Annotated in this window: 72 protein-coding genes; 32 read left to right on the top strand and 40 right to left on the bottom strand. The window is 42.4% G+C overall.

The window, feature by feature from the left end:
• Window positions 1-1,292 (top strand): hypothetical protein (locus tag NHN17_RS10165; protein ID WP_255042304.1); only part of this gene is annotated, 1,292 nt, incomplete at its 5' end.
• Window positions 1,293-1,403: 111 nt separating this feature from the next.
• Here NHN17_RS10165 and NHN17_RS10160 read toward each other — a convergent pair.
• The 9 genes from NHN17_RS10160 to traF are packed head-to-tail and all read right to left on the bottom strand — an operon-like array spanning window position 1,404 to window position 13,433.
• The gene (locus tag NHN17_RS10160) at window positions 1,404-1,868 is read right to left on the bottom strand and encodes a hypothetical protein (protein ID WP_255042301.1); all 465 of its coding nucleotides are present in this window, start codon (window positions 1,866-1,868) and stop codon (window positions 1,404-1,406) included.
• A 4-nt stretch (window positions 1,869-1,872) separates the two neighbouring features.
• Window positions 1,873-2,610 carry a hypothetical protein gene (locus tag NHN17_RS10155; RefSeq protein ID WP_255042299.1) on the bottom strand — a complete coding sequence of 246 codons (738 nt, stop codon included), beginning with the start codon at window positions 2,608-2,610 and terminating at the stop codon, window positions 1,873-1,875.
• Window positions 2,611-2,615: 5 nt separating this feature from the next.
• The gene (locus NHN17_RS10150; RefSeq protein ID WP_255042298.1) at window positions 2,616-2,963 is read right to left on the bottom strand and encodes an H-NS family histone-like protein; all 348 of its coding nucleotides are present in this window, start codon (window positions 2,961-2,963) and stop codon (window positions 2,616-2,618) included.
• A gap of 10 nt (window positions 2,964-2,973) precedes the next feature.
• Window positions 2,974-4,275 carry an EAL domain-containing protein gene (locus NHN17_RS10145; RefSeq protein WP_255042297.1) on the bottom strand — a complete coding sequence of 434 codons (1,302 nt, stop codon included), beginning with the start codon at window positions 4,273-4,275 and terminating at the stop codon, window positions 2,974-2,976.
• Window positions 4,272-4,697, bottom strand: coding sequence for a hypothetical protein (locus NHN17_RS10140; RefSeq protein WP_255042296.1), 426 nt, complete (start codon window positions 4,695-4,697; stop codon window positions 4,272-4,274). Before NHN17_RS10140 ends, NHN17_RS10145 begins: the two co-directional genes overlap by 4 nt.
• A gap of 17 nt (window positions 4,698-4,714) precedes the next feature.
• Window positions 4,715-5,389, bottom strand: coding sequence for an OmpA family protein (locus NHN17_RS10135; protein WP_255042294.1), 675 nt, complete (start codon window positions 5,387-5,389; stop codon window positions 4,715-4,717).
• Window positions 5,389-10,767: a conjugal transfer protein TraG N-terminal domain-containing protein gene (locus tag NHN17_RS10130; protein ID WP_255042293.1), complete on the bottom strand. Its 5,379-nt coding sequence runs from the start codon at window positions 10,765-10,767 to the stop codon at window positions 5,389-5,391. The genes NHN17_RS10135 and NHN17_RS10130 overlap by 1 nt, the downstream gene beginning before the upstream one ends.
• Window positions 10,760-12,382, bottom strand: coding sequence for a conjugal transfer protein TraH (locus NHN17_RS10125; RefSeq protein ID WP_255042292.1), 1,623 nt, complete (start codon window positions 12,380-12,382; stop codon window positions 10,760-10,762). The genes NHN17_RS10130 and NHN17_RS10125 overlap by 8 nt, the downstream gene beginning before the upstream one ends.
• Window positions 12,375-13,433, bottom strand: coding sequence for a conjugal transfer protein TraF (traF, locus tag NHN17_RS10120; RefSeq protein ID WP_255042290.1), 1,059 nt, complete (start codon window positions 13,431-13,433; stop codon window positions 12,375-12,377). Before traF ends, NHN17_RS10125 begins: the two co-directional genes overlap by 8 nt.
• A 447-nt stretch (window positions 13,434-13,880) precedes the next feature.
• Here traF and mobI point away from each other — a divergent pair, with 447 nt between their 5' ends.
• The 15 genes from mobI (at window position 13,881) to NHN17_RS10045 (ending at window position 31,555) form a co-directional block, all read left to right on the top strand.
• Window positions 13,881-14,624 (top strand): conjugative transfer protein MobI(A/C), encoded by a 744-nt coding sequence (gene mobI, locus NHN17_RS10115; RefSeq protein WP_255042289.1) that lies wholly within the window; start codon window positions 13,881-13,883, stop codon window positions 14,622-14,624.
• Window positions 14,625-14,629: 5 nt separating this feature from the next.
• Entirely contained in the window at window positions 14,630-15,538 is a 909-nt protein-coding gene (locus NHN17_RS10110; RefSeq protein ID WP_255042288.1) for a hypothetical protein, read from the top strand.
• Window positions 15,539-15,551: 13 nt separating this feature from the next.
• Entirely contained in the window at window positions 15,552-19,130 is a 3,579-nt protein-coding gene (locus NHN17_RS10105) for a TraI domain-containing protein (RefSeq protein WP_255042287.1), read from the top strand.
• Complete coding sequence (traD, locus tag NHN17_RS10100; protein ID WP_255042286.1) at window positions 19,120-20,994, top strand: conjugative transfer system coupling protein TraD; 1,875 nt, start codon at window positions 19,120-19,122, stop codon at window positions 20,992-20,994. The genes NHN17_RS10105 and traD overlap by 11 nt, the downstream gene beginning before the upstream one ends.
• Window positions 20,995-20,999: 5 nt before the next feature.
• Window positions 21,000-21,635, top strand: a complete 636-nt coding sequence (locus NHN17_RS10095; protein WP_255042285.1) for an IncC plasmid conjugative DNA transfer DtrJ family protein — start codon at window positions 21,000-21,002, stop codon at window positions 21,633-21,635.
• Between the two features lie 203 nt (window positions 21,636-21,838).
• Window positions 21,839-22,207, top strand: coding sequence for a hypothetical protein (locus NHN17_RS10090; RefSeq protein WP_255042284.1), 369 nt, complete (start codon window positions 21,839-21,841; stop codon window positions 22,205-22,207).
• A 155-nt stretch (window positions 22,208-22,362) separates the two neighbouring features.
• Window positions 22,363-22,659 (top strand): type IV conjugative transfer system protein TraL, encoded by a 297-nt coding sequence (locus tag NHN17_RS10085; protein WP_255042283.1) that lies wholly within the window; start codon window positions 22,363-22,365, stop codon window positions 22,657-22,659.
• A 15-nt stretch (window positions 22,660-22,674) separates the two neighbouring features.
• Window positions 22,675-23,295: a TraE/TraK family type IV conjugative transfer system protein gene (locus tag NHN17_RS10080; protein ID WP_255042282.1), complete on the top strand. Its 621-nt coding sequence runs from the start codon at window positions 22,675-22,677 to the stop codon at window positions 23,293-23,295.
• 21 nt (window positions 23,296-23,316) lie between these two features.
• Window positions 23,317-24,534 (top strand): hypothetical protein, encoded by a 1,218-nt coding sequence (locus NHN17_RS10075; RefSeq protein WP_255042281.1) that lies wholly within the window; start codon window positions 23,317-23,319, stop codon window positions 24,532-24,534.
• A gap of 10 nt (window positions 24,535-24,544) precedes the next feature.
• A complete protein-coding gene (locus NHN17_RS10070; protein WP_255042280.1) occupies window positions 24,545-26,080 on the top strand; it encodes a TraB/VirB10 family protein in 1,536 nt (511 codons plus the stop codon).
• On the top strand, window positions 26,077-26,463 hold the full coding sequence (locus tag NHN17_RS10065; protein WP_255042279.1) for a hypothetical protein: 387 nt from the start codon (window positions 26,077-26,079) through the stop codon (window positions 26,461-26,463). The genes NHN17_RS10070 and NHN17_RS10065 overlap by 4 nt, the downstream gene beginning before the upstream one ends.
• Entirely contained in the window at window positions 26,453-27,277 is an 825-nt protein-coding gene (locus NHN17_RS10060; protein WP_255042278.1) for a thioredoxin domain-containing protein, read from the top strand. Before NHN17_RS10065 ends, NHN17_RS10060 begins: the two co-directional genes overlap by 11 nt.
• On the top strand, window positions 27,274-27,990 hold the full coding sequence (locus NHN17_RS10055; RefSeq protein WP_255042277.1) for a TraV family lipoprotein: 717 nt from the start codon (window positions 27,274-27,276) through the stop codon (window positions 27,988-27,990). The genes NHN17_RS10060 and NHN17_RS10055 overlap by 4 nt, the downstream gene beginning before the upstream one ends.
• Before the next feature lie 63 nt (window positions 27,991-28,053).
• Entirely contained in the window at window positions 28,054-30,690 is a 2,637-nt protein-coding gene (locus NHN17_RS10050) for a TraC family protein (protein WP_255042275.1), read from the top strand.
• A 133-nt stretch (window positions 30,691-30,823) separates the two neighbouring features.
• The gene (locus NHN17_RS10045; protein WP_255042274.1) at window positions 30,824-31,555 is read left to right on the top strand and encodes an HD-GYP domain-containing protein; all 732 of its coding nucleotides are present in this window, start codon (window positions 30,824-30,826) and stop codon (window positions 31,553-31,555) included.
• Between the two features lie 255 nt (window positions 31,556-31,810).
• On the opposite strand, the gene NHN17_RS10040 is transcribed toward NHN17_RS10045, so the two are convergent.
• The 3 genes from NHN17_RS10040 to NHN17_RS10030 form a co-directional block, all read right to left on the bottom strand.
• Window positions 31,811-32,113 (bottom strand): zinc ribbon domain-containing protein, encoded by a 303-nt coding sequence (locus NHN17_RS10040; protein ID WP_255042272.1) that lies wholly within the window; start codon window positions 32,111-32,113, stop codon window positions 31,811-31,813.
• 529 nt (window positions 32,114-32,642) lie between these two features.
• Window positions 32,643-32,924: a hypothetical protein gene (locus tag NHN17_RS10035; protein WP_255042271.1), complete on the bottom strand. Its 282-nt coding sequence runs from the start codon at window positions 32,922-32,924 to the stop codon at window positions 32,643-32,645.
• A 151-nt stretch (window positions 32,925-33,075) separates the two neighbouring features.
• Window positions 33,076-33,507 carry a hypothetical protein gene (locus NHN17_RS10030; RefSeq protein ID WP_255042270.1) on the bottom strand — a complete coding sequence of 144 codons (432 nt, stop codon included), beginning with the start codon at window positions 33,505-33,507 and terminating at the stop codon, window positions 33,076-33,078.
• Window positions 33,508-33,894: 387 nt separating this feature from the next.
• On the opposite strand from NHN17_RS10030, the gene NHN17_RS10025 reads away from it, so the two are divergent.
• Complete coding sequence (locus NHN17_RS10025; protein ID WP_255042268.1) at window positions 33,895-35,589, top strand: hypothetical protein; 1,695 nt, start codon at window positions 33,895-33,897, stop codon at window positions 35,587-35,589.
• Window positions 35,590-35,748: 159 nt separating this feature from the next.
• On the opposite strand, the gene NHN17_RS10020 is transcribed toward NHN17_RS10025, so the two are convergent.
• The 17 genes from NHN17_RS10020 to NHN17_RS09940 form a co-directional block, all read right to left on the bottom strand.
• Entirely contained in the window at window positions 35,749-36,006 is a 258-nt protein-coding gene (locus tag NHN17_RS10020; RefSeq protein ID WP_255042267.1) for a hypothetical protein, read from the bottom strand.
• A gap of 348 nt (window positions 36,007-36,354) precedes the next feature.
• Complete coding sequence (locus NHN17_RS10015; protein WP_255042266.1) at window positions 36,355-36,699, bottom strand: TraR/DksA family transcriptional regulator; 345 nt, start codon at window positions 36,697-36,699, stop codon at window positions 36,355-36,357.
• Between the two features lie 129 nt (window positions 36,700-36,828).
• The gene (locus NHN17_RS10010; protein WP_255042265.1) at window positions 36,829-38,019 is read right to left on the bottom strand and encodes a DNA polymerase III subunit beta; all 1,191 of its coding nucleotides are present in this window, start codon (window positions 38,017-38,019) and stop codon (window positions 36,829-36,831) included.
• 456 nt (window positions 38,020-38,475) lie between these two features.
• Window positions 38,476-38,763, bottom strand: coding sequence for a DUF5983 family protein (locus NHN17_RS10005; protein WP_255042264.1), 288 nt, complete (start codon window positions 38,761-38,763; stop codon window positions 38,476-38,478).
• Between the two features lie 406 nt (window positions 38,764-39,169).
• Window positions 39,170-39,499, bottom strand: a complete 330-nt coding sequence (locus NHN17_RS10000) for a hypothetical protein (protein ID WP_255042262.1) — start codon at window positions 39,497-39,499, stop codon at window positions 39,170-39,172.
• On the bottom strand, window positions 39,496-39,759 hold the full coding sequence (locus NHN17_RS09995) for a hypothetical protein (RefSeq protein ID WP_255042261.1): 264 nt from the start codon (window positions 39,757-39,759) through the stop codon (window positions 39,496-39,498). The genes NHN17_RS10000 and NHN17_RS09995 overlap by 4 nt, the downstream gene beginning before the upstream one ends.
• 128 nt (window positions 39,760-39,887) lie before the next feature.
• Window positions 39,888-40,190 (bottom strand): hypothetical protein, encoded by a 303-nt coding sequence (locus tag NHN17_RS09990; RefSeq protein ID WP_255042259.1) that lies wholly within the window; start codon window positions 40,188-40,190, stop codon window positions 39,888-39,890.
• A gap of 270 nt (window positions 40,191-40,460) precedes the next feature.
• Window positions 40,461-41,240, bottom strand: a complete 780-nt coding sequence (locus NHN17_RS09985) for a PRTRC system ThiF family protein (RefSeq protein ID WP_255042258.1) — start codon at window positions 41,238-41,240, stop codon at window positions 40,461-40,463.
• Between the two features lie 3 nt (window positions 41,241-41,243).
• The gene (locus tag NHN17_RS09980) at window positions 41,244-42,029 is read right to left on the bottom strand and encodes a prokaryotic E2 ligase family D protein (protein WP_255042257.1); all 786 of its coding nucleotides are present in this window, start codon (window positions 42,027-42,029) and stop codon (window positions 41,244-41,246) included.
• A gap of 145 nt (window positions 42,030-42,174) precedes the next feature.
• The gene (locus NHN17_RS09975; RefSeq protein ID WP_255042256.1) at window positions 42,175-43,353 is read right to left on the bottom strand and encodes a hypothetical protein; all 1,179 of its coding nucleotides are present in this window, start codon (window positions 43,351-43,353) and stop codon (window positions 42,175-42,177) included.
• A 51-nt stretch (window positions 43,354-43,404) separates the two neighbouring features.
• Entirely contained in the window at window positions 43,405-43,668 is a 264-nt protein-coding gene (locus NHN17_RS09970; RefSeq protein WP_255042255.1) for a hypothetical protein, read from the bottom strand.
• Window positions 43,669-43,853: 185 nt separating this feature from the next.
• Window positions 43,854-44,975 (bottom strand): hypothetical protein, encoded by a 1,122-nt coding sequence (locus NHN17_RS09965; RefSeq protein ID WP_255042254.1) that lies wholly within the window; start codon window positions 44,973-44,975, stop codon window positions 43,854-43,856.
• Window positions 44,976-44,987: 12 nt separating this feature from the next.
• Window positions 44,988-46,292 (bottom strand): hypothetical protein, encoded by a 1,305-nt coding sequence (locus NHN17_RS09960; RefSeq protein WP_255042253.1) that lies wholly within the window; start codon window positions 46,290-46,292, stop codon window positions 44,988-44,990.
• Window positions 46,289-46,753 carry a hypothetical protein gene (locus NHN17_RS09955; RefSeq protein WP_255042252.1) on the bottom strand — a complete coding sequence of 155 codons (465 nt, stop codon included), beginning with the start codon at window positions 46,751-46,753 and terminating at the stop codon, window positions 46,289-46,291. The genes NHN17_RS09960 and NHN17_RS09955 overlap by 4 nt, the downstream gene beginning before the upstream one ends.
• Before the next feature lie 11 nt (window positions 46,754-46,764).
• A complete protein-coding gene (locus tag NHN17_RS09950) occupies window positions 46,765-46,971 on the bottom strand; it encodes a hypothetical protein (RefSeq protein WP_255042250.1) in 207 nt (68 codons plus the stop codon).
• A gap of 5 nt (window positions 46,972-46,976) precedes the next feature.
• Window positions 46,977-47,195: a PRTRC system protein C gene (locus NHN17_RS09945; protein WP_255042249.1), complete on the bottom strand. Its 219-nt coding sequence runs from the start codon at window positions 47,193-47,195 to the stop codon at window positions 46,977-46,979.
• A gap of 28 nt (window positions 47,196-47,223) precedes the next feature.
• The gene (locus NHN17_RS09940; RefSeq protein WP_255042248.1) at window positions 47,224-47,724 is read right to left on the bottom strand and encodes a hypothetical protein; all 501 of its coding nucleotides are present in this window, start codon (window positions 47,722-47,724) and stop codon (window positions 47,224-47,226) included.
• A 1,092-nt stretch (window positions 47,725-48,816) separates the two neighbouring features.
• On the opposite strand from NHN17_RS09940, the gene NHN17_RS09935 reads away from it, so the two are divergent.
• The 3 genes from NHN17_RS09935 (at window position 48,817) to NHN17_RS09925 (ending at window position 50,294) form a co-directional block, all read left to right on the top strand.
• Window positions 48,817-48,984 carry a hypothetical protein gene (locus NHN17_RS09935; protein WP_255042247.1) on the top strand — a complete coding sequence of 56 codons (168 nt, stop codon included), beginning with the start codon at window positions 48,817-48,819 and terminating at the stop codon, window positions 48,982-48,984.
• Window positions 48,985-49,358: 374 nt separating this feature from the next.
• The gene (locus tag NHN17_RS09930) at window positions 49,359-49,562 is read left to right on the top strand and encodes an antitoxin Xre/MbcA/ParS toxin-binding domain-containing protein (RefSeq protein ID WP_255042245.1); all 204 of its coding nucleotides are present in this window, start codon (window positions 49,359-49,361) and stop codon (window positions 49,560-49,562) included.
• Window positions 49,563-49,772: 210 nt separating this feature from the next.
• The gene (locus tag NHN17_RS09925) at window positions 49,773-50,294 is read left to right on the top strand and encodes a hypothetical protein (protein WP_255042244.1); all 522 of its coding nucleotides are present in this window, start codon (window positions 49,773-49,775) and stop codon (window positions 50,292-50,294) included.
• A gap of 55 nt (window positions 50,295-50,349) precedes the next feature.
• Here NHN17_RS09925 and NHN17_RS09920 read toward each other — a convergent pair whose 3' ends face one another.
• A complete protein-coding gene (locus NHN17_RS09920; RefSeq protein ID WP_255042243.1) occupies window positions 50,350-51,270 on the bottom strand; it encodes a LysR family transcriptional regulator in 921 nt (306 codons plus the stop codon).
• 146 nt (window positions 51,271-51,416) lie between these two features.
• Here NHN17_RS09920 and NHN17_RS09915 point away from each other — a divergent pair, with 146 nt between their 5' ends.
• The 5 genes from NHN17_RS09915 (at window position 51,417) to NHN17_RS09895 (ending at window position 56,627) form a co-directional block, all read left to right on the top strand.
• Window positions 51,417-51,659 (top strand): DUF2798 domain-containing protein, encoded by a 243-nt coding sequence (locus NHN17_RS09915; RefSeq protein ID WP_075713829.1) that lies wholly within the window; start codon window positions 51,417-51,419, stop codon window positions 51,657-51,659.
• Window positions 51,660-51,697: 38 nt separating this feature from the next.
• Window positions 51,698-52,249: a carboxymuconolactone decarboxylase family protein gene (locus NHN17_RS09910; protein WP_205158337.1), complete on the top strand. Its 552-nt coding sequence runs from the start codon at window positions 51,698-51,700 to the stop codon at window positions 52,247-52,249.
• A gap of 100 nt (window positions 52,250-52,349) precedes the next feature.
• Window positions 52,350-52,934 carry a tyrosine-type recombinase/integrase gene (locus NHN17_RS09905; protein WP_255042241.1) on the top strand — a complete coding sequence of 195 codons (585 nt, stop codon included), beginning with the start codon at window positions 52,350-52,352 and terminating at the stop codon, window positions 52,932-52,934.
• Window positions 52,935-53,273: 339 nt separating this feature from the next.
• Window positions 53,274-55,622 carry a hypothetical protein gene (locus NHN17_RS09900; protein WP_255042240.1) on the top strand — a complete coding sequence of 783 codons (2,349 nt, stop codon included), beginning with the start codon at window positions 53,274-53,276 and terminating at the stop codon, window positions 55,620-55,622.
• Between the two features lie 306 nt (window positions 55,623-55,928).
• Window positions 55,929-56,627, top strand: a complete 699-nt coding sequence (locus tag NHN17_RS09895) for a hypothetical protein (protein ID WP_255042239.1) — start codon at window positions 55,929-55,931, stop codon at window positions 56,625-56,627.
• Window positions 56,628-57,030: 403 nt separating this feature from the next.
• On the opposite strand, the gene NHN17_RS09890 is transcribed toward NHN17_RS09895, so the two are convergent.
• Together NHN17_RS09890 and NHN17_RS09885 are read right to left on the bottom strand one after the other, a co-directional pair.
• Window positions 57,031-58,779, bottom strand: coding sequence for a hypothetical protein (locus tag NHN17_RS09890; RefSeq protein ID WP_255042237.1), 1,749 nt, complete (start codon window positions 58,777-58,779; stop codon window positions 57,031-57,033).
• A gap of 269 nt (window positions 58,780-59,048) precedes the next feature.
• Complete coding sequence (locus tag NHN17_RS09885; protein ID WP_255042236.1) at window positions 59,049-59,540, bottom strand: hypothetical protein; 492 nt, start codon at window positions 59,538-59,540, stop codon at window positions 59,049-59,051.
• A 204-nt stretch (window positions 59,541-59,744) separates the two neighbouring features.
• On the opposite strand from NHN17_RS09885, the gene NHN17_RS09880 reads away from it, so the two are divergent.
• The 6 genes from NHN17_RS09880 (at window position 59,745) to NHN17_RS09855 (ending at window position 67,660) form a co-directional block, all read left to right on the top strand.
• Window positions 59,745-61,310: a tetratricopeptide repeat protein gene (locus tag NHN17_RS09880; RefSeq protein ID WP_255042235.1), complete on the top strand. Its 1,566-nt coding sequence runs from the start codon at window positions 59,745-59,747 to the stop codon at window positions 61,308-61,310.
• Window positions 61,311-62,879: 1,569 nt separating this feature from the next.
• Entirely contained in the window at window positions 62,880-63,923 is a 1,044-nt protein-coding gene (locus NHN17_RS09875) for a replication initiation protein (protein WP_255042233.1), read from the top strand.
• A gap of 284 nt (window positions 63,924-64,207) precedes the next feature.
• Entirely contained in the window at window positions 64,208-65,437 is a 1,230-nt protein-coding gene (locus tag NHN17_RS09870) for a ParA family protein (RefSeq protein ID WP_255042232.1), read from the top strand.
• A gap of 5 nt (window positions 65,438-65,442) precedes the next feature.
• Window positions 65,443-66,366 carry a ParB/RepB/Spo0J family partition protein gene (locus tag NHN17_RS09865; protein WP_255042231.1) on the top strand — a complete coding sequence of 308 codons (924 nt, stop codon included), beginning with the start codon at window positions 65,443-65,445 and terminating at the stop codon, window positions 66,364-66,366.
• A 465-nt stretch (window positions 66,367-66,831) separates the two neighbouring features.
• Entirely contained in the window at window positions 66,832-67,182 is a 351-nt protein-coding gene (locus NHN17_RS09860) for a hypothetical protein (protein ID WP_255042229.1), read from the top strand.
• Window positions 67,183-67,396: 214 nt separating this feature from the next.
• On the top strand, window positions 67,397-67,660 hold the full coding sequence (locus NHN17_RS09855; protein WP_255042228.1) for a hypothetical protein: 264 nt from the start codon (window positions 67,397-67,399) through the stop codon (window positions 67,658-67,660).
• A 334-nt stretch (window positions 67,661-67,994) separates the two neighbouring features.
• On the opposite strand, the gene NHN17_RS09850 is transcribed toward NHN17_RS09855, so the two are convergent.
• From NHN17_RS09850 to NHN17_RS09820, 7 genes are all read right to left on the bottom strand, one after another.
• Entirely contained in the window at window positions 67,995-69,170 is a 1,176-nt protein-coding gene (locus NHN17_RS09850) for a hypothetical protein (RefSeq protein ID WP_255042227.1), read from the bottom strand.
• Window positions 69,171-69,172: 2 nt separating this feature from the next.
• A complete protein-coding gene (locus NHN17_RS09845) occupies window positions 69,173-70,411 on the bottom strand; it encodes a ParA family protein (RefSeq protein WP_255042226.1) in 1,239 nt (412 codons plus the stop codon).
• Window positions 70,412-70,871: 460 nt separating this feature from the next.
• Window positions 70,872-72,899, bottom strand: coding sequence for a hypothetical protein (locus tag NHN17_RS09840; protein ID WP_255042225.1), 2,028 nt, complete (start codon window positions 72,897-72,899; stop codon window positions 70,872-70,874).
• Window positions 72,900-75,202: 2,303 nt separating this feature from the next.
• On the bottom strand, window positions 75,203-76,921 hold the full coding sequence (locus NHN17_RS09835) for a ParB N-terminal domain-containing protein (RefSeq protein WP_255042223.1): 1,719 nt from the start codon (window positions 76,919-76,921) through the stop codon (window positions 75,203-75,205).
• A gap of 196 nt (window positions 76,922-77,117) precedes the next feature.
• A complete protein-coding gene (locus NHN17_RS09830) occupies window positions 77,118-82,079 on the bottom strand; it encodes a helicase-like domain-containing protein (protein WP_255042222.1) in 4,962 nt (1,653 codons plus the stop codon).
• Window positions 82,080-82,485: 406 nt separating this feature from the next.
• A complete protein-coding gene (locus tag NHN17_RS09825; RefSeq protein ID WP_255042220.1) occupies window positions 82,486-82,974 on the bottom strand; it encodes a hypothetical protein in 489 nt (162 codons plus the stop codon).
• A 127-nt stretch (window positions 82,975-83,101) separates the two neighbouring features.
• Complete coding sequence (locus tag NHN17_RS09820) at window positions 83,102-84,043, bottom strand: sensor domain-containing diguanylate cyclase (RefSeq protein WP_255042219.1); 942 nt, start codon at window positions 84,041-84,043, stop codon at window positions 83,102-83,104.
• Window positions 84,044-84,166: 123 nt separating this feature from the next.
• On the opposite strand from NHN17_RS09820, the gene NHN17_RS09815 reads away from it, so the two are divergent.
• On the top strand, window positions 84,167-84,274 hold the full coding sequence (locus tag NHN17_RS09815; RefSeq protein ID WP_255042217.1) for a helix-turn-helix domain-containing protein: 108 nt from the start codon (window positions 84,167-84,169) through the stop codon (window positions 84,272-84,274).
• A 174-nt stretch (window positions 84,275-84,448) separates the two neighbouring features.
• Here the strand turns inward: NHN17_RS09815 and NHN17_RS09810 are convergent, their stop codons facing one another.
• Window positions 84,449-85,591, bottom strand: a complete 1,143-nt coding sequence (locus NHN17_RS09810) for an RNA-guided endonuclease TnpB family protein (RefSeq protein WP_255042215.1) — start codon at window positions 85,589-85,591, stop codon at window positions 84,449-84,451.
• Between the last annotated feature and the right edge of the window lie 161 nt (window positions 85,592-85,752).

The raw sequence follows: 85,752 nt of genomic DNA, 5'->3' as shown, positions 1-85,752 counted from the left end.
TAGCTCGAATCGATGCAGATCAAAAAGCAAGCCAAACCATTGATGATTTATCGAAGCAAAATATCGTACTTCGCCGGAAGTTAAACACGCTTCAGGCAAGAAAGCGTGACGATATGACACACATGGAAGTTGCCCGGCTTGAGAATGAGCAACGTGAAATATTACTTCAACTAGAACACCTGCGTGAAAATTCAAAAGTCATCTTTGAACCAGGTTATTTACTTAAATCTGCCCGCATAAAACAGGAACATGAACAGGCTATCAAGCAGGCGCAGCGTCAAGCCGAACAGTTGTTAGAGCAAGCCAAGTGGAAGGCTCACGGCGAGGCTTTAACTCATGCATTCCAAGAAGGCATTGATGAAACGCTTGCTTTAAACGACAACATCAACGTCATTGCCGTTACACCGTTTGCCAGTGACCGTCCCGGCCATATAAGCGTTGATATCCGCACCGACCGCTATGAAGGTCGAGAGTATTATCTTCGATGGCCGAAGGATAATCATCCTGATGTCATTTACGAGCCTCAGGTTTACAAAATCGGAAGACCGAGTCCAGCTCGTGTTCAAGAATATGCAAATCAATTTTTAGATAGTAAAGGTGTATTTACCTATGCCGTGGTTGATCTTGGAGCTGAGAAAGTAAAGATACCTTTTCTTCAAAAATTGAAGCATGAAATAAACGGTGAAATGGTCGAATTTATTGGACCGAATACCTATTTTAACTCATACCTCAACGAACAACGCCCAGCTACTTTCAGTTTGGACCTGTGTATCGATATCACAGAACGGCAAGCAGAATTAGCGGATACCATCAATGTATATTTGGATAGCGCGGTGAATGGTTTGACTGATTTATCAAATGTGAAAACAGTTGAAACATGTCAAACCCATCATTTTGATGAAAGCCAAAATGACCTAACTTCAGATGAGAAGCGAGATCGGTACGGTTCCATGTCATATGCAGAATATAACAAGTACAAAAAAAACGCTGGTTCGTATAAGAAATGGTATTTCCGAACTCGTGATGCTTTTGATGAAAGAAAGCATAATCTTGAAAGTTATAGTGGTGCTCAGACTTATGCACGAGAGTGGGCAACAGATAAAAGAAACTGGTACGAAGATACTCAGCAGAGTATTGCGTTTCATCTTTCTTTTACCGAAGAAGAGAGAGAGCGATTGATCTCGGCGAGCCGTGGTGAGTACGATGATTGGCGAATAGGTATAGTGCCAGTCGTTCATCCGATGAAACCTCAATTATGGAACTGGGATGAAAAAGAAAAAAGATATAGGTAATTTTACTTTCTGATCGCAACAGGAGGTGAAAAGGATTTGGCTTCAATTTAAAGGTATCTAAAAGATTCCAAATAGGCCGACCTAACAATATGTTAGGTCAGCCTTTATTTTTTACTTTACTATATCGACAGTTAACTCTGAAACCGTTTCAAAAGGACGAACCATAATGTAGCAAACCATCGCAATCACAGACGCCAAAAACGTTGCTCCATTATTGGTGTCACCGTAGATAAACAAGCCACTAGAGACAACAAACACAAGCAACGGCAGAGCTTGCATTAGACGGAGCTGAGATTTAGTACGAAAACGCTCCATGTATGCTTGCACTTCCTCGACTGATTCAACGTCAACTTTTCGACCTGTCTTCAACAGCGCTGTTTGGATAGGGCTATAGTTCTTTTCCTTGGCAAGGATGCCAGCCTTATGAAATAAGATCAGCTGAAATGTCAGAACGGCAATGCCAGACATAGACGCCAACTCTAACTGAACATGATAACCAAACACGTAGCTATAGCCCACCAGCATCAATGATAAGAACAAGGCCAAGTTCCGGAAAAATACAACTTGCTTCAACATTTTCTCAATCCCTTTTTATAAGTGTAAAGATAAACAATAAAACATTAACTACAATGACAATATGCATGAAAAATAAATGCTGACTTACCATGTCATTAAATATGTCATGCACCGGTAAACCAATTCTTACCACGATTAAAGCCAATATAAATACGATGGGCAGCGCCCTATACGTTCCTTTAAAATCTGCTCTTGATGGTATAGCGTGATACAGAATAGTTGCACAAAACCACATCCAAACCAGATATTTTACCCACGACTGCTCAATAAGATATAAGTGAATTTCTGCCACGCTACTACTTAACTGATAAAGCACCTGACCTATATGGTCAAAGGCAATACCGTTCTCAAGCAATACCGTTATGCGTGAAAACATCAAACTTAAATCAACTTGTGGGTATAGCCAAATTGTAAAACAATATGCTACTAGATTACCAACAATTAATGGTGCTAATGCAATTAGCGGTAAAAAAGCAACTTGATAAATACTCCTGGTGTTATAGCTGTGCTCTACATATCCCAAACACCCTTTACGAGCTTTTGGGTCATACAAACACACACTTGTCACCTGATGCTTTCCTAATTTACAAAATAGATAGTGGGAAATCTCATGACACACTACCCCCACCATGCTCATCACATAGAAGTATGGCCGGCTTGAATGCATTAACCGAACTAAAACTATGCGGTTCATAACCCCCACGGCCAAAATAGTTGTTAAATAGGCAAGGAGTAGTGTCATTAGGTTTACAGCATTTCTTTAAGCATTTTCAGATCTACGCCACTGGCTTTAGCGGCATCCAGCAACGCTTTACACTCTTCGTTCCGTCTTTGCTTTTCTTCTTCCATGAGTCGAATTGACTCTTCCCGTTCAATAATAGCGTCACCCAATAACTCATAAACTTCGCGCATCTCGCTTAATGTCGCCTTCGCGATTGCACGCTTACGAGCTGGTTTAGAATTAAAAATATTTTTCTCTACTCGCTTACTCGCCGGCGTTCTTGACTTGGGTGGTACCCATGTTGGGGTTTGCGCTGAAGCTGGTGGCTGTCCTACTACATCTTGCTCTTCTTTTAGTACGTCCATATCACTCATGCTATTACTCCTAAGCAGCGTTTTCCATTTGTAACATAATTTGTAATTCCATCTCGTCAGAAGGCATCGGACGACCAAACAGCCATCCTTGGGCAATCCCACAGCCTAGTTCTCGTAAAATCGAGGCTTGGTACTCGTTCTCGACACCTTCTGCCACTATCTCAATGCCTTTTTTCGCCTTGACCATGTTTATCGCACTGCTCAACATTAACAGGCTATGGTCATCTGCATGCGCACCATCATTTAGGTGGGCGGTAAAAACCCGGTCCAGCTTTACTTGGTCAGGGGCAAGGAAATACAAATAGCTGCAGTTGGTTGAACCTGACCCAAAGTCATCTAGCGAAACCTTGAAACCTTTTTCCTGCAGTTTTTCAATCACGCGCTTCTCGTAGGAATCTTCTTTGATGACCCGTGTTTCCGTGATTTCAAATTTGATCTGTTTAGGTAACACCTTGTATTGATTAAGCCGCTCCCTCAGTGTCTTTTGGAACGAGTAGTGGCCCAAGGTTTTGCTATCTAAGTTGATAGAAATAGGGATGTCGATGCCTTTCCTTTGCCAGTCGCTAGCAATAGCGAAGGCTTTAGCAATCACATACTCATCAAGCTCATAATTACGCTTGTAGTAGTCAAACCAACCGAGAAAGTGGGGCGGTACCAAAATACCGTGCTCTGGGTGCCGCCAGCGGCATAGTGCTTCGACACCACATATTTCGTTTTTGTCCAGATCCACCAGTGGTTGAAGGAAGAGATCAAGCTCACCGTGATCCATCGCCTTTTTCAAGTCTTCATCACTGAAGTTATACTGCCCTTCAGGTGGAACCGTCACACTCTGCGATAGCTCTAATCTAAGCAAAATATCATCAAGACAATCTAGCAGCATGACATCTGGCGATAAGCGCTCATTTTTAGCTGCATCATGGACTTTCCAGCCAAAGTGGAAATTCAAGATATCAGGAAGATCATTGGTCATAGCCATAAAAAAGCGGTTGCGTTCATCTACGCTGACTTCGCGGTCTATCACAATGGCGATATTGTCAAAGTCAAAGCGATGTAGGCTAAACAGAGCAACCTTGTCATCAACCAATACTGGGAATAAGCGCTTAACGGCATCGATGGTACGCCCGATATTACGGTCTGCTTTTTCAAAACCTTGGGTTCGGGCTAGGTTAAGGTAATTGGATACCTTTACCAACAAGACTGTAAAGCATATTCCTGATTTGATACGGCGTTCCAGCTCTAAATAGAGTGAGCGCCTGTCTACAACGATCTCAGAGCACGAGTAAGTTGAAGTACAGTTATTAGATAAAATCATGAGCTAGCCTTTATCAGATTAAATTCCATTTCATACTGCTCCGCCTTTTTGGGGCTGATTGTTCCGAACGAAAACGCTTGACCAGTTGTTGATAACGCAACAACTTGAAGGCACTCAGTTCGGCCCAACCATTTCACAGGTACAAATTTTATATTTTCAAAAGATAGTGAGTCACTTAATCGCTTTTTCAGTATGACCACACCTGCAATCGCAATAACAAAGCAAAAATCCATTCCTGTATCGGTTTGATGGCTAGCATAACCAACTTGAATCATGGATAAACAGCCGAAGGCAATAACAAAAGTAATCAAGCCAAGTGATACAGGGTATCCATTACCAAAATACTGCTTGTAGCTACTAAACAGCACAACTACCATCAGCGGAAAAGCCATCAAGTACAGGTTGCCAAATAGGTGCTTCAATATCCGATACTCCATAGCTACGCACCGAAGTAATTAATTCGTACTACTCGATATAGTGAATCACTCACTGATTGTGATTCTCCTATACCTCGTGTACTGATACGAGCAGGATCAGCACCTTCAAACACCATAAAGTCACGGACGACTTTAGCCCTGCGTAGAGACAGTCGTTGGTTGTACTCCTTTGTGCCCGGTAGTGATGCCTGGCCAACAAGCTCAACGCGTACTTTGGGGTTAGCTAATAAGTACCGTACATGTTGAACCAGATCATGCCTCGCCTTAGATGAGAGCATCGAACTGTCATGTTCAAAATAGATTGTGTCTACTAGGTTACTTTGAGTAATACGCTCATTCTTATAACCATCACTATCAGTCCAGGCATTTTGGTTCACATACAAGGTTGTTAAGTTGCCATAGCGCTCGTATAGCGTTTCAAACCTAGGATCGATCGCTGGGTGACCATACCCAACATACACCTCACTGCACTTTCCTGATGAGGTTTTACAGCCATAAACGCTGTTGTCCACATATCCTTCATACATTGTGGGATCACCTGACTGGCTCCCACTTACTCGGTGAGTCGGAGAGGTTGAGTACTCATCGCAATCATTAACCGGATTGCTGGCGCAGCCTGCTAGGGATAGAGCCGCTACCATTAAAAGAAACTTCGTCTTCACAGTAATTTCATCCATTAATCATTCTTCTTTATCGTTGGCAATCGCGAGTCATTCGGGAACTCCCTTGAATGATCATTAAGCCCATCGCCCGGGTTACCAATTTTTATTCCGTTTTCGGAGTAATCTTTAATTAACGTCGCTGCCATCTGCTGCTGGTCGGGTGACATTGACATAATTGCTTTTCGTGAAGACGAAATTTCAGCCGATGTAAAATGAAGGTCATTAACCAAATTAACGTCACCACCATTATCTACAAGCGCATGCTTTATCTCGTCGATTTGCTTAGTGTTTAAGTCCATCACCTCACCATTGCGTAATTGGCTAAATAGCGTTTGTTGTTCCTCAGTCAACTTGGATGCTGCACCTTCGAGAGCATTGAACTTAGATTCTGCCGTTACATACCGGTGAGCCTGATCCATTGCCTTGACTGCATTTACCCTATCTTCTTGTGAGACATCATCACCCAACCCTCCTTCAGAGGCCTCTGGTTTCATTGCCATCTCGAATAGCTTGTTGGTATCACCCATGCTTGTGTAGCTGTGGTGCAACGCATCAACGTTCTTGTCTGCATCGGTTAACTTGCCACCATTGGCTTCAGCATTATTCAAAGCAGTCAACGCAAATTCACGTGTTTCTTCATCAGAACGTCGAAGCAGATGATTGGTATCCTTATCCAGTTGATTTGCGGAACTAACATTACTGGCTTGGTTTCTATCAATGATCCCCGCTTCTAACGCTTTAGCAGATGCATTCTCCAAGTGTTTCTTAGCAGAAGTACCGTATAGTAATGAACCGCTGAGACGTTCAGCTTTACCGTTTATGGATGTTTCTACCGCATGAAGTTCTTCTCTCGATAATGTAAAACCATTGTCTTTATCGAAGTGAGCCGCTCGAACCGATTGTAAGTCAGCCTTCTTATCTGAAATGACTTCTATACCATCTTTAATACGATCCAAACTCACTTTTTCTGCAAAGAACTCCCTGTTCATCAGCTCATTGAGCGATGATTTCAGGTATTGGTCGGATTCAAGGTCGACCATATCGATACTAAACTGTCCTTCATTCTTACGAATTTCCTGAGCCAATTCTCGGTGCCATTCCATATTTTCTGGACGTACACCAACGTCACGCCTAAACGACTGTAAACTCGAACGCTCTTTAGCATCAAACCCAGCTTCAATCAGTTCTTGGTTAAGCTGACCGGAGTTTCCACCATTGCGTCTTAAGTAACTTTGAAACGTTTCTGTCCCACGTACAGAGTCATCTTTAAGGTACTCATCCCAGATTTTTTGATGCTCTTCACCTACATGAGCCATCATTTGGTCACCAGCATACATTCGTGCACCTGCGTCAGTTGCACGCTCAATACCGTATTTTGTCGTATACGCATCTTCAAGAGATTGGGTTCGCGCACCTTTTTGTTCTTCATGGTCAGCTAAAAACTCTGCATTTGAGTCCCTAAATGCTTCTTCACTGGAAACATCATAGTTTTGCATGGCGAGTTCAGCCATCAACTTGGCCTTTTCAATATCGCTCTTTGAATAACCGCTTCCTTCTTCTTCGAGAGATTCAAGCTTAGTATCAATCAACCCTTGAGCATTATTGACGGCACTAATTGCTGCAATGTCAGTTGCAAGTTGCTCTCGCTGTTCTTTGGTTAAAGTTTCCCCGTTAGATAGCTCGCCATTGAACTCCTTTTTCTCAAGGGCAGCGGTTTTCATATTCTCAATATCAGTATCAGATAATTCTATATTATTAAGTGAAGCAGCAAGTTTAACCTGATCCTCAGAAGAAACGACCTTACCTTCAATTAATGAAGCTACTCCACCAAGTTGTTGATCTGAAAGCTCCCGATCTTCCACTAAAGATCGGATACCATCTAACCTTAATGAACCAAATGCTGTGAGTTCATTTGCTGCATCGCTGATGCGTGCAAAGGCACCTTCGCCATACTCTCCCTCAGCCAAAGCGCGATGTCCACTTTCAACCACATCTTCCATTCGAGATCCCAGACCAAATAGCCGGGCGGTACTAACCCCCTTCCAAGACTCCATTTCTTCTTGGTAAGCCTCTAATGCTCCGCGAGAAGCGTTAGCCAGTAGCGTTTTTATGTCTTCTGATTTGTTCTCCCATTGTTGTAGTATGGTCTCACCATCGTGTATGCGGAACTTCGACAATAGCTGACCATTCTCAATGGCCGTTTCACTATCCGTACGAACAGCATCCACTTTATCTGTAACGTCTTTCCCTCTATCTAAGATAGCTTGGGCTATATCTCCTTGGAACTGATGTTGTGTGCCGGTATAGCGTCCAAGATCAAGGTGAGGGTTCGGTTTGGTAAGGCCTTCTGCACCATCCTCTGCTGCTTGCATTAATAATTCATTATTAAAATCATCACTCAAGCCACGGAAATTATTTTCATTGAAAATATCCAAGACCTTCTCGCTTCCTTCTTGGATCGCGTTACCGTAAAGAATAGCGTTATCAAGAGTGCCATCTTCACCAAAGGCACCATAATCACCATAATCCTGCCGACCAATTGCAGTCCATGCGCTGCCTGTCATGGCTGATCGCAACTGGTTTTCAGTCGGTGAACCACTTCCCTGAGCAAAGTACTGTTCCATACCTTGCAAATAGTTATTCACAAATTCAGTCCGTTGCGAAGGTGTCCAGTTTTCCCAATCCTTATGGGCGGTTTCTAAGTCGGCTTCCGAAATGCCGGAAAGTTCTGATGTCAACTGAGCCGAGCTCTTTCCGACATAATTACCCTCGCCACCTTCGGATTCATTGAACAAAGTTGACTTAACGGCATCGATTGTGTGCTGGCTTGCACCTGCGTCACGAATGGCATCAAAGTCTGCTTGAGTAACAGCGCCACCACTTTTAACTCGGGCCATCGCTTCTTGGTAATCACCTTCAAGTTGCTCAACAACCTCTGTCTCAGACATGCCCTCAAACATTGGATTCTTTGAAGCTATAAGAGCCTTCGCTTTATCTTCGAACATCGCTCCACGATCTGCTGATTCCCTTTCAAGGATGTCAAACCCTTTACTACGCATTGCATCGGCATTATCCACGCCGGTGAGATACTTACCTGCGGAGCCATTGCTTGCAAAGCTGTTTGCGACACTGCCTACCTGAATCGTCTGATTCTGGGCATTGCTAGTTGCTTCAGTTATTTGTGCTTGGACTGTCGAAGCTTGTTGGTATGCTAGCGCTGCATCAACAGCTTTACCCCACTGCGTATTATGTTTATCTTCTTTGGTAAATAGCTCATCAATACTGCCCGTCTTTTGGATAGTTTGTTTCGCTTCTTCCATTTGACTTTCTGCAGCTTTTACGCTGTCTTGGAACCCTTTGTCATTAACAAAAGTTTCCACACTTTCAACGACTGACTGAGCTTTACCATCTAGGGCGCCACCAACCTCAGCTTTCACAAATTTCAAAAGATCACCGGTCGAAACTTTAACTCCCCCCCCAAAGCTTGCGATGGCACCAGAGCTGATAGCATCTTTGATATTTATCTGATCACCAAACTTCTCCTGCAGCATTTGATTCACTGCCATCATTCGGCCTTCCGCGACAGTGGCACCATTTGCAGCTGCAACTTTATAGGCTGTAGCATCACCAACATTGAAACCTTTAGAGACAGTATCGTTAAAGGTTGACTTGGCATTGATATTCGCCTGAGCCACCTCTTTATTAACATTTTGCAACGTCTCTTGAACTGCTCGTGAAGAAGAGTACTGCTGATTTAACTGAGCTGCGTTTGTTGACATTGCAACCTGACCAGTACGGTGGAAACTATGTTCACCGTCCCCATTTCGCATATAGGTGCTTGATTGGTTACCATACCTGACGTTATCACTGTCAATTTTCGCAGTTTGGTTGGCGGAATTTGTTCCCGGTGGCGCGACACCACCTGAAGACGCTGCTGACGCAAGTCCCTGCATAGCATGGACACCGGCATACAGGATAAACATGGCGAGTGCAGGCACCATGGCTTGGGCTGTACCAGCAAACGCAACAAATGATTCTAACTGCAACCATGTGGAGTTAAATGCTGATGATGACAATATGCCAACACCCGCAGCGTCGGTCTGTATATTTTCGGTAAAGATATTGAAGTAGACGTGCAAGAACACATCCACCGCAACCTGACAAACTGGCCAGAGCGCTACCCATAAGAGCGCCATCATGTACTTAAACACCAGGGCAAAACCAGCTTGACCACCAATCAATGCAACGAAAAACATAACAGGCATAAGCATATAGACAAAACCTTCGATGAACGTCATCATCGGCAGTGCCATCTCACGCCAGCTATCCGCTTTGCCGGCTTCAGAAAACCGTCTTTCCTGTATGGCGTCAAACTGCCCTCGACATGCTTGGACATGACTTGGGTCTAAGACGGCCGCATTTGCACAAGCCCCGTATAAAACCTCTTGAACAAATAAGTTTTTCGTCATCTGGACAACAGCTTCCGCACCAACCATCGGATCCATTGCTCTAAGATAATTGGCAGCCTGTAACTCTAGTTCCGCTGATGTATGGCTGCTATCACCAAGGCCAAATAATTGACTCATTCTCGACAATAGAGTGTCTTTTGCTTTTTTCTCTAAAGCGGTGTTAATAATGTTGAACCCTGAATCACAATCAGTATTAATTTCTGTATTATCGAGGGTGGTAAAGAATGGCCAGCCCGCCTCTGCAATATGCAAGGTTTTGAGAGGATCATTCGAGCTAGTAGCCTCTTCAAAAATTGTGTTTGGTTTGGTTGGTCCATCAACAGGTACATCAGTATCTTTCAACAACGCATACTTAGTGATGCACTGATCTTGGTAATGCGTAAGTGCAGTTGTCAAACCTGAGGTTACAGAACCAACAGAACCCGCTATCGAGCCACTTTTAGAAAAATCCCCATCGAGCCTGACCTTTCGCATTTCAAGTAATGCATGGAGCGGTGTTAACCCACTTTGTAAAATCGGTGAATCCGTTACACCAACACCACTATTTATTGAATCTTTGAGATCCCATGACAAGCTATGCATGGCTCGAGTAACTACGGAGGCGGGGTAAACAAGCCCTATCGGTAGCTTACCTGAAATGGAACGATAGCCTTCGGTGTCCTTGTATAAACCAACCGGCACAAGTGCTTGGAAGAAGATGATGTAAATGAAAATTGAATGCAAAATATTAACGATATTAGGCATCCCATTTTTGAAGACCCCTTGCCATATCGAATAGAAAATATTGAGCATCAAAGCAATTCTACCCATATAGGCAATTGAGTTATGGCCTCCACCACCATCGAACATCATTGCCATCCCATTTAGGATAGCAGCAAGGAAATTCATATCACCATTCGTAAAAAGAACGATAGGATCACTCACCTGCCATCCCTCCCGTTGTAATATTGCGTGAAATATCAATCACGGTTTCTAGCGTATGAAGCGACGCTTCAACGTCTTCCCTGATACTCTCTATCCGGTCTATCAATATCTGTTTCTGAGCTGTATCCAATACCAATTCGTAGTTATCTTTCAGGTCAGTTTGCGCTTTAGACAATGCTTCATCTGCTGCTCTTGTCATTCGGTAAAAATACCTATAAAGCTCTGCATGAAAGATTTCGAAACGATCTCGACAGGAGATTTGAATACGCTGATTAGTTAAAAGCTTTCCGTCGTTATTTGAACGATAAAGCTCAAGAGTAAAACCTGTCCCCAAAGCAGAAGCTAAATTAAGTTCATCAGTGCTTAATTGCTGACCACCATATGAAAGCACTTTAACAAAAAGACCACCTGCATCTTTATGTATTTTGTCTGTAAGGGTACAGACCTCATCTGATAAGGCACTGTGGAAAAGTGATGTGACATTAGGACCATAAGCTGTACTCATAAATCCTTCAAAAAGAGGTGTAATTGTTGTGTTCATTGGGGTAACAGCCCCTTCGGCAGCATCACACGATTTCACTGTCACATTGTTTTGACCAAGAGTTTTTACTTTTTCGTTATTACATGCAGGAACAACAATATCTTTTGTTTTGCTTGATGACTCTGAATTGGACATTGGACCAAGCAGAAAATCAGCATATGAGTGAGTGTACTCCCCCCCCAAGGCACAACGAAGGTTTCTTGTTGGATCGTCTCCGTCGGTAAATGCAGCCGAACTACTTTGGTCAGCACACATTGAACTTTGGCTTAACATCGCCCATGTCGCTGCTCGACCTTGTTCCACGTCTAACCATGGGAAAAGTCGAGTATATAAATCTGTGTTGTAGGCGTAGTAATATCCTGGGTAGCCACTAAAATCAGCGACCATAGACGGGGAGCCCACATCTTCAATTTTTGTGTCACCAGCAGCCGCTAACGCATCAAGCCAGTTATTGTTATTGTTCTCTAATGTCTTCACCCAGTCACCTGTCATTTGGGCGATTGAACCTTCCACTGCATTGTGGTTTTGGTTTAAGCCGTCATCAGGATTACCGAATGGACTATACGTATTGATAGCATTCAGAGCACTTTGACAATCCGTTTGAGCTATCCGATTGAACTCCTGCATCATCGCTTGGATATTTGACATAATTGACATACAGCTGGAGCAAATCGAGTTCAGTGCTAACCTGAAAGCGTATACAGTTGCTGCTGAAGCAATGGCACGACCAGCTTGAATTAGCTGATCCGATGACATGAGATCAATTGAACCGCCATAGAAGTCAATACCCCCACAGCCTATATTGGCTCTAGGCGCCTGAAAATTAATAACATTAAAAGGCTGGGTTCGAAAGCGGATCGAGGTTGCACCACCAGAGTAAACTCTTCTTCCATTAGCTCCTAACTGAAAACGCTCTGGCTTTGAAGAAGTAGTCGTAAAGCCAAAAATTTTATCTACACTACTTCTAAGTGATTCTGTACTAGCTGAAACTTCAATTGGAGTCGATATTAAAACCGCTACAGCCATTCCAAACACCAAAGGTTTCAATTTAAACCTTTGTGAAAAATTACTCATCAGCTTCAACCTCTCCATGTGTTACTACCGCGCTTGGTAGTACAAAATCACTCTCTGGGTTTAGATATTTCTCTTCAAAAGAAGCACGCAGCTTATCGGCCAGATAATCAGGCTCGTCATAGAGCTCCTCTTCGTTAATCATTATCATCGGGTCGGAGGCATAATCAGCTAACAGAATATCGTGAACTTCTTTGGTGCTTTGATATTCTGACTCAGAAATAATCCCAATTTCATGCATAACAAACAGCATCGCTTCTTCTAACTGCGGCTGTGTTTGAAACCCAATGGACATCTTTGCCGCATCGCCATTTTCTTTGTTTACTAGATAAAAAGTAGGAGTAACATCAACCGGCATAACGTCCGTCAATCGCCCATCATCAACAATGTAATCTTCAGCAAAAGAAACTGCTGTACTTAGGGGTTGACCATCCAGTGAAACAGGAACAACTTCAACACCAGTTCGCCTTACAAATTCTTCCAGCGGTCGAGCCATTTGTTCACAGTAAGTACAAGAACCTGAGAAGAAGAACATGAGACCAACCTGATCGTTATAGCCTGTAAATAATTTATTTTTAGCCTGCAAAATTCGTCGTTGGTTACCTTGCGTTGCCAGCGGGTGATTGGCTTGTCGACGAAGGTTTTCATTAAGAGCATCTTCTCGGCGAGAAACGGTCTCATAGACCATGGCAAAGCGCGTAGAAATATCCAAGGCGATACGTTGGGCATACATGTAACGGCGAACATTCTCAATTGTCGGATCGTCCATTGCCGCGTATTGCAGCTTTGGAAGGTTCTCAATCAACCAGGCTGAATCAATAGCAACATCTTCGACAATTTCTTCTGTCGATTCAGGTAGAGCAGGTACTACTTCTGGCGTTTCAATTTCCGGCAATTCCTCTTCAACGTCGATGTCTTCGTAACCATAGAAATACCAGCCAGATGGCTCGCCGTAATCCATGGCAAAAACGCCACCTGAAAAATACATGCAGGTGGCTACTGCTAGCGCAGTAATAACGTTTAGAGTTGTGCCGTCCTTCACTGAACGAATCACAACAAGTCCTTAAATTTTTTGATCGATAAGAGGGTAATCGACTAAATAATACCATCAATTTTAATGTGACGTAAGTAGTTCAGCGGCCATTAAATAAATCTACACAATTTTTTATAATTGCTTTTACTGTAAACATTCTAGTGCTTGCAAATATTTTTAATTTTGCGCCACTGAATAACATTATGGTTATTCAGTGGCGCAAAAGAGCCAATGAATAGCATTATGGTTATTCTACATCGCAATTGCGCCCATAAATAACATTATGGTTATTGAAGGATGCAATTGCGCCCATAAATAACTTTAATGCTATTTGGTAGGTCCAATACCATTATAAATTAATTATATTTATATGGACTTTACAAAACCCACTCAAAACGATAAGTTGATTAGCAAAACAACCTATCAAGGCCATGCGGCCTTGAGCTATTTGCTGTACGAAGTGTAGATATGGACAACTATCTGTTCGACAAAAGCATCCAAGCGATGCTTAAAGATCTCTCTCAATTGGAGGTCACGGCGAAAGACCTAGTCACCGATTACTGGTCTGAAATGAAGCGTAATGTCAGTGAGATACAACAACGGCCGCAACTCGCAGTCGGTAGTCAAGATCAAATTAAGTCACAGCTTTTGAAAACCACTTGGATCAAGTATTATCCAAGTGTTGCCTTGGTTGAGCGAAGTTGGGGGAAAAAGATTGAAATACGGTGGCGTTTCGGTGCGTATCATGCTGGCAAAGTAGCGACAAAAACGAACAAACGTTTTTCACACACAAAGAAAGTTAAAAGATCTAAGTCAAAATACCAACCTGGTACACATCCAATAGATACATTTAGTGTCGAACCAGAGTGTCGGTGGCAATTAGATATTATCGAGAAGTACGAGAGAAAATTAAAAGATATACGTGACGCCTCGTTTTATATCGCTCAGATGCTAGATAACTTGACTAACCTCAGAACAAAGATGGAAAATAACGGCACAATCTTGTTTGGTGGTGATTCTGATAAACAAGAATTACCGGATCTTTCAGCTCAGCTAGAAAATCTCGCTTTGGCTTTGGACGCAGCACAAAGTGATCCAACAAATCTTAATGCCGAACAACAAGCGTTATTACTCAATACCGCCGAGCCTGTTTTGCATGATGCCGGTATTGATCCACGTATCAAAATATTCTTAGAAGAAGAAGGAACTTGATTATTATGTCAGAGCTAGCACCAGAGTTGGCAGTCCCAACAGCCGATAACAATGAGCCTATTCAATCTCAACCAACGCTTACCGAAGCAACACAAACTGCACTAAAGCCAGAAGCTGAAACAGAAAATCTTCAATCTGCCGAAACCAAGGCAGAGAAGGTCGAAACCACGACTACAGATGCACAGTCAGAAACCGAAAAAAATTCAGACACTGTACGAGCTCGTCGTACTAGAAGAGCGAATAACTTCATCAGCAGCAATCCACTCGTTGCCAAGTCGAAGTTCGTCAAACCAAGCTCAAACCAAACCAAGAATGCAACGCAGCATTCGCACATGGAAATTCCGGTTAGTATTAGCTCTCCTCAACTTGGTTACTACTTGTCTAAATACCAAAACAGCATGATGAACGCGGCGTTCCACTTCACCGGTTTGTTAGTCATCTGTAGCAAAGAACAAGATCAGTCCGAAATCATCTCTACTTGGCTAAGCGGTATAAACGAGCGACATAAAGAGTTCATCAATGGCTACAACGCGGAACTGGATGACATTCTAAAAAGTAATGAAGCAATTTCAGATCGCTTAAATTTGCTAGTTCAACGTACTCCAGATGTTTATATGTTCGCGTTTTCACATCCATTTTTCTGGACGTTTATCGACTTGATCAAAACCACGGACGCTGTACTTACTCGTTTAGAACAGTTATCTCTTATCGGCATCATCGATCAAGAATACAAGGCGATGGCTGATGAGCAGCTACTTAACTACATCACAGGTGTGTTTAAAGCACTGTCTACTGTTGCCCGCGTAAAACGCCGCAACGTTCGACTCAGTGACACCCGTACAAAACTTTCAACAGATCGGCTAAAAACGGTTATCGAATCGCTTGAAGTCCAATTGAAAACGATGATCGACTAACCGAGTAAGAAGAATGAATCAAAGCACCGCTATCGCTGATCAAGAAACAAACTTAGAACCACAACAGCAAATACTGGCTAGTCGAGAAGATATCCAGTTATTAAGCGCGGGCCATCATGAACAAACTATTGAGCGAGAAGGCCTGTTACCCATCGGCTCAATACACATTCTGTCGGAGCAACGTTTTGAAGAGTTCTTCAACAATTTATTTTTGATCGCAGGGTTTCCTGATGCCAAAAATGTAGAGGCTATCAAAACGGAAATCCAGAAAGCGCGAGCAAACGGGAAAAAGGTCAGCAACCTCTCGCTGGCCTCTCTGTACCAAAAGCTATATCCAGGCATCGTGACACCCACAAAACATACAATTAATGGAAAAGGTCCGGGAAAGTTCAAGCAGCTTCTATCCGCAGTTCGCTTGATTTTCCAAGCAGAGAAAGAGCAATCAGGCGGTGGTACAGGAGGTAACGTTGAACTTGAGAGTTGGCGGCATGAGTTTCCTCACCATTCTGTAGATTGGCATAAGATTCATTTCAAACCTCAGCGTGAGCAATTTGTCGACGTCACCAGCGAAGAAGAAAAAAATGAACGCTACAATTTTGATACTCTCTTTCGGCAAGTCATCATCCGGTTTACGGATCTCATTGGCCAAACTCCGGCATCCGAGAGTCATCATCACAACTGGCCAGGAGGCTTACTTCAACACTCATTGGAAGTAGCTAGTATTTCCTACAACTATGTCAAAGCCCAAGACCTTAAGGCTCGTGCGTTCAATGATATAGAAGTACGTCGTAAAAACCGTTGGCAATACGGCGCTTGGGTATGCGGCCTGCTACATGACATCGGAAAGATTATCACTGATATGCGCATTGTTGGGGAAGATGCCAAGGGCGAGCTCTTTATTTGGAAACCCCTATCAGCGTCACTCACTGAATTTTGTCGTCAACATAAAATTGATCGGTACTACATTGATATGCTCGATGCCCAAAAGAGCCTTGACCATAGCGGCCGTTTCAAACGACATGAGAATGTTGCCGTCATGCTCTGGAACAAGGTTCTGACACCAGAAGCTATCGACTACCTATCGACATCTCCCGACGAAGGTAACGGACTCCTAGAGCAAATTTCAAACTACCTATCCGGTAAGCCATGTGATCCATATTTATCAACCGCGGTTAGGAAGGGTGAGCAGAACTCAGTACACAACAGCTTTATCAAAGTCCGCTCTAGCTACCACCTCAATGCTGATCGCAGAGATAACGTCTGCGACATCATCATGCGGATTCTTAATGATAAGTGCCGGCAAAAAGAAGTACTCGATAACTGTTTTATGGTTGGTGGAATTTTGTTTGCCCGCTACCCTGAGACACTTAACTTAGTTAAAGGCATTATTGCTCGGGAGCAACCTCAATCAAAAACGGTCTTTGCCTACGAGCCACAGGAGCTTTTACAGCGGTTAACTGACACTGCCTACGTCAAACGAGCGTCTGATACTCGTACACTACTGCGCATAAAGAAATTGGAACCGAAAAAAGTCAAATCAAAAAAAGAACAACCTTCACTTGTTCCATCAGACACGCCTATAACCGTTTTCATGCTGAGCCATCCATCGAACATCTTTGGCAACAGCAATCCGCCTAAGTCGATACCAGCAATGATCGAGTTGTCGGCAGCGCACCGCGTTACCTTTATCAATGAGACCGAATATGAGGAAGTGATCGATACAGATTTGCTGGACGAGCATCGTCCGGACCCTCAACCTAAGCCACAACCGAAGGCTTCAACTATCTTAGCCACCAGCGGCGTTATCACTAGAACTCAGAAAACAGAACAACAAAAAGAGACTCAGGATGATAATGCCGGCGATAACCAGACCTCGGATAACAGAACAACTGACACCAATACAGTTAACCAAACTCAGCAGCCAGCAAGCAAGCCAGTAACATCGGGACAGACCCCATCAGCTCAACCTGCATCTACTCAGAAAGCCTCTAATTCTGGCAAGCTGGTTGATCACGTTACTCAAAAACCCGATTCTCAAACAGACATTAAAGATAATCACGCCATCGCTCAATCAGATAACATCGCAGCGCCCACTGAGGGAGCCTCTGAAAGCCAATCAGCCCAACAGGCAAGAAATTATACTGGTGAACACCATCGTACTGTAGAAGAGCACAGGGGAGCTGTTACATCTACAGCTCAATCACCGACAGTCGAGCAGCAGGGTGCAAATGAATCCACACAGACATCCAAGCCAAACACAACACCCAAAACGCGTATCAATCCGGTTGTTCAGCCAGAGCAACAAGCAGCGCCTTGTGTGAACTCAATGCTGGGTATTCCCACTCAACGTGAGTTTGATATTTCCGATCTTGATACCCCAGCAGTCATCATTGATGACTCAGGAGAAGACCCGCAATTACCAGAACAATTATTGCGATTGATCGAGCTACTGGAAAACGCCGATGCCCTCGGTGCTGTCTGTGAAAACTCCCGAGTAAAACCTTCGTTGCTACAACGAGTCTTTGCCAAAGACCACGGCCTTAATTTCACTAACTTGAAGACTTCTGGCATTTTGCGCGATGACAGTACCGCACGCCAAATCATCATCCATCCGCAGCACATGCCACACCTCCGTTCTGCACTTGCATTCCAACAGGACGATGAACAGCAAAGTGAGGTCACTGATACCGACAAATCGCCAATTGATGCACCTACGGCGGGTGAATCCAACCCAAGCCACGAAGCAGATATGGCAGAAATGATGAGTAATACCCCTGATCTAAAAGATGAGATTGATGCCAATACAGCAATGTCTGATCTAGAAGAATACAGTACCTTAGTCGCACACGACTCAACACCGGACGCTCCGCTACAAGCAGTGCCAGAATTGCACGATGAAAGCAAATCTACTGATATGAGTGCTGCCATAGGTGCCAATACAGATTCTGAGGATAACGACTCCCCTAAACAATTCTTGCTCGAGCACATGAGCAAGGAAGAGTTAGCAGGTGGCTATATCAAAATCGCTACCCTTCAGAAGCCAGCCTTAGTATCAGCAGGCATAACTCGGCAGCTACTGGTTGAAGAAGGGATCTTAAGTGATAAGAACCAGGGCAGGAAAATATTCCTGACGGATAAGCCCACAGCTAAAACGGCAATAAAATCAGACAGTGTACGAGCAAGTGAAGAAAAACAATCGGTTACATCGCCCACACCTAATCATAAGCCTAAAGCTCGCCGTCGAGACGTTCCCATACTAAAACAGCACAAGCAAATCGAAGTCGAATATGGCTTAGCCACTGCAGTGCCACCCATACAGGCATTATTAAAACTTGATGTATCCACTGAAGAGTTTCGTAGCATCAAGGCTACATTGAAGACCTTTTACCAAGACCGTACTTGGCAAAAAGCCATCTTTAGAGCCGGCCAGTTCACAAGCTCAACGGGTGATCTCGTTATTGGAGAAGAAGCATTCAATCGAGCATCGGCTGACCAAGCTATTCCGAACTTTTACCAACACCTGATCACCTTAATTAGTGGTGACACTGAAATACTCACTTTACAGTTTAAGGAAATAGACCGTGAGGGATAATGATAATACCTCAGACCTACTCAGGCCTGAGTTTGAATTTCAAATAGCCATAGGGTACTACGTTGCTGCCGGAGTAACGATGTTCTTTGGCGGTTTCAACTTTGAATCATGGAGTGTGAGCTTGGTGATTGGTTGTGGCCTGATTGCAATGGGTACCAAATGGCTGCTGGTGGCGCTACCTCGTATCAAGCAAAAGCGTAAGCTAATACTGAATTACCTCTATAAGAGAGATGTAAAAGAGATACGTAAGGAAGTCGCCAAAAACCCGAACCAAGTCTTTATCGGAAAAGGCTTTGAGTGGGGAAAAGAGCACGGTGAGCTGTACCACCGTATCAGCTCAATGTCTTCTGATCTCGATGGACTTAAACTGCCAAAACTCTTTGAAATACAGAGCCGTAAAGCCATTGAAACAACAAAGCGGTTGGGTGGTAAAACGTGGCTCCACGGCCTTGGCAAAGAGAAACCTATCTATCAATTGCCTGATAACTTCGCTGGCCACACGTTTATCTGTGGATTGCCGGGAACAGGTAAAACCAGCCTACTTAATTTACTGTCGACAACAACGCTCAACCGCGGATCATTTAACCTGATAATCGACCCGAAAGGCGACGCGAATTGGGAAAAAAGGATGCGTTCCGAATGTAAAACGCTGGGCGTACCTTTCCACTTTTTCTCTACATCACACCCAAGTAAATCATGCCTGATTGACCCGTTGAGAGACTTCGAACGGTCAACGGATATCGCTTCGCGTATCTGTGATGTTGCAGATTCGGGCAACAACAGTGGTACTGATCCTTACATTCAGTTTACGTGGAAATGTATTAACCAGGTGGTACAGGCCCTTCACTACTGTGGGAAATCACCTCAGTTAAAGTCGATCTCATACTACCTCCGTTTTGCCAAAGAAGAGTTGGCGACCATGGCGCTGGAAACATTCTACGTCGAGCTCTTTGGTGGTGAGGAACATTTCCTAGCTAAACGACATACCATGCGTGTTGATGGTGGTAAGCCCGGCGATTTGGCGGGCATGATTGATTACTACTCCAATACTGAGAAAGTTGATCCCGACAACCGCCATATCGCGGTAGACGGTATTATCTCTTTCGTTACTCATGACCGCGCGCACATGAGCAAGATGCTATCGAGTACCGAACCACTGTTTGACCAATTGACGTCCAAGCCGCTTGATAAGTTGCTAAGTCCAAACATTGATGAGGTGATCGCTAAAAACGATGGCAGTTACATCCTAAACCTTGAAGAAATGCTGGCCTCTGGTGGTTGCCTCTACATCAGCTTGAACAGTCTTGCGGATAACAAAATTGCCGGTGCGATTGGTAAACTTATCCTCTCAGCTCTATGTTCTGCTGCGGCTCGTCGCTATGCTCACGCAGAGGGGAAAGGACGGGAAGTGTCTGTTTTTGTTGATGAAAGCCACTCTGCACTTAATGAAAATTTAGTCACATTATTAGCTGTCGGACGCGGCGCGTCGTTTTCTGTCTATTTAAGCACACAGACGATCCCTGATCTTGAGGCAAAATCTGATGCCGCAACCGCAAACCGTATTTTGGGTTTGTGCTCCAACATGTTTGCCCTCAGGGTATCAGACAGTATCACTCAAACCTGGGTGAGCGAGAACTTTGGTACCGCTGATATGGACAGTGTCAGTTACATGCGTAACAACCGTACCGGTGCTTCGGATGATATGGTCGATGAACACGCCGCTGGCTTTGCTGAAACCATGTCCAAAACAGAGCGTCCACTATTCCCGCCTAGTGCGCTAGGCAACATGCCAAACCTCCAGTATGTGGCCAGGATGCAATCCGGCGTGAAAATTAAGGGTCGTATCCCTCTGCTGACTGAGTAACGAATATGCTATTAAAAGATCCTAAGACCTTTACGCTACAGCACCGAGCCATGTTCGCTATGTTCATTTTCTCCATGGTGTATCTGTTCGGTATGGTCAAGCTAGAAGAGTACGCAGGCGCCCTGAATACCGAGATTGAAACAAGTAAAATACTTATCGGTGATCAGTCATCGGCAAATATTGTGACCGGTGCCCAGCGTATATTTGGTCTGTTTGATCAAGGTTTGCTTCCTATGCGCGATAATCTTGATCAAGCTAACAAATCAAATAAGTACCGTGTCCTCTCCAAAATGGGTGATAACGTCCTTGAGGCTGCAGACAAAGTAAGGCTGCTAATCTATCAAATGTGCTACCGGTTATTCCTGCTCAAGTATTGGTTTCTAACGGGCTTACCTTTGGTAATCGCATTGATTTATGAAGGTGTAAAGATTAGAAGCATTAAAATGTATGAGTTTGGCAATACCTCTGATTCACGTATGAGGCTTTGGTCTAAGTTTATTGGGTTTACTGTCATAATCCTTAATATATATTTAATATTTCCCTACTCAGGTGAGTTTGGAGCGTTATTTCCGCCCACGGTAATGCTGATCATTGGAATAGTGTTCCGCAACATGTTGACTCACTTAAGCAAGAGCTTCTAATTTATGATATTTTGAATATAAAACTTGTTTTATCTGCTCAATCTAAAATATAATCTAGCAGTGCCTTATCTTGGCCGCAAATATTTAGAAATAGCATTTTCTTGCCCCAATTCAGGGCTAACACGTTGTTTTGACGAGCAATAGTGTTAATGGGTCATTGCGCCCAAAATTTATCTATACACCTTTAAAAAGGAGATTTAACCATGGAAAAAACTATGCAAAACCTAGCTACTTGGATTTCTGAAAATAAAACTTCATTCTTCATGCTAGTAACTTTATCTGTTATCGCAATTGTATTTTCTCAAGATGTAATTGCTGCAACAGCAACGTCTGGTGTTGACTCAAATATGGAATCAATCTGGACTGAAATTTCTACCATGGCAACAGGTAACGTTGGTAAAACATTGATGATGATGACGCTGATTGCGGTTGTTGTTTTCTCTGTCGTTTCTCCAAACCTAATGGGCTTTGTTGCTTCAGCGGTTTCACTTGTTGTTCTTTCGAACGCATCTGAATTTATCGAAGATACTCTAGATGCTTCTACTTCAATTTTGCAAATGCTACCGCTTTAAAAATTCTACAGCACTAACCAACTTTTGAAAGCAGGTGTGAGCATTAATTTGTTCACACCTGTTTTACTTGATCTACAGAAATAAAATCTTCAAAACCCCGCCGAAATCTTTTAGTATTAAAGCCTCTCAAACCACAATTTTTTTCAGGCAATCGCATGCAGGTAGAACGCAATCAGAGCGTTGTACCGATCCGTGTAAATGAACCGAAAATGGTCGGTCCTTTTGCGGTCACTGAGGTTGCACCGGTCGTCGTTTTAACAGCGATAGGTGTAATGCTTGATATGACAAACTACGGCTTGATCGTAGGGATTGGTATTGCGTTTTTACAAGTAAAAATTACGGCAAGGTTCCCGCCAGGTTTTTTGTTTCATTACCTCTGGTTTAAGGGTCTATGGCCACTCCCGGAAAGCAAAACTGTTTTGGATCCAATGAAACGGAAATTTTATCAATAGTGCAGGAAGCAGTACGTGTTAGATCAGCTAAAAAATTCGAAAGTTGCTCGCAACTACACAGAGTCACTAAGCCTATCAGCAACACTCAGTAAAATAGCTATCCTTCAAGGGTTGGCTATTCTTGGTTTACTGTATGCGTTGATGCAACAACAGATCACAACGGTAGTAACCCCACCGACCTTCACCGAGCCGCTCTCGATGCGTGGCGACCAGGTTTCACGTTCCTATCAAACCGGTTGGGCAATGTTCATTGCACAAACACTTGGTAACGTATCCCCAGCCCGCTTAGAGTTCACTATATCCATGATCGAGAAGATGATTCCCATACAGGATTTACCGGTGTTCCGCTCCCAGCTGGAAGAGCAGGTAGCCCGCCTACAAGTATCACGAGTACAAGAGACTTTTTCGCCAGTGGACGTAGTTTTTGATCCAAAAAACGATGTGGTTTGGGTTTACGGTGAAAAGATCTCCCGCAGCCTTCGCCAAGGCACAGAAATCAAAATGAGCTGGACTTACGAAATGAAGATCGGTTCACACTTGGGTTCACCAAAAATTCTTCACCTAGCCCAATATGAAGGCGCACCAAATCGTAGTCGTCGACAACAGGAATTGAAAGGAGAGCTGGCTGAACATTAAGGCCAGGGGAGGAACATGAAAATGAAACGACTTTTACTTGCGACTATGTGCAGCCTTGCATACAGTTCAACCGCAACAGCCAACTTAAATATTGTTGAGGGAGCAGCTAGTAATTTACCGGCAAGCTTTACTCAACCAATGGCAGCACCCACAGATCTAAAAACAGAAATTCCGTCACGTGAAATCAAAGCACTGGATGACATTATTGCTGAAGCAACGGCAAAGAATTTACCTTTAGGTAGTGCAATGCTTGCCAACGGTGAGATGCCGGACACAGACCTTAATTCTGTCGACCAACATGAACTTCTCTCGCAAGCCGCTTCGGAGTATGCGCCGCTACAGTCAGACTACAACACCATAGCTTATCAAACCCAAGAACAAGCACCAGCCGTTGACCCAATGGTGCAGCGAGCACGTGAAATTTACACACCACAGCCTTACCTCGATGTTGACCCAGGATCACCAGCTACTATTGCATTGAGTATTGGTCGTTCAAACCGTATCCACTTCAAGAACTTCAGTGAATTGGATGTTCGTACATCTAACCTTTCGGCACCTATCATCACCGAGCAAGGTTACCTGTACATAACGCCAACCACCTCTGAGCCGATTGCGATTATGGTCGGTGAAGATGGTATACCCGAGTCGATGGTTAACCTACTCCTTCTCCCAATCGACGTACCGCCAATCATGGGTACGGTGGACGTTGCCATGGACGGTGAAATGCGCCGGAAGCGTAACGCCATCATTGCTGACCGCGAGAAGGCCTTCGCTGAAGCTGAGCAAGAGCTACGAGATATTCAGGCGCAAATGGAACAAGGACCTTCCGAACTGCACACCAACGTTGATCCTTATGTCACCCGAATAGAGAACCTATTGGCTGAAGTTGCTCTTCAACAAAACCCGCAAGGCTTTAGCCTTAAGCATGAAGATGAAATCCCAGAAAGCGCTCGGCACCCGTGCGACATTTCAAAGATGACCATGTACCACGAGACTCTTCAGCGGCTGGAGTCAGGGAGAGAGTTTATCGATATCATCAAGGTGACAAACGATATCAACGGATTAAGACCAATTCGTGATGAGGCCTGCTTGGCCGAAGATGTACTGGCAGTAGCGGTATTCAAAAAAGGTACATTGGCTCCAGGTGAAAGCACAGAGATCTACATCCTGCGCGACAAAATGTATACCCAGAACCTGCTTCGCGAACAATCACGTACTCGTCCTTCGCTGATTGATTAAGGAGCAGCTCATGAAATTTATTGATGACATCTCAGAGAAAATTGGAAACCTAGTCCAAAAGTCTGCAAACAAAGAAGTGGATGAGAATAGTTTTTGGGCTGATCGAAAGAAACGAATGGGACTACTTGGCCTTATCGTCGTTGGTGGTCTCTACATGTTTGCTGATCTCATGCCTGACAGCAAGCCAGTTCAGCGTAATCGTATTCAGTTTACTGATACAGATATGGAGCTTGACCAAAAAGGCCGACCAACAACCGTCTTCTCGAACAAAGGTGCGGTTAAGCTATCGGATATGCGTTCTGAAGATCTGATGTCAACCTTACAGGAAGAGCTTCGCGACCGAGAGCACTACCTTACAGCACGTGAAGCAGAGATCCAACGTAGCCAAGACATTCAGGCCCGGGAGATGAGTGACCTAAGGCTTGAGCTTCGTCGTATCCAGCGTGAAACGGAAATCAAGCTTAAGCAAATGGATGGTATCGCGGCTTCTAACAGTGAACGCTCCAATCACAACAACAATGCCGCTGAACTTGAGTCTCAGGTGGGTATTGATGCCATGACAGCATCCACCAATGATGCTCCACAAGGGCGACCTCGCCATGTACCGCCTCGTAATCAGAGTTCACAATACGACAACGTTCTTTCTACCCCCGAGCAAAGTGTAGCAGCAGGACACGTTCAGGCCGGCATCCGAATTATGAACAGCAATGTTGATTCCCGTGTAGCTACTGGCCAAATCCTACGGATGAACAATAGCCTTGAGAACCAGAAGTCACGCGACCGCAGTCAGGTCTTCGCTGATCTAGCAGATGCAAAAGCAGAGCTATTAACTCGACAAGAAAACCAACGCGCAACCAGAGAAGAAGAAGCTCGCCAAGCAGTCGAAGCGGAAGACAAGCAACGTAACATCGTGCACCTTCCAGCCGGTACCATTATCTCAGGTACGTTGATCAACGGTATGCAAGTGCCAACGGGCTCTTCAAGCTCAAATAATCCAATGCCAGCACTGATGCGCGTTAAGCGCGAAGCCATCCTGCCAAATTACTTCTCAAGTGATGAAGTCCGTGAGTGTGTGATTATCGCATCGAGCCGACCTGTCATTGAAGCATCACGTGTTGTCTTCCGTGCTGAGCATATCAGTTGCCTACGAGATGATGGTCGCCATGTTGAATCACGCCTGACAGCGATTAGTTCTGGTCGTGATGGACAAATCGGTGTCCCTGCAACCTTGGTATCACGTAACGGTGAGCTACTGGCTAAAACGGCTGTTGCTGGCTTCTTAGAGGGTTTAACCGATGTACTTAGTAAAACAAGTATTGAAGTGAACTCTGATGATGGTGTATTTGCGATTTCAGGAAATGATTTACGTAACCTGACTGGTTCCGCCGCCATTGCAGGCGCTGGCGATGCACTTGACCGTTTAGCTCAATATTACATGGATTTAGCTGACAAGATGCAACCTACTTTACAGGTTTTACCGGGCATCTCCGTGGACTTCAACGTGACTTCATTATCAACATTGGACTTCAACGAGGAAGGGTCATGAACACAGTAAAATCAGCAAAAATGAAATCACTTCCTAAGTTTAGCCTAACGTCTGTTTTTATCCTTGGTCTCGTTGTTGTCAACGTTTACCAGTCGATGACCATCAACCAGCTAACCAATGAAGTGCAGCAGAATATCAACCTGATCGAGAATATGTCTGTGCAATCCCAACCAAAGATTGCCATCTTGCCTTTCGATACCACGTTAAAACGTTGGAACGAAGTTGATCCAAGCGGTTTAACCGGCATCAATGTCGTTGAACGTGCCGTTGATCTGTATTCCAACAACGGCTACCTGATCTTAGATAGCAAAGTCGTACTTGGCGGTCGAGCATGGGCTGAGGTTATTAACGTATTACCTGAGGAAGCGACTAATGCGAATTAAATCCATGATTGCTGCCCTTGCCCTAACGGCAGGCACTCAGGTCATCGCTGATGATGATCCCCTTGCATCCTTTGCAAACAAATCTGGCCAAAACCAAACCGCCAACTTCTTAGCCATGGCTGAGAACGCAGAATGGTTTGCTAAGCTGCCACCTAGCCAAGGCTGGGTACTGATGAAGCTCAAAAACGGCACTATGATGATGGTTGATACCGACATGCGGTTTGCTATCAATGGAGCCGAACTCTTTGACCTTCGCCACCAGCAACGTGTCGATAACCTCGATGCCGCCAACCAAAGCTGGCTCGTTAACCTCAATAACCTCGATCACTTTGACCTACCGGTATTTACTTATGGTCCGGATAAGCCTAAAGCAGACTTCACCGTCCTTCTGGCACCAACAAACCATGCTGAAATCCTCGATACACTCAGTCAAATCAAGGATAACCAAGACAAGTACCGGTTCGATGTGGTTCTAATGGGCACGGTATCTCAGACAGTGTACGAAATTTCCGTGAATTTATTCTGCGCGGAAGACCGTGTTGAGGCCAAAGAGCGCCTATTGAATGCTGACTACCCGGATACTTCAACAGAAGAAACCCGAATGCCGATGCTACCGACGTGTGAACACTCGAAAGTCGCTGACGCCTTCGCCCTAACGCACCTTTACAATATCACCCGTTACCCCTACATCATCCGTCACGATGGAGCGGCTATCGCCGGTTCACCGCGCTCAATGGAAGAGCTCTACAACTTGCCGGCTCCGAAACATGCTGAGTTGGACATCAACGCAATTTTTGGAGGCGATAAAAAATGATCAACCGTACTACCCGTCAAGCATTTACTGCAGCAAGCCTACTTTTCCTCGCTGGTTGCTCCAGCATTGGTGTGGGTGAGACGCCTATCGATTGTGGCGATGATGATCTAAATGGTATTGGTTGTGTAAGTACCCGTGAGGTTTGGGGAGCGACAGATACTTATGATCACCTTGAAGGTATGACCAAGGCCGAGGTTCAAGAGGAAGCGCACCGCAACAACCCTGATGTCAACTTAAACCCAGCTCAGAAGCGTAAACAGGAAGAACAAGGTAAAGGCAGCCGTAATACCAAAAACTCAGCGGACTTGCCAGATTCATCATATGAGCATTATCCAACGCCGTATGAACGCGCAGCCGCTTATGGCCGCTATATCAACGAGCTCAACAACCTGCCGTCCGCTGATCCACTAGCAGTGAGAAATACGCCTGATATTCTGCGCGTAACCATTGCTCCTTATGTCGATAATGCAGACCGCCTCCGTATGCCAGCCCAATCCTTTATCGAGATTGAGCGTCGTAGCTGGGCAATTGGCCGTTCCGCATCCGAGAATACTAACCGCATTACTCCGGTTAACATCCGTGCCAAGTCTCGCAGTGCCAACATCGTGAACGGTAACACTGAGGTAGATGAAAACGGCTTTGAAATCCGTACCCGCAGACCGCAGCAAGAATTCAACTTTGAAGGAATTCTGCCACCGATGCCGCAGCAGTAATCACCCCAACTAAAAGCCACGGGTAGCCGTCATTGGGTTGCCCGTAGAAGGATAAATAAACATATGGTAATGACCAAACAAACACATGATCTCAATGTGAACATGTGGGGTGATAGCCTCCCCTATCTCGAGTATATCCCTGAACTCAAGGGCTTCATCCTAGAAAATAAATCTCTGATGACAAGCTTTGTCTGTCAGCCATTGAATGGCGTTAACGAAGAAATCCAGAATGCCCTGGAAGAGTTTTTCAAAACCGAGATGCCTACTGACTCCTTCCTACAGATCAGTATGTTTGCCTCACCTGACATCGAGTGGATGCTAAAGCGCTATGAGTCTAACCGTGGTGGCCGGGCAAAAGATCCCAAGTTATCGAAGATGTTGGATGATGTTGCGATAGCAAACCTTGAATACCTACGAGAGAAGTCAAAGACGCCAATCAATGAAGAGAGTGAAATGCTCCTTCGTGACCATGAGATCTGGGTAACGTTCACCATGCCGACGCGCGGCGTTTTGCCCAATGAACGCGAAATCGAAACCTTCACTAACAAGTCGAGTGCATTACAGCAAGTATTGACCTCTATCCATATGGCACCTGATCAAATGGATGCAGAGATGTTCCTGCACCGCATGAAGATCATCCACAACTGGAATAAAAATGCCTCATGGCGTGAAAGACCTGGTGAATTTGATGCATCACGCTTCCTCCGAGATCAGATGCTCGATAAAGGAAATGCTATCCGTGTTTATGAAGATGGCATTGAGCTGGGCAACACCGACCAGAAAGGCCTACAGAAAGACGGGAAATACGTCAAACTGCTTTCTGTTAACCAGTACCCTCAAGTGATGACCTTTGGCCAACTCTACGACCTCATGGTTGACTGGCGTAAGGGCCAAGCCGGGATCCGGTGTCCATTCATGATCACGTTGAATATTGCTTACCCTGATCAAAAGAAGACTAAAGAAGATTTCATCAAAAACCGTACTTACGTGTCCCACATGAGCAAAACACCTTTTGCACAGTGGGTTGACCGGATAAGCTGGCAGAAGACTGATTATGATATTTTCTTTGATCAAATAGAAAAGGAATCGGGTCAGTTTGTTGAAGCATACTTGCAGGTAATGCTGTTCTGTAATGACAAGAAAGACGGTGAGCGGATTTCACAAAAGGTTCAAAGCCATGGGGCACGTACCCGCTGGGCACTAACTGAAGACAGGTTCTTCTGCCTGCCATTGTTCAAAGCCTCATTGCCGGGTGGCCAAACCGTTTCCGCGAAAAAACACCTGCGCCGATACAGTAAATTCCCTAGCTCTATTCTCAAGCATATGTGTCCTATCATTAGTGCGTGGAAAGGCAATGGCTTCCAGAAACCGGTTTATCCTCTTGTCACTCGTGAAGGTCAGCTGTTCTACTTCGATCCCTTCACCTCTGATGGTAACTTCAACTGTATTGTGGGAGCGGCATCAGGGTCAGGTAAATCATTTTTTATCAATGGCCTGCTGACAAATGTTATCTCTTCTGGCAACTCAGGTGGTGGTAAAATCGAGTACCGCGAAGGTGAAGATAAACCACTCCACATGCACCAGCCACATGATGGTGGCCGTGTGTTTGTGATCGATGTAGGTCGTAGTTACGAGAAGATTTCAGATCTATCTGGCGGTAAATTCATCGAGTTCGGTGAAAACTTCAAATATAGCTTAAACCCGTTCAAATCTATCCATGAATTCAGCGGGAAAGATGGGCAAGGCGATATGGTCGTTGCACTTATCTCATACATGGCAGCACCTGAGTCAGAGCTTGATCAGTTCCAGTCGGCAGAGTTGTATAACGTGATCACAGCGGTGTGGGAGTCGTACCGCAATGATGGCACCATTGATCTGGTTCGTGATGCATGCCTTGACCACCAAGATATCCGGATGAAAGATATTGGCGTCCAGTTGAAGCGCTGGTGTAAAGGCGGCAGTTATGGGGAATTCTTTTCAGATGAAAACCCACCTTTATCATTTGATGGGCACTTCGTTGTCTTTGAGCTCGAGGAATTAAAAAGTAAAAAACTATTACAACGAGCTGTACTTTTACAATGTATATCATGTATTCAACATGAAATGTTTTTAACAGGTAAAGATCGACGCAAGCTATTTATTCTTGATGAGGCATGGGAGTTCCTATCTGACTCAGATGGTGGTTCAAACCATATTAGAGCATTCCTTGAGGCTGGTTGGCGTAGATTCAGAAAATATAATTCTGGAGGTATCGCTATTAGCCAGAGTGTCAACGACTTCTATAATTCAGCGGTCGGCGAAGCGATTATTTCAAATAGTCAATGGAAGATCTTGCTGCGACAAGAACCAGAAGATATTGCCCGGGCAGAAGCGAGTAACAAGTTCACCGGGACACCGACTGACTTTGAGCTACTTCGATCCTTACACACTAAAAAAGGTGAGTATAGTGAGATATTTATCCGTGGTTCGAATGGCCGAGAGGTGGTAAGACTCTACGTACCTCGCTTCATGCAGTTAATGTTTACTACGGATCCGGATGAATTGAAGATCATCGATAAATATCGTGATAATGGCTATGGAATATCTGAGGCAATCAATGAAATTATGAAGCAAGAGGATATTACCAGACGTGAAAAACAGGCAACAAGCACTGTGAAAAAGGATATGACGGCTGCTGAGATACTTGACAGCATAATATAAGTTTTTAATGAATACATTTTATGCAAAATATACAGAATATATTTTGCATAATTAATTAAGAAGACTGATGATAAGCTATAGTAATATTTAGCTTAAAACTAAAAATTTTTATTAATTTGGGCTTTGAATTTATATGTCAAACAACCATCAAATACTTGGCGTTAAAATAAACAAGTCCGACCAAGCTGAACTAACAAATAGCCTCAAACAGCTGGACGGGTTTATATGGGATATGTTGATCGGATTATCGGCTATTGCAGAAAACGTTACTGTGGACCAAGTCCACGCCCACACTCGCCGCTGCATGGCTTACACCCGAATCATCTTAGATGAAATGCTCATCTCGTCGATGCACGATGATGACAGAGACCTCATCAAGCGCAGGCCAGAGTACTATGACCTAATCCCACGTTGTTGTGGTCTGCATGATATCGGTAAATCACAGATCCCAGATCACCTGTTGAATAAACCTGGCAAGCTCAGCACGCAAGAATTTAGCTACGTCAAAGAGCATACACTTAACCCTTTCGAGACCTTCTTTAGCTTCCTAGAGACGCATAACACCAATCCGTTTATCATAATTCTTAAAGACTGTGTTAAACACCACCATGAGCGCTACGATGGCTCAGGTTACCCACTCCAGCTATCAGGTAATGATATTCCTCTCGTGGCGCGTATTATGGCCGTAGTGGACGTTATAGACGCCCTCACCACGGATTCGAGTTATTCGAGAAGGCGGAGTGTCGATGAGACCTTTGATTTCCTGATCTCGCAACGCGGAATCGCCTTTGATCCATATGTTATTGATGCAACGTTCCGACAGCGGCAGAAAATACAGGCTATCGCTAATCAAGACTCTCAATAAAACAAAGCTCATCACCTCCAGATATCAGGTGATGAGCTTTTTTTCGCCCCATTAAGGCACTTAACATGCCATTTTTGAGCTGTTTTCCTCATTTCGAACATGCTGTGAAATCCAGATGCCGAAGTGTGCTTCCTGAGAGAAATAAATCAGGTGACTACTCACTGCCCTTGTTCTGGCTAGGGTTTACGCCGTGATTGCTATATGAACAACTCCCAACGAAACGCTGCGCGTTTTGAAGGAGTTTCAAAAAAAAGCCTAAGCTGCCTTTTTAGGCTGGTTCCCAGCCTGAACACCTAACGCCCAGTTTAAATTAACTTGCGCACTGGCTACATCACGGGGCTTCTCACAGCCGCATTTGCATGAGTGCCAGCGTTCAGCTAAGGATTTTTTCTTCTTAGCTCCGCAGTCTGGACAGGTTTGACTTGGCTTAATTTGTTTTGTTGGCACTTCAACAAATTCGCTACTGGCTTCTTCCGCTTTGTATCGCAGCAAATTAAGAGTCATGGCTGGCGCTGTATTCAGGATTTCCCAATTTAGACCAGCCTTTTGTTTTACCATATTCCTTATCGCCAACCTCCTCAGCCTGACTTACTTACCGTTGATTGACTTACTAATATATGCCATTAACAAGTATGACAGTATTCCAAGAATCAGCAGGTACCAAGCACCTGCCACGAAGGGAACTATTTCTTCGCTAATGAAACCAGTCTTCTCAATGATCAAAAAATATAGACCAACTGGCGTTGCAGTTTTAGAGATAGACGACGCCAGTTTGTGCACTGTTGTAGGACTATCTTGCCGAGTAAAAGGAAATATTTTTTCCATAATAATCTGAAAGCATACGCTGAAAATTAGATAACCGATTATGAGAGAAAAGGTTGACATGTTACCTCCACTGTAGATTGTCTCTTTGGTTTATAACTTGTTATAAATCAGCAACTATACAACATCTGGAATAATTCGAAAGAAAACTGGTCTTATGATTGGTGTCCTCATTTTCATAACTCGCAAAACTCCACAGCTGACTTCGACCGATTCCGAACGTTCCAATTTTTCGTTGATGCTGGCTGTGATCAAAGCCTAATTCTCAATATTTTTCAAGGATGAACTGCTTGCGCTCGGGCTTACTAAGTCCTTGACCAAAACCTGTTCCATTATCAGAAATGCGGAATTGACTATCTAGTTCAAACGTGATGTGAATCTCTGAGGAGTTGCTATCAAAGGCATTCATGACTGTCTCTGCGACCGTTTTCGATAGAGAGCCTGCTTGGGCATAAATAGCCTGATAGATCAGGCTTTCACCCCCTTGAAAAGGTTGTTGTTCTTGGTTGATAATTTCATGGTTAGTTGATTGTTGGCCGGTGAACATTTTAGCTACTCCGCTGTAAAAGTAGCTCCATAGTATTAATTAAATTTCAATCTCAATTGGTCTACAGAATAAATTAGAAATTACAAGTCAGAACCCTTGAATTAATAATTTATTAATTTATTAGTAACAAGCATTGTTTATCTTGAAGTGTCTAGGATTTTAGACGTAAAGCAGGATTAGAGAACATTGTACCTGACAGCTTTTCTCCCAATACAGAATACAGTTGTTCAGAAAGAATAACGTTTTTTCCGTAGTACGATAAATTTAGTTGCGATTGGTCTATAAACTCAAAGGTAAATTTCCTGATCGGGCGAAGAGCAAAGACTGAGTATTCTAATCGCGTTGAAGCTACTTTAACCTTGGTGAGAGAAACTTTATGGTAACGCAATTTTCTAAAGTAAATTAATTGCTTTGTCTGTAAGTCAACAAACGCGTCCCTTCCAAGTGCGTGTAATTTATAACCAGCAAGGCCTTTGATTATATCCAAAAAGATATTTAATCTTTTCTGACGCACGTATGCACAGTAAAAGAAGGATAAATAACCGATGATCACTATCTGACCAAAATATGTATAGCTTTCCATGCAGCCTCATAAGAGCATGATTATTTAGATAATAGTCAATAATACTGCAAAACCCAGCTACATTTAAGTGATTGAGAAAATTCATGGACTTAGGATCACACTATGGTGAAGCGTCTTGCACGCCTCTTGCAAACATTTATGTTACACATGCAACAGTTGCGGAATATATAGTCAGTAAATATGTTTATGCCCTGCATGTACAATTTTAAATTTTGTATGTGTGTCAGAGCATTAACATTTGTAACACCGTACTGACTTTAAACTTTATCCTACGTATGTTTTAGTGTATAACTAACGTAAATCAACCATCCGTATATATTATTAAATCAAAACGGTGGTTGGATAACTTCATAAGTTATAAAATTTTAGAATCGACTCGGTGAAATTATGACGGAATCAACTGCTAATGACCATACCGGCAATAGCACAGTTAGTAGTGGGAAGGAAAAATCCACTATCAAGCTGCCGCTAAACGGCAAACCGTATTGGTTCGACTTGATCACGCTCGAACCTGACCAGCTCGGTAATGCTATTGATGTCTCTGATCTCAATCCTCGAAATCAAACCTATGTCGCGAGTACACTAGCAGTCGCGGATATAGAAGAAGATATCAAAACCCATGGCCAAATCATGCCAGCTTGGGGTTACCTCGATAAAAACACGGGCGAAACTATCGTTGTTGATGGCTCTCGTCGTTTACAAGTCGCATTGAGGAACAACCTTCCCTACACCATCTTCCGCGCCAACAAGAAACCGCCTGAAGAACAACTTAAAGTTTTTGCAAACTCACTAAGCAAGACAAAAGAGTTGAGCTTACTTGAACGTGGTGAGGTTTGGGCTAAGTGGATAGACAGTCAACAATTCAATTCTTATGTAGCAATCTCTAAGATTGAAGGTATCTCTGATACGGTAGTACGTGTCGGTGTATTGGCCTCCAAGCTTCCTGAAGAAATCTACATCTGTTTTACCGACCCGACTACATTAGGTAGACCAAACTTAGCGAAGCTGATCAACATCTACAGAAAGCTCGATGCCACCGGTGATCTCTCAGCAAGAATTGCTTTTAAGAAACGTTTTCTTGACGAAGTTGACCCTGACATTATTTCTCATGAGCTTTATACCGATAAAAATAAATCTCAACATAAGAAAAGAAAGAAGACACTTGAGCTATCAAAAAAACTGGCACTTCCTCTCAAAGAGTTACGCGAAACAGTTGATAAGCTGAATCTAAGACTCTCAGAAGCTGATAACGTAATCTCTAACAATCACACATTCATCAGAGAGTTAGAGGATTTAGTAAAACATAATAAACAACGTTTAAGTGAAGATGAGAGTTACAAAGTACCGGTAGAACAAGTACCTGAATCACTATATCCACGTGGCACTAAAATACCTGTCGCTCCTGAGCGCCTAAATAAAAAGGCGATAGATAAGATTACATCTCTAACAAAAGTTTTAGATGTTGAATTAGAAGAACGTGAGAAGATCGAGGCTAAACTCGATAAGAAACAAGCGGTCCTTGATCTGAAGAAGAGAAAACTCGATGCTTATCAAGAGCAATTGAGTGATCTTGATGAAGTAAGTGTGCCTATTCAATCCATCAATGGAGCTATCATTGAAAAGCTCGTTCAAATTTCAAATGAAGTTATTGAAAGCCTTACTTCCGGCCAAAGAGAAAGTAATGTAACAGAAATAGACACTAATTTAGATCATAATTCAACGGCTGCATCTTACTCAGTTAGCGTTAACGACAATGGTTTTAATGTGTCGTTCCAAAACGTGACCAACACGCAAAAATCAATCATCAATAGCCTTTGTGAATCTTTAGTCATTGAAGGCAATGAAGATATTGATGTTGATATTGAGTCAATTAGCCAGCAACTGAGTGAAGAGCAAAAACTAATAGCAGCGAAATTCCTGAGCAAACTTGTAGCGGATAGCCCGTCACCAGACAGCAGCAACGACTCCGGTAATGTCATTGGGTTACCACATTTGCCAAAGAAAAAGAAAGTAGAAACAAAAACTGCTCAATTAGGCAAAAAAGGGGGTTCTGAACTTGAATCCACTACAGTAATCCATTAATCATCACCAGCCTCTTGCACGGTTAGTTATCTGTCATACTAACCGTGCTTTTTTCAGCACATCTAATCTAACGATGTCGAAATTTTTGCATGATGCAATCGACAACTCCACTCATCGCTTGGCCACATCTTAATGAGGAACTAAAGGATCTATCTGGTACTACTTTCTGCCTAGGTAAGTAGCTCCCGGTTGTTGTGAAACTAATCTCTCACTGTCATGCCATTCGATTACTGAAAAATGGCTGTTAAAGCCAAGCTGATTCAATTTCTCCCTGATCTTATTACGAGCAATTTGCTCACCACCGTACTCAGCATTAAGTTGAGTTTTTTCAATCTCTATGAGCCGATTTCTACGGTTGTCAGTATGGCGAGTAGCGCATGATACATTTGCAGCAGTTACATATTTGGAGCATTCCATAAATCCCATCCTTTTCTGAAAACAAAAAGTGCTTCTTAAAAAAACAAAAACTACAGCTTAAAACTGTGCCAAACAAAAAGTGCTGCTTAAAAAAACAAAAACTACAGCTTAAAACTGTGCCAAACAAAAAGTGCAGTAAAAAATGGTTGTGTCATTTAACTAAGACTGATCTTACGAACTTTGTTGCTCTGCCTGATCACAATAATCAGCCACACCTCGAACGTTGATCTCGTCAGCCGTGACAGAACTTGAGATCGCCAAAAACTTTGGAAGCGCAGATCAATGAAAGCTGCTTCTTAGAGGTTTGGCTGGTGGCCTACCACAACTCGATCTTAAAAATTAATGAGCTTATCGGTATGGTTGTAGGCTTTCACAATCAACACAGCGAAGTGCTAGAGGTAAAGAGAGTAGCCTTCCAGCAGGTATTTGCTCGCCACATTCTATGCACAGTCCATATTCGCCATGCTCTGCTCTCCCAATCGCAGCCTGAATCTGGCGTTGCTTAACCTTTAGCTTATTTGCGTCACTAATAATACGGTTGAGGTCGTTAATGCTATTCGCTACATCCACTTCATCGCCACCGCTGCCGTTCTCTTCTCGGTGTTTTGCAATGTCGAACTTTTTGGCTTGTAGCTCAGTATTAATATTGTTTTGCAGGATATAAAGATTTTTTGATAGTTGATCGTGAGTCATTCCGTCTACTCATAGTATTCAGCAGGTCATTATTTGACCTGCAAGGCGCTGAATTTATTAGTTTAAATTATCTAACGTAGTATATTGTGTCAATATCATCCTTTGTTAAATGATGTTGCTGTAATTAGACTAACGCATTGGTATAACAAGGCTAAATTGGTAGTAATTCAATCCATCACTCACAGGCGATACCACCACACTGATCTGATTAATTTCTTTGTTATTGACTACCGTTTTGCCGAATGAGAGCAAAACCTGATCGGTATCTATCATCGAGACAACTGTTTTCAGATAGCCATAGTTAAAAGCGGTTTGGAGTTTGTCTGCTAAGTTCTCAATGACAATTGGCTGGGCAACCGCTGCGGTATACTCGTCAGTTACAACAATGTCTGTCCCGACCCCACCCTCAAAGGTAATTAAGCCAGATGGATTTATATCAAGGCCGAGCCTTGGTACTCGTACATCACTCATTGAGACTGATACCCGATCTAACAATTGACCAAAACTCTTTTTATGGACAATGAGGCTACCGAGTGATGTTTTCGGCATTACACCGGACAACTCAGGATAATTATCGTCTATGAGCTTGGCTGTAAGCCTCAGACTGCCTGTTGTCACCGCAAGGCTGGTATCACAAATGGATAGGACAATTTCTTCCGACTCAGATTGCAAATTACACAAGCTCTCATTAACGATTTTTTTAGGGATAGTAATCGCAATTTGTGTCTCCGCTTTTAGGTGGGGATTCAACTCAGGATCAATAGGCAACTTAATACACGATATTTTATGACCATCTGTAGCAATAAATGACATTAAACCACGCTCGATTTTTAAATGGATACCATTGAGGGCTGTACGCACATCGTCAGTCTGCGGCATACACCCACGAACCTTGACCAAGCCATATTTAAAGGAGTTGAGGTTCACCGTCAGTTGGATTGTTTTCTCAGTTGGTTGATCGGGGATCGGAAAATCGTCTGTGTCCATCACATCACACCGTATGCGGCTTCGACCACTTGATAACAACAAATGGTTATCCTTCTTTTCAAGAGTCACCGCTTGCTTACCGTAAGTTTTGACCGCGCCAATTAATTTGGCAGCCTTGACCGCAACAGAACCATCGGTCATTACTTCAATAAGGTCAGCCGCTACAGAGCGGTAATAGCTTGAAATATCATTAAGGCCAATCACTGCCATGCCTGAGTTGTTTGCGCCAATTGCGATGAACTCGGTTGCAGGATTAGTGGATTTTTTTGCAATACTGGCTGCATGAGACAGCCAGTAAGCCAGTTTTGAGGCATCAGAACAACGCACTTTCATAACGTAAACCATTGAATTACATTGGATAATTAAATTTTAGCGTTATAAAACAAAACCTAATTGATCTAGTAACACTGGAACAATAGCTGCTCCATCAATGGTTTAATAAGGTGATCGACACAACGGTTAAACCAGCTTTTCAGCGTTGTGATCTAGAAAAGTTAATCGCATTAGCCACCAGCTAAAAGCGACTTATCCATGAAAGCTGCTCTATTTGCACCTTTCCATGACAGGTAGCAAAAATGATCCGGTGTACCCGCGAAGCCAAATACGGTGCAACTGAGACTTGCTCATCAGCCGCCTAAACCAGCGAGGTACAGTCCTTTCAGTTCCTAACCGGCTTTTATAAGACCAAATTAACACAAGCTCACGCCAATCAAGCATGGTTGTTCTCCCTATTTTTAACTCAATATCACTATAAAAAACAATGGGGATGGAATCACCCCCTTTTATCAGTCACCATTGGAAAGTTTTTGCGCCTGCTAAATTATCTGCATCGCGGTCAAACTCAATGCAACGGAAACCTTGTCTTGCTGCTTCCGTCAGCAGATCATTCAAACTGTCACTAAAGACTTCACGAAAGTTATCTTCCGGCTCTTGATATAGTTTGACGAAGAATCCTGTATCTCGACCTGCTACCAATGAGCATTCTTCATCAGCAATAATGCCAAGCTGCTTTGAATCTTCTTCGCTAATATGGCTTGTTGAAATAACAACTGTTGTATACGTTTCTTGGAAAAACATGACAAATCACCTTCGCTAGTCGAGAGTTAATTTATTGGTACTTGATCAATGAAACTGTAATGAGCTGCTTTGACAGAATTGACGATACGATACACGTCCTTCCAGGTTGTTTTTCGCCCTAATTTTTGGACGTAGTATGTCTGACGGAAACTAATGTCACCATCATGCCAGCTCAATGTTTCTATTGGATCACATTTAACCGATACACCGTGTAGACTTTCTAACTTGCCGGTTAATATTGAATGTTTCGATTCAAGGGCAGCTTTAGAACCACCGAAACGTGTTTGTTCGATCTGTTTAAAATTAGCGTTCTCATCTTTTAATACCTTTGCTCTAGCATTCCTTCGTAAGAAGTTTTTAGGGGATATATGATCGGCTTTCCCAATGTAATATCATCGTATTACCATCAGTGCCGCTTACTAAAAGCAGTAAGAAATGCCTGAAGCATAAGGTTCGGATCAACATCCTCCATACAAAGACTGTGATCGATAGCCCTTAAATCGCCATAACTAATTGTTACTTTCTCTGGTTGCCCATACTGATCAATTAATGCCGCTTTAAAATTATCAAAGGCCGCTTCAACTGGTGTACCGAGTTGATCTTCTTCAATTCCTGCGAAACTGTTAACCATGAGCCAACCTGAGTTGTTATAGGTAATGACTGCCACTACTTCGTCGCCAATTCCGTTATATTCAACTTGCACTATCTTTGTTGTTGCATGGGCTGCCATCATCATTTCACCATCCTTGGATCGACATAACACTTGTGAGTACGAGCAACAATGTAGAACGGCGAATTAGTGAGTGAATCTATCAGTGATTCTAATGACATTACATCACTACTAAGAATCTCATTCGTAATCAGCAGAGCTGGCACTTTAATATGGTTAACAAGCACATCGCCAACTTGAATATTGTTTGCCGTTGCGCGTACCGCCTTTGGGTAAACAGCTAAGATTGCATCTATACATTTTTGGGTAGATGTATCAAAATTCATGGTGGGGTAACTCCATTGGGCGTTAAAGTACCCCTATTTTAACTTTCTAACTTCCATCACAATTGATCTAAAGGCAAGCAGACAAACCCACAATAGCTGGTATAAATACTCTCATCCAGGGAATGAATTTATCGGTTGATCACATTAGCACCAACTAAGAAACCAAGTACATTTTTTTCCGGATCTGACAAACGCGCTAAGTCACTATTGATTGTAGTGGTTGGCCTAACTTCTTCAATGAGCTTGCACTGCACGCCTTGGCTAGCATAATCATCATGTATAAGTGCTACCGCTTGTTCAAGTGACTGCGTTAAACAAAAGCGATATTGAGCGTTAATATGAATTTTTGAGCCTTGGAATTGTTGTGGCTGATTAAACCAAGCCATCAATTTTCGAAGGCGGTAGCCATTTTTGATCTGGTATTTATCCATAATAAACCTCTTGGTTGATCTAACGATACACACTAAAGTCGGCCTTGTTGAGTTTGCTTAACACCACTATTGCTTCGTTTGGGACTTCTCCAAACCATGTCGCCCAAGAGCGACCAATCAATTTTTGATAGACTCACTGCTCCCCCTTCCCAAACAGTCTCCATCGATTACCATCGTTATCGATCACAGGGATAGACCGGAAACATCTTTTCTTGCTACCCATTTTTAACTCCTTATATGAATGGGCGGCACAATAGCCGCCACATGAGGTTAAGCCGCTTGATTAGAGGTAAAACCGTAGATTGCCCATTGCTGCGGATCGATAGCTAGTGGATAACTGGTCAGCGTGTCCATATCGAAAAATAAACCATGATTGCTGATCTCACCTTTCTTAAATAGCGGGAACAACAGCATAGAAATCGCATCAGTCGCCAGCTTTTGGTTAACACCAAAGGTCTGCTTCTCAATGGCCTCCTGTGTGGAGCAACTAGGCTCAACTTGCTTTGTCTCGTCTACGGATTCCCACGCTTGGCCGAAAAGTTGGTAAGGCGAAGGTAGCGTATCAATACCGTCACCATCGGCCTGCGAACCTAAGATTGCCTGACCACAAGCCCTTGAATTTCCTAAGTCTAACCACAGTCCTCCACGGTTAGAATAGCGGTTTAATTCCTTAGCAATCTTCACTCGCGCACTGGCTGAGTCTACCGTTGTGATCACTAGGTCATAGTTGATTTGTCCAGTGAAGCACTCGTTACGGGCTTTCCAGTTTACCTCACCAAACTGATTAAAACGGTTCACTAACAAGCTGGCTTTGAAGTGACCAATATCGCGGTCGTTCCAGAACGACTGTCTTCCTATGTTTGGCCCTGACACGGTTTTCGGGTCATAGACCGTCACATCCAGTCCATGCCCACCAAGTCTCTGTGAAACAGCTGACATTTGAAAAAGGCAAGTCAGAGCATGGGAGCCAGTCCCCCCCGCCCCTACCAGTGCAACCGTGACTTTACGGCTAAAGCCTGACATTGATTCAGATAGCTTATACGAACGCATTATTTACACTCCTTTGTTGATCCAATTACCCAAGGTTTCGATATTACCGATTGGTTTTAGCCAGCTATCTGGAAACGGTTGTTTCGTTGCAGAAAGGTATGCCCATGCAGCCACCAGCTTGCGATAGGTAAACTTTTCTTCACCAAACAAATCGTGATGCATATACTCTGGTGCAAGTTCTTTATCGAACTTGGGATTAAAGCTAAAGAATTTGAAGCCACTGTAACGCGAGTTAAATAGGGCATCTTCACAGACGGAAAGAGACTTGAAATTGACTTTCTCTGGCATTTTGGCATTGCCGATACAGAGATTCGTGGCCTCATACATGTTGGCACAAGGCGCATGATAGATTGCCGTATTTGCATTTAGTTCTACATCACGTTCAACGGCAACCACGGAAAGGGTTCGTCTACGCTTTGAGGTTTTGAAAACCAACCGAGGGTATGTCACCGCAGTCAGAGCACTATATTCTGGGGGATTCGTAAACCACATCGGACAAGTACGAGGTTCGACATACCAGACAGTAAAATCATCATTATCAACAAGGACGTTACGAGGTATAAACTCCACCTCTTTTTCAACGTTCCGTTGGCTTACTGCTTTAATGTCATCAATAGCATTAATACAGGAGGTATCATCAAGCCATACCCCATCCAGCAATAAGCCATTTTCAATTTGGTGGCGAGTTATACCCGCAGACGTTAAAACCAACGCGAAATGAAATTCAATCTTGTCGGAGATCGGATTTAAATATTCAGGACTTGGTTTAGTTGGAGCTACAAATTCCATATCGAGATACCTTGTCTTAATCAACTTAGCCCCAGTATGACGAAATAATTTCGAAGACAATTGATCTACAGGATTGGTGGAGAATGTAGTGATATGGTGCAGATTAAAGAGAAGTCTAAATTATTGGTAGGAGGAATGTGACAGATCAATCATCTGACACAATATCAGCAAGGACATTGACCAAAGCGGTAGCTGTGAGTAAATCCAACAAGTCTGATGCTGATCGAACCATACTCATACTGGTTAAACCTGAGTTCCAATGGTGTTCATTGATCTCGTTAATTAGGTTTTCAACAAGGCAATCATTACCCTCCATAAAAGCAAATATAAAGCTCCCACTGAGTGCTACCTCATCTTGCTCATGGTAAATACGGTCTGGTGCATTTTCTAATTGATCCCGCAGCGTCTTTAATCGGGGGAAAACGGCCTTGTCATCTTCGGTTTGCGGTTCAGGCAGTGAGTCAATGCAGTGACGGAAGATTGCTTTCCAGCTTCCTAGGTGACTAACTTTACTCAACCTTTCTGATTGGCGTTCAGTGTAAATAGCCGCTTCAATATGAGCGCGTACCATACCCCCTTCAATTGGTTCACCATACGGAGTCAGTGAGTCCTCTTTTATCCCCATCAATTCCATTAACTCTAAATCTGACAGGTGATCGACATTATCCACATAGTCTCCCAAATGCCGGATAACATCTGGTGCAAAGGGTAAATTGTAATCATCAACTCCGTGCTGCCATTCCGCATCCATTAATTGAAATGAATCCATTACAGTTGCTTCAAGGCAGTTTTCCTCAGAGAGAATGTATAGTGAGGGAACCATGGTCATTATCGCCTCACTGTAGGATTGACTGTATTTGTCCATATCGACAGTACAGGCCACAACACAATCGGCAACCACAGAAAACACATTTTCACTAACTTCCAATGCGCAGCACTCGTTGTCCACTGACACCGTAGCGCGAACAAAATTTATATCTCGTTTGATACCTCCAAATTTTACTAATTCAGCTTCGTAAAAATCACGGCAATACCCCATAGCATCCTCGGCAATCTGATGATAATACTTAGGGAAGTCTTGTGCTGGAATGTCAAAGCCACATTCGTATAGCTCATTATAAATGGGAGATTTCGCTGCGGAGGCCAGTTCCAGTAAACTCGCAAACCTTTCTGCATTAAACCGTTTGGTCAAGTCGTAGTCGCCCCCAACCGGATCTATGGTCGCTTGTGCATTGAACGCATCAATCATGATATTTATCTGACTGATGTTGGTTTTCCGGTATTCAAAACACGGTAGCTTATCGACGGATTGTAGGGCTAACATAACGGTGACTCCAAAGAGTGGCAGCTCCAAAGCTGCCTATATAAAACTGAATTATTTTTCGCTGACGACAGCTTCAATGGTCGGATCGTCAAAGTTCCCCGACTCTTGCTCGGCAATAACCTCATGCGCTCGGGCAACGGCTTGAATGTCTAGCATGACTTCCCGCACAGCTAAAGCATCATCGAGATCAGTGCTTGCTGCTTGGGCCGCTAATTTCGTTAACTCTGATTCAGTATCATCAAACGTTTTAAGCTCTGAATAGTTATAGCTTGAACCCTCGACGGCTTCTTTCATTCGTTTCTCAAACTCAGTCATAATCAAATTCCAGCAATAATTTGTACAGCCAGTTTATAGTTCTAACTTCGAGATTAATTGATCTAAAGGCAGGTCAATAGGCCAACTGGCAGTAGCCCTGCCAGCCTGACATTATTGTTGATCTAAGGTGGGTAAAACTCGGGATACTTCTTCGGCAAAAGGAAAGTGGTTTTTTGCACACTTACTCAATCAGCAAGTATGTCTGAGAGACTGTTAATAAACGCAGTCGCGGTGAGCCAATCGAGCAATTGCGGAACAGTTCTGATCATTGAAAAGACAGAATATTCGCAGGCATGGTAAGACTCATTCTGCTCGTTGAGCAGGGCATCAGTTAATGCCTCATTATTACCGTCATGAAAGGCAAAAAAGAATGATCTTGATAGCGGGCACTCATCATGTTCTAGCGACAGCCTATCAGGCATTGAATCAAGCAGACCTGTCAAATGTTTGAGTGCATGAAAGGTTTTTCTATCCGCTTGAGTGGTTGGTTTGGGTAAAGCCAAAACACAATACTCGAAGGTTTTCTTCCAGTTTCCAATCTCACTAGCCTTTACCATGCGTAGCTTTTGCTGGTGGACAGTGATAGCAGCTTCAACAAAATCAATTACAACTTCGTCTTCAATCGGATCTCCAAACTGTGTTGGTTTTTGGCTAAAACCCATGAGAGCGAGTCGCTCATCTGCCGATAATGACTCTCGGCAGTCAAGCGGAAGAAACACCTTGGCTACCTGATCGATATGAGGTAGTCCATACTCGTCAGCGAGTGAGTCGCACATCCTCTCCATAAGCTCAAATGTATCACTTACAGAGCCATTGAGACTAGACTCAGCATGACCGTATAAACCGCTCACAAAAGTCAAAATGGCTTCACGATAAGGCGCACTATATTTCTTTAGATTGATTGGGCAGGCCACGACTTCATAAGATCGTAACGAGACAAGATTATCACTTTCCACTAATTGAAGGAGGTCGTTACTGAATGAAACCGAAGCACGAATCAAACTGTCTTGGTTAGCGCCATGAAAACGCTGCAACTGCGCATGATAAAAGTCACGGCAATAATCCATGCTCTCTTCGCCTATCTGATCAATTGTCTTCGCTATTTCTGATAGGCTATTCAACTCAGCTCCATTGAGTTGATTGATCTTGTCGTTCCCCTGGGCCTGAAGTTGAATAAGAAATTTAACCCGATCAACATTCGTTTTCTGGCTCAGATCATAGTAATCGTCCGTTGATACCGATTGATAGTATTTGGCTTCATACCCTAGATAACATGGCAACTGATCTACAGACTGAAGTGCTAGCATGCCAAACTCCCTTTAGACCTTTCTATTCGAAATTTCTTTTAGTCTTATTGTGACACTTACCAAAAACGCATAGCATTTTAGCCATTGAAATAGATCACTTGGTTTCTTTGGTACACAGAAAGCCGTTCCCCGTTCCGCTAAATCGTTAGATAGCCAATCTTCGGCAGACTTAACCAACCACGACTGATCTTCTGAGAATGTCACACTGAGGATATTAGAACCGGTCAGGTCAACTTCATCCTGAATCATTGTTGGCGTTTCAGGTATTTCATCAACTTGTTCAATCAACTGATTAACAAGCTCGGTAATGCCACGCTCTTGTTCGTTAGTTGGTTGATCTATTGTGTTAGCGATAGCCTGTAAATTCGCTTTGGGTGAGCCGTGGTTGACAAACTTATTGATATGCTCCTTTGCCTCTAACTCTAATTTTTTCACAGCAATATAAGGAACAAAATCAGCAGGCGAATAACAAAGGTTATTAAAAAAATCTTTGACCTCTGTTGTTGCCCCTGTACCGCACATCAGATCATCTATACGAGCTTCATCTCCGGCCACAATATAAGCCGCTAACTGGTCATCATTCCATTCAAGCAGTTTAGAAACGCTGGTTAGGTTTTTGGCCAAGGTATCAAGGTCATGTGAAGTTTCTGGCATTGCCTCGTAGGCCATTAAATCAATTAGGTGTTCCAACGCATCCCAATTTCGAACAAACGTTAAATTCATGCCTCCCTGATGGGGGATGCTATAAAGAACATTAATCATCAGTTCAACGGCTGCTTGCCATTCCTTTCTCAAATGATTGAAATTGATATTTTCAAACAACCCACCTGCTAGACTGACCATTCTCACGGCAAATGCCAGATCCTCAAAGTCAGTGACAACATCAGATGTTTCATCCAATGTCATATCAAAGCTGACATCGTCAAAGTTTGAATAGTAAACGCTGGCTTCACCTTGGCTATACTCAACCACCAGCTGATCGTAGTATGCACAAACATCAGAACTTACCATCTCAACCAATTCATTAAGACAGGCGATTTGATCAATAAATGTTTCAGCTTTAATGACATTCTCAAATGCCGCTTGATATGCCTTTTCATCTGACGAATCCCAGCTACTTAACGTTTCAATAAGACCCAAAATAAACTGCATCCTTTCTTTTACGACAGAATTGGTGCTTGAGTAATACTTTTCAAATGAGGCTCTGAAACGTTCATCAGTCGAGTTAACCTTGCGTATCAGCTCATTGATTTGAACGCAATTCATCCTGTGGTCGTGGAACACGTTGAGCTGAGAAACATCCTGAGCCAATATCATGCGACAACCTTATCAATATCAATCGCTTTCGGTTTAGATCCATAATTGTCGTAACTAACGAATCCATCTTCAGTTTGAGCAACAATTATATCTGGCTGCGTGATCGCATTGTTGATCAGGCAAGCCTGCATTGTAGGTGGAAGTGCTGTTGCGAAAACCTGAATTTGCCGACCACGATGAAGAACATTAAAGACCGGTTTTGTATTACCTTGGCGGAATTTGATGTATTTAGCCAGCGAGGCTTCATCGTCAAAAACTTGAATTTGGGGGCTAAACATACTGGCCTCGGAATAAGGCTCTCCACCAGTTTGATCTAAACGCACCACATTGAGTGTATTTTTATCCTTATTCACTTGGACTTCTTCGACCCACGTAGCGTTACGGAAGTGGTAGTTAACCAATGAATAGCATTGCGCTGTTTTCAAATCAGGCATCTGTTGGAGTTTGTTAAGACATTTCATTTTTGGTTTCCTTATAAAAGAGGCGGCACAAATGGGCTTGTTGCTTCAAACCGTTTTAACCTAACCCGCTCAAATTTTTTGAGTTTGGTGGTGGGGGATTTGCTTGGCAAACCCCTGCCATGCGCCATTTCATCGAATCGCTCCTGAGCCGTTTTAGGCTCAGGTAGCTCCTGTTTTAGTTTATGTTGAGCTTGAATTAGCTTTTCCAATAACTCCATAGTCTTTAACCGTTTGTACTAACTGGTGGAAGGACGTATTCAAATAAAAGTACCGTATCTCCGGCTATGTCTTTTGGCACACCATCTTCGGCATAAAGAGTCGTAAAGCGAACTTGAGGAAACTGCTGGCTATGAACTCGCTTTACCTCAGCAACGGTCATTGTCGGATCGGGATCATCTAGAGATAGCGCACCAAGTTGAAAAATACGTTTTAACTGTTTCATATATCGTTACTCCAAGAACATGAATTGATTAAAGAGAGAAAGCATCACTGCTAAAAATGTCTACTGGGGCTGTCGGTGTTGCCGGAATAGTGGTTTCCTCAACATTGGCTTTATTCGACGCTGGTGTTGCTTTGGCTGTGGGTTTAGCCGTTGAAGCAGCTTTTGGTTTCACGGTAGCTTTAGTTTTGGCCTTTGGTTTTTCTGCGGCTTTTGCTTTGACTTTCTTCGCCAATTCTTCGGCTGGAATTTGCGAGGCAACTTCTACCAGTGTCTCTTGCAGATGCGCCAAACCTTCTGCAATTTGTCCATCGAGATCTTCCCCTTCAACTACCAATGGCATTGCTAATGCTGCGCGAAGCTGGCGAACAGCATCAGAGTCTTTTGGTGTCGCACCATCACGATTAAATTGAATAACCGCTTTCGGTTGTCCATCGACAAGCATCACACGGAAGGTGGCTTCATTTAGTTCAGATTGCTTTAGGACTTCAACAGTTGCCCAGATTGGGTTAGTCATTGGTTCATTACTCATTGAATGTGTGTACCTCCATTTTATTGAAATAATTCCAATGCCAATTGATCTTGCGGCAATGGAACAAGGCCTACTTGCCACCTCTATTGGGGGTGAGCGTGGTTGATCAAAATGCTGAGTTGAGAAGAGGGGTAATCATAAAGTGCTCAGGAAGTGTGATCGTAAATATTGATGCTTACCCTGATCTAGTTACGCCCTGGAAGTAACCCAATGCATAACCAAGGCACGCCAAAAGTGATCTAACTGCAAGGAGTTAGGCCGAGTTGTTACGGATGTATTGCTGCGCTGATGTGAAATCACTAGAGATGGGGTTGGGCAGCCTCTATGTAGAAGAATAGCCGGAAGAATACTTGATCCAGTGAAGGCTCATCGACTGAATACCTGTAAATGAGCGTCAATTTTCTCTCATGTTTGGCTGCTCTTAGCCGCTCTATTATCGGCTAGTTCCTAACACTGTACAGACTTTATTATCCCAATCTTGGCTTTGTGTACAAACTTTCTGGCCTCTGTACAAACTTTATTATTCCAAGAAATTACGCCCTCGAAATGACGTTCAAACTCATCGGAAACTGGGGATTTCCCGCGGGAAATTTCCTAAAAAAACGATGTTTTCTATATTTTAATCAACAACTTACAACTTTTATTTTTTGGGGATTTTGAAGGGTGTTTTTTATTTTTCTGCCCTTTTTTCCGTCTTCTTTTTTACTCAATAAACTAAGCTGATCGATATGATTAGTGCCTTAAAAGCAAGATGATAGTAATAGAATTGATAGTGAATATGTTCAGGGAGTGGCGGCGATGATAGGCGAGACACAATTCACGTTTGACCGGTTAGTTCGCAACGGTATTACGAACATTGATCAAGACGATTTGAACCAGTCGCTCTCGCTCTTTGGTATGAAGGATTTACGCCAAAGGTAATGCACTTTAACGAAACAGAAATTCGGTTTGCCGCATATTTGATAGATTGCGTAGATATTTATAGCAAGTTCTAAACAAGCAGAGCTTACAACAATCGTTAATCACATTAAGTCTCGCCTGATCATCGTCATCGACACAACGCAGGTAAAGCAACGAAGACGGAACACAGCAATGTGGGGAATCGCAATTAACCGTAAGGAAAACATATATCTCAACAACAAACTGCGAGCATTGCTGCCCTACCAAACACGGCATTTCCGCCATAAGACAAATGAATTATTTGTCAGTAACTTAGAGGAGCTAAGACGTGCTGAAGCGAAGCCAAGAGTTGAGCAATAGAGATATATCCGAACTTAGCTTTGTGATCGCAGAGAATTATTAATAACTACTTATACTGGCGATAAGTGTTTAGCTAATGTAGGAGCCACCAATGCGGAAAATTCATGTTTTGAATCCCTAAAGGTGTAACATCTATCAAAATGGTTAATATCTAAGGTTATGTGGGGGAGCTGAAAGAAAGCATAGTTCTTATAGGAGCAGTGTTTTCTTTGCTGATTGGGATCGAATAGTGGCGATGTTGGCAAACTCATTTTTGCCCCATTTTTGTTTAGAGCATTACGACCTATCCGTTCGTCTAATCTTTATTTGTCCTCTTTTTCCCAATGCAGCTATGGTGTATGACATTGATCATATAAATTTAGGCGAAATTTTGAATGAATAAAGAAACCCAAAAGAATTTTGACAAAGTATTCCAGGCTGCGCTTGCACTGTTTGGAAATGAAGATGCCACTCATCGCTGGCTTCAGCACCCAGTTCGAGGACTTGGTAACAAGCGACCAATTGATATGCTTTCGACAGAAGAAGACACTGAGGTTGTACTCGACCTGATCGGCCGTTTAGAGCATGGCGTGTTTTAGTGCCCTTTGTTGTAAAAAAACTTTGTCCATCTTCTGGTCAACCTATGCCTGGCTGACTAATTTGTGCCCCAAAACGGTCTAGGAGGAAATCTAAATACAATTCAATCTTTCATTTTTGAATGAATAAGAATCAAACCTGTCTGTTTTTGAACTCTATAGTGTTTCGTAGAATAGCGCCATCAACTTACTAAAACATAATGAAGGTTTGCTATGAGCACATCACAACTTATTCTTGAACTATCTCTTATCGGCACAATGCTACTCGTTACGGGTGTTTTTTTGGTTTGTAGCTATGACAAAACTGACAGCATAGGAACAAAAATCCAAAAAATACTGACGGGTCTTCTCGGTGCTTTTATGGTGATGGCGGGAACCGTAAAATTTTTCGACCCGTTTACGACGATGTTTGCAAAACAGATTGTACTGAGTGAGCTGCCTTTCCCAACTCTGTCTCGTTGGGCAGGTCAATTAGGTGAGATTTTTGCAGGTATGTTGCTACTTGTGGTGATGATTGGTAATAAGGCACTCGCAACACCGATAAAAGATAGAGCGATGCAGTTCTCAACGCTATTAACCACAGCGATTATGATTGTTGCGGTGTATGTTCACCTGTTGCCAAACGTGCCAGCGGAAGTATTGCCACTTCAGTCTAAACCACCTGTAATGACTCTGATTATTTTGGGGATAGCTTGGTTAAATGCATTTCTATATTTTCGTAAAAATAATCGCTAACAAAACAAACGCCAGATTTGATCATCTAGTCTGGCGTTTTTTTTCATCATAACGATCAATCTCGCTCTGAGTTTATCGAAGCCAAAAACTCAGCTGATTGCCCAAAGCGTTCAAAAATCATGTCTCTAAATGCAACCACTCTGGTCGCTATCAGTTTTCTGTCTGCCCACACCAAGAATGCTTTACCTGTTGGGCATTCAACGTCTGGCAATACCTCTACTAACTCTTTTCTTTTGGCACGCTTTTCAAAGGCTGCTCTTGGCATCATACAGATCCCTGCTCCTGCCAGTGTGGCATCAATATTCAAGCGTAGACTGCTAACAGAATATCGTGGTTGATAAGGAATACGGATCGCTTTTTCGTCTTCTTTTAACTCCCAATATGGCAAGCTATTCCCTGATAGTAGCTGATGATTAATCAACTCTTCTGCTTGTTCGGGCTGACCATGTTTTTCGATATAGCTTGGTGATGCCGCTAGCATTAATGGTGATTCAAACAACTGACGCTGAATTAAATGACTAGCATGAGGTGGAGTCGTCACAATCGCAAGGTCAATCTGCTCATCAAAAAAACGCTCTGTGCCTGCGCTAAATTGGATGGTTACAGAAACTTCGGGGTGAAGCTGCATAAACTCAATCGCCATCTTTTGCAGGAAATTATCCGCAAATGGCTCTGGGCAAGAGACTCGGATTTCACCTGTTAATACTGGCTGGCTATTCGAAAGCTGCGTCCATTCATCATTTAACTGCATAAATAGAGCAGCGAAGCGTTGGTAGTATTCGTCACCAGCCGTCGTCAGTTGGAACTGCTTTGCATTACGGTGTACCAGTTTTTCTCCCAGTTTATCTTCAAGGCTTGCAACCGCCCTTGATAACGTTGGGGCCGAAACGTGGGTTTTGAGACTCGCTGCGGCAAAACCACCGCACTCAACAGATTGGCAAAACAGGTAGAGGTTAGAGATATCCTTTGCTTTCATTTGATCACCATTAAGAGTTGTACTCTGAGTTAATCATTCAAATATGAAAGATTCAAGTTCAATGTTGTCTATTTTTGATTGCGGAAATCAGGACTAATATAACCCCATCAGTTAGCCAATCGCAGTCAAGCATAAGAGAGAGCAGCATGAAAAAATTTCCACGTAAGTTCCAGTACCCACTAATGGTTTCTATGGTTCTACCAACTATGCTGCTTAGTATGCCAGCTATCATGGTTGCTAAGACACTACCGACAAACGGTGTGTTCTTCGATGCATGGTTAAACGCAGTTTCACAAATGGTGCCATCGGCACTGCTGGTTTTAGCCCTCGTTGCACCAACGGTTCGTCTGTTCGTAACCAAAGTGCTGCTAGAGCCAGAAGTAAAATAAATCAGTCAAGTTAATAAGTTAGAGAATAGGAAAAGAAAATGTGCGAGTTTAAACTACACACTGTTGAGTCAGCACCTGAGAAAAGCAAAGCAATCCTTGAAGGCGCACAAAAGCAAATGGGTATGGTTCCTGGTCTTTACGCAGTAATGGCTGAGTCTCCTCAAATCCTAACGGCTTACACGCAACTACATCAGCAATTCACCAACACATCATTCGACGCTGAAGAGCTAACGGTAGTATGGCAAACCATTAACGTTGAACATGAGTGTCACTACTGCGTTCCTGCACACACTGGTATTGCACATTCAATGAAAGTTGATTCAGCACTGACTGAAGCACTGCGTAACGATGAAGCGATGCCTACAGAAAAGCTTCAAGCATTAAAAGACTTCACTCTCGCGGTAGTACGTGATCGCGGGAATGTCTCAGAGGCAGATTTAGCAGCATTTTTTGCTGCGGGTTACGGTCAGCAACAGGTACTTGAAGTGATCCTTGGCCTATCACAAAAAGTGATCAGCAACTACGTAAACCACGTTGCTCACACCCCAGTAGACAAAGTATTTGAGAAGTTTGCTTGGTCTAAAAAATAGTCCTACGAGCTAGATGTCATCGAGCGAACGAGTAAGTTCGCTCTTTTTTCACAAAACTTCATGTTTGGATGCTGTTCACAACAGTACAACGAGGGAGCATATGGAGTGCAAGAAAACGGGTGTAAAAAAGCCATTTAGATTAGAGGAAATTTGGCGGATTAGGACTCGCTTAGAGCTCAGTAATAATCTGATGGAACTATCTCTTCTTAATCTTGCAATCGATAGCAAGCTACGTTCAAACGACCTATTATCATTAAGGGTGTCAGATGTTTCATCTAACTTCTTAGTATTCAACCGTGTCCAATATGTTCAGAAAAAGACTGGCAATGACGTTCAGTTTGAGATCACTCAGAGAACACAGCAAACGCTGAGCCATTGGATTAAAGACCAAGAGCTTCAACCTAAAGACTACCTTTTCCCAAGCCCACGAAAGCCTAATCAATCTCTAAGCTACTCATATTACCGTCGAATCATTCGGAGTTGGGCACTTGCTTTAGGTCATAACCCTGATCTATATGGAACCCACTCACTGCGCCGAACCAAAGCAACACTGATTTATCAGAAGACCAAAAATATTCGAGCGATCCAGCTTTTGCTTGGTCACACCAAAATTGAAAATACGATCAAATATTTGGGGGTAGAGATAGAGGATGCTCTTCGGTTATCGGAAGAAATTGAGAGCTGATTGACAAGAATTAATTATAACAGGTACACGGATTAGAGCATTGACTCTATCACATTGTTGTCAAGGACGTGCTGACGCCGATCTCGGCAAACACGTCTTTGTGTCCAGAACAGTGCTGGCTGGGTATGTAACATGAAATTGCCCCATTCGTTGTTACGCGTAGATAACCTCTCAATTCACTAAAGCATTATTTGACTAACTTTTACTAATACCAGTAATGTGTTGAAAGGATATGTGAGGCTTTACCTATCAATTACTTTGTGAGCCTAGAGCTTTGTACCTCGGACACTTATGAATACCCAGATAGTCAACCCAGCAAACAACGGTCAGTTAAGCTAAATGGAAAGATTGAGCATTACTACACACCTGATTGCAGTTCTAACTGCTTTCTCTGCATTCACTATGCCTATAGCCCTTGAGGTTCTTAACCGTGTAAAAACCCGCTACGGGTCTGCATACTACATGGATGCTATCGAACAAAAAATGGGGTTCAAAATTCAATTTCTTTTCCGTGAACTCATCCTCACGCTGATTACACTGATTTGGTTTTCGCTTTATGTTAGCTCTGTTGATAAGAACACTTTCTCTGATAATTATGTTTCGTTTTTCGAAACTGTATTCTTACTCATCACGTCTACCTTACTCATCAAAGAGTTCAGATTTATACAAATAGTTTTCCTCGCCACACGTTCAGACAGTTTGGTCACAGAACACCTTATTTCGAAACTATCAAAGACTGATAGCAGCAACGCAAGTCATGCGATAGAAATTGAGCTGCTTGTACAAATTGCAAGCTTCAATATTGGGAATTCAACATCTCATTTCGAGACACCAACGGAACAAAAGCTGTTCAAGCTAATTGAAAACGCCTACACCAACCAGAGTAATTCTATCTCTCACGTTACGATAAAGAAGTTACTTGGTGAATTAGCCGTGACTTTAACATCAGCTAGAAGCACAGGAAGTCGCGATAAATACGTATTTTTACAAAGGGACTATGGCAAGCACTTAGTATTATTCTTCGATAGAAAAATTAAAAATTATGACGTATTTGAACGCTTTAGTACGAATCTCTACGAAGAAAGCATAAAAGAACTAAACTCTGACCAATACTGGCTTTTGAGAGCTGATTTTCTAATTGGCGTGCACACATGGGACATACAAAGCCCACAAACAATCCTCTTTATAGATAGACATGTGCGAAGCCTGATTGATTTTCTGGTTGATAAAAAGCCTGAGCTATTACCCGAATTAATAGATAACTACAGAAACTTTGTTTCCTACGAGAGCTACTTTAGTGATGAGATTTATCAGCTCTCAAGCCTCTTTGGTGACAACAATTATGAGCATTTTGACGAAGTGAGTAGCTTCACCGAGATTCATAAGGAGCTGCTAAATAACAATCCTCAAGAGTACATCAATAAATTTCTCTTACTCCTAGATAAATACACACAAGACGCATTAGCCTCTGACGTATCTGCGGTGAGGTATCAAGAAGTAAAAGAAATCGCCTCAGAGTTCGAAAAAAACATGGTTGAAGAGATAATAAAGGCAGTTGGAGCACAAACAGCCAAAAGAACAGCTCAGTACACACTTAGAGCCCTAGCACAAAACGACCAATGGCGCTGCATTTTAGATTGCCATGAAAGCTTCAACCCTGCGAATTCAAAAGCTATGCATTTAGGCATAAACCTCCTCCCCGCCTCTTTAAACAGCGTAATCCAACAGCTTGGAAGACCTCATGGGTATAGCTCACTAAACTCAGAGGAGCTTGGTATTGCATACATTCGAGCCTTACCAATTCTAGTGATGTACGCCCTTTACTGCTGGCGTATCCAAAACCTAGATAAAGAACTAAACACAGGTATTGAGACCATAACCAGCTCTATAAACATGGGTGAAAAGACAATTCAAATTACAAAAAGAATGCTCAGTGAACTAAAGCAATCTATGTATTACGCCCAGTCTCCAACTTATGCTGAGGTATTTTGTTCTCATTTTGACATCAGACATGAAGAGGCTGCATTCAATAATTCAGTAATTCCCATCCTTCATAAAGTCGTGAAGTATCTAGAAGAGCAACTGATAGAGCTGAGAAATACGCAACCACTTAGCGAGCAAATCAAGCAAAATCACATTGACAAGATTTTAATGAAAGGCACTGACTTAGCGACTAAGTTCCCACTGCTGAGTTATGTATCTCTTTGTAAACAAAAACAAGACCCAATTAAATTCCCCCCAATAACACATAGTAGGGAAGAATTTCTTGATAATACTGGTGTTGGGTATGGCTTATCCAATCGCCGCATCATAGAGAACATTCACAATCAGATTGCGCTACAACAGATAACTACTGGCGGGTCACCAATTTGCGACCTTAACCTTAACGACATAAAAGACAATCACACTATCATCATTAGCCACAAGGACTGGCAAGCCCTCCGTGAGTCTAGTTGCGCTGATAAGATCAGAAACATAAACAGACACTTAGTTCACTCCAATACTCTACTAGATGCGTTCTACCTTCACGACACAAGTTCATGTAACCCAATAGCAAAACTACACTCACAAAATAATGATGGAGTGACAAGGCTCACCTGTGACCACATAGATAACGCATTTGAATTTAACTTCAAAGATGAAGGTGGCGCAGTCGCAATAGAGATAGACGCTCACATTTACTTTTAACGGGATGATTAACTTTTGAGGCTCCTGATTTTCGTTGAGCAGAATTTGCGATACTGTAGCTAATCCGTTACTAGCAAATTTAGTAAAGCCCCTAAAACATTTTTGTCCATCTTCGTTTCAGCCAGCTTTGCGCTGTTTGTGTGCGCTGGTTCTGTTTATACCTGATATTTTTGGCGTAATTGCTTTCATCAATCGAGTTACGCAACTTTTGTCTGGTGCTTAATTTTTATACAGCACTGCCCTGATCACACTTTCATGATTAAGTATAAATTACAATTACTTCAACCAAAAAAGAAGGTGGATGTCATGGAAGATATTACACAACAACGGGGTGATGCGAATATACAATTTGCACTAATACTGATCGGTATCGCTGTATCAGTCTACATAGGTGGGCTTTTGGCTTTCCTTTATATCAAATTCATTCATGGCAAGTTTCACCAAGATAGTATTGAAGAGAGTATTCTAAAGAACGTAATTGCTGTTTCTGTCGTTACAGGGGTAATGTACGCAGCTAGCTGGATAGGTGTACATCTAGCTAATAATCAGTATCCATATGATATTTACCCGCTAGCGCAAGCGTTCTTTGTGGAATGTCTTTTGGCCATGACTTGGTCGAGCATCGTACACTACAAGTGGAAGGAGAGTACACCAAAGCGACTAGTAGCGCTTTGGGTTGGACTGGCTGCTATCTTTATTTGCTGGGAAAGTTTTCTTGAAGCTCTTATATTTGGGGTAAACTTTCGCTGGTTGTTAGAACTTGGTTTTTACCAACATGTTTTCTTCCAGACAATAAACACATCTGTAGATGCATTCCATGGTGCAATCGATATTATTACAAATCCCAAGCAGTATGCGATCGATTTATTCTATGACTGCTACGGTATTCAATTTCTAATGGTCAAGGATTTCCCTAAATGGTCAGTAGTTCTTCTTGGTGGCCTTGTACTGATGTCGCCAAAATATATTTTCCAACATGTAGCAGGAGAAGAAAAAAACCAGTAACAAGAATACACGACTTGCAGTGGGTAAGGAGATTTGGCCAGACACATGTAGGTTGGTCTGAAGTGTCATAGTTGCAATACTAGAAGTAATCAGAAAAGTCAGACTACTCTATGAATCGTAACTCGGAATTGTCCAGAGACGTGTTACATACCCATGTACGCATAAAACATGGGTATTTAAATCACCCGGTGTTGATTAAACCCTAGTTCAAATCTACCCTAACCGATTTTTTTAGCCTTGAAGCTGGATAACCAACCAAGGTGACAAGGTGTGTCTGGTCGAGTCGTTAGCCTTTAATCTAAATACATCAAGGCTAACGGCTAACTCAAGGTATTAACTTAGAGGCCCGCTCATTACTAAATACGAGCCCGTAAACCACCAGCCTAACATCATTACTCTGTAATTACTCATTAAGCTTACACCCTACACCTACGAGATATGGATAATAACCTGATGCTGAGGGGATTTCATCAATGTCCGCATAACACTCCTCCCTGTACGAAGCTGAATAAACTTGTATGCCTGCTTTGCTAATAGAATGCATAAATTCAGAGAAAAATGACTCAACTGGATAATCTGGAGAAGCTTGATTGTGTAATAGCTCAAAAATAATGAGATCGTTATCATCCTTGTCTAGCCCAACAACGCAGTTTATCTCGTTACCTAACGGGCCTTCAACATACGTATAGCTAAGCTTAACCACACCAGCACGTTGAAGCCGGTGTGTGAAAGGCTGATATGCAGCCAACTCAAAATCTACATCATTCGTGTCTTGGTAAAAAGTGCTATTTTCATTCGTCAGGAATTCAGGCTGGTCCTCACAAATACCTTTTCTATCAACCAAAATTAAAACGGATAGTGAATCCGATATCAGGGGTTTAGTCTTGGCTCCAATCGTATTTGCACGAGTGAGCGATAGATATTGCTTCAGCTCGTACTCTTCGTTTAAGTTGAAAATGGCAGTGATGAAATGCTGCCGTAGAGCTAATATGGACTTATGCATATGTTTGATTTGCGCATCTGAAGCTCCATATTCCGACAGTTCTAACGACAACATCTCTATTTTCATTACATTAAGGAAAACAGGTGTGTCATCATTGATATAACGCACCGAGCTACAAACCAGGCTAATTTGATTATGTGTCGTTTCATTCGAGCCAAAGCAAGTTGTAAATGCAGGTTGCTTATTAAACTCATGGTAAACCAGTGTTGAGATGATTAGGCCTGAACGCTTTAGCAGGTCTGCACCATAGCTGTCGACATAGTCAGGGATTGCAACTGATACTTTGCTATTGTCACAATTATTCTGTGCATTTAAGTGATACTGACTTTGATTGGGTTCAGAAGATATTTCAATCACCTCAACCACGATGCTTTCACTGAGGCGAGAATCCTTTGGAGCCAGTGCGTATAACTTACCGAGCATTTTCTCACGCAGGGTACTTATATTTTGTTTGGTGTTCCTAATCACCAAAGACGCAAACCCCGAGGTGTACATCAGGTGATCAATTGTCTCACCATCATCACCTAAAACACTTTCTATTCTTGAACCTGGCAAATAGCGATTAGCTTCGTCGTAATATAAGACGGACCTTTCAAAATTAATGAGCCCTGTAATATCCAATTCATCACGATTAATCAGCCTATTTGAATTTACTTCAGACACTGACATTGACGGAATTCCTGATGCCTGCGCAACGGAGCGGAAGAGAGAAGGAAAGTATTCAGCCTCATCGACTCGATCAAGACTATTTATGCCCACATATTGATCATCTATCGGTAATGATCGGATGGCCAGCTGGAAACAAATGAGCTCACCAACATCACTACAAGAATTTATCTTATCTCTGGCTGTCGAGAGCTCTAGATCATAGTCGGAATTGAAATTTTTAATTTCTTTATGATGAAAGCGGCAATGATCGATATACTCGCAATTGATGTGGTTTACCAAGTTCATCTGAAAAACCGGCTTAACTTTAAGTCGCAGGATAAGGTGGGTTTCACTTGGAAAACCAAAAGCACGAGCGACAATTTTTTTTACCGACTTAAAACTGACATCTTTGCCCCAGATCTTTCTAAGCTGGTGGCAAAGAGTTGTGAATTCGTTTGGAGTAACAAGCGCAATACACTCGTCAAGGCTGTCATTTTTCATTGCTATTAATCCTATATATAGCACTGATGCCCGCCAATCAACGCTAATCTGAGTAATAACAACCAAATTGTAGGTGTCTCAATTCATGATGTAATGCGGACTCTTGCAACTGACGCGGGCTGGTTGAGACGAGTAATCTAAGACAATAAAATCATCTTCTTAACGCATGTACCATGTTAACGAACAAACTGCCCGTTAGCAATGTCCTGTTAACTGAAAGAAGAAAGCTTCCCTACAATACGATTAGTGGTATCAAAGTTAACTGTTAATTACTCAAGGATAGGATTTGGCTTAATGAGTGTTTCTATGAGATCTCCGTTCTCGAAACGGAGTTCTTCAATCTGAGAATACAAAGGTGGAACATGAAAATCAGGTATTTGCTCACCTGCATTTAACGTGAAGACACCTGAGACCCATTCAGCAAAAAGTGGCTCATTCTCACCGGTAAACAGCATATTTTGAAGCGTAGTTCCTGGGTCTGGATTAAAAAACATACCAGCTTTGTAAATGGCTGGATTTGTCGAACACCAGTCATAAGTTATCGTATCTAACATCAATAGATTGCCCTCCAAACGCCACTGAAGCGTATATCCTTGCCAATTTGAAGAGCACCAGTGTGATTCAGGGTGATGAATTAGCGCAAAATCTTCAATTCGCTTAGCCATTGCTTCTGTCAGTGAGTGTCTTGGTTCACGGGTAACCTTCACCACACTTTCCACAATCAAAGTCGGTGATATCTGAATAGTTGCATTCGCAATCAATGGAAAAGCCAATAGGGCAGGTATCAGTATTCTCATGCTTCACTCTGACGATCTATTTATGTCTTAGTTGCTGCTTCCAGAATATCGTCTTATGAATGAAATGTCTTTAACGCACATCAAACAAACCTGCAAACTCGCACTTCTGAAACAGATTACAGTCGGTCAAACACTATCTTTAAGACTAATGAGCAGGAGTGGAAATCAATGAGAAAGGCCGTAATTTATATTTCACATGATGAAAGATTAACTAAAGTCGGTAAATCATTTCGAATGCTGCCGCGCGAACAACGTGCTCGTACAGATAATGCCTATTATGTCGTTGAGCATACGTTTGAAGTTTTAGTTGAAGACGACAGAGAGTTAAGGCGGCTAGAAAATCGAATTCACGAATTTTTACGTGAATACTTCACCCCCGTAAATCACAAGGCAACTACGAACAGCAGCGAATGGTACGATTCAGCTCCGAAGGCTATCAAACCCTTTGTTGAGTTAAAGGTTTTGGAACACCGCGAGCGCCAGGCACGAGAAGAGTGCACTGATATAAAAGACAAACTGAAAACCGCTGATGAGCTGAACAAACAGCTGGTAGTCAGGAACTCAGAATTAAATAATCAATCCAACGAATGTAAACTAGAAACGATTTTAAAAACCACTTCATTTACTTCTCTTTCCCTAAACCTCGAATTAAGCTATTTACTCAATAAGCAGTGCGCAGAATATCGCGACTCGATTAATTTACGTATAGGGCACGGCGATGTCGAAGCTATGTTCCTTGAAGGTAAGCGCCTCATAAACAAAGACGAGTTGTCCGAACAAGCCGTGAAATGGATTGGTAGAGCGAGTCATACCCTTTTTCCTGCAGAAGTATTATTAGCGACTGCCTGTCTTGAAGCTGCTTTTTTTGATACACCATATGGGCTTGAATCGCTGGGTGAGTCATTTGAGGAGGGTAAAGTATTAGATTGCAATCCAATGCTTGCTGCTAAATACTACCTCAAAGCTGCAGAGTTAGGATCGAGCAATGCAATGGCTAAAATTTGCATTTTTTTTAATGAAGGTTACGGAGTGGAAAAAGATCCAGCTCAAGCATTTCTTTGGGCCAACAAAGCAGCATCTGCTGGACATGCTAAAGGACTAGAAATGTTAAGTAACTACTATTCATCAGGGGTAGGAGTTGAACCCGACCAGGAAAAAGCATACCAACTCTTAATTGAAGCATCACAAGTAAATGAATTCTGCGAAAATAGAATTAGCAACCACGTTTTCAATCTGCTTTGTGTCGATACCCATTTTGGTAAAGGTACTCATGTTGACCTAGAACAATCATACAATTGGGCAAAAAAGTCTTCCGAACGGGGTGATTCAATCGGTCGTTTACTTCATTATTACTGCCTAAAAGAGGGGTATGGTGTTACGGCCAATTTGGAACAGGCGAAAATACATCTCGATGCTTGGATTGATGCCGGTGATCCATTTGCATTAGCAGCCCGTTACAAAGACCATCGTTCAGAGCCAGATTTTCTCTTGAGAGCTTTAGAAGCTAACCCAGACAAACCTTTAAATTTTGTTCACTTCTACCTGAGCAAGTCTAACTTTGCTCAAGATGTCGCTTTTGCAATTATCCTGTGTGAAGATATTTATGAATTTGCCCACCTTAAATGCGCTGTTGAACTCTTGATTGATATTTACACTGACGGCGAAGTAACTGAACCAGACGCCGAAAAAGCGGCTTACTGGCGCTCAGTATTAAACAGCTCAGACACTAACTAATCTACCTATTTCGATCTCCATAAGGTTATGGGAAATTATCGGAAAAGTGGGGATTTCCCGCGGGAAATTTCTTAAAAAAACACCATTTTAATCATTATAATCAACAGCTTACAGATTTTATTTTTTGGGGATTTTGAAGGGTGTTTTATTAGTTTTTAGCAAAATCGCGTAAACCCTCGCCCGATCGGCGGTGAGTAGTCACATTGAGCTAATCTATGGCTTTTACTTTACTAACTATGTACCAATCTTATGCCTAAACCAGAAAACCGGCTATCGCCAACTTTAAGGAACTCCATGACCAGCAAGCGCTCTATGGTAAAAGGCACTTGTTTTGCTCAATGTATAAGAGCCTGTTTGCTGATATAGAAATTCGAGAGTTGCCGATAGGACCAAACCAGGCCTATTTGCCATAAGCGCCTAAGGGGGCCTGTTTAGTTTGAATTTGGATGGTCCGCTCTTATGCTATGAGAACAAGAGAGGTACATAGTTCATGTAAAAGACGATCAGTCCTAGTATCTTCAATGTCATACCCGTTTTAATTTACTCAAGCGAACAGTCGACTCTTAAAAAATATACGACGTATGTATGCTTAATTCGCGATATACAGAGTTACCATACATGTCGTATCCGGCACGTTAGTAGTGATAACAGGAGCTTCAGTGTGGAGTATTACAACTGTTCAATAACTTAGTCTAGGTACGATGCGGAGCACAGGCAGATTAAGACCGCTATAGAACGATTCAATTAACACTTCACAGCCCGCCTTCACGACAATAGACAAATATAGTATTTGCCAGAGTGATGGCACTCAGTACGGGGAGCACGCCCAATTTACACTCCCAATACCTTTCTAACCCAGAGACCCGACCTAATTGACACAATATTGTTGTCAAACAAGGGAGATTTCTTCACAAGATCATCAATCAACAAAAAGAAGAGCTCGGTTATTGTGGCCGGAGGCCGAACCCGTGTGCCTGTGGTTAACTATAGCGAAGCGAGTTATCCACATGTCCACGGAATATAATAGATCTATATGATCTTTATTAAAGATCTATTTAGATCTATAAAAGATCTATACGTCGCTGTAAAATCAGATAAATCAACACCTTATAACAGTTGCAATGTACTTTTCTTGTGGTAACTATGTACCTTTCTTGTTCTTACTGTAGGCTTTATTTGTGGTAACTATGGCTTCTACTTGTGCTAACGGTAGGATTTACTTGTTCTAACTATGGCTTTTACTTGTGCTCCCACAAACCAATGACCCATTCAATTATAAGCCTCTGTTTACCCTGAAGATGACCACGCCAAGACAAATGTGGGCTTTACTTGTGCTAACTATGTACCAATCTTGTTCTGATCTCCAAATTAGCAATTTTAATTCATCACAAGCAAGAAAAATGTACCACTCTTGTTCTAAAGCCCTAACTATGTACTAACCCTGTTCTTAAATGGTTGATCCTTAGGTTTGGATCACGCTATGATAAACAAACTATGTACCGTTCTTATGCATTTGGCACAGGAGTGGTACACAGTTCACATTAAACACGGACAGTATTAGGGTCGCTAATGGCACAACAAGTTATCCGCTCGGCTAATTTCTCAGATGTCGACTACAAGTATTTCAAAAAGTCGCATGAGCTCGTTTTTTCTCAACTAGCTCTGACGCCGCTGGAGCATGACTTGTTCGCTCTAATGCTGACACAGCTGAACAAAGAGCACTGGGCTGATGACAGTATGCCCGACATACGTGTCAGCCCACGCTATGAATTTGGTTCTGATGTACTGTGTGAATGGCTAGGCGTAGAAAAGAAGCATATTTACACATACATATATGAGCCGTCCGAGCGACTGTCGTCCAAGAAGATCGGCGTGCTCAACGACGAAAAGAAAAAGTTCGACTTTATCCCCTTGTTCCAGCGTATCAGCTACGAGGACGGTACACTTACCATGGTGCCAAATTTTGAGCTTATGGAGCAGTACCTTGGTCTGAGTAAGGGCCATTCCCAGATCCCACAGGGTACCTTCCGCAGCTTGAATAAAGAGCATGCGAAACGGCTGTACGCTATGATCTGCCGATTTAAAGACTACGGCAAACTTAAGTCGTTTCAGATCGAGGAATTACATGGCCTATTTGGACTGCTTAATGAGAAGGGTCAGCTCGCTAAACCGTCGTATAAAAGCAACAGCGAGTTTTTTAGGAAGCTACTCAAGCCGACTATAAAAGAAATTAGCGAAAAAGAGGCTGGCATTACTTTCCATATCGATGAGAAATCCGGCAACTTTGGCTACCAACCTATCAAAACTGGTCGTAAGATCACTGGAGTTAAGTTCCTCTATACCTGGAATGTACAAAAAGCCGAACCTAAGCCGAAGCAAGAAGCCCTAGAAAATATTACAGGGCGACAACTACTACTCACCTATGAGCTAGTATCGACCTTTGAACCAGACCAACCAGGCAATCCATCGTCGCAAGAGCTCATTGATATGATGAACAACATCAACTTCTTCATCGGCACAGGAAAAACGTTTGATGAAAGGCTGATGGTCAATTACGGGATGGCGCTGGCAGAGGCGCATGCAAGGGAAACTGAAGTAGCCACTGACTCTTGAGTTAGCGTGTTTTTTTCTGCTATTTATTCCAACAATTTTGTCTCACACGCATTTTTCACCAAGATACAGTTTGTGCCGCATCACATACTCAGTACCAGTTAGAGTATGTGATGAGAGTGATAGAGCGTTAATACCGCAATCGGGCATGCTCAGCCAGCTCTTGCAACTTAACCTATTTTGCATATAACCCTAAAAATAGCCCTCATACCAAAAAAAAGACTATTGAACAAAAAGAAAATCCTCTTATACTAAGAAAATACCAAACCATTTGATTAGGATAGGCAATGATGGACTGTAAACTTGAGGAGATCGGCGAGCGTCTTCTCAGCGAAACCGCCTCAAAACAAGAGATTTTTTCGGTAAGAGTCACTGACGAGGATGTCGAAGACGGTGTTGAGAGCCGCGTTTACGTTCATGCCTTCAATAAAACCGAAATGGCAAAACACTTCAGGACCTCTGGGCCGACACTCAACAAGGTGATCGCCAAGCTGCGCGAAGAAGGCCGCATTGGCGACCATATCGCGCAGAACAAGGAGAAGAAGCATACTCGCCACGATTTTCTTGAGCTGCAAAAACACTTTGGCTACACCAAGTATGCTGACCGATACAGCTCGAAAGCCTGCTCGGTGATCAACCATAAAGGCGGCACGGGTAAGAGCACAACAGTCTCGACGCTGGCTTGTCACATTGCACTGGCGACTGATGTCCATACCCGCGTACTTATCCTTGATTTAGATCCGCAAGGGTCACAGGCGGTCAACTTCCGCCGCGGCGAGGACGATGACAGCGTGGTATTGACTGCCGTCGATCTGCTGATGTCCAATGACGAGCCGGATGGCGAAGTTGCGGAGCTGATTGATGCTGGCTACACATTTGATGAGCTGGTTAGACTGGCCCCGGTAAAAACACACCTGCCGAACCTAGAAGTGATGGCCGCCCACCCTAATGACGAACGGTTCACCGATCACTTCCATAGCCTGACGGATGAGGCAGATCAGGTGGCAATGATTGAGCGCCTGAAAAATGATGTTATGCCTATCCTGAAGGAGCAGTATGACATTATCCTTATCGACACCCCGCCACAGAACAGCCCGCTGACATGGATGGTGCTAGAGGCTACCGATGCGGTCTTTGTGCCGGTTACACCCCACGAATTGGACTTCACCTCAACGGCCAACTTTATCAGCCTGTTGCCTGAGCAGTTTCGAGCGCTGCCGTCGGGCGGTAAGAATATTAAGTGGTGCAAATTTGCAGCAGTAAACTACGATGCCAACAGCCAAGCCGACCAGCTGGTCTTTGATAAGCTGATCCGCTCGGTGCGTGATGACATGATGACTGCAACACTGGTGAGCAACGAGCTATTTAAAGAAGCCGCGACTAAGGGCTGTACGGTGTTCGATCTGCAAAAATCGAAAGTCAGTACCAGCGGCAAGCGCTACGATGAGGCGCTGATTTCCAGCCGGAACTTCGGCCAACAATTTTTAAACAGCATCAAGATACTGGCAGCGGAGTAACAGACATGCGAGCAGGTGGTAATAAAGGTAAGGTTGATACCAGTACCGGCATTGTAAGACCAAAGGCTAAGCTCCAGGAATGGACGCTAAAATCAGGTATGAAAGCGGCCTTTGTTGAGGAGACCCTTAGCTTCGATGACCTGAAAAATAAAACATTCGTCAGGTTCGAAACCAACGGCCGTGATCAGGAACTACTCACCGCAGACGCACTGGCGCGACTGTCATCGCTTGACCGCCAGCAATACCTGCCAGCAATTGGTGTAAAGCAGAAAGACGGCAAGATTGAAATCTTGGACGGCTCAAGCCGCCGTGCCTATGTACTGTTGAAAGAAGGTCAAATCAAATCATTCCGTGTCATGGTGACAACGGCTGATATCTCAGTAGCCGATGCAAAGGCACTGGCTAAAGAAATCCAGACGGCACGTGAGCACTGCCTGTATGAGATTGGCCAGCAAGCCCTGCCGATGAAAGAGCAAGGTATGAAGCAGGCCGATATTGCTGAAGCGCTTGGCTGTAGTCAGTCTCGTGTTTCCAAAGCACTGAAGACCACATCGGTAGACAAGGCGATTTATAAGTGCTTTGCCGACATCAACGAGCTGGCCGCCAGTGATTACGATGCCTTGGTCAAGATGGCTGCCGAGCTGGATCAGCGTAATGACAAAGAGGCTATCATTGAAGGGTTGGAAACAGGCGATGTTGCGACGGTCATCGGCCAGCTAAAGGCTGCGGTGACTGCGCCAAAACCGAAAGCTGAAAAGGCGGTTGTTGAGCATCTGGCGAGCTTTGCCAATACAAACAAATCCGCCCGAAGACGCACCAAAGGACGCAACCTCTCGTTCGAATTTAGCTATTTGACCAAGGCTGAAGCGGCTGAACTTAACAAAATTATTGAGTCTGCTGTGGCGCAATTTGAGGGTCAAAAACCGTAAAATCTCACCAAGCCAAAATTCCGACCTAAGCCGTTGTTTTAATGCGATTTTAAGTCGGAATTTTGCCTATTATTCCGCGGAATACACCAAAATATTCCGCAACTTTGACTAATTGGCCAGAAAGAACTAATTTTGTGATGTGGGCAGACTTCATTGAAGCTGAACGAAATTGGTAATCTTGCTCTAAGGTTACACACCTAATCTGCCCTGCGTTTCAAAGTGATGTCAGAGGTTGATGTCAGTCGTAGGACTAGATAAACCGTGGATTGAAACGAAATATCGTGCAAGCTCTGCAATGCGCACCTTGTTCCAAAATGATAACACCTTGCTGGTGGCTTAGAAGGAAATGATACGCACTGCGTAATCAGATCTACGTATAACGCCTCGCAGGCGGTGAAAACAGAAACCATTCTGTACGCCTCAGATTCCTAAGAGCCTGGGGCGTTTCTTATTTATGGAGACTTTATGCCATTCCCACCACCCACTGACGGCTTTGTCGAAAAACCTGTTGGTGATGACATCGTTGAGTACCTGATGCCAAAGCCTGGCGTGACGCATCCGTATTCTCTCGAAGATGATTACCCACCACTGCATTTAGAGAAAGGCGATGTGCTGATACTGGAGTTTGGTCGCAATCCGCACAATCGGTGTCACGCTCTGATTGAGCAATCCGGCGAGCGCATGGTCGTTCAATTGCACTGGCACAATCGACAATGGTTTGCGATCTCTGCCGACGGAAGAAAAGGACGAGTTACTGAGGAAATGTTACTCATTGGCGTAGCGCGTCATAGCATAAAGAGCCAGATTGATTTATAACGGTAGTTTGAGGCGTTACTTAAACGGTTTAGAGAAGCGAATGGAATTATCACTGTGTGAGTTAAAACGGTTATGCGAAACAATCCATAATGATAACCCAAGGCGATCTATAATGCCTATCATTGTGGCGCTCAATCATGCAAACCAAGCTGACTATTCCCAAGATTAATTTATCCGCGCATCCGAACTATCCAAAAAACCAAACGGCTATCACATGGTCTTTGAGTCAGCGGTCAGTCAGCTGTTTGACAAAAAGCGAGTAAGCGTAAAAGGATATAAAGTTAACGACATTCGGTATAGACGAATGTTACCCCGCGTCAAAAAAGGGGATCTTGATTACATTGTGGTGAAGCGCCTCCGCTTGGCGATTAATGACTATCACGGTAAACATCGAACAATGATCACGCCTTCGGCCTTGCTCGTCTACTTGACTGTAACCGTGGCTGAATTGCCTCTTATCCACCGATTCAGTGGATAACTCTACGCAAAATAGAAAAATGGTACGTTGTTTACAGTAAATAACGTACCAGACCTTTATTTATAACGCTTCAACTATAAATGCTATAGATAAGATGAGGGCGGTGAGTAGTCACAAGAATGTCAGGAAATCATATCATAAGCGCGTTTAAAGCAAGGTAACTATTACTTGATGGAACCAGCATTGAAGGAGGACTTAAATAAACTTGAGATAGTTTGTACAGGTACTTGCGTAAAATGAATATTAACCGCCAAATACTGGCGGTTAATTAACAATATAAGTGGGAGTAACGCTTTTAAGCGCCTTATGAATCAACCAAATTCAGCTCTTCTTTTTACTCACTATCAACAGCATCATGTACAGCTTTTTTCTTTGAGTAATACGCCTCGATCAGTTTATAAATCTCTTCCGCATCATCATTATCACACCGCTTCAATACAAAACTTGTCTCACGTTTCTTAGGGTCTTGAGCCATCAACACTTTGGATTTTTTGCTTTTATCTTCGTGGATAACACGAGGTTCAGGTTTTTTTGTTGCAGGGCGGCCTTGCTTTTGTTGAGCCTTTGCAAGCTTTTTCTCGATCTCAATTTGAGCAGAGAAGGCAGTTAAAAATGCAGAATTGGCTAAATATAGATCCTTGGCTGCTTTTACTTCATCATCTGAAGCTTCTTGAACCTTTAAGATAAAGTCTTCGATATTTACATTTAGCTTGGCCAGCGTTTTTGAATAATCAATCACGTTACGGCTTTCTTGTTTCGTTAACACTGCAACGTAGGGGATAAAATCGATGATAGACTCATCCACTTTTACTAGATTAATATATCTCGATAGATCTGACTCTTTAACTTTGTACTCCAAAGCAATTTCTTTTTGTTTTTTGCCAGTTTCCTCTATCTTACTGAGATAAAACGCCCCCCACTCGTAGTCACTGAAATCATTATGTAATGCTGATTTTTTTACAATAAATTCAGCATCTTCCAGATCTAGTTCCTGATCTGATCTTTCATAAATGTACGAAGAGTCGGTTTCGATTGCACACCAGCGTCGAGTAGACCCATCAACGACGTAGTCGACACCATCTTCACCCCGATAAGCGATACCAGGAAGAATTTGATAACCTTCGCGGAAGTCGGCCAGCATCTCAGAGAGGCGCTCTTCTGTCAGCCAGTCCTTATTGCGGATATTGCTTGGCGCTACTTTCGTTTTAGCTTCAATCTCAGCTTTACCGATCAACGTTACCAGCATTAGCGTAACTTCTTTACCGCTCGGTAATTGGATTGTGCGTGAGCGAGACGGATTACTATCTTTGTTTACACTCTTATCAATACTATTAGTGGTTAGAGTATTGTGCTGAGACGCATCCGAAACAGAGCCTGATTCGGAATTAACATTATCCTGCTTAGAAGTTTCAGAAAGCTGTTTCTCACGACCATTTTCTGCTGCTTTCTCTTCTGCTGCTTTTTTTGCTGCTAATGCACGTGCTTTTAGTGCACTACGATCTCTAGCCATAATTACTGATCTCTTCTTTTGTGGTAAGCGACAACCATTTCGTAAAGCTCTTTAACCCATTCTTCAGCCGCTGTATAGGCACGATTGAATGGTTTGACGTCACCATCATAAGTCTTTTTATTGATGCTAAAGACGGTACCAGAATCCTCGGCACATCTTTCATAGGCCGTCTCTGCCGGCAAAGTTCGCTTTAAAACATACTGATGACCAAAAACATCATTAAGTTCATTCATCGCACCTTCGTAAATATCAGAATCATGCTTATTCCGTCTGTTGACTGTTTTCAGATCTTTTGAAATATATGCACCGATAAAAGAAAGTTTTGCTGGATTATAGCCTTCCTCAATAAGTTCTTCGATAACCTCTGGTAGGCGTTCAATGAATCTAACGGATGAATCAAAATTGAAAAAAGTTGGCGGTACTGGAACCATAATTGCATCTGTTGCAGCAATGCAATTTTTCATCACTTTATCCATGTGGGGCCCGGCATCAAACAAAATGATGTCATAATCGTACTCAACAAGATCAGTAATTCGTTCCTGTAATAGGTTAAAATATTTTGAACCATCACAAATTTCAGGGTCATCTATATCGTCAGCTAGGAAGCCATCTGCTGTACCACAAGGTAGAATGTCTACCTGAGGGTTAGAGGTTTTTTTGATGCCGAGTCCAGAGTTTATAAGCATTTCACGTGTAATATCTGGCATAGCCATGGCAGTCAGAGACGTGATATCACCCTCTTTAATATCATAGCCAGGTAGATAATGTTGAGTAGTAGTTGCTTGTGGATCAAGATCAACAATCAAAACACGATGGCGTAACATCATATATCTATCGAGTAGAGTAATACCATCAACAAACATGATTGTGCTCAAGCTTTTGCCAACGCCGCCTTTCAAATTTTCCAAAATAAGCTTAAACGCTTTTCTGCCATGGTCAGAGTAGCGAGGTACCCCCATCTCAGCAGCGATAAACAGGACGTCATCGAATGTGAATTTGTATTGATTGTTTTTACCTACACGCTCAAATTCTCGGTCTTTTTCAGCAGCAATTTCTTCAATTTTCGCCGTAAGGTTTTTCTCACCAATTCTGACGTGCATCATTTTCAAAATTGTATGCAGTTCTCTTTTTGAGTAGACCTTAGTTTCTGCATCACTTTTCGCTTCGACTTGGATATAAGAGCGATTTTCCCGAGCCTCAGCAGCTCGTTCACCAAGCGCTACTATTTGATCATAATCCATGGCACTGATCCTGTAAGCTTTTTATGAGTATGTAAGAATACTAACCTTAATCTTTCTGCAGAACAACAAAAAACTAGCGTGAACTTCACTTTTTTGACTTTGAGGTTAAAAAGTGTTGTTTACTCATTGAAATGATGCTTAAATAATAATGCTTGAAAAGTGCACAAAAAAAGCCGGCTTGAGAGCTGCAACTCCAAACCGGCTTTCTATTTTATTGGCATTTAAGAAACTGCAATTTCTGATGCCTTATTGAGTCAAGGAGCTATTTGCGATGACCCCAACCCAAACTGAAATAATAACACAATACGCAAAACAACTGGCAAAATGCCTGCGCTCGGGAAAAAAATTCAGGTTTAAAGCTATGAAAATGAGCGAATTTGGCGTCTTTCTTTCTGAGCTAAGGAAGCTCTGACGGGGAGGAGGGTAGGGCAGCTCAGCATAGCTGCCCTACCAAACTAAATCATTTTCTCTTTTCTAGGGCTTTTCGCAACTGAGCGGCACCTAATATCGCGTCTTCGATTATCGCTGCTTTCACCCGGTGAAGCCCTTTTGCGGTCGAAATTTCAATGATTTGAGCGGCAGTAAAACCTTCTTCACTCACTTCACGTACTCGTTCAATCGTCAGACCGTCGATGAGAGACTTTCTCGACCTATGCTTTTCCAGCATCATTTCAATCGAAGTATGACTATAGCCGGTTTCATTAGCCATTTCAGCGCACATAATGGCAATATCTTTTTCTTCCGTGTACTGAGATAAAATAAATCTGAATTTTCCACCACGATGCTCATAGATATAATAATAAGACTTGTGGTCTATTATTATTTTTTCTTCCATTTTTTTGATAGAAACGGGAAGGTGCGTTTCGCGCTTCATTGAGTTTTGATAGAACGGACTTGGCACTGAAGGGGCTTTACTACTTTCAGAATGCTCTAGAGCCTCAGCGAACTCGAGTAATTTTTTGTTATCAACCCTGATAAAAAGCTGAGATGAGAGATTAGAAATCCTCCTCATCTGTTTGGCATAAGGCACAAACAACTCTATGGAAAAGCCCATAAGTTCTAAGTTAAAGGTTGCTGAATCCCCTTCTTCATCAACCTTTTCGCAAAAACCTTGCAAAGATGGTTTAGCGTTTGTTTCCAAAGCAATGATAGTTTTCAATAACTTATGAGTCAATTTCTTCTGGTCATTTTCATCTTCATATGGCCATAGAGATTTACCAATATCCATTATTGTGCAGGTCATAACCTCATTATCATCTGTAAATTGTTTCCTTTCTAGGCTGTAATCCTCAAGCAGCAAAGAATATAGGTTTGCTATTGAAGGAGCCAACTGAAAAATGAGTTTATTTACAGATTGAAAGTGCTGGAGTTGGGCTATATGTCTCATGACCTTTCTGTGCCAAGTTATTGCAACAGCGGAAAAAGGCAGTACATCGTTAAAATCACGCTCAAGTTGTTTGTTTAAATATTGGGCGCTAGAGTTATTTTGTGATGGAGGTGCTCTATATTCGAACTGTTTATTGCCATCAACATTGCGCTCTTCCCGGCTTGATATAAATTTATACTGATCGATCAGTTTAAATCCATCGACCTCGGGGTTACCTGTGACGTTTTTAATACCAAGATATTCGTTAGCATTACGGAGTGTGAGTGTAGTGGAGCAATTTCTGATTATGGATCGAGATATTGCTTCCCGTTCTGGTCCGGAGCCGCTTAAGCCCAGTCTTTCAACAATCTGCGAGATATAGATTGGAATTACCAACTCATTCAAATCCTCTGGAAGATTACCTTCCAGTTTTCGCTGATGCATATACTCATGAGTGAGCGTCATCATGATTTTGTTGATGTGAGCATCATATTCATTTGTCACACCATATACGGATACACAAAAATCTACGGCTCCACTTTCCTTTCTGTTGCACTCCTTTCGGCCACGAATCTCTTTTCCTGGCACAACGAGGCCGGATAGTGAATTTTGGATGGCGTTAAGCATTGTTGACGCAGAAACTTTCAGTTTTTGCGTGGGTTCGTAGACGTTTATTTTGTTAAATTGCTCTTTAGCGTGTTTCTTGCTGGCTCTACCAACAAGTTTCTTCGGCTTAGGTAGTTCGTCATTCAGTAACTGTTCTAGATCACCAAGATCAGTGATCGACTTGACAGTTATAAGCCGTGTTTTAGTTGTGGAGATATTATACTGAGCCTTATCAGCAGGCTCTTCTATAAAAATACCTCGTTTAACATATTCTTGTATAAACCTTTTCGCTGATCTGTCAGATACCTGTATACCTTCATCATCCAAAATGTCTTTTAGCTCTATGTTACGATTTTCATTATTTTGAAAATAGTTATATAAGCTAATACAAGCATTCAGCATCTTATTATTTACAGATGTTGGTTTAACGAAACGTAACAACTCAACAAGCGTTTTCTTAGAACTCTCGTTTATAGAAAATATGGGAGTTGTATAACGGTGCGTTAAATCAGTCATATCGCAAATTTACGTTTAAATTACATTCTGCCAAAAATCTTAGCAGAGTTTTTGATCGAAAAACACCAAAAATTAGGATTTTTTTGTTGATGAGATCTTTATAAATTTCTGATCAAAATGATTTTTTTGTTGATCTGATCCTATGATCTGATTGACTTTTTTTTTGAACCCTAATCGTTTAACGTATTGTTTTTTCAGATTTTTTGTCTGAAACGAACCGAGCGGTCATCTGCTTGACTTGCGGAAGAATGATCAAGTTAACCCTGAAAGAATGATCAAGTTTGTACCGGAAAGATGATCATCATGATTCCGGAAAGATGATCATAATATTTACCGAAGAATGATCAAGGTTGGATAACAGGTTTTACACAGACTTATACACAAAATTGATGTTTTTAATGGTTATTTATTGAGCGTCTGCAATAAAAAGTTAATAAACGACTCTTTATTTGTCCATATCGGCATAAGTCGTAGTAAAAATGCCCTTATAAACACTCTATATTTTGACTTTATATGTCACCATGCTCATATGGTGTAAAGATAAACGATGTTATATGACAGCCTTGCACTACATGCTCACTATCAATTGTTGTAATAGAACGGTCTTAACACAGCTGATTTAGTCGGGCAGTAATGCTTGTCCGTAGGTACGCTAAGACTCCTTTACAAAGTTATCTATATATAGAGGGAAAATCTCTTTGAACAGGGAAGTGGAAAGCTCATCTCTTTCAGAGCACTTCACATCCGACATCCTGGTACCTTCTGAATACTTGATACCATCTTGTGCGCTCAGACCTACATGCCTTTGTTTTTGGCCTTATACAGGTGACTATTTACTAGGTTGCGTGTTGACCTTAAGACAATAAATGTTATTAAACGCTCAAATGGACGCCTGGAGAGGAGACAATACCTGCGATACCAACGTTTAAGTTTCTGCTCGGCCACTGCCATTAGCTGTAATACCAACGCTAAACGAGCTGACTTGACGGGACTAATAGTTGCAATGCCAACGTTAAACGGGCTGGCTTGGCGGGACTAATAGCTGCAATGCCAACGATAAACGGGCTGGCCTAGCGAGAGAATGAACTGTAATGCCAACGCTAAACGAACCGGCTTGGCGGGACATATAGCTGTAATGCCAACGCTAAACGATCTGGTCTAGCGGGACTAATCGCTGCAATGCCAACACTATACGAACTGGCTTGGCGGGACTAATCGCTGCAATGCCAACGTTAAACGGGTTGGCCTAGCGGGACAAATAGCTGTAATGACAACGCTAAACGAACTAGCTTGGCGGGACTAATCGCTGCAATGCCAACGTTAAACGGGCTGGCCTGACGGTACAAATAGCTGTAATGCCAACGCTAAACGAGCTGGCTTGGCGGGACAAATAGCTGTAATGCCAACGCTAAAGTACCTGATCTGACCGTGCCTATATCTGTAATGCCAACGCTAAAGCCCCTGCTCTGATCGGGCAATACCTGTAATGCCAACGCTAAAGCCCCTGATCTGATAGGGTTATACCTGTACTGCCAACGCTAAAGTCCCTGATCTGACAGGGAAATACCTGTAGTGCCAACGTTAAACGGGCTGGTCTGGCGGGACTTATAGCTGTAATGCCAACGCTAAACTTGTTGATAGGAAAGGGGGAGAGCCTGTGATGCCAACGTTAAAGTGTCTGTATGCCGAGTGCCATAATGAGTAAAGGCTAAATTCGTTCTTTGAGAAAAAGATAAAGTAAGACTTCTAGTGTCGCTATCTTACCACGCTTATTTTTTCTTCTGGTCGCTATCTTACCACAGAGTATCTTTTGAATTTTCACTATATTACTACAGTGAATCAATGCTTTACCGATAGTGCCACATGAGTTTTTAAAAATGTGAACTTTGTTGATTATCCCAAAACTATATGAAAGATTGGCTCTGACATAAACCAATTAAATCAATACCTTGAGTAGACTTTTTATAAATTGTACCACAAATCTATATCTGGAATTTACGTTAAAAATACAACATTTTTTGGCAGCAAAAGTAGGGTTGAAAACTGTGATTAAAATAGTTGGCACGATCTTTATATCGAAATTTTACGTTAAAAATACCACATTTTTTGGCAGCAAGAGAAAAGATTAGGCAATTTTTGGTGTGGTATTATAGGTAAACCTAGTGGTAACAAAAAAACACCTGAACAGTGACGTAAGGTGTACCCGTAGGCGGAAAATCAGATTGAAAAGGGATTTGAATCATATCGTTAGTAAATCAAAACAACAAGCCCGTCTGGTACGGGCTTGATCATTATCACGATCTTTATTTCACTGATGGTTGGGTAAGCATTTTCTTGAAGTGGTCTGGTGCAAAATGTGACCAATCGAAATCAACTTTCATGATGAAATCGACCAAGTCTTTCTTGTTCAACTTACCAGCGGCCACCGCAAAGGTTTGGTCGTTATGCTGATTGTAGTGTTCTGCTAGCCCTGAATCTGTGGCTAACTGTACTAACTGATCGATAGTGTGCAAGGTCAGATTTTTGGTTGAAGGTTTCCATTCTCTAATGGCCTTTTCAAAAATAGCGGAGTTGGCATTGCTATGGTTCAGTGCTGCGGATCGGATTTGGTAGTTAGCATCAAAGCCACTTGTGTTACTGTTTGGTTCTTGCTTCACAAAAGCAGACAGCATTGCCCCCATCATACCGTTAAGTTCTTTGGCATCTAGTTGTGACAATTCAGCGATTGTTTTGTTGGTCTTGTGCTTAGTGGCAAGTTGATCTGATAAAGCTTTAATCACAATAGCCATATTAAAACTCGTTTGCTCAAGAATAGTCGGTGTAACAATAGACTGAATTTCTTGTGCAAATTGCTCGGTTAGCTTTTTACTATATGTACAACTGACTTTTTTTGTTAATGGAGCTGCTGTTGTAGCGACTTCATCTTCATCATTAGATGTTTGATTGTCGGAGTCCAGATCTAGGCCAACATTTGGATCTAAGTTGTTTTCTACCTGATCGTTACCCTCGGGGTCTGCCAATCGTGCTACACACTGGTTGTAACATTCGAGGTTCGTACACAGGCTAGGTTGAACCATCCCAAAAGTGTCAAAATTCGTGGAAACCAGTGCTGCATTATGCTCGCAAGACACACAGCCACTATTTACTTGTTCTTCCCCTAATACCTGTATATCAATCTTGCGTGTATCAGCAATAGCTTTTTGCTCGGTTGTTAATACGAGTGGAAATTTCTCTTGAAGGACAGGCAAGCGCGATTGTAGCCATTGCTGAGATTTATCAAAATAACAGCTTGATTTAGCGCACTTCTCATCTTCATTGTCACCGAATGCAGTAAACTGTTGACAAGTATTGTGAGGACAATAGGTACACTCATCTTTATCAAACTTGGCGTTTGATAATGGGAGTTGAAATTTTTCGGCCTGAGTTTTTAGGTGCGCAACGGTATATTGAGTAGGATTAGCAACAATGTTTTCCAGTGTCTTATTTTGAATTGCTTTATCAAACTTACTTAGGATTAGAACATGTCCCTTTTTAATCGGTGATTCAGGCTTATCAAGAGCATCAAGTAACTCTGGTGAGCCTTTCGACATTTGCAGGTATTCACGAAATAGGTTTTCTGAGAAACCAAGTTTTGATGCTGCTGTACCGTAGTCACCATCAGTTAACGATAAGTATTGGATTGATAGGTTAATTTTATCGCCAATAGTTAATGATGAACGGTTAATGTTTTCACTGAGCTGAATTTCTAGAGCTTCTTTATCGGATATAGCACCTTTATTTAAACACAGTACGTTTTCAATTTTTAACTCTTTAGCAGCATCAAGGCGACCATACCCACTGATTAATTCAACGTTATCATCAACAACACGAACAACCAAGTTCTGGAGAATACCTTTATCCGCTATATCTTTCTTAATTGCTTCAAAATCGGCTGTAGGGCGGCTTTTACGGGTGTTACCGTAAATTTTAAGAGGATTAATAACTGCAACTGGTATGCTAGACACTTCGTTTACTGGATACATATTCTTTAACTCCGTATTGAATGTGTACCCATAATAGCTATTTAAATTCGAACACAATTGATCTAAAGAATTAATTGAATTGGATTACCTCAGCTATGATCTAAACTTCGCAAAGCGAAAACAACGGACTAAAAAAAGGGCGATTACATGAATACCCCTCGTTGATCAACATGACCAATAAGGGTTATTCTATTAGTTAAGCAGCTTTTTTGTTTGTATCAAGAAGTTGTGCTTCTATCTCGTTTTTCCTTTTTTCAAGGCTGAGTAAATCAGTGTTATCAAAATCAAAGGTTAAATTTGATAGTTCTGATACTTTGACATTTAAGTTTTCAATATGAGTGCTGTTTTCTGTAATTTTACTTGGAAGTTGCTTTAAATAGTTGATCATGTAGGCCAGTATCTTAGCTTTGGTTACTTGCTTCATATCAACATTGAAAATTTTACCTGTAATTGTACTCTTAATAAAAACCTCTGGCCTGACATAGTGTGAACCTGACAAGTGGATATCAAAGTGACCAATTGAAGCAAATTTAAGTGTTATAATTTCGGGTGCTTTTTTACATGCCTCTCTAGTAACTTTCAATTGCTCATAAAGTGAATCTGATAATTTTTGGTGTATCGCTTTATGCTCAACTTCACCAATATAAAGTGAAAGCGTCTTACTGTGAATGGCTTGCTTTAATTCTTGGAAGTCTGAGTTGATTTTTTCATTATCTGATGACAAAACTTCAATACGTTTTTGTGTGTTAGATATGGCATTGTCATTAATTAACTTTCTTTTAAGTTGAGACGTTTTCACCATTTCCATTTCCTTGATCTGTTGATTAATTTTCATTAAATCAAGTATTTGAGTGTTACCACTAACCGCAGCTTTGATTTCAGCATAAGATAGGTGATCGTTATCTGGGTTTTCAATACTATTTGCAATAGTACTTTCTTTAAAGCTTGAGATGAATTTAGCCTTGCTCTCTAGGATTTGAAAAAGAAAGCTATCACATGAATTTTTAAGGGCGTAGTAAAATACATCTACGCTATAGTTTTCAGGGTTTTTATAATATAAAGCGTTACCAACCCTTATACCTCTCGAATAAGTTTGAATCAAATCACATGGACGGTAGGGAGGGGTGAGAACGTGTATTGCTTTAATACGCTCTTGCACGTTTGCGCCTACACTTAATTTCTCTGTGCTTGAAATGACAACCCGAAAAGTACCATCGTTAATGTTGGAGTAAAGCATATTTTTTTGTAAGTCTGTATCAAAATCTTGAGCAAAAACTATGGTGTTTTCATCAACTCCAAGCATGACTAATCTAGCTTTCATGATTGAGTACAAATTTACATACGCATTTTTTACTTTATCAAGTTCAGCCTTTGAAACATCACAACCATTATTAGCCCTTAATCGTAATCTATCTTGCTCTTTTTCTGTTGGAATTTTACTTTTATTGTTAACGCCCATGTCCAAATAAATTAACTGGGTGGCTTTCTGATCTGAATGTCTATGATAGATTTCAGCGGTCTTTTTAATACAATCATCAACTTTTGGTGACGTTTTATTTAAGCTGCTTGGTGTTACCATTTGAGGGCTGATTGAACATTTTTTTGCATCAGTGATCAAGTTTAGGTGATTATCATTTTTAACGGGACTATTTTTTATATCTTTTGCGCGCTCGGTAAGTGAGAGCATATATTTGTCAATTTCAGGGGTGGTATCACTTAACACTAGCTGAGGTTTACCACCTGTCATAGGGACAATAGCGGAGTATTTTTTCTTGTTTACTGTGATCTGAGGTATATATTTGTTAAGGTCTTTTTCCGTTACGATATAAGAAACGGTTTTATAAAAAGATTGCAGTTCTTGAATATTAATAAGCTTTGTTAATCGATTTACCACTTTCACGTTGCCATCTGCACCTAACTCATAATCACTGGTTTTTTCTGTATAGGTTTTAGCAAAATCATCAAGTGAAAATATTCCTTGCTCTTCTAATTGGCGTGGTGATAACAAAGTAAAATAGTGGTAAAGCTCAGTTAAGCTATTGGCAATAACCGTCCCTGTTGCCAAAAACAAACCAGCAATATCAAAATTAGAAACGAGGTAATGGCTCACATAGGCTACCTGTTTAGCAAAAAGACTCGACCTACAAGGGCCAGAACCCTTAACGCCTTTAAGTTCCAAGCTAGGGTGGTGATAATTTTTAGCGAGGTGAGCTTCATCTTGAAAGTAACAATCAAAGCCTAAAGCATCAAAGCTATATTCACTTTGCGATATATCTAGGGTTTGCATTTGGTTAACTAACCGTTTTTTTGCTTTTTCCATTTCACGGAGTGTATAACCATCGGCATTTAATAACGCTTCGTTTAAATTATTCAGGTCTCGATCCATTACTGACTTCACGCTTGAAGTAGGCGCTTTGATTTTCATGAACGTACTTTGAGCACAAATAATAAAATTGTAATTACCGCTCTTGATTCTCGCTAACATTTCTGTTCTTTCGCTCGGTGATAAAGATTTTGGATCCAGCGTAAGCAATGACCGTCTATCATTCGGGTATAAATTCAACCATTGACCCGCAAAGGCTCCGACGAGGTGGTTTGGCACTACCACAAGGACACGTTTTTTTAACCCCAGACGTACTAAGTGATGCGCAATACAGCTCATAGTGACCGTCTTTCCCGCGCCACAAAAAGCATCTAGCATAAGCCCTTGATTTCCAGCGGATAAACCGCGTCTTATCATAGCTTTTTGGTGGGGATAGAGCTTATAAACGTTTGATGCATCGGGCATAAGATCAGGCGTGAAAGATTCAATTTTTTCTAATTGGCTATACCGGTTGATTTTTTCGTTATAGGCCATTGTTATTTCATCACTGATAGAAGCATCTGAATAAATAAACTCTTGCCATTCTTGTTTTAATTTTGTTGCATTAAACCGAAGTGCTGCCGTGGTCTCAGTATCAACCTGCCTAGGTTGGCCGTCAACTTTAGGGTGAAATGATATAAGCTGTTGGCTTTCATAGACTTTTCTTAACACTTCTAAGCCGCTATGCTGTGTTGTTTCGTAGTCGCCACTAAAAGCGATAGTTGCAGGCTTTAACAGTTCGATTAACCATTTTGAATCAATATAACGTGCCATTACATCACTGTGATCTAGGCCTGTAATATTCGCAATGAATTGCTCAACAATATGATCAGGAAGCCAGTGTGCATTGATAGTAATGGTAATTTCTGACAATGCTTTATCTGCGGGTAGTACAGCCTCTAGGTGCTCAACGTTTTGTAAAAATCGATTACCCCGCAGACTCACGGCGGCCTGGGCTTCCGTTAATTTTGCTTTGACATTACCGGATAGATAAGCCGAGCGTAACTGGAATTCATCGGTGTTAGGGTCTTCAAAAATACTAGAGCCGTAGAGTTCACTTGTTACCTGTTCGATAGTTTGGCCGGTGAGTCTTGATATCAGATCTAAGTCAATGCTGTTATTAAGACACAGTGAAGCGGTTAATGCATCGGTGCAATTATCATAGCGTTCCGGTGCTTTCCACGGTGTAAATACACGCTCACTGAAAATTTTGGCTTTGCTGGCTGACTCGCTAGTGATCACCTTGCCTTGGTCGTCTGTTTCAGGCGGCATATAGTCAACTTCCAAGCTTTGGATTTCAGCGAAACGGGCGTCTCGTCGAAAGGCCAACCGATTAGCATTGTTACTCACGCAACCGTATTTTGACCGGAAACTGTCATAGAGTGCGTTTAATTCAACTCTTAGCTTGCTTAGTTCGTGCTCATCGGCTGTTGCTGAATCTTCCAGCTCGAAAATAGAAGTTAGCGTATTGGCGATATCGATTAAGCCAATCACGCGATCATATTTTTTTGACCCACTTTCATAGCCTTGCGTAAAAAAACCTGGCGTAGCTGTTTTTCGTACCAATTGGCCGCATTCAGTACGTGCATAGGAAAAAGGCACTGATTTTTGATCAGCGGAAATGATTTTATATTCTGATTGATGCCGCACTCTTTCAACATGCTGATAAGACAGGGCGTCGAAGCATTGAATGATGGCTTGGTTGATAGCATCTTCAGACAGTTTGCAGCCACCATTGCCATAAATCACCGAATCCCGACCATACATAGCGGTTATCTCAGGTGTTGTGAGGTCAGTTACTCGCGAACCAATGCAAGCGTTGCGCTGGTAGAATGTACTGTTATATGCCTCTTCATGACTCTGGATCCAGTCCTTACTGTTGCTTGCACCCTTCTTGAAAACAAGGATATCAACGGCTTGAGATGTGTTGGCATGCTGCTTAAAGACTTCGTACGGGAGGCGAACACCTGAAACTAGTTCAAGTTGGCTTGCTAACTGCGCCCTAATTTTCTCGTTCTTGTTATCTAACCATCCGACAGGCAGGACGGCTAGCAGCAGGCCTCCGTCCCTTAGTGCAGCACTACTTTTCAGCATAAAAAAATCTTGAAGTGTTGGCGCTGCAATGCCTTTATAGCGACCATCACGTGAGCGGTCGCTAATACTGATATCCGAAAACGGAGGATTAACGATTATCAAGTCTTGCTCACATAGTGCCACGGATTCAAAACCATTATTGATCACATCGGCAGAAGGGAATAATAAATCAAGAAATTGGCTTGATAGGCTGTCAAAATCAACAAGGGTAAGGTCGACTTCATTTACCAGTTGTGGCGGTAGGGTAGACACTAGGCGACCAATACCGGCTGCTGGGTCACAAACTGACCCGCCTTTAAAGCCAGCCTTAACGGCACCATCCCAAAGCGCGGCAGAGATATTTAAAGGTGTATAAAATGCTGTAAGGCTTGACGCTTTTAACGAGCTGTATTCGTCAACTGATAACATCGATTTAAGGCGATTGCGTTTATCTGCATGCTTAGTTAATCGCTCGTCCATGATTTCACGGCATGGGCCAGCTCCCGAGTAACCAAATAGCGTATCCAAGTTAGGCGCTGTTGCGTTGCGCTCCTCTATAGCTGCGATCAGCATTTGAAATGCCCTACTTACAGTAATACTACCTTGTAAATGGTCAACACGATTAAGATAATATAATTTTTCAATGTTTTCAGATTCAGGAACAGTATTATCCTGAGTGACACTATCCATCATTGATTGAGTAATCATATTAAAATCAAACATACCAAGTTAACCCCAAATGAAAAAGTATTAACGCTATTCTATCTTTTTAATTCGATAGCTAATTGATCTAAAAAACACAAATCAATTTCATACTGTTCTAGTAGGGCAAATGAATAAACCTAAACAGTTTGGTTTTAATAAGATTGATCGAGTAAAGCTAGGGTTAAGGAATTACGTTTAACGGTTGCTATATAATAATATCTATTTGGTGGATTGCGAGCTTATTGATCTATACTCTAATTTCGCATCAAAGAATGGTTATGATCTGTTTATTCTGATAGTGAGGAATGCCTGTTGATATGAACATCCCCTAGGGTGTGATTGGGTGGAGTCAGGGTAACCGCTCAGGTTATAACCAGTGGCGGCTTGGACACTCACGCCCAAGCCCTATGGACAGTGAAAGGTGTTAGGCAGCGGTCCTGGTTTGATACTTCTTTGCCATTGTGTTGAACTTCGCGAGTGCGTGATCATAAGTATGATGTGAGATCCTACGAAAGCCCATTCGCAAGGCAAAAGAGTGCTCGGTTTTCTTTTTCGAGTACCGTAATATCAAAAGCAGGTTATAATATTTTGAATTGGATTTTTTGTAGACACGCAATAACGATGTGAACGTATCATTATCGAGAGATTTAATTGAATTGGGATCTTCCAACCATAATGTTGAATTCAATATGAGTGCATCTTTGCACTCAACTAATTTCGAGTTAGGAGCGATGTTTAAATCAACAATTTTAAATAAAGCCTGTTTCGTTTTGACGTAGTCTCCTTTCTCTCCTTCAAAAAGTCCAGCGATCCTCCCTTGTAAATTTTCAATATCATAATCAGTTAGATTATGATTTTCTGCATAATGCTCAGCATCGGAGTGTCCGCTATATTTAACTAATAGGTGTTTCATAAAAAGCCCTAAAATACAAATGAATGACTTTTTAATAGTAAAATCCTAAGTTAAATGCTAATTGATCTACCAGACGTTAAATGCATTGTTAGTTGCATAGGGTTGATCGCAACTAACAATGATAGGTTTACGCCAGTTGTGCTATCTCTGGCTGTTCGATACATCTATAATTATTACGGCCCGAGCGTTTCACCTCATAGAGCAGTTCATCAGCGAGACCGATCGCTTTTTCAGGAGTAGGCGCATCAAAGCAACTAACGGCACCAATCGAAGCGGTAATGTTAAGTTCCAGGCCTCGTCCTTTAAATGGTGTTCTAGCGAGGATTTCCAGCAACCGGTTGGCACCGATGTGGGGTAACGTTTTCCCCTTGGGATTGGTCATGACAACAATAAACTCCTCACCGCCGTAACGGCCAACCAAATCAGTCTCCCGGAAAGTGGTCTCTAGAAGTTGAGCAAACCATATTAACACCTGATCTCCTACATCATGTCCGTAGGTGTCATTGACTGTTTTAAAATGGTCAATATCCAAGAGCAACAGCGAGTATTCCCGATCTTCATTTCGTTTGTAGTTTGCATCAAGCTCTTCCAAACGGTTGAGGATATACATCCGGTTAAAGATACCTGTCATCGGGCAACGGCGTGCTGACATCTGTAAGGTTTCATGAGCTTGCGAGAGCTGGATACTCATTACCGCTTCTTGGGTGGCATTATGCACTTTGAACATCAAACCATCTCTGAAAGGTTCAATTGTGACGTTCTGGTACATGAGCATGCTCTGGTTTGTCACAATCGCTGCATTTTGCAGAGGAAATATATGGTTTTCTTCCCGCCAGTTAACAGATTCCCGTACTTTAAAGTCTCGGGTATTGGCAATCGCGGTTAATACCGATTTATGAAAGCTAAATAATTGAAGTAGGTTTTCGCCGGCGAGCTCTTTATCCCGGTAAGGCATGGTAAGGTGCTGAATAAAAAAAGGATTAATCTCAAGAATGTTAAGCTTTAGATCGGTAATAATGATACCTACATCCAAGGTTAGCTCTTCTAATTCAAAAGTCATTTTGTTCATTGAATTTCCGGCATGGATACCTCTTCCGTAGTCGCGAAGCGCGAAGGGAGGGGAGGAAATGCCGCTCCTAGTTAGGGAATAAATATTCTTTACACTCACAAAAAATGATGTATTCTTGTAAGAATGAAGGAGAAAGCTTATAAATACCGCATCTACCCAACAACTGAGCAAGTATCATTACTTGAGCAGACGTTTGGCTGTACGCGTTTTGTCTGTTTGGGAATTGGATAAGTGTCGTTGATCTAAAGGCTCATGAACCAGCGATTGGTGGAAGTCCGGTTGCTGAGATTTGTCGAGATGTCACTAGTGACAAAGGCTACAATGTTTTAAGCCTAGGTGACTACTCACCGCCCTAATCGGGCGATGCTTCTTATTTCGTTAGCCGTTGCTCGATAGTATCGAGACTTACGCAGCTTCCATAAGCAGAGACGATCGTCCAACCGCCTTTAATTCCAGAATACCTTTATCGCGGATATTGAGGGCGGCATTTAAGTCGCGGTCTATATCTGTAGTGCCGCAAGATGGACAATCCCACTTGCGAACTGATAAGGGCATTTCTTCCATTTTATGACCGCAACAATGACAAGTTTTAGAGCTGGCGTACCACTGATCGAGCTTAACTAGGTGTTTACCTACCTCTTTCAGTTTGTACTCCAACTTAACAACAAAGCTATGCCATGAAGCATCCGCTATGTGCTTCGCTAGTTTGCGGTTTTTCATCATGTTGGCTGATTTCAATGTCTCAACTATCACTGCTTGGTTTTCGTCAACGAGAGTTCGAGAGAGTTTATGTTGAAAATCAGCCCGAGCGTTCACTACCTTTTCATGGCATTTAGCTACAAGCAATCGTGCTTTCGCTCGGTTAGCACTACCTTTTGCCTTACGGGATAGCTGGCGCTGCTTACGTCTGAGATTTTTTTCAGCACGTTTTACAAATCGTGGGTTGGCCGCCTTCCTGCCGTTCGACTCAATGGCAAAGTGAGATAGACCTAGATCGATGCCCGTCACCGTACGTACCGTATTAAGTAGGCTTGGCGCATCCTTTCCATCATCAGCAAGTATTGATGCGTAGAACTTACCTGTCTTGCTCATACTGACAGTGATACTTTTAACCTTGCCTACAATCTCACGGTGAATATTCGCCTCTACAGGCTTCATTTTGGGGAGCTTAATTGCACCATCAAGTACCTTCACACCTACGCAATGATAGCTAGATTGCTTGCCGTGTCTGCGCTTGAATTGAGGGTACTTTGCTTTCATTTTAGGATTAAAGAAGTTGTCAAAAGCTTGATGAAGGTTGATTACAGCCTGTTGCAATGCAATAGAGTCATATTGCTTTAGCCAGTGGTAATTACGTGACTTCTTGGCAACCGCAAGTAGTGGCTTTATATCCTTTTTAGGATTCAGTGTGACACCATGCTTGCGGTACATATGAGACTTTAAATGCAGAGCTTTATTGTACGCAAACCGCACAGCGCCAAACTGAGCTATCAGAAACTCAACTTGCTCTTGTGTCGGGTAAATACGTACTTTAGTTGCTCTTAACACTTAAAATCCCACCTGTATGGATAAACAGCATTATACTTGTGTCTATCATAAAGTGCTATCGCACTTTCGCCTTATATCCCCGCGCTCATCGTTATATATAGTAACTTAAAAGGTGTATATTGTGTATTAAGGCAGAGAAATCTGCCTTTTTTTTGCGTAAG

The sequence above is a fragment of the Photobacterium pectinilyticum genome, assembly GCF_024357955.1.
In the GTDB taxonomy this organism is placed as follows: Bacteria; Pseudomonadota; Gammaproteobacteria; order Enterobacterales; family Vibrionaceae; genus Photobacterium; species Photobacterium pectinilyticum.
This window is presented reverse-complemented; position numbering and strand designations above follow the sequence as displayed.

Excerpts from the sequence above, each read along its gene's own strand:
- NHN17_RS10160 (WP_255042301.1), bottom strand. The coding sequence starts at position 1,868 with ATGTTGAAGCAAGTTGTATTTTTCCGGAACTTGGCCTTGTTCTTATCA.
- NHN17_RS10155 (WP_255042299.1), bottom strand. The coding sequence starts at position 2,610 with ATGACACTACTCCTTGCCTATTTAACAACTATTTTGGCCGTGGGGGTT.
- NHN17_RS10150 (WP_255042298.1), bottom strand. The coding sequence starts at position 2,963 with ATGAGTGATATGGACGTACTAAAAGAAGAGCAAGATGTAGTAGGACAG.
- NHN17_RS10145 (WP_255042297.1), bottom strand. The coding sequence starts at position 4,275 with ATGATTTTATCTAATAACTGTACTTCAACTTACTCGTGCTCTGAGATC.
- NHN17_RS10135 (WP_255042294.1), bottom strand. The coding sequence starts at position 5,389 with ATGGATGAAATTACTGTGAAGACGAAGTTTCTTTTAATGGTAGCGGCT.
- NHN17_RS10125 (WP_255042292.1), bottom strand. The coding sequence starts at position 12,382 with ATGAGTAATTTTTCACAAAGGTTTAAATTGAAACCTTTGGTGTTTGGA.
- mobI (WP_255042289.1), top strand. The coding sequence starts at position 13,881 with ATGGACAACTATCTGTTCGACAAAAGCATCCAAGCGATGCTTAAAGAT.
- NHN17_RS10110 (WP_255042288.1), top strand. The coding sequence starts at position 14,630 with ATGTCAGAGCTAGCACCAGAGTTGGCAGTCCCAACAGCCGATAACAAT.
- NHN17_RS10105 (WP_255042287.1), top strand. The coding sequence starts at position 15,552 with ATGAATCAAAGCACCGCTATCGCTGATCAAGAAACAAACTTAGAACCA.
- NHN17_RS10095 (WP_255042285.1), top strand. The coding sequence starts at position 21,000 with ATGCTATTAAAAGATCCTAAGACCTTTACGCTACAGCACCGAGCCATG.
- NHN17_RS10090 (WP_255042284.1), top strand. The coding sequence starts at position 21,839 with ATGGAAAAAACTATGCAAAACCTAGCTACTTGGATTTCTGAAAATAAA.
- NHN17_RS10085 (WP_255042283.1), top strand. The coding sequence starts at position 22,363 with ATGCAGGTAGAACGCAATCAGAGCGTTGTACCGATCCGTGTAAATGAA.
- NHN17_RS10075 (WP_255042281.1), top strand. The coding sequence starts at position 23,317 with ATGAAACGACTTTTACTTGCGACTATGTGCAGCCTTGCATACAGTTCA.
- NHN17_RS10070 (WP_255042280.1), top strand. The coding sequence starts at position 24,545 with ATGAAATTTATTGATGACATCTCAGAGAAAATTGGAAACCTAGTCCAA.
- NHN17_RS10065 (WP_255042279.1), top strand. The coding sequence starts at position 26,077 with ATGAACACAGTAAAATCAGCAAAAATGAAATCACTTCCTAAGTTTAGC.
- NHN17_RS10060 (WP_255042278.1), top strand. The coding sequence starts at position 26,453 with ATGCGAATTAAATCCATGATTGCTGCCCTTGCCCTAACGGCAGGCACT.
- NHN17_RS10055 (WP_255042277.1), top strand. The coding sequence starts at position 27,274 with ATGATCAACCGTACTACCCGTCAAGCATTTACTGCAGCAAGCCTACTT.
- NHN17_RS10050 (WP_255042275.1), top strand. The coding sequence starts at position 28,054 with ATGGTAATGACCAAACAAACACATGATCTCAATGTGAACATGTGGGGT.
- NHN17_RS10045 (WP_255042274.1), top strand. The coding sequence starts at position 30,824 with ATGTCAAACAACCATCAAATACTTGGCGTTAAAATAAACAAGTCCGAC.
- NHN17_RS10040 (WP_255042272.1), bottom strand. The coding sequence starts at position 32,113 with ATGGTAAAACAAAAGGCTGGTCTAAATTGGGAAATCCTGAATACAGCG.
- NHN17_RS10035 (WP_255042271.1), bottom strand. The coding sequence starts at position 32,924 with ATGTTCACCGGCCAACAATCAACTAACCATGAAATTATCAACCAAGAA.
- NHN17_RS10030 (WP_255042270.1), bottom strand. The coding sequence starts at position 33,507 with ATGGAAAGCTATACATATTTTGGTCAGATAGTGATCATCGGTTATTTA.
- NHN17_RS10025 (WP_255042268.1), top strand. The coding sequence starts at position 33,895 with ATGACGGAATCAACTGCTAATGACCATACCGGCAATAGCACAGTTAGT.
- NHN17_RS10020 (WP_255042267.1), bottom strand. The coding sequence starts at position 36,006 with ATGGAATGCTCCAAATATGTAACTGCTGCAAATGTATCATGCGCTACT.
- NHN17_RS10015 (WP_255042266.1), bottom strand. The coding sequence starts at position 36,699 with ATGACTCACGATCAACTATCAAAAAATCTTTATATCCTGCAAAACAAT.
- NHN17_RS10010 (WP_255042265.1), bottom strand. The coding sequence starts at position 38,019 with ATGAAAGTGCGTTGTTCTGATGCCTCAAAACTGGCTTACTGGCTGTCT.
- NHN17_RS10005 (WP_255042264.1), bottom strand. The coding sequence starts at position 38,763 with ATGTTTTTCCAAGAAACGTATACAACAGTTGTTATTTCAACAAGCCAT.
- NHN17_RS10000 (WP_255042262.1), bottom strand. The coding sequence starts at position 39,499 with ATGATGATGGCAGCCCATGCAACAACAAAGATAGTGCAAGTTGAATAT.
- NHN17_RS09995 (WP_255042261.1), bottom strand. The coding sequence starts at position 39,759 with ATGAATTTTGATACATCTACCCAAAAATGTATAGATGCAATCTTAGCT.
- NHN17_RS09990 (WP_255042259.1), bottom strand. The coding sequence starts at position 40,190 with ATGGATAAATACCAGATCAAAAATGGCTACCGCCTTCGAAAATTGATG.
- NHN17_RS09985 (WP_255042258.1), bottom strand. The coding sequence starts at position 41,240 with ATGCGTTCGTATAAGCTATCTGAATCAATGTCAGGCTTTAGCCGTAAA.
- NHN17_RS09980 (WP_255042257.1), bottom strand. The coding sequence starts at position 42,029 with ATGGAATTTGTAGCTCCAACTAAACCAAGTCCTGAATATTTAAATCCG.
- NHN17_RS09975 (WP_255042256.1), bottom strand. The coding sequence starts at position 43,353 with ATGTTAGCCCTACAATCCGTCGATAAGCTACCGTGTTTTGAATACCGG.
- NHN17_RS09970 (WP_255042255.1), bottom strand. The coding sequence starts at position 43,668 with ATGACTGAGTTTGAGAAACGAATGAAAGAAGCCGTCGAGGGTTCAAGC.
- NHN17_RS09965 (WP_255042254.1), bottom strand. The coding sequence starts at position 44,975 with ATGCTAGCACTTCAGTCTGTAGATCAGTTGCCATGTTATCTAGGGTAT.
- NHN17_RS09960 (WP_255042253.1), bottom strand. The coding sequence starts at position 46,292 with ATGATATTGGCTCAGGATGTTTCTCAGCTCAACGTGTTCCACGACCAC.
- NHN17_RS09955 (WP_255042252.1), bottom strand. The coding sequence starts at position 46,753 with ATGAAATGTCTTAACAAACTCCAACAGATGCCTGATTTGAAAACAGCG.
- NHN17_RS09950 (WP_255042250.1), bottom strand. The coding sequence starts at position 46,971 with ATGGAGTTATTGGAAAAGCTAATTCAAGCTCAACATAAACTAAAACAG.
- NHN17_RS09945 (WP_255042249.1), bottom strand. The coding sequence starts at position 47,195 with ATGAAACAGTTAAAACGTATTTTTCAACTTGGTGCGCTATCTCTAGAT.
- NHN17_RS09940 (WP_255042248.1), bottom strand. The coding sequence starts at position 47,724 with ATGAGTAATGAACCAATGACTAACCCAATCTGGGCAACTGTTGAAGTC.
- NHN17_RS09935 (WP_255042247.1), top strand. The coding sequence starts at position 48,817 with ATGTGGGGAATCGCAATTAACCGTAAGGAAAACATATATCTCAACAAC.
- NHN17_RS09930 (WP_255042245.1), top strand. The coding sequence starts at position 49,359 with ATGAATAAAGAAACCCAAAAGAATTTTGACAAAGTATTCCAGGCTGCG.
- NHN17_RS09925 (WP_255042244.1), top strand. The coding sequence starts at position 49,773 with ATGAGCACATCACAACTTATTCTTGAACTATCTCTTATCGGCACAATG.
- NHN17_RS09920 (WP_255042243.1), bottom strand. The coding sequence starts at position 51,270 with ATGAAAGCAAAGGATATCTCTAACCTCTACCTGTTTTGCCAATCTGTT.
- NHN17_RS09915 (WP_075713829.1), top strand. The coding sequence starts at position 51,417 with ATGAAAAAATTTCCACGTAAGTTCCAGTACCCACTAATGGTTTCTATG.
- NHN17_RS09910 (WP_205158337.1), top strand. The coding sequence starts at position 51,698 with ATGTGCGAGTTTAAACTACACACTGTTGAGTCAGCACCTGAGAAAAGC.
- NHN17_RS09905 (WP_255042241.1), top strand. The coding sequence starts at position 52,350 with ATGGAGTGCAAGAAAACGGGTGTAAAAAAGCCATTTAGATTAGAGGAA.
- NHN17_RS09900 (WP_255042240.1), top strand. The coding sequence starts at position 53,274 with ATGGAAAGATTGAGCATTACTACACACCTGATTGCAGTTCTAACTGCT.
- NHN17_RS09895 (WP_255042239.1), top strand. The coding sequence starts at position 55,929 with ATGGAAGATATTACACAACAACGGGGTGATGCGAATATACAATTTGCA.
- NHN17_RS09890 (WP_255042237.1), bottom strand. The coding sequence starts at position 58,779 with ATGAAAAATGACAGCCTTGACGAGTGTATTGCGCTTGTTACTCCAAAC.
- NHN17_RS09880 (WP_255042235.1), top strand. The coding sequence starts at position 59,745 with ATGAGAAAGGCCGTAATTTATATTTCACATGATGAAAGATTAACTAAA.
- NHN17_RS09875 (WP_255042233.1), top strand. The coding sequence starts at position 62,880 with ATGGCACAACAAGTTATCCGCTCGGCTAATTTCTCAGATGTCGACTAC.
- NHN17_RS09870 (WP_255042232.1), top strand. The coding sequence starts at position 64,208 with ATGATGGACTGTAAACTTGAGGAGATCGGCGAGCGTCTTCTCAGCGAA.
- NHN17_RS09865 (WP_255042231.1), top strand. The coding sequence starts at position 65,443 with ATGCGAGCAGGTGGTAATAAAGGTAAGGTTGATACCAGTACCGGCATT.
- NHN17_RS09860 (WP_255042229.1), top strand. The coding sequence starts at position 66,832 with ATGCCATTCCCACCACCCACTGACGGCTTTGTCGAAAAACCTGTTGGT.
- NHN17_RS09855 (WP_255042228.1), top strand. The coding sequence starts at position 67,397 with ATGGTCTTTGAGTCAGCGGTCAGTCAGCTGTTTGACAAAAAGCGAGTA.
- NHN17_RS09850 (WP_255042227.1), bottom strand. The coding sequence starts at position 69,170 with ATGGCTAGAGATCGTAGTGCACTAAAAGCACGTGCATTAGCAGCAAAA.
- NHN17_RS09845 (WP_255042226.1), bottom strand. The coding sequence starts at position 70,411 with ATGGATTATGATCAAATAGTAGCGCTTGGTGAACGAGCTGCTGAGGCT.
- NHN17_RS09840 (WP_255042225.1), bottom strand. The coding sequence starts at position 72,899 with ATGACTGATTTAACGCACCGTTATACAACTCCCATATTTTCTATAAAC.
- NHN17_RS09835 (WP_255042223.1), bottom strand. The coding sequence starts at position 76,921 with ATGTATCCAGTAAACGAAGTGTCTAGCATACCAGTTGCAGTTATTAAT.
- NHN17_RS09830 (WP_255042222.1), bottom strand. The coding sequence starts at position 82,079 with ATGTTTGATTTTAATATGATTACTCAATCAATGATGGATAGTGTCACT.
- NHN17_RS09825 (WP_255042220.1), bottom strand. The coding sequence starts at position 82,974 with ATGAAACACCTATTAGTTAAATATAGCGGACACTCCGATGCTGAGCAT.
- NHN17_RS09820 (WP_255042219.1), bottom strand. The coding sequence starts at position 84,043 with ATGAACAAAATGACTTTTGAATTAGAAGAGCTAACCTTGGATGTAGGT.
- NHN17_RS09815 (WP_255042217.1), top strand. The coding sequence starts at position 84,167 with ATGAAGGAGAAAGCTTATAAATACCGCATCTACCCAACAACTGAGCAA.